Below are 115,343 nucleotides of genomic sequence, written 5' to 3'. Positions count from 1 at the left end.
GCGCCAAGCATCGCTGCCACATCTGGTTCGTCTCCAATCGCCGCATCCACGGCCTCTGGCAGTCGACCATGCCGTCACGCTTCCTCGAGGAGTTGCCGCTCGCCCATGTGGACGTGGCCGAGAACGAGCAGTCCTATGGCGGCTATGGTCGCGGCGGCTACGGCCAGTCGCGCTTCGACAAGGCTGACCCCTTCCAGAACAACTACTCGACGCCCGGCTGGAAGCGCGCCCAGCAGCACCGCTCCGACGCCACCCGCGACAACTGGGGCACCCGCTCCGGCCACGCGGTCGAGCGCATCGGCTACGGCGAAAGCGGCCCGCGCGGCCGCACCATCGATGGCGAACTGGTGGCAAAATCGACGGCGACGGAGCCCTCGCGCTTCGTGGTCGGCGACCGCGTCTTCCACATGAAGTTCGGCAACGGCAACATCGCCGCCATCGAAGGCAACAAGCTCACCATCGACTTCGACCGCGCCGGCCAGAAGCGCGTGCTCGATGGCTTTGTCGAGAAGGCGTGAGGCGAGTCGTTGTTCGGAACGGGGCCCTGAGCGACGATGCGGCCTGCCTGGTTGGAATATGTGGACCCGGCCTACACAGTCGACACATCTGGCACGACCAAGATCGGCAAATCCTGGCCGAAGCTCGTCGCACAGATAATCGCTTTTGGCGCCATGGCGGCGTCTTGCATGTTGCTCACCCGCCATTGGTTCCACGCCGACGAGCGCTTTTCGCTGATGGTCGGTATCGCCTGGAGCGCGTTCTCGGTTTGGTGCACGCTGGCGCTTCTGTGGCAGGCGGTCAGCCTCCATGGCAGTCTCGTCACTCTTTCGCCTGAAGGACTGATCGACCGGCGAATTTCGGATGACAGGATTCCCTGGTCAGCGATCACCTCCATCACGGTCACCAGCGGTCGACGGATCGGGTGGCTGACCCTGTGGTTCACGGCGGATGCCGCAATGGCGCTGCCGCCGAAGATACGAAGGAAGACATCGCGCACAGGCTTGAACTCCACGCCGAGGTCGCTGTCCCTTCATTCAAACACGCTTGCCGTGGGACGTGACCGCCATCAGGACACGCTATCGCGTTATCACCGGCGATACGGCCCGAAGACCTGAGCCGTTCGAACGCCTTGCCACAAATTGAAGACGCCGCCCGGGCCGCTCTCGTGCGCCACGACACGCAGGGCTCCGCGAGCAATCACCGGGACCACGACCCAGGCCGTGAACGGCGTCAAACCACCTTCCGGTACACCAGAAACCCCGACTTCTCCGCCACCTTGTCGTAGAGCGCCATCGCCGTCTCGTTGGTCTCGTGGGTCATCCAGTAGACGCGCGGCGCGCCGACGGCCCGTGCCGCCTCGTAGACGCCCTCGATCAACGCCCGCCCGACACCCTTGCCGCGCGCTTCGGCATTGGTGAAGAGGTCCTGCAGGTAGCAGTTCGGCTGGATCATCGTCGTGCTGCGGTGGAAGAGATAGTGCGTGAGCCCGATTAGCCGCCCCTCATTTTCGGCCACCAGCGCATGCACCGGCTCGTAGGCGTCGAAGAAACGAGACCAGGTCATGGCGGTGATCTGAGGATCGAGCGCGGTTTCGCCGGAGCGGCCGTAGAAGGCGTTGTAGCCGTCCCAGAGCGGCAGCCACTGCTCGTAGTCGGTCCTGGCTATCGGGCGGATCAAAAGGGCGTCGGTCATATCGGTTCCTGCTCGTTCGGGGCGAATGGCGTCTACCCGACAGCATCCGGGATTTGCGCGCAAGGCGCATCTTTGCGACTGACTTTTCCCCCGATAATTGCGAATATTACACCCACCTAAAATGACGGGATGTTCAACGACCGAGGGCGGGCGATGAGATGTCTTGGACAAGCACGACACGCTGGCTGGCGGAACTGGGCCTGACGCAGACGCGAGAGGCCGACCGGCAAGGGATCATGGTGGCAAACCTGGCGGCAGCCGTCATTGCCGTTTCCTCGACCGGCTTTGCCATCCTCTACGCGCTTTACCAGGAGCCGAGCCTCCAGAAGCTGGTGATCTGCAATGTGCTGCTGGCGGCAGCCGCCACCATGACACCGCTCTTGCACCGGTTTGGCAAGATCGCGTCGGCCCTTTGGGAGTTCGCCATCTGCGCCGTGGCGCTCTCGATCATCAGCGCCCATATCGGCGGACGGTCCGGCGTCTTGTTCAATCTGCTCGGCGTCACGCCTGTCGCCTTCGCGATCCTCGGGCTTGAGCATTGGCGGCTGGTCGCCGGCCTGGGCCTTGCCTCCGCCGCCACCATCGTCGTCGGCATTGCCGCCTATCCGGAACCTCAGGCCGGCGTCTACCAGGACGAGAGCTTCCTGCTCCTGATCAACACCTCGACCATGCTCACCGTCACGCTTCTGATGTTCGCCACAATGCACTATGCCCTGTCGCTCGCGCGTGAAGCCCAGATGCGGCTGAGCAATCTCATGCTGTCGATCATGCCGGCGGAAATCGTCGAAAAACTGCACAGCGACGACCATGCCGCGACGGTCAAGAAGTTCGACACGGCAACCGTGCTGCTCATCGATATCGTCCAGTTCGTCAGGCTCTCCAACGAGATCGGCCCGGAACGCACGGTTCAGCTGCTCGATGCCTTCTTCTCGGCGCTTGATGCGGCATCGGCCCGTTTCGGCGTGGAAAAGATCAAGACCATCGGCGATGCCTATCTGGCGGCGGCAGGGGTTCCAAGCGCCCATCCGAACGGGGTCGAAGCCGCCGCAAGCTTTGGCTTCACCGCCTTTGAAATCGCCGGCCATGTCGGCAGGGCGCATGGCGTTGCCCTTGAGCTGCGGATCGGCATGGCGTCGGGGGCGGTGACGGCGGGCGTGCTCGGCCGCACCCGCTATGCCTATGACATCTGGGGCGCGCCCGTGAACCTTGCAGCGCGGCTCGAGGCGATCGGCCAGGCCGGATGCATCATCACGACAGGTCAAATCAAGGCGGTGCTCGAAGAAAAATACAGTTTCGAGGCTGGAGAACGCGCCAACATCAAAGGCTTCGGCGAGACCGAGACCTGGAGAATGACAAGGCGCGTTTAAAGTGTGTCGCGATCTTTCAGATTCGCTCCGTGCGCTTGAAGTTATTGATTTGGCGCATGTCGTTATCGCAAGATCGCTGCACATTCTTGCGCGGCATGCTCTAGAGAGGCAGCGCTCGCTCGGCCCGTCAGCATCGCTGCGCACCGAAGCGCGGGGTGCCCTCAGCCTCTGGCCATCGCCGTGGTGATTGCCTGAACATCGGTCATGATCGCATCACCCATGAAGGCAATGTTTTCCATCGCGCGCTCGCCGGCCTCGTGGTGGCCTGCCCCGCAGGCGTCGCGCACGACGACAGGCACCAGGCCAAGATCGGTCGCATGGCGCACGGTCGGGTCGATGCCGATTTCCGTGGCGATGCCGCAGATGGCAAAGGAGGTAAGCCCGAGATCGCGCAGGATCATGGCAAGCGGGGTGCCCTCGAAAGCGGAAAACGTGATCTTGTCGAGGATCGCCTCGTCGTCGCGGGGCGCAAGTTCCGGCACCAGCTCGAAGCCCGGCGTGCCGCGCAGGAACCAGGGGTGCACAGCCTCCGGATCGTCGGTCCGCTGCCAGGCCATTGCCTGGCGTAGCTGGAAGGCGCCCATCAGCGGCTTCGGCATCGACAGATGCCGCAGAAAGATCACCGGGAACCCGCCGGCCCGCGCGGCTTCCAATACCTTCAGCACCTGCGAAAGGACCTCCGCACCGTTCTTGACCTGGCTGGTGATCCCCACCTGCATGTCATAGACAACAAGCGCCATGCGGTCCGGACGACAGAAATCCTCGAGCGTCCTTCCGATTTCCAGCTTCGTGGCCATAGCCTCTCCTCTGCGGCGCCTCCTCCGGCACCCGCTCCGCCGACGTCTCGCGCCGGAATGTGGCGCGTGATGCCCGCGGTTGCAATATGGCCGGAGCGCTTCACGCAACTATTCGGACAAGTTTCGGCGTTCGGAGCAACCATCGGTCACTCTGCCCTGCAACCGCATCAGGCCCCGTTATCCCGCCGAGCCTTCTCCATCAGCGCCAACACCTCCTCGTCCGCCGTCTGCTCGAAGTTGCGGTAGTACAGTCCGACGGCGCGGAAGGCGAAGGGGGTGGCAAGGCAGATGAGGCGATCGACCTGGCTGCGCAGGTCGGCGAGTTCACTTTTCGGCGCCACCGGGACGGCGAGCACGAGACGGCCCGCCCCCATCCGCTTTAGCGCCTTGATCGCCGCCCGCACGGTGCCGCCGGTGGCGATGCCGTCGTCGACGAGGATCACGTCACGATCCCGCGGCGAGGCCGGCGCGCGGTCGCCAAAATAGAGCGTTCGGCGCCGCAGGATCTCGGCGCGCTGGCGCTCCGTCTCGGCCTCCAGATAGCCTTTCGCCGGGCGGACCAGCCGCATCGCCTGACGGTTGAGCACGAGTTCGGGCTCCTCGCCGTCGACCAGCGCGCCAAGACCGAACTCGGAATGCCCCGGCGCGCCGATCTTGCGCACGATCAGGATTTCGAGCGGCGCCCCGATATGGACGGCGATCTCATAGGCGACCGGCACGCCGCCGCGTGGCAGCGCCATGACGAGCGGATCGTCGAGGCTCTCGCCTTCGACCGCGTGCGCCAGCTGGCGTCCGGCATCTGCCCGGTCCTCGAAGAGCCACGTTGCCGTGAACATGCAGCCTCTCCCGGTTTTGCCCTCCTGCGTGAGCATCGGGCCTAAAAAACGCTCCAAGTGCCGGGCCTGCGGGGCCGGATCGGCGCCGCCCGAAGGGCCTTACCCGAGGCACGTTTCATGCACGCCGCTTCGCCTGCCGGCGCACCATCCAACGGTTGATCCGGCGCCGCTGTGAACAACCGCGCCAATCCCAGCCAATCGCTAAAATTGCAACGGATTTCACCGGGTTTCGTTAAGGCGCTATCGCTACCAATTGGCGTCGTATATCTGGCTGAGACGCAAGCCGCCTTTGTTGATTTTAGCACGACAGGCCGTTTCGAAATGAGCTTTCTCCCTGCCATATCGATCATTGCCCTTCTGGCGATGCTCCCTGTGCTGATTTCCCTGCGGGCCTCGATGGTCGAGGGAGGCACGGATTTTGCCGCGGCCTGCGCGGTGGCGGCCGCGGCGACCTTCCTGCTGATGCTGTCGGAGATCCCGGCGCTCCGGCCGCTGTCGCTGTTCGGCATCGTCGTGCTTGCGGGCGCCTGTCTGTTCGTGCTCTCGGGCTTTCACCGTGCGCTCGGTGTCATCAGGCCGATGTCGACACCGCTGGTCGCCGCCGCCTCGGTTTCCGCCGTGGTGCTGCTGATTGCCGCCTTCGGCCCCCATCGTGCGACATTGCACGCTCTCTCCGCCGTCGGCATCGCTGCCGCCTTCGTACTGATCATCGCCGTCTGTTCGCAGCATCGGCGCGCAGCACCGGGGCCGATCGAGCGCCTCTGCGTCATCGCCTGCGCCGCCATCGGCTGCTCGGCCCTGATCGCGGTCACGGTCTTCTCGCCGATCGCCCACGGTTCGCCCGAGACCTCGCTTGCGGCGGCCAGCTGGGACTTCGCCTGCGTCGTCCTGAGGTACTTCTACCTGCCCGTGCTCTTCCTGGGCGTGATCCTGATGATCCAGAACCGGGTGATCACCGATCTCAAGAGCGCGATTGCCCGCGACGAGCTGACGGGCGCCCTGTCGCGCCGCGCCCTGCTCGACCTCGGGCAGCGCGCTCTGGCGGTGAGCTTCGCGCGCCAGCGACCCGTCACCTTCCTGCTGCTGGACCTCGACTATTTCAAGCAGATCAACGACCGCTATGGCCACGCGGTCGGCGATACCGCGCTCGGCCATTTCGCCGGCACCGTCGCCAGCTGTCTTGGCAGCCGCGGCACGCTTGGCCGCATCGGCGGCGAGGAGTTCGGCATCGTCCTGCCCAATCACTCGGAGGATGCCGCCTTTGCGGTGGCCGAGGAGATCGGCCGCACGGTGCGCGATACGCCGATCGGCCGCTTGGACCGCCCGATCCGGCTGACGGTGAGCATCGGTCTCGCCGAAGCCGAGCCCGGCGATACGATCAGCGATATCATGATCCGCGCGGATATGGCGCTCTACGACGCGAAAGCCGACGGCCGCGACCGCTGCACCATTGCCGGCCGCTTTCAGCCCGAGGCCAGCGCGCGGGCGCTTGCCGCCGCCGCCGCTCAAATGCGGGCAGCCGAAGCCCGCCATCTCGAGCCGCAGCTTCTTCGCGGCACCGGGTGAGCCGGCCGCGCCTTGTAAAGCGATTTCCCCAACCTATGTGAAGCTCGCTGCCCGGCCGCATGTTCTCTGGGGCCGTCCTGGCAAAACATGCGGCAATTCAAGATGCTACGGCGACCTTGCGTGAAACGTCAGGCGCTGCAGGAGGATTTCCATGTCGCGTTCGCTTCGTGCGTTCTTTTTCGCCGGCCTTGCCACGCTCGCCGCTGCCGCCCTGCCCGCCCGCGCCGAAACGGTCGGCGAAGTCGGCGTCGACTGGCTCGGCAACGACATCATGATCGATGCCGTCAGCGACCCGAAGATCAAGGGCGTGACCTGCCATGTCACCTATTTCGACCGCAGCGTCATCGACAGGCTGAAGAACGGCAACTGGTTCGAGGATCCGTCCAACAATTCGATCGCCTGCCGGCAGACCGGCCCGATCGAAATCGGCGATATCGAGCTTTCGAAGGACGGGGAAGAAGTCTTTCGCGCCGGACTGTCGCTGGTCTGGAAAGACCTCCTGGTCACCAGGATCTATGACCGCAAGAACGATACGCTGATCTATCTCGCCCATTCGCGCGAATTGACGGATGGCTCGGCCAAGATGTCGATCACCACCATTCCGCTCTATGGGCAGACCGTCACCTGGCAGAACGGCAAGCCGCAATAATCGATCGCTCGCTTGCGGTCTTCTGGCCGCCGCACGGCTGAAGCGCCCGTCCCCTTTACGGGCGCCTCAAGAAACCGCGTCAGAGCGGTGTGTGTTGGAAGGCTGGGAGGAGCCACTCCGCTCTTGATCGTTCTAATAGGACGTCGGCGGGACGATGCCCTGATAATAGTCGCCGTCACCACCCTGGTATCCACCATAGGGGCTGCGATCGCGGTAGACCGGAGTCGGTGTGGACGTTCTGTTGATGCTGCCCGTCGACATCCTGTCAACGGTTGCGGACGGCCGCGTCATCGGCGTCATCGCCTTGCGCGTGTTCTGCGTTCCCGGTGGATTGTTGACGTCTATGCCCTGGTAGTAGCTGTCGGCCAAGGCCGGCGACGCCATGACCATCGTAACGGAGAGCGCGGCAATGAGTTTCCTGGGAGAGATTGTCATAGGTTCAACTCCTGTTGCTACAGCGCCGCGCGTCTGATCAGACGCGCAAAGGTCGCTGTAGAGCTTTGAACTTCTGCATGTTTTTGTCCTTTGATCGGCTACGATGATAGGAAACATGCAGTAATACCAGGCACCCGGCCTCCGTTCGGGCACCCGGCAACACCGGTAAAGTAGTACAAGTAACCCGCCCAGCCACTTGACGTTTTGTCACAATGGCATCGCCCAAGCGTGAAGTTCATTGCGGAAGTTTAACTTGACCGTATCGTTCCAGTACGTGCGCAGGCGCGCGCTACTGCATGTTTCCTTTAATCGCACCCGATTTAAGGACAAAAACGTGCAGGAATGAAAAGCCTTACAGGCGAAACGGAAGAAAGCCCCGGCGCGGGTGCGCCGGAGCTTTCTCGAGCAAGGAACGAATTTGCGTCAGGCCGCCTGGGCCAGTTCGTCGGCAATGACCGTATCGAGGTTGAGGAAGCAGACCATGGTCTTTTCGAGCGCGACGATGCCGCGGCAGAAGGCGCGCTGCGCTTCCGGAATGATCTCCGGCGCCGGCTGCAGCGCCTCGCTCTTGATCGTCATCATGTCCGAGACCTGCTCGACCAGGAGGCCGACGAGCTTGCCGGCGATGTCGGTGACGATGATCGCCGAACGCTCGGACGGCTCGGTCATCTTCATGCCGAGGCGGGCCGCCATGTCGATGACCGGGATCACCGCGCCGCGCAGGTTGATGAGGCCGAGCACGTAGGGCGGCGTGTGCGGCATCGGCGTCACCGGCGCCCAGCCGCGGATTTCGCGGATCGCCATGATGTCGATGCAGAATTCCTGGTCGCCGAGATGGAACGATACGATTTCGAGATAGGCGCCGGACTGCTTGATTGCGTTGCTCATGGTCAGAATTCTTCCCAGTTTTCACCGGAGGCCGTCGTCGACGGCACCGAGCCCGGTTTGTTGCCGAATGCGCCCGCAAGCTTGCCCATCAGGGCCTTGGCGGGAGATGGAGTTGGAAACGAGGCCATTTTGGCAGCGCCGATCTTGCGCAGCGGCACCGCTTCGCTGGTGCCCTTGGCGACCGGCCGCTGAACGGCTGAAACCGAAGGTTTTTTCGTCTGCACCGGCGCAGCGGTCCTTGCCGCTGGCGTCACAGGGGCCGGCCCCGCCGTCGGCATGGCGCGCTGCATCGTGTGCCCTTCGCGGAACTGGCCGACGAGGTCCGTCAGGCGTTCGGCGTCCTGCGCCAGCGTGTGGCTCGACGCGTTGGTCTGCTCGACCATCGCGGCGTTCTGCTGCGTCATCTGGTCGAGCTGGCCGACGGCAGTGCTGATCTCGCTGAGGCCCGTCGACTGCTCGCGCGCCGCCATCACGATCGATGTCATGAGTTCATTGATCCGAGCGACATCGGTACCGATCCGCCCCAGCGCGTCGCCGGTCGCCCGCACCAGCTTGACGCCGGTGCCGACCTCGTTGCCTGACCGGCTGACGAGCGCCTTGATGTCCTTGGCAGCACCTGCGGCACGCTGCGCCAGTTCGCGCACCTCCTGCGCCACCACCGCAAAGCCCTTGCCCGCCTCGCCCGCCCGCGCGGCCTCGACGCCGGCGTTCAGCGCCAGAAGATTGGTCTGGAAGGCGATTTCGTCGATGACGTTGATGATCTTGCCGATTTCGTTCGAGGCACCCTCGATGCGCGCCATGGCGGCAATCGCCTCGCCGACGATGCGGCCGGACTCCTCGGCATTGTTGCGGGTCTGGTCGACCATCTGGCTTGCCTCTTCGGCGCGCTGGGTCGCGGTGCGGACCGTAACGGTAATCTCGTCCAGCGCCGCCGAGGTCTGCTCCAGCGAAGCCGCCTGCCGCTCGGTGCGGCGGGCCAGATCGTCGGCCGCCGTGCGCATCTGCCGCCCGTTCGATTCAATGGAGAGTGCGTTGTCCTTGACGCTCGAAAGCACCACGCGCAGCCGCTCGACCGTCTGGTTGAAGTTCTGCCGGAGCTGGTCGAGATTGCCGTCGAAGGGCCGATCGATCGCAACGGCAAGGTCACCCTCGGCAAGCTGCGTCAGGGCGCGGCCGAGATTGTCGATCGCCGTCTGGATGCGGCGCACCGCCTCCTCGCGCTCCTGCTGCTGCTGTTCGCGTTCCTTCTCGATCTCGCGGCGGCTGTGGGCAGCACTCTGCTCGAGCGATTGCTTCTCGATCGCCGACAGGCGGAAGAGGTCGACGGAGCGCGCCATGGCGCCGATCTCGTCGCCGCGGTCGAGCGCTTCCAGCTTGGTCGAAAGTTCGCCTTTCTGGATCCGCTGCATGCCGTCGCGCAAGGCGAGAATGCCGCGCCTGAGGGTGCTACCGTGGAACCAGAGCAGATAGAGAAGCGTGGCCATGGCAAGAAGGCCGGAGGCGAGTTGAATCTGGAACGCCTGGTCGGAGACCGCGCGCGCCTCGGCGACGCGCGTCCGGACCAGCGTGGTTGCCGCGTCGGAGAGGCTGGCAAGTGCTGCGGCGACCCGTTCGCCGGCGCCGTCGATCGCATCGTCGATCTTGCCGAAGTCGTCGGCCGAAGCCTTGCCTTCGATCAGCGTCTTCAGGTCGGTGCCGATCGCCTGGCGCAGTTCCGCCACGTCGGCGTCAAAGGTCGAAAGCGCATCGCTGCGACCGATGAGGCCGGCGAGCGCCTTGATATCGGTCGATTTCGTCTCGAGCAATTGCAGGATCTCAGCGATGCTGGCGGCGCGCGCCGGCTGGATCGCCCCCTCCTCGCGGTCGATGATGCTGTCCATCGCATTGAGCACGAGATTGGTGGTCGCGAGCCGGATCTCTTCGACCGTGGTCAGGCCGTTCTGCGCGGTGATCGCCCCCTTGAGGGTGTCGTTCGCGCGTCCGCCCTCGTACCAGCCGACCCCGAGCACGGAGCCAAAACCGACGAAGGCCGCACCGGCAAGGGTTGCCAGCCGCTGGCTTACGGAAAGATTGCGCTTCAATGGGGAAGACGAGGCAGTCATAGACAGTCCATGCTCACGGACCCGGCGCGGGCCGGATCCTCCGTTAGGATCGATGCGGAAAACCGGGCTCGATCAAACCGGATGACCTCATGTCATGTCGGAGCCAAACGCTCCCCCGCGCTGGAAAAACACTGTCAAACAGACCTTAAACATTCGCTAAGGCGCCCCGCCGATCCCCAGGGAAAGCGCCTTATTTTCGAGATCGCGCATATTTATCGCAAGCACCGGTTTTCCCGGCGATCAACGGCACAATCGATCAGGGCGGCAGCCCCTGGTTTTTCACCCTTGTCCGGCGTCGGGCTCACCCGCCATAAGTGCGCGACGCTCGGGCCGGCTTCCCCTTCCCGCGCGAGATGTTATGATTGCGCCCATGAACACGAAGACCCAGCGCTCGATCCGCCTGCCACTCGCCGCCACCCTTGCGGCCGCGATCGCCATCGTCCTCCTGCTCGCCTTCCGCGGCTGGATGGAAAACGGCGCCGAGATGTTCCTCGCCCTCGCCCAGTCCGGCCTTTCCTGGTGCTTTTAGCGCGACCACGCTTCCAAGTTTTGCCCCTCACCCTAACCCTCTCCCCGCTTGCGGGGAGAGGGGACGAGAGCGAGCGAGACGTCACCGTGCGGTTCTCCTGCGGCGGGGTTGGGGCACCGGGGACTCATTGTCGGAGCGGGAGATCGCCACACGGCTCCTTCTCCCCGTCATGACGGGGAGAAGGTCGCGGCAGCGGGATGAGGGGCAGCCTCTGATCTCGGCCCGCCCACAACCTGCGGCAATTGTCCCATTTGCGCGGCCTCGGTGAAGGCGGTATCAAGGGCCGATCAACCGGACACGGCCGTCCTCGGCCCCAACAAATCGGTAGCACGCATGAAAACCATCCGCATCGTCCTCTGGACCGCCGTCGTCGTCATGGCGGGTATCCTGGGCTGGCTGAGCTATGAAATGACGCAGTCGAAAGAGCAGGCCGCCTCCGGCCCCTTCGGCGTTCCCTTCACGCTGGTCGCCCAGGACGGCAAGGAAATCACCGAGAAGGCCTTCACCGGCAAGCCGACCGCGCTCTTCTTCGGCTTCACCCATTGCCCCGAGGTCTGCCCGACGACGCTGTTCGAGCTGAACGGCTGGCTGGAAAAGGTCGACCCCGAAGGCAACAAGCTGCAAGCCTATTTCATCACCGTCGACCCCGAGCGCGACACGCCCGAAATCCTCGGTCAGTACGTCTCCAACGTCTCCAAGCGCATCACCGGCATTTCCGGCCCGGCCGACAAGGTCATGGAGATGGTCAAGGGCTTCCGCGTCTACGCCAAGAAGGTTCCGGTCGACGCCGCCAAGCCGGACGGCGAGTACACCATGGACCACACCGCGTCGGTCTTCCTGCTGGACGCGAATGGCAAGTTCTCCGGCACGATCGCCTATGAGGAGAACCCGGAGACCGCGGTCAAGAAACTGGAAAACCTCACCAAGGGCTGAGCCCTTTAATCGTGACCGCGAAGATGCAAGCGCCGGCCCCGTCCGGCGCTTTGCCTTTGTGGGGCAATCGTGATAGCGCACAGCACACGATTGCCGACGCTTGGCGCACCCTTCCACGGTTTGATGCGGGCGGCGGATTTCCCAGCCGAAGGACGGACCCTTGAGCGAGATCAGACTTTTCGTCACCACCACCGAAAAGCAGGCGGAAGCCGTGCTCGACCGCATGAGCGAGGTCTTCGGCGAAGAGGACTTTGCGATCGGCACAACGGAAGTCGACGAGAAGCGCGACATCTGGGAAGCCTCGATCTACATGATGGCGGTCGACGAGGAGGGTGTGAACGAACGCCTCGCCGAAGCGCTCACGCAAGACTTCGGCCATCTTCCGATCGAGCGCGAAGTGCTGCCCGATATCGACTGGATCGCCAAGTCGCTCGAAGGCCTCGCGCCGGTTCGCGCCGGCCGCTTCGTCGTCCACGGCTCGCATGACCGCGATAAGGTGAAGACCGGCGAGATCGCAATCGAGATCGATGCCGGCCAGGCCTTCGGCACCGGCCACCACGGCACCACTGCCGGCTGTCTCGAAGTGCTCGCCTCGGTCGCGCGCACCCGCACCGTGAAGAACGTGCTCGACCTTGGCACCGGCAGCGGCGTGCTGGCGATCGCCGCCTGGAAGCTGATGCACGTGCCGGTGCTCGCCACCGACATCGACCCGATCGCCACCCGCGTCGCGGAGGAAAACGCCCGGGTGAACGGCGTCGTCACCGGCATGACCTTTGCCACTGCACCCGGCTTCCACTCGACCGCCTTCAGCAGCAACGGGCCGTTCGACCTCATCATCGCCAACATTCTCGCCCGCCCCTTGATGAAGATGGCGCCGCAGCTCGTCGCCAACCTCGCCCCCGGCGGCTCGGTCATTCTCTCGGGCATTCTTGCCGAACAGCGCTGGAAGGTGCTTGCTCACTACAACGGCCAGCACCTGCGCCACGTGCGCACCATCTGGCGCAACGGCTGGGTGACGATTCATCTGGAGAAGTGAGGCGCGACTGGGCGACCGCCACAGACGCGTGCCGCCCGGCCAGATGCATTCTATTCATTGCTGAGGTAAAAGCCCCCTCATCCGGCTGCCGCCACCTTCTCCCCGCAAGCGGGGCGAAGGGACCTGCGGCGCTCTCTTGCCCAATCACAACCGCCGGCTTGTCGCCAGGCTATGCGACCCGCGTCCCTCGGGGGTGTGCCGGGCTTCGGGCACGTCCCCTCGCCCCGCCTGCGGGGAGAGGTTAGGGTGAGGGGCTTGGGTCGACATATAAACGCGCACCAGGCAGCAACGACCATCTGGGAATTGCGAGCATTAAGGGCTGTCACAGGGCAGGATCTTGGGTTTCCATCAGCCAAACAAACCTGACCAGCGCGTCGCGCTCGGCCAAGTCTGCACCTCCAAAGAGGCCGTACTCACCATAAATCGGCTTCCACCCTTCTGCGACGAGTTCCCCATCGATTACGTTTTGATACCATTCCTCAGGCTTGAGAACATACACCCCATCGTCGCGCTGGACGATCCAAACGCGCCTTAGGCTGTCGACGCCTTGAAGGAGTTTGACTGCTTTGTCTTCAGTGGCGGACTCTGAACGCATCTTTTGCCATTCTCCTCAAAAAGCAGCGCGGCATCCATTTAACGATCAGAAGCACGACGAACAATGTAGAACCCGCGGTTCTACCTAGTTGCGGAGGAAAAACGAAAAGGCCGCCTCGTCCATCATGACGGGCGGCCTTTCGAAACTTAGGCGATGCCGGAGGCATCGCCTGCTGGTTGGCTTGTGACCAACCATGCCCGCGAGCCTGAGGAGGAGGAGTGCTCGAGCGGGCGTCTACCGTTCCGAAGCTGACCACCCTTGAGGGAGGAGGAGAACAGAGTGACCAACTATTCTCGGAACCGCAGCTTTTTGAACCACCGGATGTTCGTCCGTGTTCGTTGAGGCGGCTTATAAACTATTATTCCGATAGAGAAAGAGTTTTCTGAGCATGGGTGCCATGCACTGAGCGCATATGTATGGCAAGTGAGCAATTGCCCTCCTCTCGGCTTGCAACCTGAGGCATTGCGAGAACCGTGGGCGGGCCGCCTCTTACAGGATATCGCCTCTTTCCCGCCACGGGCCATTTCCGCTAACATGGCGCCACATCTTTCCCGCGGTCTGCCGCTCAATGTACCGGAATTCCCTCATGTTTCAGTCTTTTGAAGTCACCTCCACGCCGCAGTTCGGCAAGGAGCGCACCGAAGCCCTGCGCGCGTCCTTCGCGGCCCTTGGCATCGACGGCTTTCTCGTGCCGCGCGCCGACGAGTTCCAGGGCGAATACGTGCCCGCCTCGTCCGAGCGCCTGTCGTGGCTGACGGGCTTTACCGGCTCGGCCGGCGTTGCGCTGATCACGCGGCGTGAAGCCGTCGTCTTCGTCGACGGACGTTACGTCACGCAGCTCAAGGAACAGGTGGATGGCAGCGTCTTTACCGGCGGCGACCTCATCGGCGAGCCGCCGCATCTCTGGTTGGAAAACCATGGGCCCAAGGGCTTCAAGCTCGGCATCGATCCCTGGGTTCATACCGGCGCCGAAGTGCGACGGCTGGAAAAGGCGCTCGCCACGCTCGGCGGCGCGCTCGTCTTCCTCGATCACAATCCGCTCGACAGGATTTGGAGCAACCGCCCGGCCGCCCCGCTCGGCAAGGTCACGATCCAGCCGATCGAACATGCGGGCACGCTTGCCAAGGACAAGATCGCGACGATCGCTTCCGGCCTCGACAAGGCGGGCGCTTCGGCCGTCGTGCTGACCGACCCCTCCTCCGTCGCCTGGACCTTCAACATCCGCGGGTCCGACGTACCGCACACACCGCATCCGCTGGCGCGCGCTATCATCCATGCCGACGGCCACACCGAGCTCTTCCTCGACAAGCGCAAGACCGGGATCGAGCAGGAGGCCTACCTCACCCAGATCGCCGACATCGTCTCACCCTCGACCTTCGACGACCGTCTGCGGGCTCTCGGCACCGCCGGCGCCTCCGTCATGATCGATCCCGATCTCGCCTCCTTCGCCATTTCCGAGCTGATCCGCTCCAAGGGCGGCAAGATCGTCGAAGCGGTCGACCCGGCCCGCCTGCCGCGCGCCCAGAAGAACAAGGCCGAGATCGAAGGTTCGACCCGCGCCCATCTGCAAGATGGTGCCGCCATGGTCGAGTTCCTTGCCTGGCTCGACAGCCAGCAGCCGGGCACGGTCACCGAGATCGGCGCCACCAACCAGCTCGAAGCCGCCCGCGCCACCGTCGGCGAGCGCATGCAGAACCCGCTGAAGGACATCTCCTTCGACACGATCTCCGGCGCCGGCGCCCATGCGGCAATCATGCACTACCGCGTCACCACCGCCACCGATCAGGCGATCGAAGCGGGCACGATGTTCCTGATCGATTCCGGCGCGCAGTATATCAACGGCACCACCGACATCACCCGCACGGTCGCCATCGGCGCCGTTCCCGAGGAGCAGAAGCGCTTCTTCACCCTGGTATTGAAAGGCATGATCGCGATCAGCCTGGCGCGTTTTCCCAAGGGCTCGCGCGGCGTCGACCTCGATCCGCTCGCCCGCATTGCGCTTTGGAAGGCGGGCGCCGACTATGCCCACGGCACCGGCCATGGCGTCGGCTCCTATCTCTCGGTGCATGAAGGCCCGCAGCGCATCGCCCGGCTTTCCACCCAGGAGCTTCTGCCCGGCATGATTCTTTCCAACGAGCCCGGCTACTATCGCCCCGGCGCCTTCGGCATCCGCATCGAAAACCTCATCGTGGTGCAGCCGGCGACGACGGTTGACGGCGGCGACCTGCCGATGCTCGGCTTCGACACGATCACCTTCTGCCCGATCGACCGCCGCCTGGTGCTGCCGGCGCTTCTGACCGACGAGGAACTCGGCTGGCTCAACGCCTATCACGCCGAGACGCGCGAAAAGCTGATGCCGCTGCTTGCGAGCGACGAGACCCGCGACTGGCTGAAGGCCGCAACGGAAGCGCTTTCACGCTGAGTCAGGCTCTCTGCTGGGCTCCTGCTGTCGCGGGAGCCCACACAACGAGGCGTCGCGCAGCCGATTGCGTGCTGCGCCCTCTCCGGCCAGACCTTGGTCTCCGGAATCCCGGCCTCTCGTTCAGATGCCCAGAAGCTTCTTCGCTTCGCCAAGCGAGGCCTCCGAACCGGCGTGATCGCCAGCCTGGTGCTGTGCCTCACCCTTGGTGCGCAATTCCTTGACCTTGGCCATGTCGGCATCGGACAGGGAAGCGGTCTGCATGGCCGCATCGATCGCCTTCATCATGGTCGGGCATTGATTGGCAAAGGCCGTTGCCGGCGCGAGCGCCAGCAAAAGGGCAATAGAGATCCTGGTCAACATGGTCGCTCCTCCACCGCCGGGAGGCTTCATGCGGTGACGTCGCACGCCACCTGACGGGGTATGTCCTGCCTCTCCGGCAACGGCAGAGATCATAGTCCAGGATGCGCGCGCCGCCAATCGAAACGGGCGCAACGGATCCGTCCACGGCTTCGCACACCGCCGCGGACGGGCGTCCTACATCGCCAGATGCCGGATCACCATGACCACCACCCAGCCGATGACGAGCATGCGCAGGGTCGAGAGGTTCAGCCCGAGCGCGATGGCAAAGGCGACGAACATGGCGATCGTCACGTCGAGCCCGCCGTAGACGAAGGCCGGGGCCACCAGCGTCGTCAGAACGGCTGCGGGAACGGCGTTGAGCGCCGCCTCAAGCCGCGGCGGGATCTCTTTCATCTGGGTGATCAGGATATAGCCGCCGACGCGCGTCAGGAAGGTCGCGACCGCGGCCGCGATGATCAGGTAGATGAGGTTGAGGTGTTGCGGATCCATGCTCACGCCTCCTTCTCGACGGCGGCGGGTGCGGGCGCCTGATTGCTCGGCGGCAGGCACGCGGCAAGCACGATGCCGGCAAGCGCGCCGATGCTCACATGCCAGGGCGAACCGACGAAGTGCATGCCGGCAACCGAGGCGAGACCCGAGACCGCGACGATCGGCAGGAACCGGTCACGCTTGCGGAAGCCCATGACCAGCCCCATGAAGTAGACGGGTAGCAGCACGTCGAGGCCGATCGCCTTCGGGTCGCCGATCATCTGGCCGAAGATCGCGCCGATGAGCGTGTTGATGATCCAGGGTATGTAGATGATCAACCCGAAGCCGAGATACCAGGAAAAGCTGATCGGCAGGCCGCGCTCGCCGCGCTTCTCGGTCTCGGCATATTGCGGGTCGACCAGAAGGAAGAACGCGAGGAACTTCTGACCGAAGGTGAAGTGCCGGACATATTTGGCGATCGAGGCCGAATAGAGCACGTGGCGGAAGTTGACGGCAAAGACCGAAAGCACCACCAGCCAGGGCTGGACGTTGTTGCCGAAAAGCTCGATGCCGACCATCTGGCTGGCACCGGCATAGACGGTCGCGCTCATGAACACCGCATCGGCAATGGTAAAGCCGTTGTCGACCGCAAGCGCCCCGAACAGCGCGCCGAAGGGCGATGCCGCCAGCATGATGGGAAAGCCGCCACGGACCCCTTCCCAGAAATCGTCTTTTGTCATGGAAACCTCCGCCGGCCGAGACGAACGAGTGCGCCGTGCGGCCGGTGCCGGACTGATAGGCGCTTGCGCCCCCGGCAACAATTCAAATGCGCTGATACATTGATTGAATTTTATGATGCCTTGCCCGAACAAGGCTTGAACAAAATGCGCACCGATCAAGAAACCGGTGCGCAGAATATCAAGATCTTGGATGCCTTGGGCGCAACCGCGTCTTATTTCTTGACCTGGAACGTGTGCTCGATACCCGGGAAGGTCCGCGCCTTCACCTCGGCCGCATAGTCCTCGGCTGCCTTGGAGATTGCCGGGGCAAGCTCGGCGAAGTGCTTGACGAAGCGCGGCTTGAAGTCGTTGAAGAGACCGAGCATGTCGTCAGAGACGAGGATCTGGCCGTCACAGGCGGGCGATGCGCCGATGCCGATGGTCGGCGAGCGCAACTCGGCCGTGATCTCGCGGGCGACCGGCTCGACCGTGCCCTCGATCACGATGCCAAAAGCACCGGCATCGTCGATCGCCTTGGCGTCGCGGCGGATCTTTGCCACTTCCTTGTCGTTGCGGCCGACCGACCGGTAGCCGCCTGTCGTGTTGACGAGCTGCGGCATCAGGCCGACATGGCCGAGCACCGGGATACCGCGGTTGACGAGGAACTCGACCGTCTCGGCCATTTCCGCCCCGCCTTCGAGCTTCACCGCGCTGCAGCCGGTTTCCTTCAGGATACGCGCCGCACTGCGGTACGCCTGCTCCTTCGATTCCTGGTAGGAACCGAAGGGCATGTCGATGACCACGCAGGCCTGCTGCGAGCCGCGCATGACCGCCTGGCCGTGGGCGATCATCATTTCGAGCGTCACCCCGACGGTCGTATCAAGACCGTAGAGCACCATGCCGACGGAATCGCCGACCAGCAGGAAATCCACATGCGGATCGAGCAGCCTTGCGATCGGCGTCGTATAGGCCGTCAGGCTGACGATCGGGCGCTCGCCCTTCAGCGCTTCGATATTGGCGGGGCTGAGCCGGCGCTTCTGGGACTGCACGCTCATGTCAGGCAACCTTTTTGAATGACGCGGATTTCGGGGCGATCACGCGGTTGTCGAGCAGCTTCGTCGTGCCGAAGCGGACGAAGAGAAGCAGCAGCACCGGCCGGTCGCCGATCGTCTCGATCGTCTCCAGCGTCTCCGGATCGCGTACGGCCACGACTTCGGGCCTGGCCAGCGGCTCGCTCGAAAGAAATTCGGTGACGGCCTTTTCAAGCGTCGTCACGTCGCTGACGCCGGAGGCGACAAAACGCGCCGCTTCATCCAGCGCCTTCGGCACGATCGCCGCGGCGCGGCGCTCGTCTGCCGTCAGGTAGACATTGCGCGACGAACAGGCGAGCCCGTCGGCCTCGCGCACCGTCGGTACGCCGATGACAGTGACCGGCTGGGCGAGATCGTCGACCATGCGGCGGATGATCTGTAACTGCTGGAAATCCTTCTCGCCGAAATAGGCGCGGTCCGGCTGGACGATGTTGAAGAGCTTGGTGACGACGGTGGCAACGCCGGCGAAATGACCGGGGCGCACGGAGCCCTCGAGCTCGCTGCCAAGCGTCGGCACGTCGACCACCGTTTCCATCGGTCGCGGATACATGTCGGCAACACCGGGGGCAAAGAGATAGTCGACATTGCCCTCTTCGAGCATCGCCTGGTCGCGGGCGAGATCGCGCGGATATTTGGAAAGATCCTCGTTGGCGCCGAACTGCAGCGGATTGACGAAGATGCTGGCAACGACGATGTCGTTTTCCTCGCGGGCCCGGCGCATCAACTCCATATGGCCGACATGCAGGTAGCCCATGGTCGGCACGAAGCCGACCGTCTTGGCGGCGCGTCTATGCTCGGCAAGCGCTGCACGCAGCTCGGCGATGGTGGTGAACGTCTTCATCTCCGGACCCTCCAATCCGCGCCGGCGCCCTGACCTTTGGGGTGCTGGCGCGCTACCTTCGGAGATGGCCGCGACCTGCTCCGCGAAAAGGCATTTGCATAAAATTCGGCTGCAATCCTCTATCTTGTGCAGCGCAAAAAAACAATCGGATTGATGACAGCTTCGTGACGCTCAGCCGCGCTTGACTTCCACCGGCAGCCTGTCACGGTTGGCCATCGATGCCACCTGCAACCCACGCTGGAGAGCGAGATGAAACCCTGCCTGCGCCTTCTCGGCATTCTTCTTCCGACGCTTGCCTTGGCCGGTGCGGCCGAAGCCAAGATCCCGCTCGTCAACGCCACCTGCCCCGGCAAGATCGATGTTCACGCCGATGAGGGCGGCCCGATCTACATCAACGGCAAGGAAGCCAAGCTGAAGGTGTTCAACGAGAACTATTACGAGGCCAAGGGCGCCGGCGTCACCATCTCTCTCAGCATCAATCCCGATGGAACGTCCAGCGTCTCCTACACCGGCAAGGGCGGGGCCAATGGGGTCTGCACTGTGAAATAGTTGGCTGCACTCGAAGTAACTTCGGAGTTATCCAAAGTCCTCATGGGGCGCGAAAGGCGCCTCACTCTCCCCTCATCCTCGCCCTCGTGGCGGTGATCCAGCGACCCGACGTCCGTCGGGTCAAAGGACGACTAGCCCAAGGACTTGGGCTTCTGGATTCCTGTGACAAGCACAGGAATGAGGGAGGATTTCAAGGCCGAATTCTCTCCGCGACTTACGCCGAGAGCGCGATGCCCCCTTCAGCAAGCGACGCCGATCACTTGCGCGCCTCGCCGCCTACTTCCCGACCCGCTGCTGCAGATGCTGCGGATAGCGGGCACCCCGCACCTCGACGGCGGAGAGCGCCGTCTGGATCTCGCCAAGCTCCGCGGCCGTGAGCGTGACACCGGCCGCCCCCAGATTTTCTTCCAGCCGGTGCCGCTTCGTCGTGCCGGGGATCGGCACGATCCACGGCTTCTGCGCCAGGAGCCACGAAAGCGCGATCTGCGCCTTGGTCACACCCTTGGCCTCGGCAATGGCGCCGAGCAGATCGACCAACGCCTGGTTGGCGCGCCGCGCCTCGGGCGAGAACCGCGGCACGATCATGCGGAAATCGCTTTTGTCGAAGGTCGTGTTCTCGTTGATCGCGCCCGTCAGGAACCCCTTGCCGAGCGGGCTGAAGGGCACGAAGCCGATGCCGAGCTCCTCGAGCAGCGGCAGGATCTCGGTCTCCGGCTCGCGCCACCAGAGCGAATACTCGCTCTGCAGCGCCGTGACCGGCTGCACCGCATGTGCGCGGCGGATCGAGGCGGCGCCCGCCTCCGACATCCCGAAATGGCCGACCTTGCCCGCGGCGATCAGGTCCTTCACCGCGCCGGCGACATCCTCGATCGGCACGTTCGGATCGACGCGGTGCTGGTAGAAGAGATCGATCCGATCCGTCCGCAGCCGCTTCAGCGCCGTTTCGGCCACCTGCCGAATACGCTCCGGCCGGCTGTCCAAACCCTGAGTGACATCGCCGTTGAGGAAGCCGAACTTGGTGGCGATCACCACTTCATCGCGGATCGGCGCCAGCGCCTCGCCGACCAGGTCCTCGTTGCCCGTATAGGCCTCGGCGCTGTCGAAGAAGGTCACGCCGAGCTCATGCGCCGTGCGGATGAGCTTGATCGCGTCCGTGCGCTCCGTTGCCGGGCCATAGCCGTAGCTGAGGCCCATGCAGCCGAAGCCGATAGCCGAGACTTCGAGATTACTCTTTCCAAGTTTGCGTTTCTGCATTGTCATTCTCCTTGATCAGGCCGCGAAGTCGAAGGACTTCGAGCGGCAAGTCTGGCAGGCTACTTCGCCTCCGCGCCGTATTCGGTGTCGGTCACCTTCGCCATCCAGTCGACCGCCTTGCCGTCGAGGGACTCCTGGATGGCGATATGGGTCATGGCGGTCGTCGGCGCGGCCCCGTGCCAGTGTTTTTCGCCCGGCTCGAACCAGATGACGTCGCCCGGCCGGATGATTTCGACCGGCCCACCCGCCCGTTGGACGCGGCCAAGTCCGGAAACGACGATTAGCACCTGTCCGAGCGGATGCGTGTGCCAGGCCGTGCGGGCGCCGGGCTCGAAAGTGACGGTATTGCCGGCAGCGCGCGCCGGTTCGCGCACCGGAAACAGCGGGTCGATGCGAACCGTGCCGCTAAACCAGTCTTCCGGCCCCTTGGCCGAGGGTTGCGAACCGCTTCTCCTGATGTCCATGACGTCTTCTCCTTGGCAGACCCGGGCGATCCGCCGGCTGTCTTGCTGCTCTGCACAATTTAGTCGTGGCTGGCGCCAGCGATTAGATGGTATAAACGGCATGGACCTATGAGAGGTGTTCATGAATGCTGCGCGAAAACATCAACGACCTCATCGCCTTCTCGGCTGTGGCGCGCGAGCGCAGCTTCACGCGAGCCGCGGCTCAACTCGGCGTTTCCCAATCAGCGCTCAGCCACGCGATGCGGGCGCTTGAGGCACGGCTTGGCGTGCGCTTGCTTACCCGCACCACTCGCAGCGTCTCGCCGACGGAAGCCGGCGAACGGCTGCTTGCCACCCTCGTCCCGCATCTGGAGCAACTGGAAACGGAACTGACAGCGCTCAGCGACATCCGGGACAAGCCGGCAGGCACGGTGCGTTTCACCACCGCCGAGCACGCGGCCGAAACCGTGCTCTGGCCGAAGCTCGAAAAGCTCCTTCCCGACTATCCCGAAATCAAGGTCGAGATAACAATCGACTATGGCCTCACTGACATCGTGGCCGAGCGCTATGACGCCGGCGTTCGCCTCGGCGAACAGGTGGCCAAGGACATGATCGCCGTGCGCATCGGTCCGGACATGCGCATGGCCGTGGTCGGCGCGCCCGCATATTTCGAGAAACACCCGAAGCCCGTCGTCCCGCAGGACCTGACCCAGCACCGCTGCATCAACCTGAGGCTACCCACCTATGGCGGCATCTATGCCTGGGAGTTCGAAAAGGACGGCCGCGAGCTGAAGGTCCGGGTCGACGGACAACTGGTCTTCAGCCGGCTCGCCCACCGGCTGACCGCCTGCCTCGCCGGCTTCGGCCTCGCCTTCGCGCCCGAAGAATCGGTGCTTACCCACATCGCCGAGGGTCGGCTGATCCGGGTACTTGAAGACTGGTGCGATCCGTTCCCCGGCTACCATCTCTACTACCCCAGCCGCCGCCAGTCTTCGCCGGCTTTTGCGGTGCTGGTGGAGGCGTTGCGGTATCGGGGGTAATCGCGACAGACCGGCTTCTCGGCGCGACCAGAAATTGCTGTTGAAAACCTTTGCATGCACCCCACATCTCCCAGGCTCAAAAAAAAAATCTTTGAGCCGCTGTCGGGATCGTCGACCGGCATTCGTCCTTAGGGCAACTCCAGGAAAAGTGCGACGCGGTTTTCCGTCGGGAGTTGCGCCAATCAAAGAGTTGGATCGCTCCGCGGTTTCGTCGAAACTACGAAGTGATCAGATCCGTAAAACACAAAATCCATTCCAAGGAGCATTTCATGCGCATGATTTTCGTAAACCTGCCGGTCAAGGATCTCAAGGCGTCGCGCGCGTTCTTCGCCGCCCTCGGCTTCACCTTCAACGAGCAGTTCTCCGATGAGACCGCCGCCTGCACGGTGATCTCGGACAATATTTTCGTCATGCTTCTGACCGAGCCGAAGTTCCGCGACTTCATCACCGGCGAAATCAGCGACGCCAGGAAGGGCACAGAAGTCATCACCGCCCTTTCCGCTTCCAGCCGCGCCGAAGTCGACGACATGCTCGCCAAGGCGCTCGCCGCCGGCGCCAAGCCGTGGAAGCCGGCGCTCGACTACGGATTCATGTACGGCATCTCCTTCCAGGACCTCGACGGTCACGTCTGGGAATTCATGTGGATGGACCAGGAAGCAGCCCAGCAGCAGGGCTGATTTTCCAAGACAACGCCACCAGCCCAGCGCCCGCCGCCGAAAGCGGCGGGCGTTTTTGTGTGATCGAATGATCGCAGTGCCGGCCGAAGCATGCGACTGGCCCCGATTTGAGAAGAAAGCGTCCAGAAAACCCGATAGTGGGGAGCGCAGACGAATGGCGCGCGAGGCACAGCTTCGCTCGCAAGCATGCAGGAATGAGGTATCCCATGTCCACGAAGGTCGAAGCCAAGCACTGGTCCAAGGTCGAGCTCTTGCACGAGACCGTGCGCAACCCGAACATTCACGTGCGTGGCACCAACAGCTACTACAGCAACGCCTGGACCGGTTCCTTCGAGGACAGTGTAGTTCGCTACCTCTATGGCGACGACTACAGCCTCAAGGCCTGGGAGCCGCAATGGCCGATCGACCAGTTGCGGATCGGCGACTATGTCGCGATCGGCGCCGAGGCGGTGATCCTCATGGGCGGCAACCACACCCATCGCACCGATTGGGTGAGCCTCTATCCCTTCGTCGACGTGATCGGCGAAGCCTATGTCGGCAAGGGCGACACCATTATCGGCGACGGCGCCTGGATAGGCATGCGCGCCATGATCATGCCGGGTGTCACTCTTGGTGAAGGCGCCGTCGTCGCGTCGGGCGCCATCGTGACGAAGGACGTTGCACCCTACACCATCGTTGCGGGGAACCCTGCCCGCCCCGTGCGCCAGCGTTTCCCCGCGGCCGACGTCGAGACGCTGCTTGCGCTCGGCATCTACCGTTGGGAACGGGCAAAGTTCGACGAACTGCGCCCCTTCATCTGCGCCGACGATATCGCCGCTCTGAAAGCCGCGTCCGAAGATTACGATAGCCGGCAGGCGTAACCACGCAGGCTGATCACGCCCGATCGGCGGGGATCACCCGCCGATCAGCGCCAGCCACTCGTCCTCGTCCATGGTCTCAACGCCCAGCTCGCGGGCCTTGTCGAGCTTCGATCCGGCGCCGGGACCGGCAACGACGATATCCGTCTTCTTCGACACGGAACCCGCCACCTTTGCCCCGAGGCTTTCAGCCTTGGCCTTGGCTTCGTCACGGGTCATCTTTTCGAGCGAACCGGTGAAGACGACGGTCTTGCCGGCGACCGGGCTGTTGCTCGCAACCGGCGCTTCCGCCGCCTCCGGCGTCACCTCGGACAGCAGCCGGGTGACCACTTCCAGATTGCGCGGCTCCTTGTAGAATTCGACGATGGCGCGGGCGACGACCTCGCCGATGCCGTCGATGCTGTTGAGCTCGTTCCAGGCGTCGCCGGTAAACGTCGAAGCCTCGCTCATCGCCTCGCCGAAATGCGCGTAATTGCCATAGGAGCGCGCCAACAGCTTCGCCGTCGTTTCGCCGACATGGCGGATGCCGAGTGCGTAGATGAAGCGGTGCAGTGCTATCGAGCGGCGCGTGTTGATCGCCTCATAAAGCTTGCGCACGCTGACGCGGCCGAAACCGTCGATGTTTTCGAGCTTGGTAAGCGACGCCTCCTGGCGCTTTTCCAGCGTGAAGATATCGGGCGCCGTGCGGATCGAGAGCGTCGGGTCTTCGCTTTCGAAGAAGAACTCGATCTGCTTCGAGCCGAGTCCCTCGATGTCATAGGCATTGCGCGAGACGAAGTGCTTCAGGTGCTCGACCGCCTGCGCCCGGCAGACGAAGCCGCCGGTGCAGCGGCGCACCGCATCCACCTTGCCGGTCTTCTCGTTGATGTCGCGCACCGCATGGCTGCCGCAGACCGGGCATGTGGTCGGGAAACGATAGGGCTCGGAGCCTTCCTTGCGCTCGTCCATGACAACATCGACGATCTGCGGGATGACGTCGCCGGCGCGCTGCACGATCACCATGTCGCCGAGGCGGATGTCGCGGCCCTCGCGGATCGGCTCGCCCGAATTGCCGAGGCCCTTGATGTAGTCCTCGTTGTGCAGCGTCGCATTGGTGACGACGACGCCGCCGACGGTGATCGGCTCGAGCCTTGCCACCGGCGTCAGCGCGCCGGTGCGGCCCACCTGGATGTCGATCGCCGTCAGCCGGGTGAAGGCCTGCTCGGCCGGGAACTTGTGCGCCGTCGCCCAGCGCGGCGAGCGCGAGCGGAAGCCGAGGCGCGCCTGCAGGTCGAGCCGGTCGACCTTGTAGACGACACCGTCGATATCGTAGTCGAGGTCCGGCCGCTCGCGCTCGATGTGGTGGTAGTGCTCGAGCAGCGCATCGGCCGAGGGGAGCCGTTGCATCAGCGGGTTGACCGGGAAGCCCCAGCTCTTGAACACCTCGACCATGCCCATCTGGGTATCGGCAGGCATCTCCGACATTTCACCCCAGGCATAGGCGAAGAAGCGCAGCTTGCGGCTGGCCGTCACCTTGGCGTCGAGCTGGCGCAGCGACCCGGAAGCGGTGTTGCGCGGGTTGACGTAGAGCGGCTTGCCCTGCGCCGCCATCTCCGCGTTGAGTGCTGCAAAGTCCGACTTCGCCATGTAGATTTCGCCGCGCACCTCGACGATGTCAGGGGCGCCGGAAGGCAGCGTCTGCGGGATCATGCCGATGGTGCGGATATTGGCGGTGACGTTCTCGCCGGTCGTGCCGTCGCCGCGCGTTGCCGCCGTCACCAGCCGGCGGTTTTCGTAGCGCAGCGACATGGAGAGCCCGTCGATCTTAGGCTCGGCGGTAAAGGCGATCGAATTATCAGGCAGCTGCCCGAGGAAACGATAGATCGAAGCGACGAAGTCCCGCGCATCCTCGTCGGAAAACGTGTTGTCCAGCGACAGCATCGGCCGGGCGTGCACGACCGGCTGGAAGGTGACGGACGGTGCTGCCCCGACCTTCTTCGACGGGCTGTCCTCGCGGACGAGTGCCGGAAAGTGCTGCTCGATCGCGTCGTTGCGCCGCTTCAGCGCGTCATAGTCCGCGTCCGAGATCTCCGGCGCGTCCTGGCCATGATAAAGCGCGTCGTGGCGCGCCAGTTCGGCGGCGAGAAAGGCAAGCTCTTCGGCCGCTTCCGTTTCGTTGAGATTCTCGACGGGTTTCAATTCTTGGGACATACGCGACAACTCCGGATTCGGTACCGTTTTGTAGAGCAACCGCTGGGAAAGAAAAGACCGTCCGGCGTCGTCGGCTCACGCGCCCGTGGCATTGGCGATATCAGGCGTGAGGCCGGCAAGCGGCCTGACATCCAGCTCGCACAAGCGTTCGTAGCGCTTCTGGTAGCGGGCGCGGATGGCCTCCAGGTCCCGCCTGTGGACGCCACGCCTGCAGTAGATCCATTTTCCTTCCGCCTGGCCGCGCATCACCCGGCTTACCGGCTGCAGGCCGAACATCTTCAGGATCGCAGCACCGCCCTTGTCCCAGCCGATACTGTAGATGTCGATGCCATCGGGCGGGAACCTGTGGTGTTCGAGGATCGCCGAAACCGTCGCCCAGACGAGAATGCCGTTCTGCCGGCGGCGCTCGGCACGCATGGAATCGAGGAGAAAGCTGAGATTGAGGATGGTCGCGAGATAGACGACCTTCGCCTTTCGCGCCTGCGGATGGGCAAGCAGTCCGCTCGCCAGCAGATTGTCGAAGGCATAATGCCCCTGCAGGAACAGTTTGAAGTGGTTCTTCTCGAAGGCGTAGTAGTCGATGAAGCCGAAGATGTTGCCGTCGGGGTCCTGCAGGCAGATCAGGCTGTAGGGGTCGGAATGGAACGCTCTCATATCCTCTTCGGGATCGATCGCGCCGCTGCGAAACACATCCTGTGCCTTGCGGACGACCTCATAGGCGACCGCCGTCGGCGCCGGGACGCGGACAAGATAGGAACGGTCCCCTTGCGCACAGGGCGCCACAAGCGCCAGCGGCGTGGCTTCGTCCGCGTTCGGCGGCTGAGGAGCGGCCTCCTCCTCCGGCATGAACTGCCAGGCGTGTCGTAGCCTTGCGACAAGAGATGCTGCAATCACGGCGATCGCAACGCACGCGAACACCCCGAAGCCGCCCAGTTCCTGGTTCGCTTCCCTTATCGTCAGGATGAGGCCGGCATAGGCGAGCGCGATGAGCAGGATCAGTTCCGGATGCGCACGCATCTGCGCAAACCGGATCTCCAGTCTATGCTGAAGTTTCTCCCACATGCCCGAAGTGCCCCAACCGCAGAGGAAATAGAACACGGGTGCAGCGGCGCAACAATTCAACCAAAAGGCTTAGGAAGCCGAAGGCCGTGGGGTCGGATGAACACTTGAAGACATCGCATCCTTCAGCCGCCAATGTTGGCGGCAGGACGATCTAGCCGTTGCCGGAGAGCAGGCGAGCGGCAGCCGCCCTCGCCTCTTCGGTGATCGAGGCGCCGGCAAGCATGCGGGCGATTTCCTCGGTGCGCGCCTTGTCGTCCATGCGGGCGACACGGGTGGAAATCATCTCGGCCTTTTCGGCCGAAGGCCCCTTGGAGATCAAGAGATGCGTGGCGGCCCGCGCGGCAACCTGCGGCGCGTGGGTGACGGAGAGCACCTGCACCGTGCCGGAAAGCCGCTTCAGCCGCTGGCCGATGGCATCGGCCACCGCACCGCCGACACCGGTGTCGATTTCGTCGAAGACGAGGGTCGGCGCCGAGCCGCGATCGGCCAGCGCCACCTTCAGCGCCAGGAGAAAGCGCGAGAGTTCGCCGCCCGAAGCCACCTTCATGATCGGCCCTGGCCGCGTGCCGGGGTTGGTCTGGACGTGGAACTCGACAAGGTCGATACCGTCGACCGTCGGCTGGGACGGATCGCTTTGCACCTCGACCATGAAGCGCGCACGCTCGAGCTTTAGCGCCGGCAGTTCGGCCATGACAGCGTCGGAAAGGGCGGTCGCCGTATGGCGACGCTTTTCCGACAACGAGCGTGCCGAAGCGTCGAACGCCACCCGCGCCGCGCCGACCTGCGCATCGAGCTGCTTCAGCTTTTCCTCGCCGGCGTCGAGATCGGCAAGATCGGATATCATGCGAACGGCGAGCGCCGGCAGTTCCGTCACCGGAACCGAATATTTGCGGCTGGCGGCGCGCAGTGCGAACAACCGCTCCTCCACCCGCTCCAGTTCCTTCGGATCGAATTCGGTATTGCGCAGCGCCCGTTCCACCGACATCTGCGCATCCGAAAGCTGGTTGAGCGCACCGTCGAGCAGTTCGACCGTTTCTTCGAGCAGGCCCGGCGCTTCCTGGCTCTTGCGCTCGAGACGGCGCACCAGCGAGGCAATCAGCGGAACCGGCGAGGCGTTGCCGTTCAGGAATTCCGAGGCCTCATTGATGTCGCCGGCGATGCGCTCGGCCTTCATCATCCGCGCCCGGTTCTCGGCAAGCTCGTCCTCTTCACCGTCGCGGGGGCTCAGCTTCTCCAGTTCCTCGACCGAAGAGCGCAGATAGTCCGCCTCGCGCGCAGCCGCCTCGACCCGCTCGCGGTGCTTCTTCAGGCCGCGCTCGGCATCCTTCCAGGCGCGATAGAGTTCGCTCACATGCGCCGCCTCGTCGGCGGTGCCGCCAAAGGCGTCGAGAAGCGTGCGGTGCGCGTCGATATCGACGAGCGCGCGGTCGTCGTGTTGTCCGTGGATTTCGACGAGCGTCTGGCCGAGCTGGCGCATCAGCTGGACGCTGATCGGCTGGTCGTTGACATAGGCCTTGGTGCGGCCGTCGGCCGACTGCACGCGGCGGAAGATCAGGTCGCCGTCGTCGTCGATGCCGTTTTCCCTGAGCATCAGCCGGGCCGAATGACCCATGGGCACGTCGAAGACCGCCGTCACCTGCCCCTTGTCGGAGCCGTGGCGGACGAGCGAACCGTCCCCGCGCCCGCCAAGGGCGAGCGACAGACTGTCGAGAAGGATGGACTTGCCGGCCCCGGTTTCACCGGTCAGCACCGAGAGCCCGGCGTCGAAATTGAGATCAAGCCGTTCAATCAGGACGATATCGCGGATCGAGAGCTGGGCCAGCATCCGGGGTCATATCTTCCTTGAAGGGCGCCGATAAATATCAGGCGCCGACGAGTTTCTTGGCGGCACGCGAGATCCAGGAGTTGCCGCTTTCGCGTGGCTCGAGGCCACTCGACTGCAGCAGCTTGAACGAATCGGCGTACCACTGGCTGTCCGGATAATTGTGGCCGAGAACGGCGGCAGCGGTCTGCGCCTCCTGGGTCACGCCCATCGCGAAATAGGCCTCGGTCAGCCGCGCCAGAGCTTCTTCTACCTGGTTGGTGTTCGGATATTGCTCGATGACGACGCGGAAACGCGACACGGCGGCAAGGTATTCCTTGCGCTCCAGATAGTAGCGGCCGACCTGCATTTCCTTGCCGGCCAGCTGGTCGCGGGCAAAGCGGATCTTCGACTTGGCGTCGTCGACATATTCGGATTCCGGGTAGCGGTCGACGACCGCCTGCATGGCCTCGATCGCCTTGAACGCCGGCTTCTGGTCCTGCGTCACCGCCGGGATCTGCTTGGTATAGGCAAGCCCCTGGATGTACTGCGCGTAGGCCGCGTCTTCCGACTGCGGATAGAGATTGAGGTAGCGGCCGGTGGCGTTGATCGCCTCCTGGTATTGACCGTTGCGGTAGGAAACGAAGGCGTTCATGACCAGCGCCTTGCGGGCATATTCCGAGAACGGATGCTGGCGATCGAGCGCTTCGAACTTGCGCGCCGCTTCCGTCGTCTTGCCGGCATTGAGGTTGGCAAGGCCCTGGTTGTAGAGCACTTCCGGCGGATCGGTCTCGGCCGTCAGCTTGGTGATGTCGATATCGGGATCGTTCTGGCAGGCGGTAATCAGGGCGCTGCCGGCAACGGCCGCGACAATGACGGCGGCGATGCGCGCTGACTTTTTCAAATCCACAGAAACTGCAAGAACCATCGGATATTCCCGTTCCACTCTGCGGGCGACCCCGCCAGACATGCGCTTTTAGAGCAAGTTACCTTGAGACCGCAACGTCATGATCGGTGATTCATGCAAATTTGTGGCAGCTCTATCATGAAAATGCCGGCCTTTCGGCCGGCGACTGGAGGAGATGATGACTTTTCTTGTTATGCGGACCAGGGCGCGAAGCCCGGAGCTGCCACTGCAACCATATCGCGCGCGCGGGTGCGCTGGCGCGGGGTCGCAGTTTCGACGACTTCGTAGGCCGTCGGATCGCTGAGCAGTGCCTTCAGCGCGTTGGCGTTCATCTTGTGGCCACCGCGATAGGAACGGTAGCAGCCGAGGAACGGCGCGCCGGCGAGCGACAGGTCGCCAACCGCATCGAGCGTCTTGTGGCGCACGAATTCGTCGGTGTAGCGCAAACCCTCGACGTTGATCACCGTGTTGTCGTCGGAAATGACGACGGAGTTTTCGAGCGACGAGCCGAGCGCAAAGCCGGCCGCCCAGAGGCGTTCGACGTCGCGCATGAAGCCGAAGGTGCGGGCACGCGACAGTTCGCGCTTGAAGACCGAAGGCGTCATGTCGCCCTTCCAGGCCTGGCGGCCGATCAGCGGGCAATCGAAATCGATCTCGACCTCGAAGCGCATACCGTCATAGGGCGTGAACTCCGACCAGGAGGCGCCCGATTCGATGCGCACCGGCTTGACGATGCGGATATAGCGGCGCTTGACCGCAAGGGCGAGCACGCCAACATGCTCGATCGCGTCGATGAAGGGTTCGGAGCTGCCGTCCATGATCGGCATTTCGGCGCCGTGCACCTCGACCGTGAGGTTGTCGAGGCCGAGCGCGTAGATCGCAGCCATCACATGTTCGATCGTGGCGATCGAGGTGGCCGGCGACATGCCGAGAACGGTGCAGAGATCGGTGTTGCCGACCTGCGAGGAAACCGCCTTGTATTCGCTGATCCGGCCGTTGGAGAGAACGCGCTGGAAAACGATGCCCGCATCGGCTTCGGCCGGATGGAAGGTGATGGACACTTCAGCACCGGAGTGAACACCAATTCCCTTGAGCGTTATCGGGCTTGCAATCGTCGTCTGAAACCCGAGCAATTCGATTCCCATTCTCGTCACTTTCAATACCTGTGGCCGATGGCCAAAACCTGCTGGCGACGCATGCTGGCGACGCAGCGTTATCAAGGGCGCAAGCAAGGCGCCCGAGAGTCTCGACACAAAGGTCGATCCTCTGCGTTTCGAACAGACAGCGCTTGATCGAATCGCATGCGTCCCCAATTCCGAGTCTGAAAATAAGAGTTTGGAGGCACCATTCCAAATCACTGTTCGTTTCGCTTTGTTACGCATTTGCGACGGTCGGCGACATGGAATCAAATAACTGAAATGATGAAGAAAATGCAAAAATGCCCGGGCAGTCGCCCGGGCATTCGGCAAGGTGAAGGAACGGGCCTTCTAATCAGTTCGATTGACGGCGCAGGAACGCCGGGATTTCGAGCTGATCATCTTCTTGCGGGCGCGCTGCCTGCGGCGAAGCGCGACCGTGATCGTCAAGCTGGCCGCGACGCGGCGCATAGAGGCTCGCTTCCGGCGAGAGCGGCCGGCGCTGCTGCGAGGCAGCGGTCGGGGCGGAAGCCGTCATGTCGGCGGCCGCCGGGGTCTGTTCGCGGTCACGCAGGCCAAGCGAGCTGGTGATGCGGTTCAAGAGGCCCATCGGGCCGCGCTCTTCGGCGATCGGCGCTGCCGGCTGTGCGCGGCGGTCCATCTCGGCCTTTACGACAGGCGGAAAGTCTTCGACCTTCGGCATGCGAACCTGTTCCGGCTGCTGGCGCATGACCGGAGCGACGGGCTCCTGGCGCATCACCGGCTGCGGCTGCGGCTGAACCGGCTGCATCTGCGGCTGCGGCTGGCGCATGACCGGAGCGGCCTCTACCGGTGCTGCACCGGCGAAAAGCTTGCTCTGGGGGCGAAAGTTTTCCTCATGCGCCGGCTGAACGTGAGCCGGAGCCTGGGCCTGTACCTGGGCAGCGCGAGTAGCGATGTCGAGCTCACGCTCCATTTCGGCTTCGCGGATGGCAGCCGCGATATGATCGGCAGTTGCCTGCGGCTGCATCGGCTGCTGGACCGGCTGGGCAATCGGCTGCTGCATCACCGGCTGGTGAACCGGGGCCGGCTGGTGCTGGGCAACCGGCTGCGGCTGCTGGGCCGGAATGGCGGCGGACGGACGGACGACCGGCTTTGCTGCTACCGGACGAAAGTCGGCGGAACGGCCCGCCACCTCCGCGGCCGTGCGGTCGATGCCGGTGGCGACGACCGAGACGCGGATGAGGCCTTCGAGATCTTCGTCGAAGGTCGCGCCGAGGATGATGTTGGCATCCGGGTCGACTTCTTCGCGAATACGGGTTGCAGCTTCGTCGAGTTCGAACAGCGTCAGGTCACGGCCGCCTGTGATCGAGATCAGCAGGCCCTGGGCGCCCTTCATCGACGTTTCGTCGAGCAGCGGGTTGGCGATTGCGGCTTCGGCTGCGGCCAGTGCGCGGCCTTCGCCCGAAGCTTCGCCGGTGCCCATCATGGCGCGGCCCATCTCGCGCATCACCGAACGGACGTCGGCGAAGTCGAGGTTGATGAGGCCTTCCTTGACCATGAGGTCGGTGATGCAGGCAACGCCCGAATAGAGAACCTGGTCGGCCATCGCAAACGCGTCCGCAAAGGTCGTGCGGTCGTTGGCAATACGGAAGAGGTTCTGGTTGGGGATGACGATCAGGGTGTCGACCGACTTCTGCAGTTCGGCGATGCCCTGGTCGGCGAGCCGCATGCGGCGCGCGCCTTCGAAATGGAACGGCTTGGTGACGACGCCGACGGTCAGGATGCCCTTGTTGCGGGCGGCCTGCGCGACGATCGGCGCTGCACCGGTGCCGGTGCCGCCGCCCATGCCGGCGGTGACGAAGCACATGTGGGTGCCGTTCAGGTGATCGATGATCTCATCGATGCACTCTTCGGCGGCCGCGCGGCCGACTTCCGGCTGCGAACCGGCGCCGAGACCTTCGGTGACGGCAACACCCATCTGGATGATGCGCTCGGCCTTGGTCATGGTCAGCGCCTGGGCATCCGTGTTGGCGACGACGAAATCGACGCCCTGGAGGCCTGCGGTGATCATGTTGTTGACGGCATTGCCGCCGCCGCCACCCACGCCAAAGACGGTGATGCGGGGCTTCAGCTCCGTGATATCCGGCTTCTGCAAGTTGATAGTCATAGTCCCGTTCCTTCTGTTTTCTGGCCGCCTTGCCGAGCCGGCCAAATCTTTCAAAGTTTGTCTTCACCCGGCCCCGTCCCTGTCGGAGCCGGACACGCTACTCAAAAGCTCTCTTTCAGCCACTGGCCCATGCGGGCGATGCGGCCATTGCCGGCGCCGAGCGCCGAGAACATGCCGCCGTGGGAGGCATGGGTCTCGAGGTCGGCGACCTGCGGATAGATCATCAGGCCGACCGCCGTGGAGAAGGCCGGGCCCTTGGCAGCCGCCGGCAGCCCGGAAACTCCGAGCGGACGGCCGATGCGAACATTGCGGGCGAGGATGCGGCGCGCCGCTTCCGGCAGGCCAGTCAGCTGGCTGGCGCCGCCCGTCAGAACGATGCGCTTGCCGACGATCGGGCTGAAGCCCGAGCGCTGGATGCGATCGCGGATAAGTTCCAGCGTCTCTTCGATGCGGGCGCGCACGATGCGCGACACAAGTGCGCGCGGCACATGCGTCGGCTGATCGCGGTCGTCCTCGCCGATCGGCGGAACCGAAACGATGTCACGCTCGTCGGCGCTGTTGGGCAGAGCCGAGCCGTGCACGACCTTCAGCCGTTCGGCATCCTCGATGCGGGTCGAAAGACCGCGCGCCAGATCCGTCGTCACGTGATGGCCGCCGAGGCTGACAGCGTCTGCGTGAACCAGCTTGCCTTCGGCAAAGACCGAGATCGTCGTCGTGCCGCCACCCATGTCGATCGCCGCACAGCCGAGTTCGACCTCGTCGTCGACGAGCGCAGCAAGACCGCTGGCATAGGGGGTCGCAACCATGCCCTCGACCGAGAGGTGGGCGCGGTTGACGCAGAGTTCGAGGTTCTTGAGCGCTGCCCGTTCGGCCGTCAGCACATGCATGTCGACGCCGAGAACGTCGCCGTACATGGCGAGCGGATCGCGGATGCCGCGTTCGCCGTCGAGCGAGAAGCCCGTCGGCAGCGAGTGCAGGATGGCGCGGTCTGAGCGCAGCGACTGCTGGCCGGCAGCGGCGAGAACCTTGCGCAGATCGTTGGCGTCGACTTCCTGGCCGCCGAGATCGATCGTCGCGGTATAGACGTCGCTCTGCAGCCGGCCGGCCGAAACGTTGACGATCAGGCTGTCGATGGTGAGGCCGGCCATGCGCTCGGCCGCATCGACCGCGAGCCTGACGACGCTTTCGACCGCATCGAGGTCGGCGACGACGCCGTTCTTGACGCCGCGGGACTTCTGGTGGCCGATGCCGATGATTTCGACGCTATGCGTACGGTTGGGCAGGATCTGGCTTTCGGCGCGCGGCGTCAGCCGGCCGATCATGCAGACCACCTTGGTCGAACCGATATCCAGCACCGAGACGACATGAGACCGCTTCGAGGAAAGCGGCTTCAGGCGCGGCAGGCCAAAGCTGGAGGAACCGAACAGACTCATATGCGGCCTTCTTTCTTCTTTTCGGTCTCCTGCGCCTTCAGCATCTTGTCCCTCGCCTTCAAGGCAACTTCGCGCCGGGTCACTGCGTCCGGCGTCAACTGAACTGTGGTTCTGTCTTCGAGCCTCAGATCCACGGCAGCGATATCGCGCTCGAGGAGCTGGTGCTGGCTTTCCATGTCGGAGAGCACCTTCATCGCCCGAGCGACGTCGTGCTCCGGCAGCTTGACGACGATGCCGTTGTCGAGGCGCAGGTCCCAGCGGCGACCGGCCACACGGACGAAGGCCTTTACCCGCGAGCGGATCTCCGGCCAGCGGGAGAACTCGTCGTAGAAATCGGCAGCAGCCGTTTCGGCATCACGGCCGACGAAGAGCGGCAGCGCGGCGAACTTGTTGTCGCGCAAGGGCGCGATCACGCTGCCGCTGCGCTCGATCAGAGAAAGGTCCGAGCCGTGCTGCCAGATCCCGAAGGCCTTGCGTTCGGTTAGGCTGACTTCGATCGTACCGGGATAGACCTTGCGGACGGTCACGCCCTGAACCCAGGGCATTTCCGCAATCAGCTTGCGCGCCTCGGCGATATCGAGCGCCACCAGCGACGTCGTGCCGTCGAGGCCGAGCTGCTGGAGGATATCGATCTCCGAAGTCTGGTCGTTGCCCGAGACCTTGACGTCCTCGATCGCAAAGCCAGCGGCCGTGGTCGAGGCTTGCGCGAAGTTCTGCGTATGGCCGCCGAGCGACATGCCGTAGAAACCGGTCGCCGCGAAGAAGGCGAGCGCCGAGATCGCGCCCGTATAGGCTGGAAAGCGAACGCGGCCGGCGCCGAGGCTGACGAAGAAGCGTACGACGCGACGAAGCGGACGCGGCAACACGCGCGCACCGTCCACATCGACGGCAGCGGCGCCATCGAGGTGACGAACCCTCTTGCCCCTTTTGCCCCTCAACGCAAACACGACGCGTCCTCCACCATCCAACTCAAAAACTCACCGAAGCTGTAGCCGGCATGCGCGGCCATCTCGGGCACCAGGGAGGTCGGAGTCATGCCGGGCTGGGTATTGATCTCCAGCCAGATCAGCTCGCCCCCTGCGGAGGAACTGTCATCGAAACGAAAGTCGGATCGGCTGACGCCCCGGCAACCGATTGCCTGATGCGCCTTCAGAGCGAGTGTTTGTATTTTTTGGTAAATATTTGGTGAAATCTGTGCCGGAATGACGTGGCGCGAACCACCTTTTACGTATTTGGAATCATAATCGTAGAAGGCGTGGCCCTGCGGGATGATTTCCGTGACGCCAAGCGCCGTGTCGCCCATGACACCACAGGTCAGTTCGCGGCCAGCGACATAGCGCTCCACCATGATTCGGTCGCCGTAACGCCATTCGCTCGAGGTCACCACCTGCGGCGGATGCGACTGATCTTCCTTGACGATGACGACACCGAAGCTGGAGCCTTCGGAAACTGGCTTGACGACGTAGGGCGGCTTCATCGGATGCTTCGGACCGAAGGCATGGCGATCCATGACCTGGGCATCCGCGACCGGAATACCCGAGGCGGCAGCAACATGCTTGGCCTGCGCCTTGTCCATGGCGAGCGCCGAAGCAAGCACGCCGGAATGGGTGTAGGGGATCTCAAGATATTCGAGGATGCCCTGGATCGTGCCGTCCTCGCCGAACGGCCCGTGAAGGGCATTGAAGGCGACGTCGGGACGCAGCGCGGCCAGCGTCTCGGCAACGTTGCGATCGACGTCGATCCGGGTGACGCGATAGCCGGCAGCTTCAAGGGCATCCGCACAGGCAGCCCCGGACGACAGGCTAACCGGTCGCTCCGAAGAAAATCCGCCCATCAGGACAGCCACATGCTTGCCGTTCATTCAAACCCCCAGACAATACGCCACTATCGCAAGGTTTCCTTGCGTCTGGCTGGCTCCCGCCCTCGCGAGTCACCTGTGCCATTGGGTCACTAGAACGTCATTAAGGTTAACGAACCGTTTACTTTCGTTAACCCCGGTCAGGAAATGAAACGCCGCTTGCGGGCACAAGCGCATGTGGAACAAGGCATTTTAGCGAGAGATCAAAGGGTTGCGCAGCAGTCTTGAATCTAATGCATAAACAGAAGAAAAAATGAAAAAACCCGCCGCATCCAGGGCGGCGGGTCCATGCGGGACGGCATCCGAACCTGGATCAGTCGTCGTCGCCGACGATCTTCCAGACGATTCCGGCAATCGCCGCGCCGACGATCGGCGCCACCCAGAACAGCCACAATTGCGAAAGCGCCCAGTCGCCGACGAAGAGCGCCTGCCCCGTCGAACGGGCTGGATTGACCGACGTGTTCGTCACCGGGATCGAGACCAGATGGATCAGGGTCAGCGCTAGGCCGATGGCGATCGGCGCGAAGCCGGCGGGCACGCGACCATGGGTGGAGCCGAGAATGATGAACAGGAAGAAGGCGGTCAGCACCACCTCGGCAACCAGTGCCGCGGTCAGCGAGTAGCCGCCCGGCGAATGCTCGCCGTAACCGTTGGCGGCAAAACCACCGAGCTGGAAATCGGCCTTCCCGCTGGCAATCAGATAGAGTACCGCCGCCGCGGCGATGGCACCCAGCACCTGGGCGATGACATAGCCGACCAGTTTGTGCGCCGGGAACTTGCCGGCAACCAGCAGCCCCACCGAGACCGCCGGATTGAAATGCCCACCAGAAATGCCGCCGACGGCATAGGCCATGGTGAGCACGGTCAGACCGAAAGCAAAGGAGACGCCGAGATAGCCAATACCGACCTCAGGCAGGCCAGCCGCCAGCACGGCGCTGCCGCAACCACCGAAAACGAGCCAGAATGTACCGAGAAATTCCGCTGAAAGCCTTTTGAACATGCATTCGCTCCTGAAAAACGAAGCCGATCGCTTCGGTTGCAGAGAGTTCGCCACAATTTGATTCCCGTCAATCCAGGTTGTCCAGACACGCGCCGCTCCCGCAAAACGTGAAAATCTGCCTACGGCAAAGCAGTTGAGGCGCAAGCGAAAAGGCCGTCCCGCGCCGCTGCCCCAGGGTGGAGCGCCGACAGAATAATGCTGCGCATGACGCCGATATCGTTCGCACTTCTTACGATATCAGGGTTTCGTCATGCCGAAACTTGCGTTAAGACGCCCGCACCCGCCTCCCAAGACGGTCTTACAATCCATAGGAACAATGATAATGACAGACGCGACAACCTCCCTGTCGCCGAAGGACAATGCGTCAAAGCACGCGGCAGTGAACTCCCCTGCCCGGGTCCTGTTCGCAAGCCTCGTCGGCACGACCATCGAATTCTTCGACTTCTACGTTTACGCCACCGCCGCGGTGCTGGTGTTCCCGCACCTGTTCTTCCCGGGCTCGGACCCGACCTCGGCAATGCTGCAATCCTTCGCGACCTTCTCGATCGCTTTTTTCGCCCGCCCCTTCGGCGCCGTGATCTTCGGCCATTTCGGCGACAAGGTCGGCCGCAAGGCGACGCTGGTCGCAGCGCTGATGACCATGGGCATCTCCACCGTCGTCATCGGTCTTCTGCCGACCTATGCGACCATCGGCGTCGCCGCCCCGCTGCTGCTCGCGCTTTGCCGTTTCGGCCAGGGCCTTGGCCTCGGCGGCGAATGGGGCGGCGCAGTGCTGCTCGCCACCGAAAACGCGCCTGAGGGCAAGCGCAGCTGGTACGCCATGTTCCCGCAGCTCGGCGCGCCGATCGGCTTCATTTTGTCGGCCGGCACCTTCCTCATCCTCGGCGAAGTCATGAGCAACGAAGCGTTCCTCGCCTGGGGCTGGCGCGTGCCGTTCATCGCCAGCATCCTGCTCGTCGCCGTCGGGCTTTATGTCCGCCTGAAGATCACCGAGACGCCGGAGTTCCAGAAGGCGGTCGACAAACACGAGCGCGTGCAGGTGCCGATTGCCGAGATCTTCCGCTTCCACAAGCGCAGCCTGGTGCTCGGCACCTTCGTGGCCCTCGCCACTTTCGTGCTGTTCTACCTGATGACGGTGTTCTCGCTCTCCTGGGGCACGGCCAAGCTCGGCTACTCGCGTGAGCAGTTCCTCGTCGTGCAGATGACCGGCGTCGTCTTCTTCGGCCTGATGATCCCGGTTGCCGGCATCCTCTCGGACCGCTATGGCCGCCGGCTGATCCTGATCGTCACCACCATCGGCATCGGCGTCTTTGGCCTGTTCATGGCGCCGCTTCTTGCCGGCGGCATCGGTGGCGCCTTCCTGTTCTCGATCATCGGCCTCGGCCTCATGGGCCTCACCTACGGCCCGATCGGTGCAGCGCTCGCGGCACCCTTTCCGACCTCGGTGCGCTACACCGGCGCCTCGATGACCTTCAACCTCGCCGGCATCTTCGGCGCGTCGCTGGCGCCCTACATCGCCACCTGGCTCGCCACCAACTACAGCCTGGATTACGTCGGCTACTACCTGCTCGCCGCCGCCGCCATCACGCTCATCTGCCTGGTGCTGTCGACGGAAGACGAGGTCTCGGCCTGATCAGACGACGGGCCGCGCCTGGTGCGGCCGATCACAACGAAGAAGGGCCGCAGCGGCAGCGCTGCGGCCCTTTTTGTTTGGCAAGGTGAAGGACGTTTTCTTTGATCGCCCCGCCCCTTCCACCGTCATCCTCGGGCTCGACCCGAGGGTCCATTCCCAAGGCAAACCCATGTGGAGCATGGTTGCTCGGGTCAAGCCCGAGCATGACGGAGGATGAGGGACGCAATCGCCCCAAAGCAAAAGGCCACGGCGCTTCCGCCGCGGCCTTTCTGATCACGTCTCGCAACTCAGCCTTACGCGATGCCGCGGCCGAGGAATTCCTTGATCTCGTAGCCCGGCATGAAGGTGCCGATGCGCTTGATCTCCCATTCGAGCCGGACGCCGGAGTGTTCAAGCACGCGCTGGCGCACGGTTTCGCCGAGATATTCCAGCTCGTAGCCGGTTGCCTGGCCGGTGTTGATCATGAAATTGCAGTGCAGCGGCGACATCTGGGCGCTGCCGATCATCATGCCGCGGCAGCCGGCCTCGTCGATCAGCTTCCAGGCCGAATGGCCCTCCGGGTTCTTGAAGGTCGAGCCGCCGGTCTTCTCGCGGATCGGCTGCACGGTTTCGCGATGCTGGCGAACCGCGTCCATGTCGGTGCGGATCTTGTTCTTGTCCTCGGCGTAGCCTTCAAACACCGCATGGGTGAAGATCAGGTCCTTCGCCGCCGCCGAATGACGATAGGCATAGCCCATGTCGGCATTCGACAGAACGTGCTGGTTGCCCTGGCGGTCGACCGCATGGACCTCGACGACCCGCTCGCGGGTCTCGGCACCATTGGCGCCGGCGTTCATGCGCAGCGCGCCGCCGAGCGAACCCGGAATGCCGTAGTAGAAGTAGAAGCCGCCGATGCCGTGATCGAGCGCCATGGCCGCGATGTTCTTGTCCGGGCAGATGGCGCCGGCCTTGATGCGGTTTTCGCCGACCAGCTCCAGATCGCCAAAACCCTTGGCCGACAGCCGGATGACGACGCCGGGAATGCCGCCGTCGCGCACGAGCAGGTTCGAGCCGACGCCGACAACCATGAGCGGCACTTCAGCCGGCACCAGCTTCAGGAAGGTGATGAGATCATCCGTGTCGTGCGGCTGGAACATCAGCTCGGCAAGACCGCCGGCGCGGAACCAGGTGACGCGATCCATCGGTGCATCCGGCGTGATGCGGCCGCGCACAGCGCTGACACCACTTCCGAGTGATTCCAGTAGTTTCTGACCGTTGACCTGTTTCATGCTCAATTTCCTGAAATATCCGCGAGTTCCTTAGGCAGGGCTGCCGCCCAGTAGGTGATGCTGCCAGCCCCCAAGAGAACCACAAAATCGCCGGGCTGTGCAATCTTGCTGACGACCGGCGCGATTGCCTCCGGACCGGAGACATAGCGCGCGTCACGGTGGCCGCCAGCCTTGATGCGATCCACCAGTTCCTCGGCCGTTGCGCCCGGAATGAGGTCTTCGCCGGCTGCGTAGACGGGCGCGATCAGGATCGTGTCGGCGTCGTTGAAGCACGCGGAGAAATCTTCGAACAGGCTCGAAAGGCGCGAGTAGCGGTGCGGCTGGTGCACGGCGATGATTCGGCCCTGGCAAGCCTCGCGCGCAGCACGCAGCACCGCTTTGATCTCGACCGGATGGTGGCCGTAGTCGTCATAGACGCGCACGCCGTTCCACTCCCCGGTAAGGGTGAAGCGACGCTTGACGCCACCGAAGGAGGCAAGCCCCTTGGCGATCGCCTCCGGGCTGACGCCCAGGCGCTGGGCAACCGCGATGGCCGCAGTCGCATTCGAGACGTTGTGGCGGCCGGGCATCGGCAGGCGCAGATCCTTCATAGGGATCACCTGGCCGGTGCGGCGACGACGGATCTCGATGTCGAAGACGGAGGTGGCGCCGTCCATGCGGATGTTATGGAAGCGTACGTCGGCCTGCGGGTTCTCGCCATAGGTCACGACCTTGCGGTCCTCGATCTTGCCGACCATGGCCTGCACTTCCGGATGGTCTAGGCAGAGCACGCCGAAGCCATAGAAGGGCACGTTCTCGACGAACTGGCGGAAGGCGGCGCGCACCGCATCGAAATTGCCGTAGTGGTCGAGATGTTCGGGGTCGATATTGGTGACGACGGCGACGTCGGCCGGCAGCTTCAGGAAGGTACCGTCGGACTCGTCGGCCTCCACCACCATCCACTCGCCCTCGCCCATGCGGGCGTTGGTGCCGTAGGCATTGATGATGCCGCCATTGATGACGGTCGGATCGAGGTTGCCGGCTTCCAGCAGCGCCGCCACCATCGAAGTGGTCGTCGTCTTGCCGTGCGTGCCGCCGATGGCAATCGCGTTGCGGAAGCGCATGAGTTCGGCGAGCATCTCGGCGCGGCGCACCACCGGCAGGAACTTTTCACGCGCGGCGATCAGTTCCGGATTGTCCTTCTTGATCGCGGTCGAAACGACGATCACCTCGGCCTCGCCGAGATTTTCCGCCTTGTGGCCGACGAAGACCTCGATGCCCTTGGCGCGCAGACGCTGCACATTGGCGCTGTCCGACTGATCGGAGCCCTGCACCTTGTGGCCGAGATTATGCAGCACCTCGGCAATGCCGCTCATGCCGATGCCGCCGATACCGATAAAATGGACCAGCCCGATGGTTTTCGGCATTTTCATGAGCGTGTTTCCCTGAATTTCTCGACTGTCAAACCGCTGGCAATAGCCTCTACGAGGGATGCAAGCAAGCTTGCTGCGTCAGGCTTGCCGGTTTCCCGGGCATTTGCCGCCATCTCGGCGAGCGATTGCGGCTTGCCGATCGCATCATTGAGGATGCCGGCCAGACGGTCAGCCGTCAGCTCCGATTGCGCGATCACCCGCGCACCGCCCTTGGCGGCGAGCGCTGCGGCATTGGCCGCCTGGTCGTGGTCGAGCGCATAGGGATAGGGAACGAGGATCGCCGGTCGGCCGATGACCGCGAGCTCCGATACGGTCGAAGCGCCGGAGCGGCAGATGACGAGTTGGGCGCCGGCGATGCGCTCGGCCATGTCGGTGAAGAAGGGCGAGACCTCGGCCGGAACGCCGAGCTTGTCATAGGTGGCGATCACGCCGTCCTTGTCTTCCGGCCGCGCCTGCTGCGTCACCTTGAAGCGCTGGCGAACCTCGTCGTCGAGGCGGCAGATCGCCTGGGGGACCGCCTTGGAGAAATACTGCGCGCCCTGGCTGCCCCCGAAGACGACGAGATGGAACGGCGCGTCGCCGACAGCCGAAGCATAGGGCACGTTGGCGGCGGCAAGCACCGCCGGGCGAACCGGATTGCCCGTCGTCACGGTCTTGGCGGCAAAGGCACCGGTGCCTTCCGGCAGGAAGCCGCCGGCAATCGCCTTGACGCGCGAGGCGAGCGCCTTGTTGGCGCGGCCCATGACCGCATTCTGCTCGTGGATGATCGAGGGCACGCCCATGCCGGTAGCCGCCAAGAGCGGCGGCACGGTCGGGTAGCCGCCGAAGCCGACGACGGCCTTGGGCTTCAGCCGCGCGATCAGCTTGCGCGCCGCGCGCATGCCGATCCACAGCGTCCAGAGCGATTTGACGACGCTCACCGGGTTCTTCGAACCGATCGTCGCCGAGGGCACGACGTGCACTTCGTCGGCCGGGAACTTGCCGGCATAGCGCTCGGCGCGGCTGTCGGTGACGAGATGCACCGAATAGCCCATGGCCTTCAGTTCGTGCGCCAGCGCTTCTGCCGGAAAGAGATGGCCGCCGGTACCGCCGGCGGCAAGCAGGATGATGCCTTTGGTCATATTTTACTCCGCCGGCACGCCAATGCCGGACCGAAACAGGCTGCGCTCCACGGCGCGCTTCTCCGGGCGGTGACGGGTCAAGGCCAGGATGAAGCCGGCAGTGACGCAGATCGCCACCATGGACGAGCCACCATAGGAGATCAGCGGCAGGGTCATGCCCTTGGCCGGAAGCAGTTCGAGGTTCACGCCGATGTTGATCATCGACTGGATACCGATCTGGAGCACCAGGCCGGCAACGGCGAACCGGTTGAAGTCGTTGCGTTCGCGAAAGGCATGATTGAGGCCGCGCATCACCAGGAAGGCGAAGATCATGACGATGACCATGCAGAAGACGATGCCGAATTCCTCGGCCGCAACGGAAAACACGAAGTCGGTATGGCTGTCCGGGATGATGCGCTTGACGATGCCTTCGCCAGGCCCCCGGCCGAACCAGTCACCGCGGATGATCGCCTCGCGGGCGGTATCCATCTGGAAGGTGTCGCCTTCGCCGGTCAGGAACTTGTCGATACGGGCGGCCACGTGCGGCAGCATCGTATAGGCGACGAAGAAACCGCCGAGTGCCGCACCGCCGAGCAGGATGATCCAGAGCCAGGGCATGCCGGCCATGAAGAACATGCCGCCCCACACGGCGGTCGTCAGAATCGTCTGGCCAAGGTCGGGCTGGGCGACGAGAAGCGCCCCGACGATGCCGAAAAGCAGGATGGCAAAGAGATTGCCGGGGATTTCCGGCTGCCGGGCATGTTCGGAAAACAGCCAGGCGCAAACGACGACGAAGGCCGGCTTCATGAATTCCGACGGCTGGATCGAAATGCCTGCGATGGAAAGCCAGCGCATCGAACCCTTCACCTCTTCACCGACGAAGAGCACCAGCACCATCATCCCGAGCGAACCGGCGAGAAGCAGGATCGCGGCGCGCCTCACCTGTCGCGGCGAGAGGAAGGAAATGCCGACCATCACCACCAGCGACGGCAGGAGAAAGAGGGCGTGGCGCCTGACGAAGTGAAAACTGTCGAGGCCGATGCGCTCGGCGACGGCGGGGCTTGCGGCAAAGGACAGCATGAAGCCGACGCCCATCAACAGGATGAAGGTCGCCAGAAAGAACCTGTCGATCGTCCAGAACCAGTCGGCCACGGGGCCACGTTCGGCTCGGCTTACCATCTTGTCAGTCCCCTTCTCCGGCGCCCATCGCGCCCACGTCCGAAATCCCGCACCAGCTTCCGCGTCGACCGGCGCGCATTGGCGCCGGTCGAGGGATCAAATCAGCATCGTCACGCCTTCGATCGCGCGCACATGACCGACGAAGGCATCACCGCGTACCTCGAAGTTCTTATACTGGTCGAAGCTTGCGCAAGCCGGTGAGAGCATCACCGCCGAACCGCCTGTCTCGTCCCCGCCGGCATCCGCCGCCGCATGCGCCACCGCCTGCTCCAGCGTGCCCGAAATCTCGAAGGGCACGGCATCACCGAGCGTCGCCGCAAAGGCAGGCGCCGCCTCACCGATGAGGTAGGCCTTGGCGATCTTCGGGAAGAAAGGTGCAAGCGTGGTGATGCCCCCTTCCTTCGGCAGGCCGCCGGCGATCCAGTAGATGCGGTCATAGCTCGAAAGCGCGGGTGCCGCCGCATCCGCATTGGTCGCCTTGCTGTCGTTGACGAAGACCACCGAACCCTTGCGGCCGACCGGCTGCATGCGATGCTTGAGACCGGGGAAGCTCTTCAGGCCCGCGTGGATCTCCGCCGCGCTGACGCCAACCGCAAGGCAGGCAGCAATCGCAGCCGCCGCGTTCTGGGCATTGTGACCGCCGCGCAGCGTCTGGATGCCGTCGAGATCGACGAACAGGCTGGAGGAACCGCCTTCGGCCCGAAGGATACGCGAACCTTCGGCATAGAGGCCGCTTGCCAGCACATGGCGGCGCGAAATCCGCACGGTCTTGGTGCCGGCGCGCTCGACACGGTCGGCGATCAGCGCCGAGAAACTGTCATCGACACCGACGATCGCCGTGTCGCTACCGGCGACCAGCCGCTCCTTGATGTCGGCGTAATGCTGCATGGTGCCGTGGCGATCGAGATGATCGGGCGTGAGATTGAGCAGGATACCGGCGGTCGGGTTCAGCGTCGGCGCCAGATCGATCTGGTACGACGAGCACTCGACCACGTAGAAGCGCCCGGCCTTCGGAGGATCAAGCGTCAGCACCGCCGTGCCGATATTGCCGCCGAGCTGGGTGTCGCGGCCGCTTTCTCTGAGGATATGCGCGATCAGCGCCGTCGTCGTCGATTTGCCGTTGGTGCCGGTGATCGCAATGAACGGGCAATCGGGCGCATGCGCCCGGCGCTCGCGCACGAAGAGCTCGACGTCGCCGATGATCTCGACACCGGCCGCGTGGGCCAGATCGACAGTCCAGTGCGGCTTCGGATGGGTGAGCGGCACGCCCGGCGAAAGCACGAAGGCGGCAAAGCCGGACCACTCGACCGTGCGCAGGTCCGCCGTCGGCACGCCCGCGGCCGCAGCCTTGGCGACGCTGTCTGGATTGTCGTCCCAGGCGGTGACTTCGGCGCCGCCGGCGACGAGCGCCTCAGCGGTCGCAAGCCCCGAGCCGCCGAGACCGAAGAGAGCGACTTTCCTGCCCTTGAAGGAGGTGACCGGGATCATCGTCCGCTCACCGCAGCTTGAGGGTGGAGAGGCCGACCATCGCCAGGATGACGGCGATGATCCAGAAGCGGATCACGACCTGGCTTTCGGTCCAGCCCTTCTTTTCGAAATGGTGGTGGATCGGCGCCATCAGGAAGACGCGGCGTCCGGTGCGCTTGAACCAGAAGACCTGGATGATCACCGACAGCGTTTCCATGACGAAGAGGCCGCCGATGATGATCATGACGATCTCGTGCTTGACGGCGACGGCAACGGTGCCGATCAGGCCGCCGAGCGCCAGCGAACCGGTGTCGCCCATGAAGATGGCGGCCGGCGGCGCGTTGAACCAGAGGAAGCCGAGGCCGGCGCCGATGACGGCGCCGAGGATGACCGCAAGCTCGCCCGTGCCGGGCACGAAATGGATCTGCAGGTAGTTGGCGAAGACAGCGTTACCGGCGAGATAGGCAATCAGGCCGAAGGCTGCTGCCGCAATCATCACCGGCACGATCGCGAGACCATCGAGACCGTCCGTCAGGTTCACGGCATTGCCGGCGCCGACGATGACGAAGCCGCCGAACAGCACGAAGAAGTAGCCAAGGTTGAGAACGAGATCCTTGAAGAAGGGGAAAGTGACCGAGGAGCCGAAGGTGGAGCCGGCCGCACCGCCCGAAAGCGAGGCCTGCATCATGAAGAACACGGCAATCGCCGCGATCACGAATTCGATGCCGAGGCGCGCCTTGCCGGAAAAGCCCTTGTCCGACTGCTTCGTAACCTTGAGGTAATCATCGTAGAAGCCAATGGCGCCGAAGCCGAGGGTGACGAGCAGCGTCGAGACCACGTAGACGCTCGACAGATCGGCCCAGAGCAGCGACGAAACGACGATGCCGGCGAGAATCATCAGGCCGCCCATGGTCGGCGTGCCGGCCTTCTTGAAATGCGTCTGCGGCCCGTCGGCGCGGATCGGCTGCCCCTTGCCCTGACGGATGCGCAACGAGGCGATCATCGCCGGCCCGAACAGGAAGACGATCATGGCCGAGGTGAAGAGCGCCGCACCGGTGCGGAACGTGATGTAGCGAAAAAGATTGAAAAACTGAAAGTGGTCCGCCAGTTCCACGAGCCAAATGAGCATAAGGGACCTTTCCCCAAAGGTTTAATATTCGAACGCCGTTGAACAGAATCATCTGAAAAACGATACGCGCTAACATGTGAAAGCGTTAGGGCGCGCCCACCTAACTCCAGACTGTATCCACCGCAGCCGTCATGGGCGGTGATGCCGGCCTAGTCCGTCGCCGGCAATCCCCCGGCCGCTTCGGCATCGGCTGCCGGATAAGTCTCGATCAGCGCCTGCACGATCTTGGCGCAGCCGGTCCCCTTGGACGACTTGATCATGACGACATCGCCCGGCGCGACCGCGGCCAGCGCGTAAGACTTCAGGTCCTCGACGCTCTCGCGATAGATCACCGAGACCTCGGGCGGAAGCGCGTCGCGCAGGTGCGCCATCAGCGGCCCGGCGAGCCAGACATCGGCGATACCGGCTTCGACGAGCGGACGGGCCAATCCCGCATGCACCTCGGCGGCGTGTTCGCCCATCTCCAGCATGTCGCCGAGCACGGCGACGCGGCGGCCGCCGACCGGCGGCTCGCTGTCGCGCAGCAGCGCGATCGCCGCCCGCATCGAGCTCGGATTGGCGTTGTAGCTCTCGTCGATCAGCTTCAGCGTGCCGCCACCGATTGAAAGCGTGTGGCGCCGACCCCGGCCGGTTTCGGCCTGCATGGTCGCGAGCGCCGCGGCCGCATAGTCGAGGTCGCCACCGGCAAGTTTGACGGCAGCCAGAACCGCAACGGCGTTTTCGGCGATGTGACGGCCAGGCGCGCCGATCGCGACTTCCAGCGTGCGGCCGCCGATGCCGGCCCAGAGGATCGAACCTTCCGCACCGGCACTGAACTCGACCAGACGGAATTCCGCTTTCGGATTGGCGCCGAAGGAATGGATATGGCTGACGCCGGCCGCGGCTGCCGCATCTTCGAGCAGCTTATATTGCGGGCTGTCGTGAATGATCAGCGCGTGACCGCCATTGACGACGCCTTCGAAGATCTCGGCCTTCGCCTCGGCGATCTGGTCGAGGCTCTCGAAATTGCCGAGATGGGCGGCGGCGATGCTGGTGACGATGGCCACATGCGGCCGCACCATGGCGGTCAGCGGCCGGATCTCGCCCGGATGGTTCATGCCGATCTCGAAGATGCCGAAGTCGGTGGCCTCGGGCATGCGCGCCAGCGTCAGCGGCACGCCCCAGTGATTGTTGAAGGAGGCGACCGACGCGTGCACGCGACCTTGCGGCTTGAGCACATGGCGCAGCATCTCCTTGGTGGTCGTCTTGCCGACCGAACCGGTGACGGCGATAATCTTGGCGGCACTGCGGTCGCGCGCCGCGCAGCCCAGCCGGATCATCGCTTCGAGCACGTCGTCAACGACGATCATCGGCGCATTCAGCCGCCCGAGCGCCGGCAGCTTGCCTTCGCTGACGACGAGCACCGCCGCACCGTTGGCGAGCGCGATACCGGCATAGTCGTGGCCGTCGACGCGATCACCCTTGATCGCGAAGAAGGCTTCGCCCTTGCCGATCGAGCGGCTGTCGATGGAGATCCCCGAGATGCCTTCAGGCAGATTGCCGACCGGCCGGCCATTCATGGCGGCCAGGAGATCGCTGCTTGTCCAGAGCCAGTTCAAATCACAAGCCTCCCAATGCCTTGCGGACCTCCGCATGATCCGAGAAGGGCAGCGTCACGGAGCCGATGGTCTGCCCCTCCTCGTGCCCCTTGCCGGCGACGATCAGCGTATCGCCGGTCTTCAGCATGCCGACGGCCGTGCGGATCGCCTGGGCGCGGTCGCCGATCTCGATCGCGCCCTTGGCAGCGGTCATGATCTCGGCGCGGATCACCTCGGGCACTTCCGAGCGCGGATTGTCGTCGGTCACGATCGTCACGTCGGCGAGCCGGGTGGCGATCTCGCCCATGATCGGGCGCTTGCCCTTGTCGCGGTCGCCGCCGCAGCCGAAGACCACGACGACCCGGCCGGTCGTAAACGGGCGCACCGAGGCGAGCACGTTTTCGAGCGCATCCGGCTTGTGGGCGTAATCGACATAGGCGAGCGCGCCGTCCCTGGTCTGGCCGACCAGTTCGAGGCGACCGGAGGCGCCCTGCAGCTTTTCAAGCGCCGAGAAGGCAGCCTTGGCGCTGATGCCGGTCGACATCGCAAGCCCCGCCGCGACCAGCGCATTCGCCACCTGGAAATCGCCGGCGAGCGGAATGTGGATTTCGAAGATGTCGTCGCCGACATGCACTTCGGCCGACTGCTTGTGGCGGAAGTGCTCGACCCGCTTCAGCGAGATGTAGTCGCCCTTGCGGCCGACGGTGCGCACGTCGAGTTTCGCCTTGCGGGCAGCGGCGATCGCCTGCTCCGACCACTGGTCGTCGGCAAAGATCACCGCCGGCGCGCCCTTCGGCAGGAGCGCATCGAACAGCCGCATCTTGGAGGCCATGTAGTGCTCGACCGTCGGGTGGTAGTCCATGTGGTCCCGGCCGAGATTGGTGAAGGCGGCAGCCGACAGGCGCACGCCGTCAAGCCGGCTCTGGTCGAGGCCGTGGCTGGAGGCCTCCATCGCCGCATGGGTCACGCCGGCGTCAGTGAGTTCAGCGAGCAACTTGTGCAACGACACCGGATCGGGCGTCGTCAGCGAGCCATAATCGTTGCGCCCGGGGGCAACGACGCCGGTCGTGCCGATCATCGCGGCAGCGAAACCGGAATGCGCCCAGATCTGGCGGGTGAACGAGGCGACCGAGGTCTTGCCGGCGGTGCCCGTGACGGCAACCATGGTTTCGGGCTGGTGGCCATAGAAGGCCGCGGCAGCGCGTGCGAGAAAGGCGCGGGGTTCGGAAAGCTTCAGGACCGGCGCGGCCGAGGCGTCCACATCTGATCCCGTTTCGGTGACGACGGCGACCGCGCCGCGCTTCAGCGCGTCGGCGACATAGGCGTTGCCATTGGCCTTGCTGCCGGAAACGGCGACGAAGAGATCCCCTGGCTGAACCTGCCGGCTATCGGCTGTCAGTCCGGCAACGTCGATTTCGGCGGCAGCGCCGCTCAGTTGCGCCGAAAGTTCCGGGAAGTTCGATCCCGCCAGGTCTTTGATCTTCATGAACGCACGTCTCGCATCGATTTCGATCCGCAAGAATCGCGAATCGTCCGCTTTCTCATTTCATGTCTAATAAGACACAAGCAAGGCAGAACCGTCTTCTCCAAACTTTGGTTCGACACCGAGCAGCGGCGCGGAGCGGCTGATGATGTCGCGAACCATGGGAGCGGCGTTCGAGCCTGCGGTGCGCCCGCCACCCTCGCCCGTCTTCGGCGCGTCGATGAAGGTCAGCACGATGTATTTCGGGTTGTCGATCGGGAAGGCCGCGAGGAAGGCGTTGAAGTTCTGGTCGCTGGCATAGCGGCCGTTGACCACCTTGTCGGCCGTGCCGGTCTTGCCGCCGACGTTGAAGCCCGGAACCAGCGCGCGTTTGCCGGAGCCGGCAATGCCGTTCCAGCGAAGCAGGAAGCGCATGTCGTCGCTGGTGCTCTTCTTGACCACCGGCGTGGCGACTGCGTTGGCCTGCTCCTCGGTGCGCGGCAGGAAGGTCGGCTCGATCAGCTTGCCGCCGTTGACGAGTGCAGCACCCGCAACCGCCGTCTGCAGCGGCGTCGTCGAGACGCCGTGGCCGAAGGAGATGGTGACCGAGTTGATCTTCTTCCATTCGCGCGGCTGCGTCGGGGATTTCACTTCCGGCAGTTCCGTCGGCAGCTTCGAAAGCAGGCCGAGGCGCGTCAGGAACTCCTTGTGGCCGGGAATGCCGACGAGGTCGGCGATCTTGGCGGTGCCGATGTTCGACGAATACTGGAAGATTTCCGGTACGGTCAGCACGCGGCGCTTGCCGTGGAAGTCCTTGATGGTGAAGCCGCCGATGCGGATCGGCGCTGAAGCGTCGAAACTGTCGTTGAGCGTCACCTTGCCGGAATCGAGCCCCATGGCGATGGTGAAGGTCTTGAAGGTGGAGCCCATTTCGAACGTGCCGTTCGACATGCGGTTCATCCAGCCCTCTTCCGCGCCCTCGGCCGGCTTGTTCGGGTCGTAGTCGGGCACCGACGCCATCGCCAGCACTTCGCCGGTGTTGACGTCGAGCACGACGGCGCCGGCGGCGAGCGCCTGGTAGTTCTTCATGCCGGAGTCGATAACGTCGCGCACGATGTTCTGCACGCGCACGTCGATCGAAAGCTTGACCGGCTCGAGCTTGGCGTCGCTGGTCATGCCGATCGCGGCAAGGTCGGCGAGCCCCTGGCTGTCGATATAGCGCTCCATGCCGGCAACGCCGCGGTTGTCGATATTGACGTGGCCGACGATGTGCGCGGCGGTGTGGCCGCCCGGATAGAAGCGGCGCTTTTCCGGGCGGAAGCCGACGCCGGGAATGCCGAGCGCCAGAATCTCCGACTGTTGCTTCGGCGTCAGCTGACGGCGCAGCCACTGGAAGCGCGATTTCGACTTCAGCTTGTTGTAGATTTCGCGGGCGTTGATGTCGGGCAGCACCGTCGACAGCCGCTCGACAGCCTCGTCGGCATCGACGATCTTGTGCGGTTCGGCATAGAGCGAGACCGTGCGGATGTCGGTCGCAAGAATCTCGCCGTTGCGGTCGAGAATGTCGGGGCGCGACGCCATCAGGTTGTCGGCGCGACCGATGCTGGAAACCGTTTCGGGTGCCGCCATGCCATATTGCACCAGGCGACCGCCGATGATGGCATAGACGATGCCGAAGCTGGCAATCACGATGGCGACGCGATTTTTCGCCTGGTTCGTGGTCTTCTTCCGCGTCCCCTGGAAGGTGACCTTGACGCCGCTTTCGGCCGGCCGGTTGTTGCCGCCCGCCGAGAAATGCGCCTTGCTTTTCAACACCATGATGCGGGAGAGAAACGACATCAGCGCGCCACCGAGCCAGTTGCGATGTTATCGGTCTTTTCGATGATGGCGGCAACGCCGTCCTTTGCCGACTTGTCCTCCGCCACAGGCAGGTCCGCCTTCAGCATCGGCAGTTCCTGCGGCTGGGCGATCTGCGTCGAAGGGGTCGGCACGAGCTGCAGATCGACTCCGAAGGCGCCGACGAGGCGCTCCAGCCGGTTTGGCTGGGTCAGAAGTGCCCAGTCGGCCCGAAGCAAGTCGATCGTGTCCTCTTCGAGCTTGATCGCGACATCGAGCTTGCGGACTTCCTCAAGCTTGTTTTCGGCGCGGTGCTTGATCGTGTAGGTGACGGTCGCGGCGGCCGTCATGACGACGATCAGAACGATATCGAACGTTCGAAGCATGTCTTGTCAGCCCCCCAGCCGTGCAAGGCTTGCCAGTTCCGGCAGATTGAAAATGGACAGATCGTTTCCCGGCGACGCGGCTTGCGTGCGGATGCCGGCGCGCAGCTTGGCGGAGCGGGCGCGCGGATTGAGGGACGCTTCTTCCTCGCTGGCCGCCACCATAGGCTTGCCAACTGGCGTGAAGGTTGCCGCGCGCGCAGAGACCATCGGCAGATGGCGCGAGCCGGCGGCCTTGCCGGAGCGGTCCTGGAAGAAGGCTTTGACGATGCGGTCTTCGAGCGAATGGAAGGAGACGACGACGAGACGGCCGCCGGGCTTCAGCGCCTGCTCGGCGGCAAACAGCGCCTGGGCGAGTTCGCCGAGTTCGTCGTTGACGAAGACGCGCAGCGCCTGGAAGACGCGGGTGGCGGGATGGATCTTGTCCTTCGCCTTGCGCGGCGTCACCACTTCGATCAGGCCGGCGAGATCGCGGGTCGTTTCAAAGGGCTGCTCGGCCCGGCGCTTCTCGATCGCACGGGCGATGCGGCCCGCCTGCTTTTCTTCGCCGAGAAAGCCGAAGATGCGGATGAGATCGGAGACCTTGGCGCGATTGACGACATCGGCGGCCGAAACACCCGACGCCGACATGCGCATGTCGAGCGGCCCCTTCTTCTGGAAAGAGAAGCCCCGCTCGGCCTCGTCGATCTGCATGGAGGAAACGCCGATGTCGAGCACGACACCGTCGAGACCGCCTTCGGGCGCATGGGCAGCAAGATCGGAAAACTGCGAATGAATGAGCTTCAGCCGGCCGCCCCACTCGGCGACCTGCGCCTGCCCGGCGGCAATTGCCGTCGGATCACGATCGAGCGCGATCACATCGGCACCGGCTTTCAGGATTGCGGAACTGTAGCCACCGGCACCGAACGTGCCGTCGAGGATGACCTTGCCGCGCGCGGGCTCGAGCGCCGCCAGAACTTCCGGCAAGAGAACGGGAATGTGACGAACCGGTCCGCCTTCGGCTTCAGGAATACCTCCGCCTTGATCCGTCACCATTCCCTCTCTCCATTCTAGTCTGGACGCAACCCCCGTGACTTGCGCCCTTCCCGGGCCACCGCCTGCGCCTTTTGAAAGGCCTGCGGCTCCCAGAGCTGAAAATAATCGCCCCGCCCGACGAACATCACGTCGGTCGAGATCCCGGTGAAGTCGCGGATAAAATCCGTCATCATCAACCGGCCTTCCGGATCGAGCTTCACGAAGACCCCACCGCCGTGAACCAGCAGCGACATCTCGTTGGCCTCCGGGGAAAAAGGATCCTCGGCCGCCATCTGCCTCTCGAACCGATCCAGGAGCTCCGGCCCGCCGACGCTGATCGCCGGAAAGACGAAATCCTGAAAACAGTATAGCTCCCGAACGCCCCCATCCGACAGCACGGAGCGAAACGCCGAGGGAACAGAGACCCGCCCCTTCGCATCGATCCGATTGGTGGCATGTGACAAGAAGCGGTTCATAACGCGAAACGGCCGCCCAAGACTGACGGGCCACGATCATCGACCCGCGAGAACACGTCACCCCGCACACAAGACACGCCCGCCGGACAGTGGAATGCCCGACCGCCCTCCGAAGCCGGAAGGCACTGGAATCTTGCGATGTCGGGCCGCGAAGCAGCCCCTGCGCAGTGCCATTATGGGATATCATGGGACCATATGGGCGTCAATGGGATTGGATCGTAAACAGCCGTCGGGCTGATCAAATATTGATAGGTTGTTAAGTTTAACGAAGGGTTACGAAGAGACCCCCACTGTCCGCGAATGCGACGGCGGAACAGCTTCAAATCGTTGAAAAATCAGAATGTGAGAAAAAGCGCGGAAATAAGGAACCTGCGCACCGCCCAGGGGGCGGAACAAACCGTCCGACGAAGAAAACGGCCGCGTCTGCAGCTGGCGCCGCAGCGGCGCACGGGGCCAAAATCAGGACGAAGCAAACAGACAATTACAGGGATCCGGGCGCAGTTCCGGCCGCGAGCAGACGACGGCATTCCCCTGGGCAATCCACCCACTGCCGCATTGGATCGGACCCGCAGCTCATGTCTGCACCGTCGGAGAAGGAGGAAAAATCGCCAGTTGGCCTGTAAGCCGGGTTCTGTATGGCCCCGTCACCCGAGGGCAACGGAACGTGGCAGCCATTCATCTGGGACTGCGCTTGCACGCAGCCTCTTGCAACCCACCCGGATGACTGGCCCGGAAACAGGCTGGGCGCTTGCGCGCCCGCGTCATCCCTATTCGGTCTTGCTCCCGGTGGGGTTTGCCGTGCCGTCCATGTCGCCATGTCCGCGGTGGGCTCTTACCCCACCCTTTCACCCTTACTCCGCAAGCGGAGCGGTTTGCTTTCTGTGGCACTTTCCCTGAGGTCACCCTCGCCGGACGTTATCCGGCACCGTACTTCCGTGGAGCCCGGACTTTCCTCCCCCCGCGGCCTTTCGGCACTTGCGGAGCGCGGCTGCCCGGCCAACTGGCAGGCGCTCCTTAACCCAAGCCCCCGCCGCGCGCCAGAAAAAACCGCAGCGCGTTTTCGGCCGCCAACAGAGCAGATCGACCGAAGTGGAATGGATGGCGCTCTCGCCTAGCGAAAGGCGACGGAGAAATCCGCGTCGTATTCAGGTTCGTCGATCCGGCCATTGAGCACCAGCACGGCACCGAGCCGGCCGATCTCGTCGGAGCTCTTGGCCGCCTGGCCGTTGCCGCCGGTGACAATGGCGATGCGGTCGCCCTCGGCAAAGCCGATATAGGGCAGCCCGTGCCGGGTAAACGCGGTGACGCAGGGTGAATAGTGGGTGGAGACGGGCTGGAAGTCGGGCATCACTTCGGCAAGCAGCCCGCGCAGATGCTCGGCTGCGGCGGCGCCGCCCGGCCCACGGAACCAGTGCCGTATCGCCGGTTCGTCGTCGAGGACCCTGTCCGTCGGATCGCCGCCGATCTTGATGTAGGTCTTGCCGTCCGCATAGGCGACGGGCGGCAGGAGGTAATAGCTCTTCTCCTGCTCCGGCGCCGCCCCGATCAGCGAGGGCATGCCCTCGAAACCGCGCAGATCGCCTTCCGCGACTTCGGCGAAAAACACCGTACGCGCCTTCACGGTCAAATCGATCGGCCGCGGCAGCAGCGTATCGGACAGCGAAAAACCACCGGCGGCGACGACAACCCGCGGCGCTGCCAGTCGATCGCCGTTGAGCGTGGTGACGACCACGCCGCCTGCAACCTTCGAGATGGAGCGGACCTCCTCGCGCACGATCCTGGCGCCTGCCCTTTCGGCGCAAATCACCTGCGCCGCAACGAGCGCGCGCGGATTGACGTAGCCGGCCCCGAAACGCTCATGCACGCCTGCAGTTCCCTCGGGAAAGCGGAACCAGGGAAAACGCCGCGACAGCGCCTCGCCGTCGAAGAGCGGCGCCTCGACGCCGAGCGCATCGCACGCTTTTTCCACCCGCTCGATATAGTCGTAGCTCGAGCCCGGCGCCGGTCCCGCCATCAGGCAACCGACCTCGTGATAGAACGGGATGCCGCTTTCGCGCTCGATCTCGCCGTAGCGTTCTATCGAGCGCCGGGCGAGCCGCGCCCAGACGGGATCGCCGTCGATTGTGCGGGTGATGCGGGCATTGTCGTAGTGGCTGGAAAAGACGCCGGAATGGCTGGCCCGGTCGGTCGGCTCATCCGGACCGACAAGCGCGACGCTCGCGCCTGACAAGGCCAGGTGGCGGGCGGCGGCAGCCCCCATCATGCCCTTGCCGACGACAATGAAATCGAAGCTTTCCGACATGCCCCTCTCCCGTCCGAATTGCTCAGCGGAGATAGCACGCCGAAGCCGACATGACACCGTGACGGCAGAAGAAATCAACCGCGGCGCGCCGGATGCGCCGTTTTCCTGCAAGTGCCGGAACGCGAGACCTGTCCGACTCGAGCACCCGCCCCGGCCACAAGGGCCGCAGGCGGACGAAGCTTTTGCGGCGCGGGCGAAGCCTCGCCTGCGCCAGACATCAGACCGCTCAGTCGATGATGTCCTGGACCTTGCCGCAGTAGCGCTTGGAAACCGGGTTCATGCGCTTGGCGCCATGGCCGGCATTGTATTTGAGGATGGTGCCGCAGGTGGTACCGCCGGACAGATCGTGCGCCTTGGCGAGATACATCATGCCGAACTTGATGTTGGTTTCCGGATCGTAGAGACCCTTGGAGGAACCGGAATAACCCATCATGCGCGCCGTTGCGGGCTTGATCTGCATCAGGCCGATTTCGCCGGCGCTGCCGCGTGCCTTGGCATTGAAGTTGCTCTCGACCTTGACGACCGCGTGCGCCAGATCGACCGGAACGCCGTACTGCTTGGCGTAGCTCTTGATGAGCGCTGTGTACTTGACGTTCTGCGGGAGTTCCGGTTTCGGAAAGCCTGTGGTCCGGGTGACGGTCGGGATGGATGAGGTCTTGATGGTCTTGTCGACGTTCCCCGCATACGACGTACCCATCCCGGCGAAGAACATGCCAAGGCATGCCGCCGCCGCAGCAACAGACGAAATTCTCATGTAGTTTGAATTCTCCGGTCTGGGGAATGGAGCGAAGCGCACCCCGCTTCGAGCATCACTTCCCGATCGTTTCATTCACAGGAAGTGAGCCTTGCGCCCCGATGCTCCTGCAGTTCCAATGATCGGGAAATGAACGGCGCATCATGGTAAACATGTGGCAAAGCTAAAAAAATGCGCAAAGAACGTCCCGGGAACCCGGATAGAGGCGAAATAATCTTCCGCCTCAGGCGATGAACTGCGGCAGTCCGGAAAGCAGGCGGTGCAGCGTATCGAGGGTTGAGATGTCGGCGATGCCGTCCACCCTCTGTTGCCGGAAATGCCTTTGGAACGCGGCGACCGCGCCCTCGGTTTTTTCGCAGAAATCACCAGTCACATCAAGGCCGTAACCATAGAGCGACAACATCGACTGGATGGCCTCGACCGGCTGGCCGCGGTCGCCGCGCTGAAAGAAGCGCCCGCCGCCGATCGAAGCCGGCTCCACCCAGTGTCCGACCCCTTCGCGGTGAAGCACGTGCCAGGGAAATTTTTCTCCCGGGTCGACCTTGCGAATGGGAGCGATATCGCTGTGCGCAAGCACCCGTTCAGGGGCGATCGACCAGCGCTGGCCACAGTCCCGACACAATTCGACGACCGCTTCGATCTGCTTTGCCGGAAAATCCGGTAGTCCGCCGGGGTGGCCCGGATTGGCAATCTCGATGCCGATCGAGCAGGAATTGATGTCGGTTTCGCCCTTCCAGAAGCTCTTGCCCGCATGCCAGGCGCGGCGCGCCTCCGGCACCAGCTGGTCGACGCGTCCGTCCTCGTGCACGAAATAATGGCTGGAAACCTGGCTCTCTTCCCGGCACAGCCATTCGAGCGCCGAAGCGCCCGTCGGCATGCCGGTATAGTGCAGCACGATCATATCCGGGGCGCGCTCACCGACGCGGTCGCCGAAATTGGGCGACGGCATGAAGCGGGCCCCCGGATAGTCGCAGTACTTCGAAGTCATGCAGCTCGGCGTTCTTTCTCGATCGCCTCATAGGCGGCGTTCAGTGCCGCCATGCGATCATTGGCGATCGCGTGGAATTCTTGCGGTACGCCGCGCGCGACCAGCATGTCGGGATGGTTTTCGGAAACCAGCACACGGTAGCGCCTGCGGATGTCGGAGAAATCATCCTTACGCGAAACGCCGAGCACCTGATAGGGGTCGCGACCGTCGCCATGCACATGACGGGCCATGATCCGTTCGAAATGCGCCTCGTCCATGCCGAAGATGTCGGCGACCCGCATCAGGAAGGCGAGTTCCCGCTCATGCACGGCCCCGTCGGACTTGGCGATGTGGAACAGGCCGTCGACGATATCCTCGAGGATCGGGCAGTTGTGCTCGCAGGATGAACACAGCGACGCCATCTTCTCGGCATAGGCCTCGTAGCCGGCGACGTCCTGGCGCGCGAGGTTATAGAGACGTGCGACATTCGGCGCCTGGTCGGGCGGAAACTGGAAGATATCGCGAAAGGCGGCGACCTCGGCCTCGCTGACGATGCCGTCTGCCTTGGCCATCTTGGCCGAAAGTGCGATCATCGCCACGGAGAAGGCAACCTTGCGCCGTGTCTCCGGGTCGCCCTCAAACAGAGTGCGCACAGCCTCGACCACGCCGGCCAGTGCATTGCCGGTGGCGGTAACGATTCTGAGGAGGCTGTCCCAAAACGACATGCGAGAATCCCTGTCTCTCCAGCTTATAGCATGGACTAATGTGGTGGCAAATTGCAAGCGGTGGCACGGCTCAAACCACGAGGATGCCGAATTTGTGATGGCACCTCACTATTGTCAATCCATCGATTTGAAACTTGCGACAGCCAACGGGCGGAATGCTGTTCCCTTGGGAACAGCACCTCACCCGAAAGGGCGATGCTCCCGGCCCGGAGGGCGGGCCGGCGCCCGGTCGCATCCGGTGGCGGCGACTGAAACTGACGCGTTGAAGCGCCGATCCCGGCCTTTCGCGGGTGGCTTGCGGTCGTCCTGACGGAAATTTTGCCGCTTTGTTCCGCTTCACATCAAAATGCAGCGAAGCGATTCATGAAAGGCGCGACGAGCGCCTTGGAGGAAGAAATGCTGACACGCAGCTGGCGGCGAACGCCGGTGGCGGGGCGGGCACTGGCACAGGAGGCCACGGGCCAGTGGCATCCAATACGACGCAACAGCGGGCGGCGAACGCCGGTGGCGGTTCGACAGCCGGGCGCAATCTCAAAGGCGTTTGCCGCTGCCCCGAGGTTCCTTCACCGATCCGGCGGCGGCATTTTTACACCGTCGTCAAACAGACCCGTCATTTAATTTCCATCTGATTTGGGTTATGGAGGCCCACCCATCGCATGCCAAAGTCCCGAGGAGGAAACATGGCCAAGAAAAAAGTCGCAATGCTGACGGCCGGCGGGCTCGCACCCTGTCTGTCATCGGCTGTTGGAGGACTGATCGAGCGCTACACGGACATAGCACCCGAATATGAGCTGGTTGCCTATCGCTCGGGCTACCAGGGCGTGCTCCTCGGAGACCGCATCGAAATCACCCGCGACATGCGCGAAAAGGCCCATATCCTGCACCGCCATGGCGGCTCGCCGATCGGCAACAGCCGCGTCAAGCTCACCAACGCCGCCGACTGCGTCAAGCGCGGCCTCGTCAAGGAAGGCGAGAACCCGCTTCGCGTGGCGGCCGAGCGCCTTGCCAAGGACGGCATCTCGATCCTCCACACCATCGGCGGCGACGACACCAACACGACGGCGGCCGACCTTGCCGCCTATCTCGGCGCCAATGGCTACGACCTGACCGTGGTCGGCCTGCCGAAGACTGTCGACAATGACGTGGTGCCGATCCGCCAGACGCTCGGCGCCTGGACGGCCGCCGAATACGGCGCCCGCTTCTTCGACAATGTCAGCAACGAACAGAGTGCGGCACCCCGCACGCTCGTCGTGCATGAAGTCATGGGCCGCCACTGCGGCTGGCTGACTGCGGCCACCGCCCGCTCCTATATCCAGATGACCGACGACAAGGAATTCGTCGACGGCTTCATGATGAACCGGCAGATGAAGAACATCGACGGCCTTTACCTGCCGGAGATGAAGTTCGACCTGCAGGGCGAAGCCGATCGCCTGCGCCAGGTCATGGACCGCACCGGCTTCGTCACGCTGTTCGTCAGTGAAGGTGCCTGCCTCGACGCGATCGTCGCCGAACGGGAAGCCGCCGGCGAGACCGTCAAGCGCGATGCCTTCGGCCACGTGAAGATCGACACCATCAATGTCGGCAACTGGTTCTCCAAGCAGTTCGCAGCCCTTCTCGGCGCCGAGCGCTCGATGGTGCAGAAGTCCGGCTACTACGCCCGCTCGGCCCCGGCCAATGGCGACGACCTGCGCCTCATTCAGAGCATGGTCGACCTCGCCGTCGAAAGCGCGCTCAACAAGGTCTCGGGCGTGACGGGCCACGACGAGGACCAGGCCGGCAAGCTGCGCACGATCGAGTTCCCGCGCATCAAGGGCGGCAAGCAGTTCGACACCTCGACCAAGTGGTTCGGCGAAGTCATGGACGTCATCGGCCAGAAGTGGAAGGCTCAGAAGCACTGAAGTCCGCGCTGACCACAGCAGGTTTCAGCGGGCCGTCAGCGCTGCCCGCAAAAAGTGCATGATCGACGATTGACGGCTCCGCGTTTCGGTGGCTCCCTCGGCAAATTGATTGCCGATAGTCACCTTAGCGCGGAGCCTTTTCGTGTCCTTTGAACATTGGTTTGCCTTTGCCGCAGCCTCGGCCGTGCTGCTCGCCATCCCCGGCCCCACCATTCTCCTCGTCATTTCCTATGCGCTCGGCCATGGCCGCAAGACCGCGGGCGCGACGGTTGCCGGCGTGGCGCTCGGCGATTTCACCGCCATGACCGCGTCCATGCTCGGCCTCGGCGCGCTGCTTGCGACCTCCGCCGCGATCTTCACGGTTCTCAAATGGGTGGGCGCTGCCTATCTCGTCTGGCTCGGCATCAAGCTCTGGCGCGCGCCGGTGGCAGCGGGCGGCGATGCGGTGGAGGCGGCCTCCGGCGAGCGTCCGCTGCGCATCTTCTTCCATACCTATGCGGTCACGGCCTTGAACCCGAAGAGCATCGTCTTCTTCGTCGCCTTCCTGCCGCAATTTCTCGATCTCAGGCAGCCGCTCTTTGCCCAGATGGCGATTTTCGAGCTCACCTTCCTGACGCTCGCAATCCTCAATGCCAGCCTCTATGCAGCACTTGCGACCGCCGCCCGCAGCACGATTTCCAAGCCGAATGTGCGGCGGATCGTCAACCGCGCCGGCGGCTCCATGCTGGTTGGCGCAGGGCTTCTGACGGCGACGATGAAGCGTGCCTCGGCCTGAAATTCGCCCCCGTGCTTGCCGCCGCCAGTCGCATAGGTTAATGGAGATTCACGCTTGGCGGCTGGCAACCGCTGATTTGTAGGGGCTACGGGGCCCGGAAGCACGAAAGTGACAGAATGGCGAATTACCGTATTTCCCTTTCCAAACAGACGTTTGGCATGGCAGCTATACTGTCGGCGACCATCGTCTCGGGATGCTCAACGGTAGAGCACACGTCGCTCGCAGACCTTACGGCCGTGCAGACGGTCACGCCCCTCGCAAAGCCCGGCACCGAGATGACAGCCTACGCGCTGCCGACACCGGATGGTGTGGCCACCGCGACGAGTGCCGCACTTTCGGCACAGACGGCCGCAACGACGGCCGGCATGGCTACAACCTATCCGGTCGCGACCGATCTGGCACAGGGCGCCGCAGCCGCCCCCGCACTGGTCGCGGTTCCCGCGGCCAAGCCCGGCGACACCATGGCCCTTGCCATGGTTGCCCCGACGACGCAGACCGGCGCCAGCGCTGCGATTGCCGCAGCTGAAGCCCCCTCGCCCGCTGACACAACTCAGGTGGCATCCGCTGCCAACTCGCCGGCGGCGACCAAAACGGCCCGCGTCCAGGACCTGCCGGTCTCGACCCTCGCTGTCGCAGCCGCGATGGAATCGGACTTCGACACCGGCGAGCCCGTCGGCCTCGAAACGCTGGTCGCCAATCGCATGATCGTGCCGACCGAGCGCCCGAAGACCGGCGTCATCGGCTCGACGGTCGCGGCCGTCGCCAACGTCATTCCGGATTCGATGAAGTTCACCAAGACGCCGACGAGCTCGCGTCCCGACCTCGACAAGATGATCAAGTATTATGCCGATCTCAACGGCATTCCGGTGGAACTGGTGCACCGCGTCGTCAAGCGCGAGAGCAACTACAACCCGCGCGCCTACAGCAAGGGCAATTACGGCCTGATGCAGATCCGCTACAACACCGCCAAGGGTCTCGGCTATGACGGTCCGGCGGAGGGCCTGTTCGACGCCGAAACCAACCTCAAATATGCGACGAAGTACCTGCACGGCGCGTGGATGGTGGCCGACAACCAGCACGACGGCGCGGTCAAGCTCTATGCGAGCGGCTATTACTATCACGCCAAGCGCAAGGGCCTGCTCGAAGAGCTCGGCATGAAATAAGCCGGCCACCCGGCTTGCCCGAAGCGAAACCGCTTCTCACCGGCTCTGGAATTTCCTCACGGGGCGCTCAATCGAGCGCCTCTATTATTTTGGCGTTGAGCTTCTGCACGTCATAGCCGAGCCGCGAAGGCGTCAGCCCCAGCCGCACGACCGCAAGCTTCAGCGAAGGCACGAGCATGATCGCCTGGCCGTCATGGCCGAGCATCCAGAAGGCATCCGCCGGGAAACTGCCCGTTCCTGCCCGCATGCCGTTTTCCTCGAGCCACACCTGGCCCTGGCCGTATCTTCCGCCCGATGCCTTGGTCGGCGTGCGCATGAAGGCGACGTAGTCCTTCGGCAGCATCGCCCTTCCCTTCCAGACACCGTCCTGCAGCAGGAACTGGGCGAAACGCGCCCAGTCCTGCGTCGTCGCATACATATAGGACGAGCCGACGAAGGTACCGCTCTCGTCCGTCTCCAGAACGGCGCTCGTCATGCCAAGCGGCGCAAACAGCGCGTCATAGGGAAAGGCAAGCGCTGCCGCTGGATCGTCGAACGTGCGCATCCAGATCCGCGACAGGAGCGTGCTGGTGCCGCTCGAATAGCTGAAGTTCTTGCCGGGACTTGCACCAAGCGTCCGGGTGGCTGCAAAACCCGCCATGTCCTTTTCCAGATAGAGCATGCGCGTCACGTCGGTGACGTCGCCATAATTCTCGTTAAATGCGAGCCCGCTCTGCATCCCCATCAGGTCGGCAAGCGTGATCGCCGCCCGCTCGTCCCCGGCCCATTCCGGCAAGAGGTCGGCGCGCGAAACCTCCATCCGCCCTTCGGCGATCCGAAGGCCGATCAGCGCCGCCGTTACCGACTTCGTCATCGACCAGCCGAGCAGCGGCGTCGAACGATCGAAACCCTGGCCGTAGGTTTCCGCCACCAGCCGGCCGTCGCGGATCACGGCGATCGCCCGCATGCCGGGCCCGGCGAGGTCCGCATCCTCGACAAGCTTCTGCAGGGCCGGATCGATCGCAGCCCCCTCGCCTTCGGGCCAGGCCGCATCCGGCAAGGGCGCGGCCGCGGCGGTTTTTGTCTCGATCGGTAAAAGGCCGGCGGCATCGCCGTCCGGCAGGCTGGCGCAGCCGGCGCCCGGACGATAGGCCGCATAACCGGGCGCGGCAAATCCGAGGATGCGCGCCGTCACCGTCTGCTTCTCGCTGTCGACGCCGACGCGCACGAGCTTGAGCAAGGGATGCCCCGGCGCCTGCACGTCGTCCGCGAGCACCGCCTCGGCGTCGCGGCCGGCGATGAACACGTTGGAGCAGACGATTTTCGCCGCATAGCCGTCGCCGACCTTCAGCAGTTCCGGCGGCGCCAGCGCAAGCCAGCCGAACAGGGCAGCAACGACCAGCGCCAGCACGGCACCCGATATCTTCAAAAAGCGTCCCATGCGGTCCTCCGGCCTCAGGCGCAAAGAGAACCAGCATTTTGCCGGAAGGGAAAGCCCCGGCCAGCTCAACTTTTCATTTTAGAAGGGCGCGCGTAGGGGCGAAAAAGTGCAATGCTTCCGCGGCAGTGACGCAAGGCTCCCTCAGGCCCGGGCGGAGCGGTAAGTCTCTCCCGTTTCGCCATCGCCGACGAGCACCGACACGTCAGCCATAACAGGCGAAACCCAGGGGCCCCGGATCTCGACAGCACCGCAGGCCCGGGCGCAATCCGCCTCGCTTTCCTTTTCGACGCCGCTGACGGCGATCGAAAGCCGCAGCACCTGTCCGGTCTTGATCAGGCAGGCAAGCAGCGCCACGCTGCGCTCGCTTCCGTGCGCAGCCCGCACGGCGGCGAGATCGACGGTCACCTGGTCGGGCCGTACGTCGGAGATCTGGCTCAAGGGCAGCGACGAGGCAGAACCGCCGCCAAGGGCGACGCGAACGCCAAGTGCGCGCAGCCCGCGCAGGTTTTCCGTGACAAGGGCAAGATCGTCGGTCGAGACGCCCTCGGCGACCTCGATCGTCAGGCGTTCTGGCGAAAGACCGGCGTCAGATAGGCACCGCTCCACCTGCGCGACGAAGTCGCGGTCGCGCAGTTGCGAGACGAAGGGAGCGACCGTCAGCCCCTTCGACGCGGACCAGCCCGCCGCCTGCCGGCAGGCCGTCTGAAGCGCCCAGGCGCCAAGCGACAGCGTGATCGCGCTCTGCTCCGGCGGCTCGAACATTTCCGCGCCGATGACGCCGAGCTGCGGGTGCCGCCAGCGCAGCAGCGCCTGGAATCCGCTGATGGAACCGCTTTCGATGCCGAGGATCGGCAGGAACACGAGAAAGAACTCTTCCTCCGCGAAACCGCGCGTAAGATCGCGCTCGGCTTCCGCCCGCTGCCGCACGGCATGGCTCAGGGTTTCCGAATGGAAGGCATGGCTGTTGCCGCTGACCGCCTTGGCCTCGTAGAGCGCGAGATCCGCCCGCTTCAAGACGTCGGATGTCGACTTGTCCGACCGCTCGATGAAGGCGATGCCGATGCTGCAGCCGGAAGCGATGCGCGTTTCGCCAAGATCGAACGGCGCTTCGAAGAGCTTCTCCACCCGCGTTGCGAGCATTTCGGCATCGGCCTGAGACGGCGCACGCGCCGCCGCAACCACGAACTCGTCGCCGCCCAGCCGGTAGACGGTCGCCTCGCCGGCAAAGGCACGCCTGAGACGGGCGCCGAACAGAGCCAGCAACCGGTCGCCGGCGTCGTGCCCCAGCGTATCGTTGATCACCTTGAAACGGTCGAGGTCGAGAAGAAGCAATGCATTGCGGGCAAATGCGGCACCTTCCGCGCAAAGCGCCTGGCTGATATCGGCCTCGAGCGCTGCGCGGTTTGCGAGCCCCGTCAGCTTGTCGCGGTGGACCTCGTTGCGCAGGCGGCGCTCGGCGCGCCGCGCTGCGCGCAACTCCAGCTCGAGCCGGCGCGAGTAGCGCCAGCGATAGAAGGAGCCGCCGAGGACAAAGGGCATGGCGCCGGCCGCCAGCACCGCGGGAACGTCCCAATGCGGCGCCATCTGGCCGGGAAGAGCGGTTCCACCGGCAAGCCACGCCGCCGAAACCAGAGCCCCCAATGCCGCGCCGGCAGCCGCAAATCGCTGCTCGGGCTTCGGCAGAAACGTACTTAACATCATGTCGACGCCCCCCGTATGTAAGGCGGTGCTAGCACGTCAGGGTTTAATGAATTCTTATGGGTGAAAAATTGTAGTTTTGCGATCCGGAGGCCGTCCCGGCCCTGTGGGAAAGCCCGTCATCAAAGTGTAGCCGAGTCAATTTAGAAGCGGCTAAGTTTCAACTGGATGACCGTCTGAGATGAATGAAATCGCTTCCGACGTTGGCTTTGGCAGAAAAAACCCGAAGCTGAAAAACGCCCTGCTCCAGCATAAGACCCTCTCCCTCGCAGGCTTCTCGGAACGTCTGTTCGGCCTGCTCTTTTCGGGCCTCGTCTATCCGCAGATCTGGGAAGATCCGATCGTCGACATGGAGGCGATGCAACTGACCCCGGAAAGCCGGATCGTCACCATCGGCTCCGGCGGCTGCAACATGCTGACCTATCTGTCGGCCGGCCCGCAGAAAATTGATGTCGTCGACCTCAACCCGCATCACATTGCGCTCAACCGCCTGAAGCTCGCCGCTTTCCGCCATCTGCCGAGCCACAAGGACGTCGCCCGCTTCCTGGCGACGCAAGGGACGGCCACCAACGTCCAGGCCTTCGATCTCTTCCTCGCGCCGAAGCTTGATACGGCCACGCGCAGCTACTGGAACGGCCGCGACATGACCGGCCGCCGGCGCATCGGCGTCTTTAACCGCAACATCTACCGCACCGGTCTGCTCGGCCGCTTCATCGCTGCAAGCCACCTGCTTGCCCGCCTGCACGGTGTCAACCCGGAAGACTTCGTTCAGGCGCGCTCCATGCGCGAGCAGCGGCAGTTCTTCGACGAGCGCCTGGCGCCTCTCTTCGATCGTCCCGTGATCCGCTGGATCACCGGACGCAAGAGCTCGCTCTTCGGTCTCGGCATCCCGCCGCAGCAGTTCGACGAGCTTGCAAGCCTGAGCGCAGAAAAATCGCTCGCCGCCGTGCTGCGCCATCGCCTCGAAAAGCTCACCTGTCATTTCCCGCTGCGCGAAAACTACTTCGCCTGGCAGGCCTTCGGCCGGCGTTACCCGCTGCCGCATGAAGGCGACCTGCCGCCCTATCTCGATGCCCGGGCCTATGAGGCGATCCGCAACAATGCCGAGCGCGTCGAGGTGCACCACGCAAGCTTCACCGAGCTTCTGGCCGGCAAGTCCGCGGGCTCCGTCGATCGCTACATCCTGCTCGACGCGCAGGACTGGATGACCGACCAGCAGCTGAACGACCTCTGGACGGAAATCACCCGCACGGCAGATGAAGGCGCAGTCGTGATCTTCCGGACCGCCGCCGAAGACAGCATCCTGCCGGGCCGTGTCTCCCCGGCGCTGCTCGATCAGTGGCATTACGATGCCGAGACCTCGTTGAAGCTCGGCGCCGACGATCGCTCCGCCATCTATGGCGGCTTCCACATCTACCGCAAGAAGGGCTGAGACGTGCAACAGGCCGGGATCTCCCACGCGCGGCGCATGGACCATATGTACCGCTATCAGCGGCACTTCTACGATCTGACGCGGAAGTACTATCTGTTCGGCCGCGACACGCTGATCCGCGACATGAACCCGGCCTCTGGCGCCTCGGTGCTCGAGGTCGGTTGCGGCACCGGTCGCAATCTGGCGCTGATCGGGCGCTGCTTTCCGTCGGCGCGCCTGTTCGGGCTCGACATATCCCAGGAAATGCTGACGTCGGCCGATGCGAAGCTCAACCGCGGCGGCAAGAAGCGCGCCACGCTTCACGTCGCCGATGCTACCGATTTCGACCCGGCGACCTTCGGCGAGCAGGGCTTCGACCACATCGTCATCTCCTACTCGCTGTCGATGATCCCCGATTGGCAGAAGGCGATCGATGCGGCGATTGCGGCACTCAATCCGGGCGGCTCGCTGCACATTGCCGACTTCGGTCAGCAGGAGCGCCTGCCGACGAGCTTCCGCCGGGCGCTGCACGGGTGGCTCAACCGCTTCCACGTGACGCCGCGTGAGCGCCTGTTCGATGTGCTGCGCGAAAAGGCCAGGGAAAACGGCGCCGATCTCGAGCGGCGCGCCATCGGCCGCGGCTATGCCTGGCTCGCCGTCTATCACCGCCCGGCCGTGGCGATCGCCGCTTAAGACGGCAAGCCATTCGCGCAAGTTTTGCATCCCACATGGGATCAGCCAGTCCAGCGAGCGCCGAAAGCGCCTGGTTTCGGCGCTTTCGCACTGGGGCGTGGCCCGCAATTCCCGCTTGAGCTAACCCAATTTTTACGATGATATGGTGAAAATGGGGTTCACGCCTCACTGGGGAAATCACCGACAGGAAGCCATCGTGTGAGGCAGGATCATCGATCGTCTCTAGACAGGAAAATCATGCGCCGGCTTCTCCTGGCTCTCTTGCCGCTTGCCACCCTTCTTTCCGGCTGCTCGTCGACCGACTATGACCTGATGCAGACGGCATCGATCCCGCCGCGCTTCCACGATACGGACCCGCAGAACTTCGGCGACCGGACCCCGCAGCACCACAACATCCACGGCATCGACGTTTCGAAATGGAATGGCGATATCGACTGGATGAAGGTGAAGAAGTCGGGCGTCTCCTTCGCCTTCATCAAGGCGACGGAAGGCAAGGATCGGGTCGATACCCGCTTTCCCGAATACTGGCAGAAGGCACGGGCCGCCGGCATCCCTTATGCGCCCTATCACTTCTATTACTTCTGCTCGACCGCCGACGCCCAGGCCGACTGGTTCATCGCCAACGTGCCGAAGAGCGCCGTCTACCTGCCGCCGGTTCTCGACGTCGAATGGAACGGCGAATCGAAGACCTGCCGCCATCGCCCGACGCCCGACGAAGTGCGCGTCGAGATGAAGCGCTTCATGGACCGGCTCGAAGCCCATTACGGCAAGCGGCCGATCATCTACACCTCGGTCGACTTCCACCGCGACAATCTCGTCGACCAGTTCAAGGAACATCACTTCTGGGTGCGCTCGGTCGCCAAGCATCCGGGTGAGATCTATGTCGAGCGCCGCTGGGCGTTCTGGCAATATACCAGCACCGGGGTCATTCCCGGCATCGACGGCGCCACCGACATCAATGTCTTCGCCGGCTCGGCGAAAAACTGGAAGAACTGGGTCGCGGCGGTCTCGCAGCCGAAGCACAACTGACATTGCTGCCGATAGACACGGCAGAAAAAACCATTTTCTTCTTTCGGTCATAATGCTCTGAAAGAGCAACGGCAGATTTCGCATCCAGCAATTGGCTGCCCGTGGTGGTGCGTCGCGCCCCACGGCAAAGAAAGGAATTTATGATGAACAGCACCACCAGGCGCGCCCTCACCTCCGTCGCATTTCTGGGGCTGATCGCCTCCGCCGCGTCCGCCCAGGCCGCAGCACCGACCAGCACCAAGGCAGAAGCCCCGGCTGTCGCCTGCGGCGGCGACCTCGGCGCCTTCCTGCAGGGCGTGAAAGCAGAGGCGGTCGCCAAGGGCGTTCCGGCCGACGTTGCCGACCGCGCACTTGCGGGTGCTGCCATCAACGAGAAGGTGCTCAGCCGCGACCGTACCCAGGGCGTCTTCAAGCAGACCTTCACCGAGTTCTCCAAGCGCACTGTCAGCAAATCGCGCCTCGATATCGGCCAGCAGAAGATGAAGGAATATGCCGACGTCTTTGCCCGCGCCGAGAAGGAATTCGGCGTTCCGGCGCCCGTCATCACCGCCTTCTGGGCGATGGAGACCGACTTCGGCGCCGTGCAGGGCGACTTCAACACGCGCGATGCGCTGGTGACCCTGTCGCATGACTGCCGTCGTCCGGAGATGTTCCGCCCGCAGCTGATCGCAGCGATCGAGATGGTTCAGCATGGCGACCTCGACCCGGCAACGACGACCGGCGCCTGGGCCGGCGAGATCGGCCAGGTGCAGATGCTGCCGGAAGACATCATCGCCTACGGCGTCGATGGCGACGGCGACGGCCACGTCAATCTGAAGAAGAGCTCGCCCGACGCGATCCTGACGGCCGGCAAGTTCATCCAGAGCCTCGGCTTCAAGGCCGGCCAGCCCTGGATCCAGGAAGTCAGCGTTCCCGCCGAACTGCCCTGGGAAAAGACCGGCCTGCAGCCGGGCATGAAGGCGGCCGACTGGTTTGCGCTCGGCGTCAAGCCGCGCGACGGCAACACTGCCAATAGCAATCTCGAAGCCTCGCTGGTGCTGCCGCAGGGCCGCAAGGGCGTCGCCTTCCTCACCTATCCGAACTTCAACGTCTATCTCGAGTGGAACCAGTCGTTCATCTACACGACCTCGGCCGCCTATTTCGCGACCCGTCTCGGTGGCGCGCCCACCTATGAGGGCGGCAATCCGGAACCGGGCCTCGACGATACCGGCATGAAGGCGCTGCAGACGAAGCTGCAGACGCTCGGCCACGATGTCGGCAAGATCGACGGCATTCTCGGCTCCGGCACCCGCGCTGCACTGCAGAAGGAACAGCTTCGCCTTGGCCGCCCGGCCGACGGCTGGGCGACGCTGGACCTCCTGAACGCGCTCTGAGTGGGAGCGGCCGTTTCAAGATGACGACCCCGGAGATCGGATCGATCTCCGGGGTTTTTTCATGCCGCATCGGCCGATCGGATCATCGCTACCGACGGCGAGCCGGTTCGCCCCCTGTCATGCGTCCCACCGCCAGCACGATCGCCGCAAGAACCGGGTGGCCCCAGTGCGCATGCCGGGTTATGACTCTGCTGTCAGAGCACAACCGATCCGGGAGCGGCAGACGCGGCCCTTGCGCCATGCCGTCCGCGCGCCGCCGGGAAGAAACTGACCGCAAGCATCCAATCAGCACGGACAGGCATCCCCATGAATGCGCGAACCACCGTCGATGGCCACCAGATGAACGTCAGCACCTGGGCGCTTCTGGCCCTGCTCGGTCTGATCTGGGGCGGGTCGTTCTTCTTCGCCCGCGTCGCCGTCGCGCATGTGCCGCCGTTCACGCTGGTATTCCTGCGCTTGGGGCTAGCGGCGCTGGCGCTGCACATCTATATCCGCGGCCGCTTCGGCATGTATGAGGTTCTTGCCCGTCGCTGGCGTGAATTCGCGCTGATGGGGCTGATCAACAACGTCATCCCGCATGCCTTCATCTTTCTCGGCCAGACCGAGGTCGGCGCCGGGCTGGCCGCGATCCTCAACGCCACGACACCTGTGTGGACGGTGATCATCGCCAATATGGCGACCGAGGACGAGAAGCTGAGTTCCGCCAAGATCGCCGGCTGCCTGCTCGGGCTTGCCGGCACCGTCGTCCTGATCGGGCCAAGCGCGGTCGCAGGCCTCTTCGGCACGTCAAGTACCATACCGCTCTGGGCGCTCGTCCTGCCGGTGCTTGCCGCCATCAGCTATGGCTTTGCCGCCACCTACGGCAAGCGCTTCCGCGATCTGGCGCCAGCGGTGACGGCCGCTGGGCAACTGACGGCTTCGACGCTGATTGCGCTGCCCGGGGCTGCCTTGATCGACACGCCCTGGCTCCTGCCGATGCCGCCGATGGAGGTGATCCTGTCGATCCTCGGCCTGGCACTCGTCTCCACCGCCTACGCCTACATTCTCTATTTCCGCATCATGCGCGAGGCCGGCGCCACCAACGCCTCGCTGGTCACCCTGCTGGTGCCGCCAAGCGCGATCCTGCTCGGCTACCTCTTTCTCGGCGAGACGCTGCAGGCGGCCGATTTCGCCGGCATGGTGCTGATCGCCCTTGGCCTGGCGGTGCTCGACGGACGGATCCTGCGGCGCAAGCGGCCCGCCTGACAACGGCAGGTCCCCTTCGATTCCGGCCGATCAAGGAACGAGAACATGCCGCGATCCGGGTCCGGCAGGGCGCTTTGCACGCGTGGAAAAGACACGGTTTTGCAAGGAATCGATGACCGATTTGCGTCCCTTTCCGGGCCACTCACGCACGGTTACAGACGTTTATATTAACCTTCCCGAAGCGATTGTGAAAAAAATGTGGCGGCCTGGAAACTTAAATAAAATCAGAACTATAGACCTGTGAATAAGGCAGCGCGAACTCACGCATTTCGCACTGCAGCACAAGTTTCCCTTTAACGTGTCGTGATTTCGCCCTATGTTTTAACGCGTCAACGCAGGGAGGGTCATCCATGGGCCTTACACATTCGCTGAATGTCCTCATGATCAGTGCAGCGTTCGTATTCGTGGCCACGATGCTCTTCATTTGAAGTGCGGCCGCTGAGAGTCCAAACCGAATAGGGACTTAAATTTCCGGGAAACCATTTTGCAGCACCAAGCCAGTTAGACCGCCAAGAGAGCACAGGGTCTAGACGCTGCGACAAACGAGAAAGCGCCTGAAGATTGATCTTCGGGCGCTTTCCTTTTTGGCGAATGCTGCGGCGGTCGGCATGTCTGCTGCGACCGCAGCCGATCTACCCCGACAGGCACGTAGCTAAAAAACGCCACTGCGACCTCTAAGGCCCGACAGAACGCGCAGCGCTATCGCCGCCATCCGCAGTTCGCTTTGGCAGAGCGAGCCCGCGCGTTGCAGAGGTGCGAGCGAAGGTCAGGCGGCGGCGCCCGCCGCCACCATCCGCGGCGCCGGAGCGATCGCGCCCGCCGCCTCCGCCTCGACCCGCTCGAAACCGACGAGATCCAGAACGGCGGTCACCAGCGGCGAACGGTTCATCGTATAGATATGGAAATCGCGCACTCCGCGCCGGGCGAGATCGACGATCTGCTCGGCAGCGATGTGGGTCGCCTCCTTGAAGCGCTCCTCCGGTCGATCTTCGAGATGCGCCAGCCGGGTGACGATCGCCTCCGGTACGCTGGCGCCGCAAAGGCCGGCGAACTTCTGCACCTGCGCCAGATTGTTGATCGGCAGGATGCCCGGCACGATCGGGATATTGACGCCGGCGCGGCGCACCCGTTCGAGGTAACGCTCGAAATCGTTGTTGTCGAAGAAGAACTGGGTCAGCGCGCGGGTTGCGCCGGCGTCGACCTTGCGCTTCAGCATGTCGATATCGGCCGCAACGTCGGGGCTCTCCGGGTGCATTTCCGGGTAGGACGAAACCGAGATCTCGATATCGTCGCCGCGCGCGCGGATCGCCTGCACGAGGTCGGTGCTGCTCGCATAGCCCTCGGGATGCGGCTGATAGGTGCTGCCGATGCCGCCCTGCGGGTCGCCGCGCAGCGCCACGAAGTGGCGGACGCCGAAGCTGAGATATTCGTCGATGACCGCATCGACCTCCGCCTTCGGCGCGCCGACGCAGGTCAGGTGCGCGGCGGTGTCTGCAAAGCCGCTTTCCGCGATCAACCGCCTGACCGTCGTCAACGATCGCGCCTTGGTCGAGCCACCGGCGCCATAGGTGACGGTGATGAAGGCCGGGCCGAAAACCGAGAGGTCTTCCGCCGTCTGGAAGAGCTGTGCTTCCATCTCGTCGGTCTTGGGCGGGAAATATTCGAAGGAGAGCCGGAGATTGCCGCGTTCGGCCGGGTAAAGCGTCTGTGCCGTCATAATCAAACTCCCCCCGCCTGGACACGCGGCCGCGGCGTTTCATTCTCGTTCACGGCCCGCCGATCACGCGCGAGCCAGATCGTTACCGTCAGTTTTCCATCGTCCGCCCCCTCAGGCGAAAGATCCGTGGTCTTTTCGAGCACGAGGCCTGCCTTCGCCAGCCAGTCGGCCATCGCCTGATGCGAGAAGCCGAGGCGGGCATGGGCGTGTTCGTCACGCAGATGCTCAAGCCCGTGCGGTGCGAAGTCGATGATGACCAGCCGCCCGCCCGGCATCAGCATGCGCGCGGCCTCCGCGATCGCCGCTTCCGGCTCGTCGAGGAAATGCAGCACCTGATGGATGGTGACGAGGTCGAAGGCCTGGCCGTCAAGCGGCAGGTTGAAGATGTCGCCATGGCGGATCGAGGCCTTGGTGATGCCGGCGCGATCGAGGTTGGAGCGCGCGACCGCGAGCATGTCGCGGCTGGCGTCGACGCCGATGCCGCGGCGATAAAGCCCTTCGAAGAGCTGCAGGATGCGACCCGTGCCGGTGCCGAGATCGAGCAGGCTTTCGACCGGCTCGTCGCCGACCATCTCGCGCAGCTTCGCCTCGACGTCGCGTTCGCTGACATGCAGTCGGCGAAGCTCGTCCCAGCCGGCCGCATTGCGGCTGAAATAGGCCTGGGCCTTCTCCGACCGCGCCTTCTTCAAGGTAGTGAGCCTTGCTGCGTCGCGCGCAAGCACCGCATCGTCGGCAGACGCTGACGCCAGCATCGCGCGCACGAGTCCGACCCGGGCACCGTCCTGCCTGAGGCGGAAATAGGCCCAGGCGCCTTCCTGGTAGCGGTCGATCAGCTCGACCTCCGCCAGCAGCTTCAGGTGCCTGGAAATGCGTGGCTGCGATTGGCCGAGAATTTCGGTAAGATCGGTGACGGTGAGATCGCCGGCGGCGAGAAGGGCGACGAGACGCATGCGGGTCGGCTCACCCGCCGCCTTCAGCACGTCCACCAGCGCATCCAGTCCCAGTTCTCCGAGAGCAGCCATTGCGATCCCCATCAACACATAAAGATATGTTTATGTGATTTGCGGTGGTGACGCAAGCGGATTTGCGCGGAGAGGCCAAACAATGACGCTGGCGGAACAGATGCTTGTGCACTGGCGCCATGGACCGCCACCGATACCTCCGGCAGCGCATCGGGAGGCCGCTGCGGCCTTTCAATCGGCCCCACGTCGCCGCCCCGTTGGCGTCCACGCAACTGCGCGGAAGCGGATACACCCGCGAAGGGACGCCCTCTTCATCGACATCCCTTCTTCCATTGTCGTCCCGCCCGGATACGCCTCGTCCCGTGCGGCTTCCCTGTCGCAGCAGAGGCCGACGGACCACCAGCGCCCCGTTCTCGTCGCCGAGCGAACGAACGGTGGCGTCAGACCGGTTTGCCGCGACGACCTCTGGAGCGTGCTTCAAGCTCGGCGGGCGCACCGTGTCCGGCGGCAAACAGCGCCTGCCGCGCAAGCGGAGGCAAAGGCTCGCACCCCCTTGCGGACCGGACGGCTCATGAAAAACGGGCGAAGCCTGCGCTTCGCCCGTTTCGTGGATACCTGCACCGCCGCTGCTTCCACAGGCGTCGGCAAGCCAAAGGCGCCGCGACAACAGCGGCACCGGCTCAAGGTTAGCGCGTCAGGCGCTTGTAGGTGACGCGCTTCGGGTTGACCGAGTCCGGGCCGAGGCGGCGGATCTTGTCCTTCTCGTAGTCCTCGAAGTTCCCTTCGAACCATTCGACCTGGCTGTCACCTTCAAAAGCCAGGATATGCGTTGCCAGGCGGTCGAGGAACATGCGGTCGTGGCTGATGATGACGGCGCAGCCTGCGAAGTTTTCGAGCGCCACTTCCAGCGCCCCCAGCGTCTCGGTGTCGAGGTCGTTGGTCGGTTCGTCGAGAAGCAGAACGTTGCCGCCGGCCTTCAGCATCTTGGCAAGGTGAACGCGGTTGCGCTGACCACCCGAGAGGTTGCCGACCTTCTGCTGCTGGTCGCCGCCCTTGAAGTTGAAGGTCGAGCAATAGGCGCGCGAGTTCATCTCGTGCTTGCCGAGCTTGATGACTTCGGCGCCGCCGGAGATTTCTTCCCAGACGGTCTTGTTGCCGTCGAGCGCGTCGCGGCTCTGGTCGACATAGCCGAGATGCACGGTGTCGCCGATGCGGATCGAACCGCCGTCGGGCTGTTCCTGGCCGGTGATCATGCGGAAGAGCGTCGTCTTACCGGCGCCGTTCGGGCCGATGATACCGACGATGCCGCCCGGCGGCAGCTTCAGCGACAGACCGTCGATCAAGAGGCGATCGCCGTAACCCTTGGTGACGCCTTCCATCTCGATGACCACCTGGCCGAGACGTTCGCCGACCGGGATGATGATCTGTGCGTCGCCCGGACGCTGGTTTTCCGCCGCGTTGACGAGCTCGTCATAGGAGCGGATACGGGCCTTGGACTTCGCCTGGCGGGCCTTGGGGCTCGATGCGATCCATTCCTGTTCGCGGGCAATCGCCTTCTGGCGGGACGCCTCTTCGCGACCTTCCTGCTGCATGCGCTTGGCCTTGGCGACAAGGTAGGCCGAGTAGTTGCCCTCGTAGGGGATGCTGCGGCCGCGGTCGAGCTCGAGGATCCAGCCGGTGACGTTGTCGAGGAAGTAGCGGTCGTGGGTGATCATCAGCACGGCGCCCGGATATTCGCGCAGGTGCTTTTCGAGCCAGGCGATCGTCTCGGCGTCGAGGTGGTTGGTCGGTTCGTCGAGCAGCAGCAGGTCCGGCTGCGAGAGCAGCAGCTTGCAGAGCGCGACACGGCGCTTTTCACCGCCCGACAGATTGGTCACTTCCGCGTCGCCCGGCGGGCAGCGCAGCGCTTCCATGGCCATTTCCACCTGGCTTTCGAGATCCCAGAGGTTCTGGCTGTCGATGATGTCCTGGAGCTTGGCGCCCTCTTCCGCCGTCTCGTCGGAGTAGTTCATCATCAGTTCGTTGTAGCGGTCGACGATCGCCTTCTTCTTGGCGACGCCTTCCATGGCGTTTTCGAGCACCGTCTTGGTCGGATCGAGCTGCGGCTCCTGCGGCAGGTAGCCGACGGTCGCACCTTCTGCCACCCAGGCCTCGCCGGTGAATTCCTTGTCGAGGCCCGCCATGATGCGCAGAACCGTCGACTTACCGGCGCCGTTCGGGCCGAGGATGCCGATCTTGGCGTCCGGGTAGAACGACAGATGAACGTTCTCGAGAACCTTCTTCGCGCCGTAGGACTTATTAAGTCCGGCCATATGATAGATGAACTGACGTGCCATGAGGGAATGCTCCGCAGGGATAAGGAAATTTGCCCGCTATGTAGGCGAATTATAGGAAGGGGGCAATGATCAAAGGCATCCGCCCCCGCCCTATCCCAAAACGACCATCCCCATCGGCACGCCCGGCACGCTCTCCCGGGAGGCACCGCAATCCAGCGCGGAGAAGCCCGCGCTGTGATACCTCCTGAGATGGCCGACCGGGCGAAACGCCCTACCCGCGACCGGCGGTATCGGCGATCCCCTTGGCGCACTTGAACTCCGTCGTCCCTGCGGCCTGGATCAGCGGCCCGAGGCTCGATGCCTTCATGACGTCGCCAGTGAGCCCGATCGTCAGCCCGGTGATGATGCTGCGGCCTTGGACGGTCTGGCAGCGCATGCGCACCCGGTCGCCGGCTCCAGCGCCAAAACTCTGGTCGAAGGCCTGCTTGATCGCCGCCTCGTCGAGTTCCGCGCCGACACGCTGGCGGAAAAGTGCTCCGACCGCCGAGCGGTTGAGCTCTTCGAGCATGCGCAGCTGCACCGAGAAATAGTCGTCCACCGAACCGTTCTGGCAGGTGCCGCTCCTCAGCCACTGGTGCCGGTCGAGGCCGGATTGTACGCCGGGCATGGCGATGAGCAACCGCGCCGCCGTGTCGTCGGCCATGGCAAGCTTCGGCAGCTCCAGCCAGTTGCCCTTGCGATCCGTCGCACGCACCTCGGCCGCGACCCCGCAATAACTCTTGCGCAGCGGCCACAGGCCATGCAGCGAGAGGTTGGTGGCGTCGAAGCGCTCCGCCGTCTGGCTTTCGCATTCCTTGCGCTGAGGCCGTGTCTCGCAGAAGCCGGGCTGCCAGCTGACCGCCAGCACATGCTCCGTGCGGCTCGCAGCGCTTGCAGGCGCAGCCCCCTCGGACGCGTCTTCACCGGCAGCAAAGGCGCCGGGCGCAAGCAACAGCGCCAGCGCTGCCAGGACGCCCGCCACAGAACCTGATATCGCTTTACAGAAACTGATCATGATATCCTCCCACGAAAACAAAACGGGAACAAATATCGCCCATAACGGGAAAATTGCAACTCTTAATTAAGACGAGCGCACATTCGCTTGTGACCTCATGCGCAACGAGCAACAAGCGGCGATTGCCTTTGCCTTGCAAATCGATTTGATATCGAGTGGTCTGTCGTTGTTGCCGGGGGAAAACGTGTTCGGGCAGGTGAAGACGCATCAGAGCCCGACCGGTGCCAGCTTGAGCTGGCGCCATTTCCCGGCGACCGCCGATGTCCGCGGCATTCTTCTCGTCAGCCATGGCCTTGCCGAGCATTCCGGCCGATACGCCCGCTTTGCCGAGACGATGGCCGCGCACGGCTTCCACGTCTATGCCCACGACCATCGCGGCCATGGCGCAACGCGCGCGTCCGACGCGCCGCTCGGCATGTTCTCGAACCGAGACGGCCTCGACAAGGTCTTTGCCGATATTCGCGCCGTGCGCGAGATCGCGACCACCAGCAATCCGGGGCTTCCGGTCATCCTTTTCGGCCATTCCATGGGCGGGCTGATCGCGCTCAACGCTGCCGAGGCCGATCCCGGTCTTTATGATGCGCTCGCGGTCTGGAACTCCAATTTCCGTCCCGGTCTAGCCGGCCGCGGCGGGCAACTGATCCTGAAGATCGAAAAGGCGCTCAAGGGCTCGGATGTGCCAAGCCCGCTATTGACCAAGCTCACTTTCGGCATGTGGGGCGGCGCAATCAAGGACCGCAAGACCGATCTCGACTGGCTGTCGCGCGACGATACGGAGGTCGCAAAATACGCGGCCGACCCGCTCTGCGGCTTCGACGCCACCGTCTCGCTCTGGCTCGATCTCTTCCGCCTGTCCTTTACCGGCGCCCGGCCCGACCGGCTGGCGCGGTTGCGGAAAGACCTGCCCATCCATCTCGTCGGCGGCAGCGCAGACCCTTCGACCGAGATGGGCAATGCCATCCGCTGGCTCGGCACGAAGATGAAGGCAGCCGGCCTGAGCGACGTCACCGTCACCGTCTATGACGGCATGCGCCACGAGACGCTGAACGAACTCGGCCGGGAACAGGCAACGGCAGATTTCGCCGCCTGGTGCGTGGCGGCCGTCGCAGGGCGGCGCTGACCGGAAATATCATGGCCGACATCTCCCTTCAAAAGATCGCCACGGACCATAACCGCATCTCCTTCGGGCTGACGCTGATGGTGATCTCGGTGCTCCTGTCGCCGCTGATCGACATCTTCGCCAAGCTCGCGATCGCGACCGTCCCGTCTGCCGAAATCACCGCCGTGCGCTTCCTGCTGCAGGTCGTTTTCATCCTGCCGATCGTGCTCTTCCGCGGCAGCCTGTTCGATCTCACCTGGAAGAAGACCGGGCTGCACGCGCTGCGCGGCGGGCTCCTGGTCGTAACGATGCTTTCCTTCATCACCACGCTGAAGGTGATGGAGGTTGCCGATGCGATCGCGATCTTCTTCGTCGAGCCGATCATCCTGACGATCCTCGGCAGCATCTTTTTGAAGGAGACGATCGGCTGGCGGCGCTACACCGCCTGCGGCGTCGGCTTCTTCGGCGCGCTGCTCGTGATCCAGCCAAGCATGCAGGAGGTCGGCTGGATTGCGCTTCTGCCCGTCGTCGCCGCCTTCGGCCTTGCCGTTTTCCTGCTCGTCACCCGCATGGTGGCGCAGAACGAAGATCCCTGGTCGATGCAGTTTCATGCCGGCATCTGGGGCGGACTCTTCTGCCTCGTGCTGCTCTATTTCGGCGAAGGTACCGGTTCCGGCATCTTCGATCCGGTCTGGCCGCAGGGCTATACCTGGTACTACCTGCTCGGCGTCGGCGTCACCGCCACCATATCCGGCGTGCTCGGCGTCTATGCCTATCGCGCCGCCCCGGCCTCGGTGCTGGCGCCGCTGCAATATCTCGAAATCGTCTCGGCGACGATCTTCGGCTGGCTCGTTTTCGGCGACCTGCCGGACGCACTCAAATGGCTCGGCATCGCCATCATCATCGGCTCCGGCCTCTACATCATCTGGCGCGAGCGCCGCGTTCACAAGGACACCAGCGTCGCTCCGGTGTCGCCAGCCATCTGATGACAAAAGCCATCTGATAACAAAAGAAAGACCATTGGGAGGAGATACTATGAAAACTGGAGGTCAGCTCATCGTCGACGCGCTCGTCGCCAACGGGGTGAAGCGCATCGCCTGCGTGCCGGGAGAAAGCTACCTGGCCGTGCTCGACGCGCTCTACGACACCGACATCGACGTACTCGTCTGCCGCCAGGAAGGCGGTGCGGCGATGATGGCCGACGCCTGGGGGCGCCTCACCGGCGAGCCCGGCATCTGCATGGTGACCCGCGGTCCGGGTGCCACCAACGCTTCGGCCGGTCTCCATGTCGCAAGGCAGGATTCGATCCCGATGATCCTCTTCATCGGCCAGGTGCAGAGCGATGCACGCGAGCGCGAAGCCTTCCAGGAGATCGAATACCGCCGCGCCTTCACCGAAGTCGCCAAGTGGGTGGGCGAGATCGACGATCCCGCCCGCATCCCGGAATTCGTCACCCGCGCCTTTGCCGTCGCCACCTCCGGGCGGCCCGGCCCGGTGGTGCTCACCCTGCCCGAGGACATGCTGACCCGCAGCGCCGAGGCGCCCGCGGCAAAACCCTACCAGCCGGTCGAAGGCCATCCGGGCCCGGCGCAGATCAAGCGGCTCGAAGAGATGCTGAGCAACGCCAAGCGCCCGATCGCCGTCCTCGGCGGCACTCGCTGGACAGCGGAAAGCGTTGCTGAATTCCAGCGCTTCGCCGAACGCTGGAAGCTGCCGGTCGGCTGCTCCTTCCGTCGCCAGATGCTGTTTGATCACCTGCACCCGATGTACGCCGGCGATGTCGGCATCGGCATCAACCCCGCTCTGGCAAAAGAGATCAAGGAGGCGGATCTCGTCCTGCTTCTCGGCGGCCGTTTCTCCGAAATGCCGTCGTCCGGCTACACGCTGATGGACAGCCCCTACCCGCGCCAGACACTGGTACATGTGCACCCTGATAGTTCCGAGCTTGGCCGCGTCTACCGGCCGGAACTGGCGATCGCGGCCAGCCCGAGCGACTTCGTCGCCGCCCTCGAAGGCCTTGCGCCTTCGGGCGAGCCGGCCTGGTCTGCGCGCACGGAGACCATGCACGCCGCCTATCTCAAATGGTCGACCCCGCCCGAAACCGGCCCGGGTGCCGTGCAGATGGGCCCGATCATGAACTGGATCGAAGCGAGCGTGCCGGAGGATACGATCTTCACCAACGGTGCCGGCAACTACGCCACCTGGGTGCATCGCTTCCACCGCTTCCGCCGCTTTGCCACGCAAGCTGCCCCGGCTTCAGGCTCCATGGGCTACGGCCTGCCGGCAGCCGTTGCCGCCAAGCAGCTACATCCGGATCGCGAGGTCATCTGCTTTGCCGGTGACGGCTGTTTCCTGATGCACGGTCAGGAATTCGCCACCGCCGCGCGCTACCGCCTGCCGATCATTACCGTCGTCGTCAACAACGGCATCTACGGCACGATCCGCATGCACCAGGAGCGTGATTATCCCGGCCGCGTCAGCGCCACCGACCTCACCAATCCGGACTTCGCAGCCCTTGCCCGCGCCTATGGCGGCCACGGCGAGACGGTCGAGAAGACGGAGGAGTTCGCCGATGCCTTCCTCAGGGCGCGCGCCAGCGGCAAGCCGGCGATCATCGAGATCAAGCTCGACCCGGAGGCGATCACGCCGACGCGCACGCTAAGCGAGATCAGGGCCGGCTAATCGCCTCCAGTGTGACAGCGATTGCGACCGCCGTGGAAAACAGCGGTCGCCCCAGACGGAAAGCCGTTTCGCAATTTTCCTCGAATTGCTCTAGCACGCCCTGTAGACGTATCCCGATGTGCCTGCTGGAACGACATCCCTGTCGCGATAGATGACCGAAATCCTCGTGCCCTGCGCCTGGCATGCAGTGTTGAAATAACTCACCGGATCGACCGCATTGCCGATGGGGTCCCTATCGTTGTCACCGTACTCGATCTCATAGACCTGGTTGCCATAGGCCTTGGAATAGACCTGGCATTCGGACCACACCTGGCATTCCTCGGCGATCGCAAAATCGAATCCGATTTGCGCAGCGCCGATCTCTGCCAATTCGGCGGCATTCTTCTGGCCGATGGCGAGATCGGCTTTGTGCGCCCGTTGAACAAGCAGCTCAGCGAACGCAAGGTTTGCGGCCGGAGTGAGCACGCCCTTCGACCGCACCCAGGAGTCGAGATTGTCAGGCTCTATCGCCTTGAACCCGTCCGAAGCGCATTTGTCGATCCACGGCCCAACGACATCCATGAGAGCCGCACGCTTCGCGGTCGTGGATATGTCCAGGATGTGTTCGTCCGGCCAATTCGGGTCGACCACATACTTTCCATCCTTCTTGACCAGGAGATCGGGATGGTTCTTGCGCCACCACACGGCATCGCCAGGTTGGGTCTGGAAGGCATTTACATAGCAGATGTTGTATTTGCCCGCCGCGGGCTCTTCCAAACGGTCGCGAACGACGATAGCCACATCGGCCGCCGGTGTGTAGGCGCCGCCAAGTTGATAGTCGAGCCGCCCGTTCGCCGGCGGCTTGCTGAACGCTCGGGCCGGCGCGTTGTGACCGATGGCGACGCTCACGATCGGTGCCACGAGCAACAATGCTCCAAGGCGAGCAAAATCCCTGTACCGCAGAGCTTGCATCAGCCTTCCAGCCACTCGGTCGAAAACGCGCCGGCCTCATGCAGGTCGATCGTCTCCAGCCGGCCGGGTCCGAGATTCTCGAACTTGTGCGGCACATTGGCCGGCGCCACGACGATCTGGCCGGCCTCGGCATCGATGGTGCGATCGCCGACGGTGAAGCGGGCGCGGCCGACGCGCACGATGAAGGTTTCGGGATAGGGATGGCGGTGCAGTTTCGGCCCGTAGCCGATCTCGTCGGTGGAAACGAAGATCACCGAGAGGCCTGCGCCAAAGGCGCCGCCTTCGAATTCACCCTTCCACGCGTCGGGCTCATCCGCCCATTGCTCGCGCGAAATGAGATGCGCTTCGGTCATGCCGGTCCTCCACGGTCAGATGGAACGATACGGCCGAGCGCGAGGGCTTGGATTCGCTTTAGGGCTCAGCCGCGGATATGCTGGGTCTGCTGGTAGACGGCGGTCGAGCGGGCGCCGGAGCGGCAGTAGCCGAGCATCGGCCGCTGGAACTCGTCGAGCGCGTCGACCATGCTGGTCACTGCGTCTGCCGTCACGCCCATCGGGCCGACGGGGATGTGCTTGGTTTCGATGCCGAGTTCTTCGGCGCGCGCGGCAATCGAATCAAAGGTCGGCTGGTCCGGCGCCTCGAAATCCGGGCGGTGGCAGACGATGGACTTGAAGCCGAGTGCCTTGATCTGGTCGAGATCCTCGACCGTGATCTGGCCGGTGACCGAATATTCGTCGTTGATCTGGCGGATGTCCATGGTCGTCTTCCTTGAGGCAAATTTCTCGGCCTCTGATGTAGGCGCAGCCTCATCTCCCGTCAATTCAAAAGCCGCATCGTCAAGGTGCAGGATCAGACGACCGAGAAGGCGATGGCATAACTCTGCGCCTCACCCGGTGAAAGCGGCACAAGCTCTCCCGCCGCCGCCAGCTCCGGTCGCTTGGCAATGCGGTGCGAGACCGGCTCGATGCTGATCACGTCGGCCTCGCCGCGCTGGCAGCGCCACATCTGCAGGAAGGGCAGCGTATCGGCTCGGAACCGCACCTTCAGACTTCGTCCGCCGAGACCGGCAAGGTCCGCAAGCGTGACCTCCGACCAGCCGTCGGCACCAATGGCCGCCGGCAGGCAGAAATGCGCGCTCTCGCCCTCGCCGAAGCGCCAGGCGCTCACCCCACCCGCAAGCGACGCGCTGACGATGCGGGTGCCGGGCCCGAGCAACCGACCGCCGACATTGAGGTGATACATCATCATGGGCGGAAAGGCGGATGTCCCTGAATTGACGACGCGGTCCTCGAGCACCACTTCGCGTCGCGCGGCATCGATCCGCCAGCGCCGCTCGACCCGCGCCTGCCCGCCCCCCGCAAGCGCAACCTCGATCGTCGCCGTGCACTCGACCCCGTCGCCTGCCATCTCCGTGTGGCTGACGGCGGTCCCGGCAAGCGACCCATGCAGCGGATAGCGCGCGCCGTCCGCCCCGCCCTCGATCGGTTCCGGATGACGAATATGCTCGGGGCCACAGGTGAAGAGAAAACCGGCGAGCGCCCGGTCGATCCTGGGATCGCCATCCGACGGAATTGCAGCACCCGGCGACAGGTCGATCGCGTCGACGACGAAGGCGGCGATATCGAGCGCCGAGAGCCGGTCGAACAGCACATGATTCTCTCGGGCGTCCTGAGGTTCTTCGAGCGTTTTCAGCATGTCTTCTTCCTCAAATCGGCCGCAGAATCACTGCAATCACAAAGACATGATAACTGAGGAGAGACGCAATTCAGCGGTTGAAGCCCGGGAATGCACCGCCTAGATAGAATTTAACTGCTTGTTCATGATGAATTCATTTTTTTCACATTAACGTCGAATTCGAAATGTACCGCGCCACATTCACTACAATGAAAACAGGTTCTCTCGTGACGTCAGCGACCCGCACAGGCCTCTCGCTCCTCGCCGCAGCCGGCTTTCTTGCCGTGGATTTGACGGCTGCCTTCGCACAGGACTATCGCGGCTACAATCGCTATGGCGACGATGTCATGCTGGTCACGCCCGATGGCGAAATCCTGGACTATGTGCCCCGCTCCGACGAAGTGCAGACCATGCGCGACAGCCGCGGCCGCACGCTTCTGATCGACAGCTGGGGCAATGTGGTCGCAACCGTGGTGCCCAACAATCGCGGCCATCAACGCGACTACGGTGGCAACCGTCAGGCCGACTATGGCGGCTACCGCCGCCAGGGCGATGTCGACATCTATTCGAACCGGCGCTCCCGCGACACAGAGCGCGGCTATGGCTATTCCGAGCCCGGCGACGTCACCGGCTCCATTCCCGACTACCGCGACGTCGTTCCGCCGTCGGCCGACGGCAACGAACTGCCGAACAGCCTGCCGGGCCTGATCGACGGCACACAAGAAGCCTCCATCGATCCGAACGACGGCAACCCGATGCGCCAGTCGATGCCGCCGGCGATCTCGGTCAAGTCGAAGTCGCGCGCCGAAATCACAGCGCTGCAGGTCTTCCTCGACCGCGAGGGCTTCTCGCCCGGCGTCATCGACGGCAAGATGGGCTCGAACGTCACCAAGGCGATCGAAGCCTGGCAGCAGGCGACCGGCGAAACGCTCGACCCCAACAACACCGAGGACATTCTCGAGCGGTTGCGCATGAGCGGTGGCATGCCGATCACCAGCTACACGATCACGGCTGCCGACGCCGCCGGCCCCTATGTCGCCTCGATCCCCGAGGATTATGCGCACAAGGCGATGCTGCCGCACATGTCCTTCACCTCGACGACGGAAATGCTCGGCGAGAAGTTCCACATGGACGAAGCGTATCTCCGCGAGCTGAACCCGGGTGTCGACTTCACCATCCCTGGCACGATCATCAAGGTCATCAACCCCGGCGCCAACAAGACCGGCAAGGTCGCCCGCATCCTCGCCGACAAGGCGCGCAAGCAGGTGCTTGCCTATGACGACGCCGGCAAGCTGATTGCCGCCTATCCGGCAACGATCGGCTCGTCCGACACGCCGTCTCCGTCAGGCACCGTCAACGTCGAGCGCATCGCGCTCAATCCGGGCTACACCTACAACCCGAAGATCAACTTCAAGCAGGGCAACAACGACAAGATCCTGACGCTGCAGCCCGGCCCGAACGGTCCTGTCGGCACCGTCTGGATCGCGCTTTCGAAGCCCACCTACGGCATCCACGGCACGCCCGAACCGTCGAAGATCGGCAAGACCCAGAGCCATGGCTGCGTGCGCCTGACCAACTGGGACGCGACCGAGCTCGCCAAGATGGTGAGCACCGGCGTCACGGTCGAGTTCGTCGACTAATCGGGCCCGCCTCGCCTGTTAACCGAAACGTTGTTTTTTTGGCATTTTTTGCGCGATTTCCCCCAATTGGGTGAGTGACTTCGCGCCTGCAGCATAGATGATGGGGGTGCCTGATCGACCATCCACGACGGGCACCCGATGTTAAATGTCTTTGCGCCGGCGCCCGTCGTTCGGCAAAACCTTTTCAGACCTATCCATTTGCAAAGACCGCAGCTGCCGACGACCCAGCTGCGGTTCTTTTTTCGTGCGCCCGCGCCGCTCCTTTCCATGCCCGCCTTCCATCATGACTTCATGAAACATTGTCATGAGAATTTTCCGGACAATCGGCTATCACCGGATATCTTGGCGACAATGGCCGGCACGCGGCCGCACTTGAAGGATGGCCTGAATGGCGACGGAGCGCACCCTGCCCAACCTCTGGCATGCGACGGCACCGGCCGCCCCTGAGACCCGGCCGCTTGCCCGCGACCTGACGACCGATGTCGCGATCATCGGCGGCGGCTTCACCGGTCTCTCGGCAGCGCTTCACCTCGCCGAAAAGGGTGTGAAGGCAACGGTCATCGAGGCCAGGATGATCGGCTTTGGCGGCTCCGGCCGCAATGTCGGCCTCGTCAACGCCGGCATGTGGGTGAAGCCCGACGACCTGATCTCGACGCTCGGCCCCGATGCCGGAAACCGGCTGCTGACCGAACTCGGCGATGGCCCGTCGATGGTCTATGCGCTGGTCGCAAAACACGGGATGCCTTGTGAGGCGGTGCGCAACGGCACGCTGCACATGGCCGTCGGCAGCGAAGGCGTTACCGAAATCAGGGACCGCGAAGCGCAGTGGCAAAAGCGCGGCGCCCCGGTCGAGGCACTCTCGGCCGAGCGGGCACACGCACTGACCGGCGCCGAAGGATTTTCGGGCGCCCTGCTCGATCGCCGCGCCGGCACCATCCAGCCGCTCGCCTATGCCCGCGGGCTTGCCCGCGCTGCCCTTGACGCCGGTGCGGAGATCTATACCGACACGCCGCTGACAGGCGCCGAACGCCAGGGCGACAGCTGGGTGCTGAAGGCGGGCAATGGCGTGGTGCGCGCAAGACATGTGATCCTTGCCACCAATGCCTATGGCGGCCTCTTTGCCGAGAGCCCCTGGCAGGCGCATACGCAGGAACTGACGATCCTGCCCTACTTCCAGTTCGCCACCAATCCGCTGCCGGACGCCGTTGCCGCCCGCATCCTGCCGGAGCGCCAGGGCACCTGGGACACCGGCCTCGTCATGACGTCCTTCCGCATGGATCAGCAGAACCGGCTGATCTTCGGCTCGATCGGAAGGCTCGACGCGTTGGCCGAAGGCACGCACCGCGCCTTTGCTGCCCGCTCGCTGCGCAAGCTATTCCCCTTCCTCAGTGATTTCCGCTTCGAATACTGGTGGGACGGCCGCATCGGCATGACCACCAACAACCTGCCGGCCATGCACACGCTCGCCCCCAACGTCGTCTCCGTCAGCGGCTACAACGGCCGCGGCATCGCACCGGGCACCGTCTTCGGCCGCGCACTTGCCAACCACGTCACCGGCGAAACCTCGGCGATCCCGCTTGCCGAGACCCCCGTAACGCCGGACACCTGGCGCAATGTGAAGTCGGCCTTCTACCACGCAGGCGCCCAGGCCAAGCACTTCATCGACCGGCGGTTTTGAGCGCGCCGAGCTGCACCGCTCACATCGAACCGATTCAGTGCGTCACCATCCGTTTCATGTGGCAAGAACACGCCGCGACTCTTTTAGACCAGTCGGTGATGCTTCATAACAAGGGGCGGATGAAGGCGCAGGCCGAGCGGTCCGAAGGCACGAGAAGAATTTCTGAGATTGAGGCGGTACGTGGGGGCATTGTCGGGGGTCGAAAGGATGGGCACCGTGATCATCGCGAGCGCGAGCGCCATTGGTTCCAACATTCTGACTGTCATATTGAGCTTCTTAGGGCTTGCTGCTTGGAGCGACTCCGCATTTCGCGGCTGTCCAGAGGCAGTGAAATGCCGTGACGCGGAAGACGTCATTTGGGCGGTGGCCGGCGCAGCACCCGCGAGCCTAGTGGTCGCCATTTTGAGCAGTTGGCTGGTCTTTCGAACAATCCGCCGAAGATCTCGACAGTAAATGTCCGCACTCAGCGCAGGAAGCCTCGCACCGTCATCTCTGACCCGAGGCGTCATCTCTAAAACTACAGTGCGATCTCGCGCCGCTGCGCGGTAATCCGAGCCCGCACTCACCTGCACCTGTCCCGATGTGCGGAAGGCCCTAAAGCCGCAAGGCGATGCGCTCTTCCTTGCCGGCCAGCGCCTGGCTGGCGGCATTGGCCTGTTCGACCATCGCGGCGTTCTGTTGGTGATCTGGCCATCTGGGTGATCGCGGTGTCGACCTCCTGAGGACATCGACACCGGGGACCTGCGCCACCTGATGTGGGACATCGCGTTCCCAGACAACTGGTACGACCAGCACCAGGAAAAGGCCGTCACGAAGCGCAGAAGGCCGACAGTCGCAGTAGCGCAGCCAGCCCTCTTCTGCCGGCCATGGCGACCGTTGAAGGTCCGCGCACGGTCGTGACGTCGATGTCGAAGCCCAAAAACCGCTTGTGATTTAAGATCAGTCGACTTAGCCTGAACCGCTTGCACCTCGCAAGCCCCCCCGTGCGAACGGGCCATTCGAGACAAGGAACTGGCCATGGCTAAGCTCGTGTTCGGAATGAACCAGTCGCTGGACGGCTACGTCGATCACATGGAGTTTGCGCCAAGCCCCACGCTCTTCCGCCACTTCATCAAGGAGGCCGAACAGCAGGCGGGCAGCCTGTACGGTCGCCGTATTTACGAGATCATGCGCTACTGGGACGACGAGCATTCGGAATGGGATGCGGACAGACGCGCCTTCGCGACGGCGTGGCGGAAGCAGCCGAAATGGGTCGTTTCGCGCTCCTTGACATCCGTCGGACCCAATGCGCGGCTCGTCGATCGTGATCTCGGCGACGCAGTGCGCAAGCTGAAGGCCGAGCACGACGGCGAGATCGAAGTGGCTGGCCCCGTTCTGGCACACAGCCTCACCGAACTCGGCTTGATCGACGAGTACCGGATCTACCTGCACCCGGTCGTGCTGGGTCGCGGCAACCCCTACTTCGCCGGCCCCCGACCACCGCTGCGCCTGATCGCACATGATCGGATCGGCGAGGACGTGGTGCGGCTTGTCTACGTTCCTGCTTAACTTGCTCGTCTGCCAGCCCGAGTAAGCAGAAACGCCCCGGATCATCCCTGACCAGAGGCGTCGTCTCGATCAGAAGGCGCGTTCACGCCGCAGCGCGAACCCGTCCGCTCAGTTGCAATCTTGCCTTTCAAGCCAGATGTGCGCTCCGCGAAACGACTTCGGCGAGTTGGCACTCCCTTTGCCCTCACGCGGAGCGTCTCCAGCGGTATGACCAACCGTCGACCCTCTCGCCGGTCGCCTTCAGCAACAAGGCGCCAGGCAGAAACTGGCCACGCACAAGGCCAATCTTTTCGAGAACGCGGCAGCTGGCCTCATGTGCTGCCACGCATACGGTATGAACCTCGGATAGGCGTGACTGCTGTTTGACCCAGTGCATGACCGCCAGACCAGCTTCCGTCGCCAGCCCCTGTCCCCAATAGGCCGGACCGATGCCATAATGAATTTCCGCGCCGTCCCCATCCAGAAACATCAGGAAGAGGCCTATCGGCCGCTGGTCGCTGCGGTCGATGATGCTCCAGATAAATCGGTCGCCATCCGTCCAGTTGTTTTCTCCCCACACATGGATGACCGCCTCGGTGCTGGTTTGTGTGGGATGGGCGCCACGCGGCAAAAATCGTGCTGCCACGCTGTTGCCTGTGTATTCCGCAAACACGGACGCTGCGTGTTCAGAGCGGGCAGCACGCAGGAGAAGGCGGCTTGTCGTCAGTTCAACGGGTGGCGTGTTTGGCACTTTAGGTGTCCGGGCGAAGCAGAACGCGCGGACATCTTAAGTCTATCCGGGCAAGGAGCAAAAGCCATCATCGATCGGCTCCCCGCAGGAAGTCCCTCGCCTCGAGGTGAACGCGGCCAGCAAACTAAAAGCGCCCCGGATCATCGCTGACCCGAGGCGTCATCTCTCGAACAGAAGGCGCGATTACGCCGCCGCGCGATAACCAGATCCGATGCTCACCTGCACCTGCCCCGACGTCCGGAAGGCGCGCAGACGCGTGGCGATGTGTTCGGCCTCTCCGGTCAGCGCCTGGCTTGCGGCATTGGCCTGTTCGACCATCGCGGCGTTCTGCTGGGTGATCTGGTCCATCTGGGTGATGGCGGTGTTGACCTCCTGCAGGCCGGTTGCCTGTTCAGCGGTGCTGGCGCGGATGGCGCCGAACACGGAGCTGACCTCGACGACCTGCGCCACGATCTGCTGCAGCGACTGCGCCACCTGGTTGACCGAGTTGACACCGTCGTCAACCTGGCCGCGCGACTTGGCGATCAGGCCCTGGATGTCCTTGGCCGCTTCGGCGCAGCGCTGCGCCAGCGCCCGGACCTCGGAGGCGACGACCGCAAAGCCCCTGCCCGCCTCGCCGGCGCGCGCCGCCTCGATGCCGGCGTTGAGCGCCAGAAGGTTGGTCTGGAAGGCGATCTCGTCGATGACGTCGACGATGCGGGCGATGCTCGCAGACGAGGTCTGGATCTCCTGCATCACCTCGATTGCGTGGCTGACGATTTCGCCGCTCTGTTCGGCATTGGCGCGGGCGGCAATCACCGTCGAATTCGCCTGGTTGGCGCCTTCGGCCGTCTGCTTGACGGTGCGCGTCACCTGCTCGACGGCGGCCGCCGTTTCTTCGAGGTTCGCCGCCTGCCGTTCCGTGCGCCGGGCCAGATCATCGGCCGCAGCAGCGATCTCCTTGGCGCTCGTGTGGATCTGGCTGGCGCCCGCCTCGATGCCGCCGATCGCGCGCGAAAGCTCGCCGATCGCATGATTGAAGTTCTCGCCAAGCTCCTGATAGGCGGCGGGCAGATCCGCGCCGATGCGCGCCGTCAGGTCGCCGTCGGCGATCTTCTTCAGCGCCGCCCCAAAGGTCTTGCTGATCAGCGCGCGTTCGGCGGCCAGCACTTCCTCCTGCACGGCGCGCTGCTTGGTCACGTCGGAGGCGTCCATGTAGACGGAGATCGACAGGTCCATGTCGAGGAAGACGCCCTTGATCAGGCTCGACAGCATCGCCGCCATGTCCTCGGCCGAGGTACCCCTGCGCGAGAACAGGCCGGCCTTCGGCCAGTGCGCCTGGACGATCTCGGTAATCAGATGCTCGGCGATCAGCGCATAGCCGCCGATATACCACCGCGGCTCCAGACCGATGCGCGCATGCACCAGGCCGATGGTGCGCACCTTGGCGCTGTAGTCCTCGTTGAAATTGGCGTCGACGATGTTGGCCCAGTGGCCAACCTGCGCGCCCTTGGCGCGGTCGATATGAGCGTCGGAGGAGAAGAAGCGCTTGGTCTCGGGCGTCGTCTTGACCTTGACATAGAACTTGTCGAGCGCGGGTTTAAGTTCCTTTTCCAGGATCGGCTTCAGCGCCTTGAGGCTGGTTCTGGCGGCGTCATCGAGGGCCATGAAATTCAGACGACCGGCAACGTCTTGCGTACCGGCAGCGGCGTGTTCCGTTTTCATGCGCGAACTTCCCTGCATGCTCATTTCTGGATCATGGAGACAGGATCGAAGGCACTGAAGCGTCTGAGATCATCGCCGCAATCATGGCGGCCGGTTACCCCCAATGCGTCGACCGCAGGGGCAAGCTGTATCCAAGGCCACAGATAGAAGCGCAGGGTAAAGGAAGCCTTACGCGCGACAGCTATTTCGCGAGGCCTGAGATACAACTCAACCGGAACTGACGAACATCAATTCCGGTTGATACGCAATAAACGGTTGGGGTTGAGGGATCAGGCGGCGTTGCGCGAGGCCCAGGACGGCATGCGCGCAGCCCAGGAGCGGCGCGTCTTGACCGGCATCAGCGCCAGCACTTCGTTGGCGAGGGCGTTTGCGTTCTCGCGCGCCTTGTCGAGGTTGCTGACGCGGTTCGGATCCATCGTCTGCAGCGTGCCGCCAAGATCGAAGATCTCGCGATAGGCCGCACGCTCGACGATCGGCGTGTCGAGCACCGAGACGCCACGCTCGGCGAGCATCGCCTTGATCGTCTGCAGCGCGCGCGTGGTGACGAGCGAATTGACGCGGGTGAGCACGACCGAATGGTTGATGCGGTGGCCCGAACGATCCTGGATATGCCGGATCAGTTCAAGAATCTGCGCGGCACCCTTCGCATCCATGGCACAGCCCTGGACCGGGATAAGCACGTGGTCGGAGATGGCAAGCGCAAGTGCTACGATCTGGTCCTTGGCACCCGCGAGATCGATGACGATGTAATCCGCCTCGTCCTTCGCCTCGCGGATATGACATTCGAGCGAGCCGGGCGTGATGTGCGAAATGACGGTGAGATTGGCGATGTGGCCGGACGCTTCGGCCCAGCTGGTGATCCAGCGCTGCGGATCGGCATCGAGGACGACCACCCGGTGCCCCTGCCTCGCCAGCTCCGTCGACAGGATCAGCGCCGCGGTCGTCTTGCCCGCGCCACCCTTTGCATTGGCGAAAGTGATGACCGCCATGATATTCCCCATTCTCTGCATGTTCGGCGCGAACCGGACGGCCGCAGCCGGTGGTTCGCTTCTTAACGAAACCTTACAGAAGATGGTTAACGAAATGGTAACGCGGGCACGTCAATCCTGACAGTCGAACCCTGCAGCATCGCCGGGAGCCGCATCACGGCGGCGCCAGAAGACCCGATAGAGCAACGATTTCAGGCGCGCACGACAGCCGGGTCCGCTGTCCGCCGCGTGCGGTAGCACATGGACGAAAACGGCCCGTGTCGCGCCGCCTCGCCCGGCGGATTGAGCAATCGAAGCACATCGTCTGCCAATGCGCGGGCATTGGCCTGCGCCCTCGCCAGGTTGCTGACACGCGCAGCATCGAGCGAATAAAGCGTGTCGCCCTGTTCGAATAGTTCACGAAACGCGGTGCGCTCCACGAGCGGGGTCTCGACGAGCCGGATCCGGCTCTCTGCGAGCGACAGCTTGACGCTGCGCATGGCGCGCGTCGTTACGATCGGGTTGACGCGGGTCAGCAGCACCGCGTGATTGATGTCGGCGCGCGCATTGTTCTCGATATGGCGGATCAGGTCCAGAACCTGGATGGCGCCACGCGCATCCATGGCGCAGCCCTGCACCGGGATCAGCGTCAGGTCGGAAAGACCGATCGCCAGCGCCACGAGCACATCGGCAGCCCCGGACAGGTCGATGACCACATGCTCGACCTGGCCGCGCAGCCTTCTCAGATGATCACTCAGCGTGGTGGTCGTTATGCCCGAGAACACGAAAAGATTGCCGTCATGGCGGCCGTGGCGAAACCAGTCGGTCATGCAGGCGAGAGGATCGCAATCAAGCACCGCAACGCGGTCACCGCGCCGTGCGAATTCGCAGGCAAGCAGCAAGGCTGCCGTTGTCTTGCCGGCTCCCCCCTTCGCATTCGCGAGGGAAACAATCGCCATCGGTCGACCCTAACTCAACGCGGGCCCGGCTTTTCGCGGGGCCGATACATACGCACACTCTAATGCAAGCGTTCCAGACCGCGGTAAACAAAGCGTAAAGAAAACGCTCCGCGAGCCCGAAACGTGACAGTTAGACGACAATTAGGTGACAGATCGCCTGCAATGGCAAGTCGTAATTTCGGATTACCTAAACCAAGGGCCGACGCCTTCACCCAGATGGCAAAGGCGTCGGAAATCGCTCAGATGCACTCGCGGAAGAGCTTCCTGGCCGCGTCGAGCGTCAGCTCGACCGGGTTGCCGCCGGCGGTCGGGTCGACGATCGCCATTTCCGACATTTCATCGATCCGGTCCGTGCCAACGCCGAGCGCCGACAGCTTGTCCGGCACGCCCAGTTCCTCGCGCAGCTTCAGCACGTAGTCGTAGAAGCCGTCGAAGCCGCCTGGTATGCCGAGATAGGCGGCCGCGCGCACGATCTTCTCCTCGATCGCCGGGCGGTTGAAGCGCAGCACCGGCGGCATCACCACGGCATTGGTCATGCCGTGGTGGGTGTTGTAGATCGCTCCAACAGGATGCGACAGCGAGTGGATTGCGCCAAGGCCCTTCTGGAAGGCGACGGCGCCCATGGCGGCAGCACTCATCATGTTGGCCCGGGCCTCGATATCGGTGCCGTCCTTGTAGGCGCGCGGCAGGTATTCCTTCACCAGACGCATGCCTTCGAGCGCGATACCGGCAGACATCGGGTGGTAGAAGGGCGAGGAATAGGCTTCCAGGCAATGCGCAAAGGCGTCCATGCCGGTGCCTGCGGTGATTACCTTCGGCATGCCGACCGTCAGTTCCGGGTCGCAGATCGTGACTGCCGGCAGGAACTTCGGGTGGAAGATCACCTTCTTCACGTGGCTGGCCGAATTGGTGATGACGCTGGCGCGGCCGACTTCCGAGCCGGTGCCGGCAGTCGTTGGCACGGCGACGATCGGGGCAATGCCCTCGACGCTCGCGCGGGTCCACCAGTCGCCGATGTCCTCGAAGTCCCAGACAGGCCGCGTCTGCCCGGCCATGAAGGCCACGCACTTGCCGAGGTCGAGGCCAGAGCCGCCGCCGAAGGCGACGACGCCGTCATGGCCTCCATCCTTGAACGCCTTCACGCCGGCGGCGAGATTGATGTCGTTCGGGTTCGGATCGACGTCGGCAAAGATCGCGCGGCCGAGGCCGGCGACCTCGAGGATATCGAGCGCATTTTGCGTAATCGCCATCGGCGCGAGGCCCCGATCGGTAATCAGCAGCGGCTTCTTCATGCCGACCGCCTTGCAATGGTCGGCAAGCTCCTTGATCCGGCCGGCACCGAACTTGATGGACGTCGGATAGCTCCAGTTGGCGGTGATGGTCATGCGGTGACTTTCTTCAGATGGTAGGATTTCGGACGGGTAAGGTTCTGGAAGCCGATGACCGAGAGCGAGCCGCCACGGCCGGTTTCCTTGACGCCGGTCCAGCAAAGCGCCGGATCGAGATAGTCGGCGCGGTTCATGAACACGGTGCCTGTCTCGATGTCGGCGCCGATGCGCGCGGCGCGTTCGGCATCCTTGGTCCACAGCGACGCTGTCAGGCCATACTGGCTGTCGTTCATCAGCTCGATCGCCTGGCTGTCGCTCTTCACCTTCATGATGCCGACGGCAGGACCAAAGGTTTCTTCCCGCATGAAGGCCATGGAGTGGTCGACATTGGTAAGGATCTGCGGCGCGAGATAGGCGCCGCTGTCGTCGGCAGGGAACAGCTTCGGATCGACCAGCGCCTTGGCGCCCTTGGAAACGGCATCGGCGATCTGCTCGCGCACGGTCGCGGCAAAGCGCTTGTTGGCCATCGGGCCGAGCGTCGTTTCCGGATCGAGCGGGTTGCCGAGCTTGTAGTTGGAGACCCAGGCGACCGATTTTTCGACGAAGGCGTCATAGAGCTTTTCATGCACGTAGATGCGCTCGATGCCGCAGCAGCACTGACCGGAATTGTAGGTGGCGCCATCCATCAGCGTATCGACGGCTGCATCGAGGTCCGCGTCTTCCATGACGTAGCCCGGATCCTTGCCGCCGAGTTCGAGGCCAAGCCCGGTGAAGGTGCCGGCGGCAGCCCGCTCGATGGAGCGCCCGCCTTCGACCGAACCGGTGAAGTTGACGAAGTCGAAGCTCTTGGCCGCAATCAGCGCGGCCGTCGTTTCGTGGTCGAGGAAGATGTTCTGGAAGACGTCGGCGGGAACGCCGGCCTCGACGAAGGCGCGCACCATGCGCTCGCCGACGAGGATCGTCTGGCTCGCATGCTTGATGATCACCGTGTTGCCGGCCATCAGCGCCGGTGCGACCGTGTTGATCGCGGTCATATAGGGATAGTTCCACGGCGCCACGACGAAGACGACGCCATGCGGCTCGCGCGCGATGCGGCGTTCGAAGCGGTCGCTTTCCTCGATCACCAGCGGTTTCAGCGCATCGGCAGCGATCGTCGCGACATAGTTCGAGCGCTCGTTGAAGCCCTTGAACTCGCCGCCGTAGCGCACCGGCCGGCCCATCTGCCAGGCAAGCTCCGGCACCACTTCGTCGACCATCTCGTTGAGACGGGCGACACCGGCCAGAACCAGATTGACGCGCTCGTCGAGCGGACGACGCGCCCAGGCCTTCTGTGCCTGGCGGGCGCGGGAAACCACCTGCTTTGCCATGTCCAGCGGCATCGCCGGGCGTTCTGCATAGACCTCGCCGTTCACGGGCGAAATGCACTTGATCATGCTCATGATCGTCTTCCTGCTTTCATTGCGAATGATGCGATGGCCGCTCCGGTCAGGAACGGCCACCTTTGTGAGTGAATATGTGCCGGTCAGGCCCGTTCGAAGCCGCGCGCGACCTCCCAGTCGGTGACGCGGCGGTCGTATTCTTCCTGCTCCCAGCGCCCGGCCCGTGCATAGTGCTCGATGACCTCGTCGCCAAACGCTTCGCGCAGCATCTTCGATTCGCTGAGCGCCGCCGTGGCATCGCGCAGCGTGCGCGGGATCTCGCGCACATCCTTGCCGCCATAGGCGTCGCCGACAAAAGGCGCTTCCAGCTCCATCTTGTTCTCGATACCGGAAATGCCGGCGGCGATCAAAGCGGCGAAAGCGAGATAGGGATTGAGATCGGAGCCGCCGACGCGGCACTCGATGCGGATCGCCTTGGTGTCTTCGCCACAAAGACGATAGCCGGCGGTTCGGTTGTCCTTGCTCCAGACAGCCTTGGTCGGTGCGAAGGTTCCGGCCATGAAACGCTTGTAGGAGTTGATGTAGGGCGCCAGGAAATAGGTGATCTCGCTCGCGTGGTTGAGCAGCCCGGCCACATAGTGGCGCATCATCTCGGACATGCCGTATTTGCCGCTCTCGTCGTAGAACTTCGACGACTTGCCGTCGGCGCTCCAGAGCGACTGGTGGATATGGGACGACGAACCGGCGGCCGCATAGTTCCACTTGGCGAGGAAGGTGATGGCCTTGCCGCGCGACCAGGCGATTTCCTTGCAGCCGTTCTTGATGATCGCATGCCGGTCGGCCATCGTCAGCGCGTCAGCATAACGCACGTTGATCTCTTCCTGGCCGGCCGACGCCTCGCCCTTCGAATTCTCGACCGGAATGTCGGCGCCCTGCAGGCCGTTGCGGATCGCCCGCATCACATCCTCTTCCTTGGTGGTCTGGAAGATGTGGTAGTCCTCGTTGTAGCCGCTGACGAGTTGCAGGTCGCGATAGCCGGACTGGCGGGCATCGTCATAGGACTGGTCGAACAGGAAGAATTCGAGCTCGCTCGCCATGTAGGCCTTCAGGCCCATCTTCTCGAGCCGCGCCACCTGCTTCTTCAGGATCGCGCGCGGCGAATGCGGCACTTCTTCATGGGTGTGGTGGTCGAGCATGTCGCAGAGCACGAGTGCGGTGCCTTCCAGCCAGGGAATGCGACGAAGCGTCGAAAGGTCGGGCTTCATCGTATAGTCGCCGTAGCCCTTCTCCCAGCTCGTCGCCTTGTAGCCGGGCACGGTCTCCATCTCCATGTCGGTCGCAAGCAGGTAATTGCAGCTATGCGTTTCCTTCCAGGCACCATCGACGAAGAACTGCGCATGGAAGCGCTTGCCCATCAGCCGGCCCTGCATGTCCACCTGGCAGGCGAGAACCGTGTCGATGCGACCGGCGGCGACGTCTTCCTTCAACTCATCAAACGTATAGCTCATCAACATCCATCCCATGTTTGGTCACGCGGCCGTTCCCTTGGGTCACGATTTTTCTGGGCCGCGTGAACGTGATCCGTTCAGGTAACCGGTAAAGCTCCGGCAAAAGAAAAGGCGGAAGTCGCGGTCGCGCTCCCGCCTTTTTGTCGTTGATCAGATCTGGCCGACGGCCTTTTCTGCAGCGGCGATTTCTGCCTGGCGGCGTGCCACTTCGTCACCGATCGGCGGGCCGCGGAAGCGGCGGCTCTCGAAGCCGAACCAGACAGCGCCGGTCAGCACCAGGAAGCCCACGGTGATGTAGAGCGCCCAGTCGTTCGGCGGCTGCACGCCGAGGATGAAGATCAGCACCATGGCGACGATCGAGAGCACGGCGAAGAGCTTGAACATGCTCTCGCCGAGGTTCCACGGACCCATCTTGTCCCACTTCGAGGTTCCCCAGGCGAAGAGGCCGAGCGTGATCGGGATCGCGAAGGAGAAGAACAGGAAGATGACGGTGCACGACACGACGATGGTGTAGACCGGCGTCTCGCCGATCGAAACCAGCGACGAGCCCCAGACGAACAGCACCGAGAGGATCGAGCCCACCCAGATCGCGGCAACCGGCGTGCGGTAGGTCGGGCTGACCTTGGCGAGCGCCTTGGAGGCCGGCAGGCCGCCGTCACGCGAAAACGCGAAGATCATGCGCGACACCGAGGTCACCGTCGCCAGGCCGCACAGCCACTGGCTGACGAGGATAGCGAGATAGAGAATGTCCTTGATGATGGGGTGCACCTGCGCATCCATCGACCAGAAGAACACGTTCCAGCCCTGCTTGGCGGCTTCGTCCATGTTCGGGATCATCAGCACGAACGAGCACAGCATGATGTAGCCGAAGAGAGCCGACCAGAGCACCGACGAAACCATGCCGCGCGGCACGGAATGGGCGGCTTTCACCGTTTCTTCCGAGGTATGCGCCGAGGCGTCGTAGCCGGTGATGGTGTAGATCGGCAGGAGCAGGCCGAGCAGGAAGACCCAGGTGCCCGAGGTCTGCGGCCACACATTGCCGCCGGCTTCACCGGAATAGTTGGAGAAGGTGAAGAGCCGCGCAAAGTCGTAGCTGTCGGCTGCGACCAGGCAGACGAGTGCGAGCAGGATCGACGTCGCGAAGATCAGGTAACCGGAAAAGTCCGTGAGCCTGGCGGTCAGCCCGATGCCCATATGGTTCACGAGCGCCTGGCCGCCGGTGATGATCGCGAGGAAGATGATCCGCGTCAGCGTCGTATCCGCAAGGCCGAAATACGGCGTGCCGAACGAGCCCATGAAGAAGTAGTAGGTGCCGACGTTGATCGCGCCGAGAACGGTGACGAGACCGAGCAGGTTGAACCAGGCTGTCAGCCAGCCGGTGAAGCGGTTGCCGAGGATCGAACCCCAGTGATAGAGGCCACCCGCCGTCGGATAGGCCGAGCTGATCTGTGCCATGGCGACGGCGAAAACCAGGGAGATGAAGCAGCCAAGCGGCCAACCGATGCCGATCGCGGCGCCCCCTGCGCCGGCAGTGGCCTGGGCGAGCGAGTTGATGCCGCCCGAAAGAATGCAGATGATCGAGAACGACACCGCGAAGTTCGAGAACTGGCTCATGCGCCGCTCGAGCTCCTGGGCATAGCCCATCGAGTGCAGGACGCTCATGTCCTGCTTTTTGTCTGAATCACTGTAGTCCGACATTTTTCTTCCCCTGATTTCTTCAGACCACACCGCCCCATTGCGGCAGGGTCCCATCAACCACCTGCCCCGGCTGGCCGGAACAGGACCGCGGCAACGCCGCTCCCCAGGGTCTTTTATTGTGCTGAAACAGCCGCAGCGCCTTTGCGCAGCAGCCCTTCCAGGTAATCGGCCATGACCCTTTGGCCGATGTCATTGCGAATGAGATCGTTGCGGATCTCGATCATCACATTCGGCAGTCCGTTGTGGACGCCATATTCGATCAGGCTATGAGTAACGCCGTCGGCCGGCCCATAGGGCTCGTTGCGACGGATATCGTAGGCAACCTGTCCCTTGGTGGCGGTCGCGAGCATATGGTCGGCAAGCCGGCTGTCCGCATCGTGCAGCACGCCGACTTCGACGGCGCGCGGCTTGCCGAAATAGACGGGCGTGAAACTGTGCATCGTCACCAGAACCGGCGGGCGGCCTGCGGCCTTGCGCTCGGAAACGAAGCGGGCGACCGCATCATGGAACGGCCGGTAGATCTCGTCGACCCGCGCCTGGCGCTCGTCGGACGACATCGTCCGGTTTCCCGGGATCTCATAGACCTCGCTGACGGCGGGCATTGCCGCATCCGCTTCCGGCGGACGGTTGCAGTCGTAGGCAAGGCGGGAGAAGCGCTGGTAGATCAGTGTGCCATCGAGCTTGGCGGCAAGGAGCCTGGCAACGGCAAGCGCGCCCGGATCCCAGGCGATATGGCTCTCAAGCGCCTGTTCGGTAAGGCCGAGCGTACCCAGTCGTTCCGGTACCCGGCGTGAGGCATGCTCGCAGACGAGCACGATATCGCCCTTCCCTACGGCGTTCTCGATCGCAACGGGATCGCCATCTGCTTCGGTCAAAAGTCGCGTCAACACCGGCATCCCCTCTTGCCCCGTTAGACGTTCGTTAATGAAAAGAATTCTTCAGAGAATGATGAGTGTCAATCAAAATCTGAAACGATCTCTTCAAAATTGCGATTGACTCCAATTGTGACAGCGATGTTTAATCTGTCACAAACCGGCTCTAGATCGGTTCAGGGGAGACAATTTGAGCAGCAAGGCGACATCCACCACGGTGTCGGACGTGATCACTGCCCACTTCACCGCGCTGACCCGCGCAGAGAAGCAACTGGCGGAGACACTTCTCGACAATTATCCCGTTTCGGGACTCGGCTCGATCACCACGGTCGCCGAGAACGCCGGCGTTTCGACCCCGACCGTCGCCCGCATGGTGCAGAAACTCGGTTTCCGCGGTTTCCCGGATTTCCAGGCGCGCCTGCACCAAGAGCTGGAAGCGACGATCTCCAACCCGATCACCAAGCACGACCGCTGGGCCGCCAACGCGCCGGGCACCCATACGCTCAACCGTTTTGCCGATGCGATCACCAGCAACCTGCGCGAGACGCTGACCCAGATCGAGCCGCAGGACTTCGACGAGGCGGCCGCCCTCATCGCCGACCGCAAGCGCAGCGTCTATCTGCTTGGCGGCCGCATTACCCGCTCGCTCGCCGACTATCTCTTCACCCACCTCCAGGTCATTCGGCCAGGCGTTACCGAAATCGCCACCAATGCCAGCGCGTGGCCGCACTACGTGCTCGACATGCGCCAGGGCGACGTGCTGATTCTCTTCGACATTCGCCGCTACGAGCAGGAGATGGTGACGCTTGCCAAATCCGCCCGCGAGCGCGGCGTCGAGATCGTGCTGTTTACCGACCGCTGGACCTCGCCGGTCGCCAAGTCCGCCTCACGCGTGTTCCGTTCGCAGATCGAGGTGCCGTCGGCCTGGGACAGTTCGGTGGTGATCCTGTTCCTGGTCGAGGCGCTGATCGAGGCTGTGCAGAGTTCGAACTGGGACGAAACCCGGGATCGGATGAAGACGCTCGAAGGCCTTTTCGATTCCACTCGCATCTTTCGCAAACCGGTCTAGGAGAATTCGCCGACACGTTCACAGGATTTCATGCAGTTGTGCGACAGTGGCCCGCCGAACCCAAAAAAGAAATGTTCTTACAACGACATAAGCGGCGCGAACGGATAAACCCCTGTCACATTACTTTCATCGCATCTCTTTAACAGCTTCGCCGAAATCGACTGAAACCCCACGAATTTGACTAAACCCATAAGGAGAACTCCAGTGATTTCAAAAACCCAACGCCTGCTTTCGCTCTCCACCGCCATTTTCCTGGCAACGACGGCAATCGCCGCTGCCGAACCGAGCGCCGAACTCATCGAAGCCGCGAAGAAGGAAGGCATGCTGACGACCGTCGCCCTGCCCCATGACTGGTGCGGCTATGGCGACGTCATCGCCGCCTTCAAGGCCAAGTATCCGGAAATCCAGGTCAACGAACTGAACCCGGATGCCGGCTCGGCCGACGAAGTCGAAGCCGTCAAGGCGAACAAGGACAACAAGGGCCCGCAGGCTCCTGACGTCGTCGACGTCGGCCTCTCCTTCGGCCCGTCCATGAAGGCCGAAGGCCTGCTACAGCCCTACAAGGTTTCGACCTGGGACGAGATCCCGGACAACCTGAAGGACCCGGAAGGCTTCTGGTACGGCGACTATTACGGCGTGATGTCGTTCCTGGTGAACAAGGACCTCGTCCAGAACGCGCCGAAGAGCTGGGAGGACCTCCTGAAGCCGGAATATGCCGGACAGGTCGCCCTTGCCGGTGACCCGCGCGCCTCGAACCAGGCGATCCTCGGCGTTCTCGCCGCTGGCCTCGCCAAGGGTGCAAAGGCCGGCAAGGAAGCCGGTGAAGCGGGCCTCGGCTACTTCGCGGAGCTCAACAAGGCCGGCAACTTCGTTCCGGTTATCGGCAAGTCCGGCACGCTCGCGCAGGGCTCGACCCCGATCGTCGTTGCCTGGGACTACAACGCCCTCGGCTGGGCAAAGACGCTCAACGGCAACCCGCCGACCGAAGTCGTCGTTCCGGCAGGCGAAGTTCTCGCCGGCGTCTACGTTCAGGGCATCTCGGCCTATGCGCCGCACCCGAACGCTGCCAAGCTGTGGATGGAGCACCTCTATTCGGATGAAGGTCAGCTCGGCTGGCTCAAGGGCTTCTGCCACCCGGTACGCTTCAACGCCATGGTCAAGGCCGGCAAGGTTCCGCAGGACCTGATCGACGCCCTGCCGCCGGCAGCCGCCTACGAAAAGGCCTACTTCCCGACGAACGAAGAAGTCGAAGCCAACAAGGCTGCCGTCACCGGCGGCTGGGACTCCGTCGTCGGCGCGAACGTCCAGTAAGCCTTTCCACAGTCCTGTCGCCCCGACCGGTTTTCCGGTCGGGGCGCATAGGTTATTCGTAAGAAATTCAAGTCTTTGGAGCGAGATCTGGGAGCCATGCGCTGCTTCCTCTTCGTCCCGCTTCTGCTTGCAACAATCGATAACGCCCGCGTCGACAACGCGGCTTCAGGGGCGCGAACGGAATGTCATCTGCTAAACCCGACGCCAGCCCTCCGGCGCGTCGCCTACCGCTTCACTGGCTGGGCATTCTTCCCTTCGCCGCCTTCGTGACGCTGTTCCTGCTTCTGCCGACGATGAAGATCGTGGTCGGCGCATTTCAGACGCCGGATGGCAGCTTCACGCTCGAAAACATCCGCGGCCTGTTCACGCCGTCGATCCTTGCGGCCTACTGGATCTCGATCAAGATCAGCATCGCCTCGGCCCTTCTCGGCTGCCTGATCGGCTTTGCCATGGCGTCCGCCATCGTCTTCGGCGGCCTGCCGAAAGGGATCCGCGGCCCGCTCCTGACTTTCTCCGGCGTCGCCTCCAACTTTGCCGGCGTGCCGCTTGCCTTCGCCTTCCTGGCAACGCTCGGCCCGGTGGGCATCGTCACCGTCTTCCTGCGCTCGAATTTCGGCTTTGATCTGAGGATGCTCGGCTTCAACCTGCTCTCCTTCTGGGGGCTGACGATCACCTATCTGTTCTTCCAGATCCCGCTGATGATCCTGATCATCACGCCGGCGCTCGACGGTCTGAAGCGCGAATGGCGCGAGGCAGCCGAAATCCTCGGCGCCACCGGCCTGCAATACTGGCGCATGGTCGCCTTCCCGATCCTGCTTCCGTCGCTGCTCGGCACGCTGGCGCTGCTTTTCGCCAATGCCTTCGGCGCCGTTGCGACGGCGATCGCGCTCACCGGCTCGTCGCTGTCGATCGTGCCGATCCTGCTCTTTGCCCAGATCCGCGGCGACGTGCTCGGCAATCCGCACCTCGGTTACGCGCTCGCCTTCGGCATGATCGTCGTCACCGGCATCGCCAACGCGATCTACATCTGGCTGCGCAGCCGCAGCGAAAGGTGGCTGAAATGAAGAAGATCTGGGCCTGGGGAGCCCTCGTTTTCGGCCTCCTCTATTTCACCCTGCCGCTCATCGGCATGACCAACTTCTCGCTCAAGATGCGCCGCGGCGAATATTCCTTCGACGCCTACCAGAAGGTCTTCGCCGATCCGCGCTTCCAGGAGACCTTCACCTATTCGGTGATGCAGGCACTGTTCACCATTCTCTTCGGCGTGCTGCTCGTCGTACCGACAGCCTATTGGGTCCGGCTCAAGCTGCCGCGGCTGCGCCCCGTGATCGAGTTCATCACGCTCTTGCCGCTGGTCATCCCGGCGATCGTCATCGTCTTCGGCTATATCCGGCTCTACAACACCTCGAGCTGGCTGCCGCTGACGGGCTCGCTGACCGGCACCAACATCCTCCTGATGTTCGGCTATGCGACGCTCGCGCTTCCCTACATGTACCGCGCCGTCGATACCGGGCTTCGCACCATCGACGTCGCCACGCTGACCGAAGCCGCCCAGAGCCTCGGCGCCGGCTGGGCGACGATCCTTGCCAAGATCATCCTGCCGAACGTGCTGGTCGCGGTGCTCTCGGGCGCCTTCCTGACCTTTGCCATCGTCATCGGCGAGTTCACCATGGCGGCCCTGCTCAACCGCCCGGCCTTCGGCCCGTACATGCAGCTCTTGGGCGCCAACCGCGCCTATGAGCCGGCAGCACTCGCCGTCATCGCATTCGGCATCACCTGGGGCTGCCTCGGCCTCATCCAGCTCGTCTCGCGCTTCCAGAAAAGCGCGCCTCCTAAGGCCTGAGGACCGCACCCATGAGTTTCCTGTCACTCACCAGCATCAAGAAGTCCTTCGGCCCGGTTCACGTCGTGCACGATTTCAACATGGACATCGAAAAGGGCGAGTTCGTCTCGTTCCTCGGGCCATCGGGCTGCGGCAAGACCACGGTCCTGCGCATGATCGCCGGCTTCGAAAGCCCTACCAGCGGCAAGATCGTCATCAACGGCCGCGACCAGAATTCGCTCAAGCCCAACCAGCGCAACATCGGCATGGTGTTCCAGGCCTATGCGCTGTTTCCCAACATGAACGTGCATGACAACGTCGCCTTCGGCCTCAAGGTCGCGGGCACAGACAAGTCGGAGACCGACGCGAGGGTGAAGCAGATGCTCGGGCTGATCAAGCTTGAGCACCTGGCGGACCGCTTCCCCTACCAGCTCTCCGGCGGCCAGCAGCAGCGCGTTGCGCTTGCCCGCGCCATTGCGGTCAAGCCGCAGGTGCTGCTGCTCGACGAGCCGCTTTCGGCGCTCGACGCGAAGATCCGCGTGTCGCTGCGCGAGGAAATCCGGCAGATCCAGCAGCAGCTCGGCATCACCACGGTCTTCGTTACCCACGACCAGGAAGAGGCGCTGTCGATCTCCGACCGCATCGTCGTCATGAACGCCGGCCGCGCCGACCAGATCGGCACCCCCTTCGAGATCTACAATACGCCGTCGACGCGCTTCGTCGCGTCCTTCGTCGGCACGCTCAGCATCATCGAGGGCAAGGTCGCGGATCCGGCAGCAGGTGCTGTCACGATCGGCAACCAGCAGATCGCATTGAAGGATCCGATTGCCGGCATGAAGGGCGGCGACAGCATTTCGCTGGCGCTGCGCCCGGAGGCAGGCTCGATTGCCGAGGGCGCCAAGGGCGATACGGCGCTGGCCGGCGAAGTCGTCTCGACGAGCTTCCTCGGCTCGGTCATCCGCACCCGCCTTCGCGTCGGCGGCGACGTCATCTCCTTCGACATGTTCAACAATCCGGGCGTGGCCCCGCCGGTCTCCGGCGACAATGTCACGCTGCGCTTTGCCGCCAAGGACCTCTTGGTCATCCGCGAGTAAGCGGATTGGAAGCCATCGGAACGATTTCTTCCGATGGCTCCAAACACTGGAAAAATCTGTCGTGATTTCCGGCATTTTCGTCGCACCGTGCGTTTGACCGCGCGCGGTCGCGCTATATAGTCGCGTTGTTCTCAGGGCGGGGTGTAATTCCCCACCGGCGGTAGCGGCCGAAAGGCCGAAGCCCGCGAGCGCCTCAGGGTTTCACCCTTGGGGGTCAGCAGATCCGGTCAGATTCCGGAGCCGACGGTCACAGTCCGGATGGAAGAGAGCAAGCAGGAACGTGGGTCCCCGCGACGGGACCTCGCGCGCATGCATGTTCGCCCGACGGGATCATTGGAAAACGCCAAACCCTGAAAGGCTTGAGACCATGACCCTTCTTTCCCACCCAACCGCCAAGATCGCGATCGTCCGTGCCCGCTGGCATGCCGATATCGTCGACCGCTGCGTCGATGCTTTCGTCGCACAGTGGACGAAGCTCGGCGGTTCGGCCGCCGACGTCGAGATCTTCGACGTGCCGGGCGCGCTCGAAATCCCGCTGCATGCGCAGACGCTGGTAAAGACCGGCCGTTATGCCGCGATCCTCGGCACCGCCTTCGTCGTCGACGGCGGCATCTACCGCCACGACTTCGTCGCCGGCACCGTGCTCGACGCCATGATGCGCGTGCAGCTCGACACCAATGTACCGGTGCTTTCGGCGGTGCTGACGCCGCACAATTTCCAGGAAAGCGAACCGCTGATCGCCTTCTTCCGCGATCACTTCGTCGCGAAGGGCACGGAAGCGGCCAACGCCTGCGCCCAGATCCTCGACGCCCGCGCCAAGCTGGCGCTCGTCAACGCCTGATCCCCGGGCGGCCCGCCCAATGTCTCTTCGTCGCGGCTACCCCTCATCCGCCCGGTGAGGGCTTGCCCCTCATCCGGCTGCCGCCACCTTCTCCCCGCGCGCGGGGAGAAGGACGCAAGCCGCACCCTTGCCGCCCAATTGCCCTTGGTTTTCGAACCTACGCGACCAGAGCCATCGAGGCAGGCGGTAGACCTCGTCCCCTCTCCCCGCTTGCGGGGAGAGGGCTAGGGTGAGGGGCTGCCACACCCGCCACCGTTTCCTGAATCAACCTGTGAACGGCCTGAATCGGCTCGCCAACTTGGGCGCACAAGCCGCTGTTTCGACTCGCAAAATCAATGCACTCCTTCACCCTTGTGCAGGCTGCGCTCCAGCGCCGCCACGCGGTGCCGGTGTCCCGCCACCTCGTAGCCGACGATGACGACGACGGGCGCCAGCGTCAGGATGATCAGGCACTTGGCCATGCCGAGCCCGGCGATCGCCGCAGCGACGGAAGCGGCCAAAACCAGCACAGCGGCAGCAAGCAACCAGAGATGCAGGCGGTCCACCTGCTGCATGAGATAGGCATACATCGCGTAGAGCAGCCCGATGTAGAACCCCACGGGAACCGCGACCGTCAGCACGGTTGCGACCGAGCCGATATGCGCCTTGTGCTCGATGTAATAGGCTGCCACATGCAGCCCGGCCCCGGTGGCGACGATCGAGGCGAAGATCGGCATGTGGCCATAGCCCCAGACGAAGGACCGCTTTTCACGGTGCCGGTGCAGGATCTCGGCGCTCGGCAGCAGGAAGTAGATCCACCACATGCCGAAGGTGAGCCCGGTGCCCGCCAGGCAGACGAGCGCGACATCGAGGTTCCAGCCCTGCCCTTCGACCACGGCGGAGATCGAGGCGACCGTGCCGACCACCCCTTCCCCGAGCGCGATGATGGCGAGCAGCCCGTAGCGCTCGGCGATGTGATGGGCATGCCAGGGCGTTCCGCCATAGCGCATCTCGGCGACATAGGGGCCGAGCATCTCGATCGCCGTCAGCCCCACGACCATGACGAAGGTCACCAGCAGCGAGAAATCGAAGAAGATCAGTACGACCCAGCCGAGCTGGGCGACGCTGATTGCCTTCACATAGGCCATGGAGGCATCCCGTCGTGCCGGGTCCTGCCGGCTGGCACGCAGCCATTGGAAGAGCATCGCCACCCGCATGACGACGTAGCCGAGCACCATGATGCCATTGTCGAGACGTTCGCCCTTGTCGATCGACTCGAACATCGGCGGCAGGCCGATCGCAAGGATCAGCACGCCGACCATCTGCACCATGGTGACGATGCGGAAAATCCAGTCGTCCGTGTCGTAGGCGGAGGCGAACCAGCTGAAATTGATCCAGGCCCAGCAGATCGAGAAAGTCGCAAGCGCAAAGCCGAACAGGCCGGAAAAGGTGTGCCCCTCCGCCAGGAAATGGGCAAGCTGCGAAGCGGCCAGGCTGAAGGCGATGACGAAGGTCAGGTCGAACAAGAGTTCGAGCGTCGTCGCCGTCCTGTGATGTTCATGCGTGTCGCGGCCGCTCATGCGCGCCACATGATGGTGCGCGCTTCGATGCGGCTCGGTCGAGGTCATTTCGCTCATGCGGCGACGTCCTTCATTTGACGATCCGCAAGAATATTCAAATATTTGCAGAAGCCTCGTCAAGGCGAAGGGGAAGCCCGGACACGAAAACGCCCGGCATCGCTGCCGGGCGTGTCGTCACGATGCCTGAGGGAGGATCAACGGCATCGCGAGATTGGGTCGGGCCTTGACGTCGGGAACAGATGCGGGCGGAAAACCGCCCACACTTTTCCTCATCAGGCTCTGGCGGCATCCAGGCGATTGATCGCCTCGACATTGCCGGCCGAAGAGCCGTTCGGGTCGAACTCGGATGCGAGCCAGGTGTCGACGATCGACTTCGCCAGTTCAGGGCCGATGACACGGGCGCCCATGGTGATGATCTGGGCGTTGTTCGACTTCGCCGCACGCTCGGCCGAATAGGTGTCGTGCGTCAGCGCCGCGCGAATGCCCGGCACCTTGTTGGCAGAGATGCACACACCGATGCCGGTGCCGCAGAACAGGATGCCGCGGTCGTGCTTGCCCTCGACGACCTGCTGCGCCAGGTTCTGCGCGAGGTCCGCATAGAAGCCGGACTGGCTGAGGTCCACGACCTCCACGTCGCTCCGGCCGCCGAGATGGGCCGCGATGACATCCAGCAGGGGCTTGCCGGCGCTGTCCGCCCCGATTGCAATCTTCATGATTGTTCCTTTCCGTTCTTATGAACTGCGGCGCGCGGAGGCTCAGATCGCCCTTGCGACACGCTGCAGAATGTCGAGATAACCAGTGACGTCCCAGGCGGAGCGGCCGATGAAGAGGCCGTCGATATGCGCCTCAGTAATCAGTTCTTCGCAATTGCCGGGATTGACGCTGCCGCCGTAGAGCACCGGCACGCGCCGGCCGAGCGCGGCTTCGGCAACCTCGGCGATGCGCTTGTGGCGCTCATCGGCATAATCAGCCGTCGCCGGAATGCCGTTGACGCCGATCGCCCAGACCGGCTCGTAGGCAAGCAGGATCGTCGCCGCCTTCGCCTCGCCTTCGAGAAGCTTAAGCGCGCCCTCGACCTGGCGCTTCAGCACCTCGTCCGCCTCGCCCGCCTCGCGCTCGGAAAGCGTCTCGCCGATGCAGATCAGCGGCACCAGGCCATGGCGCACGGCAGCTGCCGTCTTCAGGCCGACGGTGCGATCCGTCTCGCCGAAATGTTCGCGCCGCTCGCTGTGGCCGAGCTCGACCACGTCGAGATTGCAATCCCTAAGCATCAGTGGCGACACCTCGCCGGTCCAGGCGCCGGCATCGTCCCAATGCATGTTCTGGGCGCCGACCTTGACGCTCGTCGCAGCAAGCCGCGCCTTGACCTCTCGCACCGCGGTGAACGGCGGAATGACGAAGCGCTGGATGCGCTCGTCGCGCGTCGCGTCGGCGGCCGCAAGACCATCGGCAAAGACCATCGCCTCGGCGAGCGTCTTGTTCATCTTCCAGCTGGTGCCGACCCAAAGGCCTGACTTTTTCATGCTTTCTCCTTGGAATTGTCGACCCTGACCAGCCGGATGCCCGCCTCTTCGAGCGGCGCTGCATGTTCCGCAGCCACTTCGGCGCCGGTCAGCACCGCGTCGAAGGCATCGAGCCCGGTCAGGAAATGGAGCGCCGAGCGCCCGAATTTGTCGTGATCCACCAAGAGGTACTTGCGCTTGGCCGCCTTCACCATCAGGCGCTTGGCCTGCACCACCTCCTGGTCCTGGTGGAAAGCGGTGGTGCCCTCGATCGCCGAACTCGAGAGAAAGGCGATGTCGACGCGCAGCGACCGCAGCGCCTCGTCGGTGACGATGCCGAAGAAGCCGTTGAACTTCTTGCTGTATTGCCCGCCGAGCGCGATGACGTTGATGCCGGCAGCACCCGAAAGGCTGGTAATCACGCCGAGATTGTTGGTGATGACCGTCAGCGGACGAATGTCGCGGATGCAGTCGGCGATCGCGCCGGTCGTCGAACTGTCGTCGATGAGGATGCTCTGTCCTGGCTCGATCAGCGAGGCGGCATGTTCGGCGATCCGCCGCTTTTCGGAGATCGCGATCTTCTCGCGATAGCGAAAGTCGCTTTCGAATTGCGGGCTGGACTGGATCGAGGCGCCGCCATGCACCTTGCGCAGCAGACCCGCCTGTTCGAGATCGTCGAGATCGCGATGCACCGTCATCTTGCTGACGCCGAAGCGCAGCGACAGGTCTTCGACGGACGCCGTTCCGGCCTCCATCAGCACATCCATGATCGCCTGTCGCCTGTCTTCCGGCTTCATCGTCTCGGCCCCGATTTCACGCAGCCTCGGCCGCGCTCACCGTGAGAAGATAACACTTATTTGTGATATTTCAATTTATCCTACGTGATTTTGTTATCTTTCAGTGTGATTTTTTTGTGCGATTGAAGCCCGTATCGATATGCGGCTCCCAGAATTCGACCGACTCCCGGATCATCTCGACGACGTTGTGGTCCGTCGGCTCGCGTTCGCGGAAGGAAAGCTCCAGGCAGATCTCGTTGTCGGTTCCACCGCCGGCCTTGACCGCGCCGATCAGCTTCTCCGGCGTGATGCGGCCATCGCGGTTGTAGGCGGCGGTGAACGGCCAATGACCGCCCTTGTTCATCGAGGATTGCTTGATGTGGATGATCGGCGAGCGCTCAGGGAACGCCGCCGCCCAGGCATAGGGGTCGATGTCGTCCGGGTTGTCGGAGGTGACGTCGCCATGGTCGATGTCGACCATCATTTTCATTGGGATCGGCAAATGTGCTTCGGCGAGCCGCCGGTCGAGCGCCCGGCATTCCTCGATCGTGTGGCCGAACTCACGGCCGACCGACATCGGCTCCCAGAAGACATAGGAGAGCCCGGCCGCCTTGCCGTGCTCGGCCACTTCGCGCCAGCAGTCGATGGCGATCCGCATCATCTCCTCGCGCCGCACCGGGTCGTCATAGTCCCTGAGCGTGAAGATCGCGAACTGCGTGCCCATGCCCGAGGCGCCAAGCTCGGCGGAGATATCGGCGAAGGTCTTGAACCAGTCGACATAGTAGCGCCTGACATCCGGGTCTGGATGGCCGAAATGGTTGAGCCGACCATAGGGGCCGGTCATGCCCGAGGTGATCTTCACGCCGGTACGGTCGAGCGCCCGACGAAACTGCCTGACGGTCTTGGCGATCGTTGCCGCCGGCCAGCCGGGATTGACGAACTCGTGGGTTAGCTGGACGTAGCCGATGCGGATCTTCTCGGCGATCGTGTCGATCAGGTCGTCAGGCTCGGCGAAGCGGTTGACCAGCGGATTGGTGTTGAGCGACAGCGTGAAGGCCACGACCTTACTCCCGGCTACCAGAGAAATTTCGGAAGGATGAAATCGGGGTTGGCGCCGTGTTCGGCAAAGAGCTTGCGGCGCTCCGCGTCCGAGGCGCGCTCCAGTATCCCGGTCGTCACCAGCACGGAATGAAGCCCGGCGCTTGCTGCACCGGCGATATCGTGCTCGATGCTGTCGCCGATCGCGCACACCCGTGCCGGATCGGGATGCCCGAGGAATTCGAGGGCCGCAGCATAGATGTCGGAAAAAGGTTTGCCGATCCACCGGACGGTGCCGCCCAGTTCCTCGTAAAGTTCGGCGATGCGGCCGGCACCGAACGCGGTCCCCGTCTTCGTCAGCATCACCTTGTCCGGATTGGTGCAGAGGCAGGGAACGCCGCGCGCGGCCGCCGGCGCCAGCAACGCTTCGTAGTGGGAGAGCGGATGAACGTCACCCTCGCTCGCGGCCAGCAGCACGAAGTCGGCATCCACCCCGCTCTCCGTGCGTTCGAGATCGAGCCCCGTCAGCGGCGAGAGGTCACCGTCGCGGCTGATGAACAGGCACTTGCGCCGCTTGCCGGCAGCAGCCTCGCCTTCGCACTTGAGGATCTGCCAGGCGACTTCGCCCGAGGTCAAAAACCAGTCCCAGCTTCCAGCGACGAATCCGAGATCGACGAGGCGACGGTCGTTTTCCGCCGAGCGCTTTCCGGAATTGGAGAGAATGATGACGCGCTTTCCCGCATCCTTCAGCCGCATGAGCGTTTCGGCCGCCCCCGGATAGGGACCGCAGCCATCGCGCAGCACGCCGAACTGATCGATCAGGAAGGCGTCGTAGCGATCGGCAATCTCGCCAAGTCCCTCGATCGCACTCGTTTGAGCAAATGTCACAGCACACCAGCCTTTCTGGCACCAGCCAGCGCCAGCCGTGCCGTGCCGGCCGCCGCCTCCTCGGACAGAACGGGCAGAAACGGCACGCCGAGCTTGCGCGCCCGGATAGCGCTCCAGGCCGCGTTCTTGGCACCGCCGCCGACACTGCGAAGCGATCGGAGCCCCGGCCCGCCAAGCGACGTCAGCCGCTGATAGGCGAGGCTCTCGACGCCGGCGATGCCCTCGAAGATTGCCTTGAGGAAGGTCGCGTCATCGACCGGCCGCGGGGTCATGCGCGGCGGGAAATCCGGATCGGCGATGGGAAAACGCTCACCGGGTTTCACCAGCGGATAATAATCGAGCCCGGTGTCGACGGCCGGATCGATCTCGGACGAAAGGGTCGCGATCCGCTCCGGCGAGAAATGTTCCGCCAGCACCACCCCGCCCGTATTGGAGGCACCGCCCGCCAGCCACATCTCGCCGATCCGGTGACTATAGAGCCCATATTCCGGCGCAAACAGCGGGCGGTCGGAGAGCATCTTCACCGTCAGCGTCGTGCCGAGCGCGCTGACGCCGTCGCCCGGCTGGTCGGCGCCGGTGGCAAGAAACGATGCGCATCCGTCCGTGGTGCCGGCAACGACCACCACTTCGCCTGAAAGACCGAAAGCTTCGGCGGCCAAGGGGCTGATCGTCGCCACCGGCGCGCCGGCCGGCAGCGCATCGGGCAAGAGGTCGACGCGGGCACCGGTGCTCTCGATCCAATCGGGCCAGCGGCGCTCCACCGGGTCGTAGCCGGTTTTCAGCGCGTTGTTTTCGTCGGAGACGTCGTAAAGCCCGGTGAAATGCCCGGCCAGCCAGTCGGCCTGATGGATCACTCGGAACAAGCCCGGCAGCGACTGGAAGGCAAGAAGTTTGGCAAGGCCGGACGTGGCGCCATGGGCAGCACTCTCCCGCGGCGCATGGGCTGCGATCGCATCGAGAAGAGCGCGGTCGCCAACCGGATCGTTGTACATCATCGGCACCGCCAGCGGCGCGCCACTCTCATCGACCGGCAGCATCGTGCCCGACGTGCCGTCGATCGCAAGCGCTGCGACCTTCTGCCGGTCGGCGCGGCCGAGCGTTTCCTCGAGGGCCGCCTGCACAGCCTTCCACCAGCCGACGGGATCGCGATGGTCATCGGAAAAGGCCGAAAGCTTCGCCGCACCGGATGCGACGACGCTGCCATCGGAAGCCATGGCGACCGCCCGAGCGCCCGAGGTGCCGATGTCGATGCCGACAACGAGTTTGTCTGACCGGCTGCTCATTGGAGCACCTGCCCTGCCCGGTTGAGTTGCTGGCGATACTTTTCCGCATCCCAGCCGAGAAGCTCGGCGTTTTCGGCGTCCGTCAGGTAGCGCAGCCGCGCATCCGTCGGGATGCGGGCCATCACGTCGGCAAGGCACCGGGCCATGGCGAAGGCGCCGGCGGAAATCTCCTTCTGCACCAGCACGCCCTTGCCAGGAAAGAGTATGAGCGGCGGCAGGCTGTCGCCGGTCGCACGCCGCTTCGTCTCGATCGAAAGCGCGGTCTCGCCGGGCGCGGCGACCACAACGCCCTTGCCGAGGAAGATGACATGATCGGGATAGAGACTGCCACCGGGGGCAAGGCGGCAGCTGTCGAGATCGGCCGCAACCGCATGCAGGCCGGCATCCTCCGGCAGCCGGTAATCGCTGTCGACGGCAAGCCGAGAGAGCGCCGCCACATCGGCCGGCGGCGCCTGCCGCCGCGCGACGGTCAGGCGGCGGGTGATGTCCGTCAGCAGGATCGCCGCATCGACGACGTTTTCGGCAGCGACGACCAGGCCGTGATTGCCGAGCACCAGAACCGACGTGTTGTCCTGCACCCGCTCGGCAATCGCCTTGGCAAGCGGCAAGCCCGGCCGGGCATAGGGCACGAAGACATGGGGGTAGCCGGCAAGCCGCTCGGCAGCGATCGCCGCACCATTGGTCTGCACCGCCGTCGCGATCGTCTCGACGCAGTGCACATGCACCACCACCTTCTGCGGCATCAGCGCATGCACCGTCGTTTCGATCGAGGGGCGCAGGCCCGAGGGATTGCGCTCGGCAATGACGAAATCCTGGGTTTTTTCGGTCGCAGGGTCGTTCGCTTCCAGCGCCTCAAGCAAGGGCTCGAGCGCCACCGGCACCATGACATCGCGCTGGCGGGCATGCGCCAGCCACAGGCCCGAGGCCTTGATCCAGAGCGTGCCGCCCTCCTTGATCGAGGTATTGCCGCCCGCACCTTGCACCAGCAGCGGATCCGCCCCGACGCGGGCCGAGAGATCGAGAAGCGCTTCGAATTCCAGACTTCGCATCCGCTCTCCTTCAGGCCGCTTGCTGCTGGCGTTCCAGCCAATGGGTGAAAGCCTGCCGTTCGGCCGGCGTCATGTGCAGGCCATGCTTGGTGCGACGGTCGAGAATGTCGTCCGCCGTCAGCGCCCATTCGTTTTCGATGAGGAAGCGCGCCTCGCGCTCGTGCAAATGCGGGCCGAAGGCCGGACCGAGATCGTCGAGCGATGTGGCGCCGGCAAGCAGCCCATGCGTGCGCGTGCCGTAGAGCCGCGCATAATGCTTGGCGAGATCCGAGGGCAACCAGCGATAACGCGCCTTGAGCTCACCCAGGAACAGATCGAAATCGGCCTCAGCCATGTCGCCGCCGGGCAGGTGCGCCCTCGCCGTCCAGGCCGGCCCCATCTTGGGGAAGAACGGCTTCAACCGCTCCAGCGCATGTTCCGAGAGCTTGCGGAAGGTGGTGATCTTGCCGCCGAAGACCGAAAGCAAAGGCGGCTGCCCATCGGCCGCGTCGACCTCGAAGATATAGTCACGGGTGACGGCCGAAGGATTTTCGGCATTGTCGTCATAGAGCGGGCGCACGCCGGAGAAGCTGTAGACGATATCGTCAGAAGTGAGCTGCTGCTTGAAGTAGCGGTTCACCGACTTCAAGAGATAGGCGATCTCGTTGCCGTCGGCGGCCACGTCCTCCGGCCGCCCCTCATAGGGAATATCCGTCGTGCCAATCAGCGCCAGGTCGTTCTGGTAGGGGTTGATGAAGATCACCCGCTTGTCCGGGTTCTGCACCAGATAGGCCTGCCGCCCCTCCCAGAATTTCGGCACGACGATGTGGCTGCCCTTGACGAGGCGCACGCTGCGGGTGGAGTTCAAGCCCCCGATCCGGCCGATGACGTCGTTGACCCAGGGACCGGCGGTGTTGACGACGCACCGCGCCCTTGCCTCGGTCTTCACGCCGCTGCGCGTGTCGGTCATCTCGATATGCCAGAGCCCATCGCGCCGGCGGATCGCGCTGCAGGCGGTTCGCGTCAGCACCCGGGCGCCACGGGCGCGGGCGTCGAGCGCGTTCAGAACGACAAGACGCGCGTCGTCCACCCAACAGTCGGAATATTCGAAGGCCTTGCGATACTCGCGCTTGATCGGCGCACCCTCGGGTGCTGTCGCAAGATCGAGGCTGCGGGTGCCCGGCAAACGCTTGCGCCCGCCGAGATGGTCGTAGAGGAAGAGGCCGAGACGCACGAGCCAGGCCGGCCGGTCCTGAGGGTTGTGCGGCAGCACGAAGCGCATCGGCCAGATGATGTGCGGCGCGGAGGAAAGCAGAACTTCGCGTTCGATCAGCGCCTCGCGCACCAGCCGGAACTCGTAGTATTCGAGATAGCGCAGGCCGCCATGCACCAGCTTGCCGGAGCGCGAGCTCGTCCCTTGCGCCAGATCGTCCTTCTCGCACAGGAGGACCGAGAGCCCGCGCCCTGCGGCGTCGCGCGCAATGCCCGCGCCGTTGACGCCGCCGCCGACGACGAACAGATCGTATATTCCGGTATCGGAAACCAACGTCGTCACTCCTGTCGTCAGCACGGATTGACCGGCGGCAGACCGGCGATGTAGCGACGCACTTCCTCGGCCGCCATTTCGGCAGCGA

Annotated in this window: 103 protein-coding genes, 1 other RNA gene and 1 riboswitch (2 of these 105 running past the window's edge); of the genes, 34 read left to right on the top strand and 70 right to left on the bottom strand. The window is 63.7% G+C overall.

Annotated elements, in window-relative coordinates; translation table 11 throughout:
* On the top strand, window positions 1-518 hold the 3' end of the coding sequence (locus XB14_RS04760) for an ATP-dependent helicase (RefSeq protein WP_143348339.1). The gene continues 1,948 nt to the left of window position 1, outside the view; only the last 518 of its 2,466 coding nucleotides appear in the window; its start codon lies off the left edge, out of view; the stop codon is at window positions 516-518.
* A gap of 36 nt (window positions 519-554) precedes the next feature.
* On the top strand, window positions 555-1,115 hold the full coding sequence (locus XB14_RS04755; RefSeq protein WP_077960525.1) for a hypothetical protein: 561 nt from the start codon (window positions 555-557) through the stop codon (window positions 1,113-1,115).
* Window positions 1,116-1,230: 115 nt separating this feature from the next.
* On the opposite strand, the gene XB14_RS04750 is transcribed toward XB14_RS04755, so the two are convergent.
* A complete protein-coding gene (locus tag XB14_RS04750) occupies window positions 1,231-1,692 on the bottom strand; it encodes a GNAT family N-acetyltransferase (protein WP_077960524.1) in 462 nt (153 codons plus the stop codon).
* Between the two features lie 158 nt (window positions 1,693-1,850).
* Here XB14_RS04750 and XB14_RS04745 point away from each other — a divergent pair, with 158 nt between their 5' ends.
* A complete protein-coding gene (locus XB14_RS04745) occupies window positions 1,851-3,059 on the top strand; it encodes an adenylate/guanylate cyclase domain-containing protein (protein ID WP_077960523.1) in 1,209 nt (402 codons plus the stop codon).
* Window positions 3,060-3,220: 161 nt separating this feature from the next.
* Here the strand turns inward: XB14_RS04745 and XB14_RS04740 are convergent, their stop codons facing one another.
* Complete coding sequence (locus XB14_RS04740; protein WP_077960522.1) at window positions 3,221-3,856, bottom strand: cysteine hydrolase family protein; 636 nt, start codon at window positions 3,854-3,856, stop codon at window positions 3,221-3,223.
* 167 nt (window positions 3,857-4,023) lie between these two features.
* Complete coding sequence (locus tag XB14_RS04735; RefSeq protein WP_077960521.1) at window positions 4,024-4,692, bottom strand: phosphoribosyltransferase; 669 nt, start codon at window positions 4,690-4,692, stop codon at window positions 4,024-4,026.
* Window positions 4,693-5,013: 321 nt separating this feature from the next.
* Between XB14_RS04735 and XB14_RS04730 the strand changes: the two genes are divergently transcribed.
* Entirely contained in the window at window positions 5,014-6,258 is a 1,245-nt protein-coding gene (locus XB14_RS04730) for a sensor domain-containing diguanylate cyclase (protein ID WP_077960520.1), read from the top strand.
* A gap of 151 nt (window positions 6,259-6,409) precedes the next feature.
* Entirely contained in the window at window positions 6,410-6,907 is a 498-nt protein-coding gene (locus XB14_RS04725; protein ID WP_077960519.1) for a CreA family protein, read from the top strand.
* Between the two features lie 132 nt (window positions 6,908-7,039).
* On the opposite strand, the gene XB14_RS04720 is transcribed toward XB14_RS04725, so the two are convergent.
* The 3 genes from XB14_RS04720 to XB14_RS04710 form a co-directional block, all read right to left on the bottom strand.
* A complete protein-coding gene (locus tag XB14_RS04720; protein WP_077960518.1) occupies window positions 7,040-7,342 on the bottom strand; it encodes a hypothetical protein in 303 nt (100 codons plus the stop codon).
* A 423-nt stretch (window positions 7,343-7,765) separates the two neighbouring features.
* Window positions 7,766-8,230: a chemotaxis protein CheW gene (locus XB14_RS04715; RefSeq protein ID WP_034792537.1), complete on the bottom strand. Its 465-nt coding sequence runs from the start codon at window positions 8,228-8,230 to the stop codon at window positions 7,766-7,768.
* A gap of 2 nt (window positions 8,231-8,232) precedes the next feature.
* Window positions 8,233-10,332, bottom strand: a complete 2,100-nt coding sequence (locus XB14_RS04710) for a methyl-accepting chemotaxis protein (RefSeq protein ID WP_077960517.1) — start codon at window positions 10,330-10,332, stop codon at window positions 8,233-8,235.
* Between the two features lie 370 nt (window positions 10,333-10,702).
* On the opposite strand from XB14_RS04710, the gene XB14_RS33070 reads away from it, so the two are divergent.
* The 3 genes from XB14_RS33070 to XB14_RS04700 all read left to right on the top strand — a co-directional run bounded on the left by XB14_RS33070 (window position 10,703) and on the right by XB14_RS04700 (window position 12,830).
* Window positions 10,703-10,861 carry a hypothetical protein gene (locus XB14_RS33070; RefSeq protein WP_179119527.1) on the top strand — a complete coding sequence of 53 codons (159 nt, stop codon included), beginning with the start codon at window positions 10,703-10,705 and terminating at the stop codon, window positions 10,859-10,861.
* Window positions 10,862-11,194: 333 nt separating this feature from the next.
* On the top strand, window positions 11,195-11,794 hold the full coding sequence (locus XB14_RS04705; RefSeq protein WP_077960516.1) for an SCO family protein: 600 nt from the start codon (window positions 11,195-11,197) through the stop codon (window positions 11,792-11,794).
* 160 nt (window positions 11,795-11,954) lie between these two features.
* Complete coding sequence (locus tag XB14_RS04700; protein ID WP_077960515.1) at window positions 11,955-12,830, top strand: 50S ribosomal protein L11 methyltransferase; 876 nt, start codon at window positions 11,955-11,957, stop codon at window positions 12,828-12,830.
* A 322-nt stretch (window positions 12,831-13,152) separates the two neighbouring features.
* Here XB14_RS04700 and XB14_RS04695 read toward each other — a convergent pair whose 3' ends face one another.
* Window positions 13,153-13,425 (bottom strand): hypothetical protein, encoded by a 273-nt coding sequence (locus XB14_RS04695; RefSeq protein WP_077960514.1) that lies wholly within the window; start codon window positions 13,423-13,425, stop codon window positions 13,153-13,155.
* A gap of 586 nt (window positions 13,426-14,011) precedes the next feature.
* On the opposite strand from XB14_RS04695, the gene XB14_RS04690 reads away from it, so the two are divergent.
* A complete protein-coding gene (locus tag XB14_RS04690) occupies window positions 14,012-15,847 on the top strand; it encodes an aminopeptidase P family protein (protein WP_077960513.1) in 1,836 nt (611 codons plus the stop codon).
* Window positions 15,848-15,967: 120 nt separating this feature from the next.
* Here XB14_RS04690 and XB14_RS04685 read toward each other — a convergent pair whose 3' ends face one another.
* From XB14_RS04685 to panC, 5 genes are all read right to left on the bottom strand, one after another.
* On the bottom strand, window positions 15,968-16,207 hold the full coding sequence (locus XB14_RS04685) for a hypothetical protein (protein ID WP_077960512.1): 240 nt from the start codon (window positions 16,205-16,207) through the stop codon (window positions 15,968-15,970).
* A 174-nt stretch (window positions 16,208-16,381) separates the two neighbouring features.
* Window positions 16,382-16,696 carry an AzlD family protein gene (locus XB14_RS04680; RefSeq protein WP_077960511.1) on the bottom strand — a complete coding sequence of 105 codons (315 nt, stop codon included), beginning with the start codon at window positions 16,694-16,696 and terminating at the stop codon, window positions 16,382-16,384.
* Between the two features lie 2 nt (window positions 16,697-16,698).
* On the bottom strand, window positions 16,699-17,415 hold the full coding sequence (locus XB14_RS04675; RefSeq protein WP_077960510.1) for an AzlC family ABC transporter permease: 717 nt from the start codon (window positions 17,413-17,415) through the stop codon (window positions 16,699-16,701).
* Between the two features lie 212 nt (window positions 17,416-17,627).
* Window positions 17,628-18,449 carry a 3-methyl-2-oxobutanoate hydroxymethyltransferase gene (panB, locus tag XB14_RS04670; RefSeq protein WP_077960509.1) on the bottom strand — a complete coding sequence of 274 codons (822 nt, stop codon included), beginning with the start codon at window positions 18,447-18,449 and terminating at the stop codon, window positions 17,628-17,630.
* 1 nt (window position 18,450) lies between these two features.
* Window positions 18,451-19,326, bottom strand: a complete 876-nt coding sequence (gene panC, locus XB14_RS04665; protein ID WP_077960508.1) for a pantoate--beta-alanine ligase — start codon at window positions 19,324-19,326, stop codon at window positions 18,451-18,453.
* A gap of 249 nt (window positions 19,327-19,575) precedes the next feature.
* Here panC and XB14_RS04660 point away from each other — a divergent pair, with 249 nt between their 5' ends.
* Window positions 19,576-19,875: a hypothetical protein gene (locus XB14_RS04660; protein ID WP_077960507.1), complete on the top strand. Its 300-nt coding sequence runs from the start codon at window positions 19,576-19,578 to the stop codon at window positions 19,873-19,875.
* A gap of 276 nt (window positions 19,876-20,151) precedes the next feature.
* On the opposite strand, the gene XB14_RS04655 is transcribed toward XB14_RS04660, so the two are convergent.
* Together XB14_RS04655 and XB14_RS04650 are read right to left on the bottom strand one after the other, a co-directional pair.
* The gene (locus XB14_RS04655; protein ID WP_077960506.1) at window positions 20,152-21,129 is read right to left on the bottom strand and encodes an aldo/keto reductase; all 978 of its coding nucleotides are present in this window, start codon (window positions 21,127-21,129) and stop codon (window positions 20,152-20,154) included.
* Window positions 21,130-21,188: 59 nt separating this feature from the next.
* A complete protein-coding gene (locus XB14_RS04650; protein ID WP_077960505.1) occupies window positions 21,189-21,593 on the bottom strand; it encodes a cupin domain-containing protein in 405 nt (134 codons plus the stop codon).
* Window positions 21,594-21,718: 125 nt separating this feature from the next.
* Here XB14_RS04650 and XB14_RS04645 point away from each other — a divergent pair, with 125 nt between their 5' ends.
* From XB14_RS04645 to XB14_RS04635, 3 genes are all read left to right on the top strand, one after another.
* Window positions 21,719-22,612: a LysR family transcriptional regulator gene (locus XB14_RS04645; protein ID WP_077960504.1), complete on the top strand. Its 894-nt coding sequence runs from the start codon at window positions 21,719-21,721 to the stop codon at window positions 22,610-22,612.
* 269 nt (window positions 22,613-22,881) lie between these two features.
* Window positions 22,882-23,289, top strand: coding sequence for a VOC family protein (locus XB14_RS04640; protein ID WP_077960503.1), 408 nt, complete (start codon window positions 22,882-22,884; stop codon window positions 23,287-23,289).
* 206 nt (window positions 23,290-23,495) lie between these two features.
* The gene (locus tag XB14_RS04635; RefSeq protein WP_077960502.1) at window positions 23,496-24,149 is read left to right on the top strand and encodes a CatB-related O-acetyltransferase; all 654 of its coding nucleotides are present in this window, start codon (window positions 23,496-23,498) and stop codon (window positions 24,147-24,149) included.
* Between the two features lie 33 nt (window positions 24,150-24,182).
* Here XB14_RS04635 and ligA read toward each other — a convergent pair whose 3' ends face one another.
* From ligA to aqpZ, 10 genes are all read right to left on the bottom strand, one after another.
* Window positions 24,183-26,336: an NAD-dependent DNA ligase LigA gene (gene ligA, locus XB14_RS04630; RefSeq protein ID WP_077960501.1), complete on the bottom strand. Its 2,154-nt coding sequence runs from the start codon at window positions 26,334-26,336 to the stop codon at window positions 24,183-24,185.
* A 75-nt stretch (window positions 26,337-26,411) separates the two neighbouring features.
* Window positions 26,412-27,398, bottom strand: coding sequence for a hypothetical protein (locus XB14_RS04625; RefSeq protein WP_143348227.1), 987 nt, complete (start codon window positions 27,396-27,398; stop codon window positions 26,412-26,414).
* A 151-nt stretch (window positions 27,399-27,549) separates the two neighbouring features.
* Window positions 27,550-29,223 (bottom strand): DNA repair protein RecN, encoded by a 1,674-nt coding sequence (gene recN / locus XB14_RS04620; protein ID WP_077960499.1) that lies wholly within the window; start codon window positions 29,221-29,223, stop codon window positions 27,550-27,552.
* Window positions 29,224-29,260: 37 nt separating this feature from the next.
* A complete protein-coding gene (locus XB14_RS04615; protein WP_077960498.1) occupies window positions 29,261-30,127 on the bottom strand; it encodes an outer membrane protein assembly factor BamD in 867 nt (288 codons plus the stop codon).
* A 170-nt stretch (window positions 30,128-30,297) separates the two neighbouring features.
* A complete protein-coding gene (gene lpxC, locus XB14_RS04610; protein WP_077960497.1) occupies window positions 30,298-31,251 on the bottom strand; it encodes a UDP-3-O-acyl-N-acetylglucosamine deacetylase in 954 nt (317 codons plus the stop codon).
* Between the two features lie 346 nt (window positions 31,252-31,597).
* Complete coding sequence (gene ftsZ, locus XB14_RS04605; RefSeq protein ID WP_077960496.1) at window positions 31,598-33,391, bottom strand: cell division protein FtsZ; 1,794 nt, start codon at window positions 33,389-33,391, stop codon at window positions 31,598-31,600.
* 101 nt (window positions 33,392-33,492) lie between these two features.
* Window positions 33,493-34,824 carry a cell division protein FtsA gene (gene ftsA / locus XB14_RS04600; protein ID WP_077960495.1) on the bottom strand — a complete coding sequence of 444 codons (1,332 nt, stop codon included), beginning with the start codon at window positions 34,822-34,824 and terminating at the stop codon, window positions 33,493-33,495.
* The gene (gene ftsQ, locus XB14_RS04595; RefSeq protein WP_077960494.1) at window positions 34,821-35,771 is read right to left on the bottom strand and encodes a cell division protein FtsQ; all 951 of its coding nucleotides are present in this window, start codon (window positions 35,769-35,771) and stop codon (window positions 34,821-34,823) included. The genes ftsA and ftsQ overlap by 4 nt, the downstream gene beginning before the upstream one ends.
* Entirely contained in the window at window positions 35,759-36,685 is a 927-nt protein-coding gene (locus XB14_RS04590) for a D-alanine--D-alanine ligase (protein WP_077960493.1), read from the bottom strand. The genes ftsQ and XB14_RS04590 overlap by 13 nt, the downstream gene beginning before the upstream one ends.
* Window positions 36,686-36,995: 310 nt before the next feature.
* Window positions 36,996-37,682, bottom strand: coding sequence for an aquaporin Z (aqpZ, locus tag XB14_RS04585; RefSeq protein ID WP_077960492.1), 687 nt, complete (start codon window positions 37,680-37,682; stop codon window positions 36,996-36,998).
* Between the two features lie 322 nt (window positions 37,683-38,004).
* Between aqpZ and XB14_RS04580 the strand changes: the two genes are divergently transcribed.
* Window positions 38,005-39,315: an MFS transporter gene (locus XB14_RS04580; protein ID WP_077960491.1), complete on the top strand. Its 1,311-nt coding sequence runs from the start codon at window positions 38,005-38,007 to the stop codon at window positions 39,313-39,315.
* Window positions 39,316-39,608: 293 nt separating this feature from the next.
* On the opposite strand, the gene murB is transcribed toward XB14_RS04580, so the two are convergent.
* The 17 genes from murB to XB14_RS04495 form a co-directional block, all read right to left on the bottom strand.
* The gene (murB, locus tag XB14_RS04575; protein ID WP_077960490.1) at window positions 39,609-40,583 is read right to left on the bottom strand and encodes a UDP-N-acetylmuramate dehydrogenase; all 975 of its coding nucleotides are present in this window, start codon (window positions 40,581-40,583) and stop codon (window positions 39,609-39,611) included.
* A 2-nt stretch (window positions 40,584-40,585) separates the two neighbouring features.
* Window positions 40,586-41,995, bottom strand: a complete 1,410-nt coding sequence (gene murC, locus XB14_RS04570; RefSeq protein WP_077960489.1) for a UDP-N-acetylmuramate--L-alanine ligase — start codon at window positions 41,993-41,995, stop codon at window positions 40,586-40,588.
* Entirely contained in the window at window positions 41,992-43,116 is a 1,125-nt protein-coding gene (gene murG / locus XB14_RS04565; RefSeq protein WP_077960488.1) for an undecaprenyldiphospho-muramoylpentapeptide beta-N-acetylglucosaminyltransferase, read from the bottom strand. The genes murC and murG overlap by 4 nt, the downstream gene beginning before the upstream one ends.
* A gap of 3 nt (window positions 43,117-43,119) precedes the next feature.
* Window positions 43,120-44,274 (bottom strand): putative lipid II flippase FtsW, encoded by a 1,155-nt coding sequence (gene ftsW, locus XB14_RS04560; RefSeq protein ID WP_077960487.1) that lies wholly within the window; start codon window positions 44,272-44,274, stop codon window positions 43,120-43,122.
* Window positions 44,275-44,370: 96 nt separating this feature from the next.
* Window positions 44,371-45,762, bottom strand: coding sequence for a UDP-N-acetylmuramoyl-L-alanine--D-glutamate ligase (gene murD, locus XB14_RS04555; RefSeq protein ID WP_077960486.1), 1,392 nt, complete (start codon window positions 45,760-45,762; stop codon window positions 44,371-44,373).
* A gap of 7 nt (window positions 45,763-45,769) precedes the next feature.
* Window positions 45,770-46,870, bottom strand: coding sequence for a phospho-N-acetylmuramoyl-pentapeptide-transferase (gene mraY / locus XB14_RS04550; RefSeq protein WP_077960485.1), 1,101 nt, complete (start codon window positions 46,868-46,870; stop codon window positions 45,770-45,772).
* Window positions 46,871-47,019: 149 nt separating this feature from the next.
* The gene (locus tag XB14_RS04545) at window positions 47,020-48,468 is read right to left on the bottom strand and encodes a UDP-N-acetylmuramoylalanyl-D-glutamyl-2,6-diaminopimelate--D-alanyl-D-alanine ligase (RefSeq protein ID WP_077960484.1); all 1,449 of its coding nucleotides are present in this window, start codon (window positions 48,466-48,468) and stop codon (window positions 47,020-47,022) included.
* Between the two features lies 1 nt (window position 48,469).
* The gene (locus XB14_RS04540) at window positions 48,470-49,933 is read right to left on the bottom strand and encodes a UDP-N-acetylmuramoyl-L-alanyl-D-glutamate--2,6-diaminopimelate ligase (RefSeq protein ID WP_077961876.1); all 1,464 of its coding nucleotides are present in this window, start codon (window positions 49,931-49,933) and stop codon (window positions 48,470-48,472) included.
* Between the two features lie 66 nt (window positions 49,934-49,999).
* Window positions 50,000-51,748, bottom strand: coding sequence for a peptidoglycan D,D-transpeptidase FtsI family protein (locus XB14_RS04535; protein ID WP_077960483.1), 1,749 nt, complete (start codon window positions 51,746-51,748; stop codon window positions 50,000-50,002).
* The gene (gene ftsL, locus XB14_RS04530) at window positions 51,748-52,131 is read right to left on the bottom strand and encodes a cell division protein FtsL (RefSeq protein WP_077960482.1); all 384 of its coding nucleotides are present in this window, start codon (window positions 52,129-52,131) and stop codon (window positions 51,748-51,750) included. Before ftsL ends, XB14_RS04535 begins: the two co-directional genes overlap by 1 nt.
* 6 nt (window positions 52,132-52,137) lie before the next feature.
* On the bottom strand, window positions 52,138-53,163 hold the full coding sequence (gene rsmH / locus XB14_RS04525; protein WP_077960481.1) for a 16S rRNA (cytosine(1402)-N(4))-methyltransferase RsmH: 1,026 nt from the start codon (window positions 53,161-53,163) through the stop codon (window positions 52,138-52,140).
* A gap of 14 nt (window positions 53,164-53,177) precedes the next feature.
* Entirely contained in the window at window positions 53,178-53,618 is a 441-nt protein-coding gene (gene mraZ / locus XB14_RS04520; protein ID WP_077960480.1) for a division/cell wall cluster transcriptional repressor MraZ, read from the bottom strand.
* Between the two features lie 604 nt (window positions 53,619-54,222).
* Window positions 54,223-54,622, bottom strand: an RNA gene (gene rnpB, locus XB14_RS04515) — RNase P RNA component class A.
* A gap of 107 nt (window positions 54,623-54,729) precedes the next feature.
* Window positions 54,730-55,920: an NAD(P)/FAD-dependent oxidoreductase gene (locus tag XB14_RS04510; protein ID WP_077960479.1), complete on the bottom strand. Its 1,191-nt coding sequence runs from the start codon at window positions 55,918-55,920 to the stop codon at window positions 54,730-54,732.
* Between the two features lie 226 nt (window positions 55,921-56,146).
* Entirely contained in the window at window positions 56,147-56,674 is a 528-nt protein-coding gene (locus XB14_RS04505) for a lytic transglycosylase domain-containing protein (protein ID WP_077960478.1), read from the bottom strand.
* A gap of 223 nt (window positions 56,675-56,897) precedes the next feature.
* The gene (locus tag XB14_RS04500) at window positions 56,898-57,662 is read right to left on the bottom strand and encodes an N-acetylmuramoyl-L-alanine amidase (RefSeq protein WP_077960477.1); all 765 of its coding nucleotides are present in this window, start codon (window positions 57,660-57,662) and stop codon (window positions 56,898-56,900) included.
* On the bottom strand, window positions 57,659-58,366 hold the full coding sequence (locus tag XB14_RS04495; RefSeq protein ID WP_077960476.1) for a J domain-containing protein: 708 nt from the start codon (window positions 58,364-58,366) through the stop codon (window positions 57,659-57,661). The genes XB14_RS04500 and XB14_RS04495 overlap by 4 nt, the downstream gene beginning before the upstream one ends.
* Window positions 58,367-59,046: 680 nt before the next feature.
* Here XB14_RS04495 and XB14_RS04490 point away from each other — a divergent pair.
* The 3 genes from XB14_RS04490 (at window position 59,047) to XB14_RS04480 (ending at window position 62,202) form a co-directional block, all read left to right on the top strand.
* The gene (locus XB14_RS04490) at window positions 59,047-60,264 is read left to right on the top strand and encodes a pyrophosphate--fructose-6-phosphate 1-phosphotransferase (RefSeq protein WP_077960475.1); all 1,218 of its coding nucleotides are present in this window, start codon (window positions 59,047-59,049) and stop codon (window positions 60,262-60,264) included.
* Window positions 60,265-60,406: 142 nt separating this feature from the next.
* Window positions 60,407-61,039 (top strand): LysE family translocator, encoded by a 633-nt coding sequence (locus XB14_RS04485; protein WP_077960474.1) that lies wholly within the window; start codon window positions 60,407-60,409, stop codon window positions 61,037-61,039.
* 116 nt (window positions 61,040-61,155) lie between these two features.
* The gene (locus tag XB14_RS04480; RefSeq protein WP_077960473.1) at window positions 61,156-62,202 is read left to right on the top strand and encodes a lytic transglycosylase domain-containing protein; all 1,047 of its coding nucleotides are present in this window, start codon (window positions 61,156-61,158) and stop codon (window positions 62,200-62,202) included.
* Between the two features lie 67 nt (window positions 62,203-62,269).
* Here XB14_RS04480 and XB14_RS04475 read toward each other — a convergent pair whose 3' ends face one another.
* Window positions 62,270-63,622, bottom strand: a complete 1,353-nt coding sequence (locus tag XB14_RS04475; protein WP_077960472.1) for a serine hydrolase domain-containing protein — start codon at window positions 63,620-63,622, stop codon at window positions 62,270-62,272.
* A gap of 141 nt (window positions 63,623-63,763) precedes the next feature.
* Window positions 63,764-65,323 (bottom strand): putative bifunctional diguanylate cyclase/phosphodiesterase, encoded by a 1,560-nt coding sequence (locus tag XB14_RS04470; RefSeq protein ID WP_077960471.1) that lies wholly within the window; start codon window positions 65,321-65,323, stop codon window positions 63,764-63,766.
* A 178-nt stretch (window positions 65,324-65,501) separates the two neighbouring features.
* Between XB14_RS04470 and XB14_RS04465 the strand changes: the two genes are divergently transcribed.
* The 5 genes from XB14_RS04465 to XB14_RS04445 all read left to right on the top strand — a co-directional run bounded on the left by XB14_RS04465 (window position 65,502) and on the right by XB14_RS04445 (window position 71,071).
* Window positions 65,502-66,752 (top strand): DUF3419 family protein, encoded by a 1,251-nt coding sequence (locus tag XB14_RS04465; RefSeq protein ID WP_077960470.1) that lies wholly within the window; start codon window positions 65,502-65,504, stop codon window positions 66,750-66,752.
* A gap of 36 nt (window positions 66,753-66,788) precedes the next feature.
* Window positions 66,789-67,424, top strand: coding sequence for a class I SAM-dependent methyltransferase (locus tag XB14_RS04460; protein WP_077960469.1), 636 nt, complete (start codon window positions 66,789-66,791; stop codon window positions 67,422-67,424).
* 237 nt (window positions 67,425-67,661) lie between these two features.
* The gene (locus XB14_RS04455; protein WP_077960468.1) at window positions 67,662-68,453 is read left to right on the top strand and encodes a GH25 family lysozyme; all 792 of its coding nucleotides are present in this window, start codon (window positions 67,662-67,664) and stop codon (window positions 68,451-68,453) included.
* Between the two features lie 143 nt (window positions 68,454-68,596).
* Complete coding sequence (locus tag XB14_RS04450; protein ID WP_077961875.1) at window positions 68,597-69,826, top strand: lytic murein transglycosylase; 1,230 nt, start codon at window positions 68,597-68,599, stop codon at window positions 69,824-69,826.
* Window positions 69,827-70,132: 306 nt separating this feature from the next.
* Window positions 70,133-71,071, top strand: coding sequence for a DMT family transporter (locus XB14_RS04445; RefSeq protein ID WP_077960467.1), 939 nt, complete (start codon window positions 70,133-70,135; stop codon window positions 71,069-71,071).
* 766 nt (window positions 71,072-71,837) lie between these two features.
* Here the strand turns inward: XB14_RS04445 and metF are convergent.
* From metF to XB14_RS04425, 4 genes are all read right to left on the bottom strand, one after another.
* Complete coding sequence (gene metF / locus XB14_RS04440; protein ID WP_077960466.1) at window positions 71,838-72,788, bottom strand: methylenetetrahydrofolate reductase [NAD(P)H]; 951 nt, start codon at window positions 72,786-72,788, stop codon at window positions 71,838-71,840.
* A gap of 2 nt (window positions 72,789-72,790) precedes the next feature.
* The gene (locus tag XB14_RS04435; protein ID WP_077960465.1) at window positions 72,791-73,810 is read right to left on the bottom strand and encodes an ArsR/SmtB family transcription factor; all 1,020 of its coding nucleotides are present in this window, start codon (window positions 73,808-73,810) and stop codon (window positions 72,791-72,793) included.
* 626 nt (window positions 73,811-74,436) lie between these two features.
* Window positions 74,437-76,086 (bottom strand): energy-dependent translational throttle protein EttA, encoded by a 1,650-nt coding sequence (gene ettA, locus XB14_RS04430; protein WP_077960464.1) that lies wholly within the window; start codon window positions 76,084-76,086, stop codon window positions 74,437-74,439.
* 211 nt (window positions 76,087-76,297) lie between these two features.
* Entirely contained in the window at window positions 76,298-77,080 is a 783-nt protein-coding gene (locus XB14_RS04425; protein ID WP_077960463.1) for a ribonuclease T2, read from the bottom strand.
* Between the two features lie 184 nt (window positions 77,081-77,264).
* On the opposite strand from XB14_RS04425, the gene XB14_RS04420 reads away from it, so the two are divergent.
* The 3 genes from XB14_RS04420 to XB14_RS04410 are packed head-to-tail and all read left to right on the top strand — an operon-like array spanning window position 77,265 to window position 80,861.
* Entirely contained in the window at window positions 77,265-78,200 is a 936-nt protein-coding gene (locus XB14_RS04420; RefSeq protein ID WP_077961874.1) for an alpha/beta fold hydrolase, read from the top strand.
* Between the two features lie 11 nt (window positions 78,201-78,211).
* Complete coding sequence (locus XB14_RS04415; RefSeq protein WP_077961873.1) at window positions 78,212-79,165, top strand: DMT family transporter; 954 nt, start codon at window positions 78,212-78,214, stop codon at window positions 79,163-79,165.
* Window positions 79,166-79,214: 49 nt separating this feature from the next.
* On the top strand, window positions 79,215-80,861 hold the full coding sequence (locus XB14_RS04410; protein WP_077960462.1) for a thiamine pyrophosphate-binding protein: 1,647 nt from the start codon (window positions 79,215-79,217) through the stop codon (window positions 80,859-80,861).
* A 90-nt stretch (window positions 80,862-80,951) separates the two neighbouring features.
* Here XB14_RS04410 and XB14_RS04405 read toward each other — a convergent pair whose 3' ends face one another.
* The 4 genes from XB14_RS04405 to XB14_RS04390 all read right to left on the bottom strand — a co-directional run bounded on the left by XB14_RS04405 (window position 80,952) and on the right by XB14_RS04390 (window position 83,504).
* Window positions 80,952-81,761 (bottom strand): endo alpha-1,4 polygalactosaminidase, encoded by an 810-nt coding sequence (locus XB14_RS04405; protein ID WP_179119526.1) that lies wholly within the window; start codon window positions 81,759-81,761, stop codon window positions 80,952-80,954.
* A 50-nt stretch (window positions 81,762-81,811) separates the two neighbouring features.
* A complete protein-coding gene (locus XB14_RS04400) occupies window positions 81,812-82,165 on the bottom strand; it encodes a cupin domain-containing protein (protein WP_077960460.1) in 354 nt (117 codons plus the stop codon).
* 65 nt (window positions 82,166-82,230) lie between these two features.
* Window positions 82,231-82,569, bottom strand: coding sequence for a TIGR01244 family sulfur transferase (locus XB14_RS04395; protein ID WP_077960459.1), 339 nt, complete (start codon window positions 82,567-82,569; stop codon window positions 82,231-82,233).
* A 92-nt stretch (window positions 82,570-82,661) separates the two neighbouring features.
* Window positions 82,662-83,504, bottom strand: coding sequence for a DUF4432 family protein (locus XB14_RS04390; protein ID WP_419178575.1), 843 nt, complete (start codon window positions 83,502-83,504; stop codon window positions 82,662-82,664).
* A gap of 167 nt (window positions 83,505-83,671) precedes the next feature.
* Between XB14_RS04390 and XB14_RS04385 the strand changes: the two genes are divergently transcribed.
* The 3 genes from XB14_RS04385 (at window position 83,672) to XB14_RS04375 (ending at window position 88,352) form a co-directional block, all read left to right on the top strand.
* A complete protein-coding gene (locus XB14_RS04385; RefSeq protein ID WP_077960457.1) occupies window positions 83,672-85,126 on the top strand; it encodes a L,D-transpeptidase family protein in 1,455 nt (484 codons plus the stop codon).
* Between the two features lie 388 nt (window positions 85,127-85,514).
* Window positions 85,515-86,804: an NAD(P)/FAD-dependent oxidoreductase gene (locus XB14_RS04380; protein ID WP_077960456.1), complete on the top strand. Its 1,290-nt coding sequence runs from the start codon at window positions 85,515-85,517 to the stop codon at window positions 86,802-86,804.
* A 1,017-nt stretch (window positions 86,805-87,821) separates the two neighbouring features.
* Window positions 87,822-88,352, top strand: a complete 531-nt coding sequence (locus XB14_RS04375; protein WP_077960455.1) for a dihydrofolate reductase family protein — start codon at window positions 87,822-87,824, stop codon at window positions 88,350-88,352.
* 184 nt (window positions 88,353-88,536) lie between these two features.
* On the opposite strand, the gene XB14_RS04370 is transcribed toward XB14_RS04375, so the two are convergent.
* The 9 genes from XB14_RS04370 to XB14_RS04330 form a co-directional block, all read right to left on the bottom strand.
* Entirely contained in the window at window positions 88,537-89,004 is a 468-nt protein-coding gene (locus tag XB14_RS04370; protein ID WP_234803955.1) for a GNAT family N-acetyltransferase, read from the bottom strand.
* Between the two features lie 261 nt (window positions 89,005-89,265).
* The gene (locus tag XB14_RS04365; RefSeq protein WP_179119525.1) at window positions 89,266-90,786 is read right to left on the bottom strand and encodes a globin-coupled sensor protein; all 1,521 of its coding nucleotides are present in this window, start codon (window positions 90,784-90,786) and stop codon (window positions 89,266-89,268) included.
* 269 nt (window positions 90,787-91,055) lie between these two features.
* Window positions 91,056-91,775, bottom strand: coding sequence for a ParA family protein (locus tag XB14_RS04360; protein WP_077960453.1), 720 nt, complete (start codon window positions 91,773-91,775; stop codon window positions 91,056-91,058).
* Window positions 91,776-91,966: 191 nt separating this feature from the next.
* The gene (locus XB14_RS04355) at window positions 91,967-92,713 is read right to left on the bottom strand and encodes a ParA family protein (protein ID WP_077960452.1); all 747 of its coding nucleotides are present in this window, start codon (window positions 92,711-92,713) and stop codon (window positions 91,967-91,969) included.
* Between the two features lie 239 nt (window positions 92,714-92,952).
* Entirely contained in the window at window positions 92,953-94,098 is a 1,146-nt protein-coding gene (locus tag XB14_RS04350; RefSeq protein WP_077960451.1) for an iron-containing alcohol dehydrogenase, read from the bottom strand.
* Window positions 94,095-95,480: an aldehyde dehydrogenase family protein gene (locus tag XB14_RS04345; protein WP_077960450.1), complete on the bottom strand. Its 1,386-nt coding sequence runs from the start codon at window positions 95,478-95,480 to the stop codon at window positions 94,095-94,097. Before XB14_RS04345 ends, XB14_RS04350 begins: the two co-directional genes overlap by 4 nt.
* Before the next feature lie 83 nt (window positions 95,481-95,563).
* Entirely contained in the window at window positions 95,564-96,928 is a 1,365-nt protein-coding gene (locus tag XB14_RS04340) for a glutamine synthetase family protein (protein WP_143348225.1), read from the bottom strand.
* A 150-nt stretch (window positions 96,929-97,078) separates the two neighbouring features.
* Window positions 97,079-98,626, bottom strand: a complete 1,548-nt coding sequence (locus XB14_RS04335) for an amino acid permease (RefSeq protein WP_077960448.1) — start codon at window positions 98,624-98,626, stop codon at window positions 97,079-97,081.
* Between the two features lie 113 nt (window positions 98,627-98,739).
* Window positions 98,740-99,513: an N-formylglutamate amidohydrolase gene (locus XB14_RS04330; protein ID WP_077961872.1), complete on the bottom strand. Its 774-nt coding sequence runs from the start codon at window positions 99,511-99,513 to the stop codon at window positions 98,740-98,742.
* 175 nt (window positions 99,514-99,688) lie between these two features.
* Here XB14_RS04330 and XB14_RS04325 point away from each other — a divergent pair, with 175 nt between their 5' ends.
* The 6 genes from XB14_RS04325 (at window position 99,689) to XB14_RS04300 (ending at window position 105,635) form a co-directional block, all read left to right on the top strand.
* A complete protein-coding gene (locus XB14_RS04325) occupies window positions 99,689-100,567 on the top strand; it encodes a MurR/RpiR family transcriptional regulator (RefSeq protein ID WP_077960447.1) in 879 nt (292 codons plus the stop codon).
* A gap of 204 nt (window positions 100,568-100,771) precedes the next feature.
* On the top strand, window positions 100,772-101,878 hold the full coding sequence (locus XB14_RS04320) for an ABC transporter substrate-binding protein (protein ID WP_077960446.1): 1,107 nt from the start codon (window positions 100,772-100,774) through the stop codon (window positions 101,876-101,878).
* Between the two features lie 182 nt (window positions 101,879-102,060).
* Window positions 102,061-102,942 (top strand): ABC transporter permease, encoded by an 882-nt coding sequence (locus XB14_RS04315; RefSeq protein WP_077960445.1) that lies wholly within the window; start codon window positions 102,061-102,063, stop codon window positions 102,940-102,942.
* Window positions 102,939-103,721, top strand: coding sequence for an ABC transporter permease (locus XB14_RS04310; RefSeq protein ID WP_077960444.1), 783 nt, complete (start codon window positions 102,939-102,941; stop codon window positions 103,719-103,721). Before XB14_RS04315 ends, XB14_RS04310 begins: the two co-directional genes overlap by 4 nt.
* A gap of 11 nt (window positions 103,722-103,732) precedes the next feature.
* Complete coding sequence (locus XB14_RS04305; RefSeq protein ID WP_077960443.1) at window positions 103,733-104,794, top strand: ABC transporter ATP-binding protein; 1,062 nt, start codon at window positions 103,733-103,735, stop codon at window positions 104,792-104,794.
* A 123-nt stretch (window positions 104,795-104,917) separates the two neighbouring features.
* A riboswitch (FMN riboswitch) is annotated at window positions 104,918-105,068 on the top strand.
* Between the two features lie 93 nt (window positions 105,069-105,161).
* Window positions 105,162-105,635, top strand: coding sequence for a 6,7-dimethyl-8-ribityllumazine synthase (locus XB14_RS04300; protein ID WP_077960442.1), 474 nt, complete (start codon window positions 105,162-105,164; stop codon window positions 105,633-105,635).
* A gap of 332 nt (window positions 105,636-105,967) precedes the next feature.
* On the opposite strand, the gene XB14_RS04295 is transcribed toward XB14_RS04300, so the two are convergent.
* The 10 genes from XB14_RS04295 to XB14_RS04250 form a co-directional block, all read right to left on the bottom strand.
* The gene (locus XB14_RS04295) at window positions 105,968-107,251 is read right to left on the bottom strand and encodes a low temperature requirement protein A (protein ID WP_077960441.1); all 1,284 of its coding nucleotides are present in this window, start codon (window positions 107,249-107,251) and stop codon (window positions 105,968-105,970) included.
* Window positions 107,252-107,466: 215 nt separating this feature from the next.
* Entirely contained in the window at window positions 107,467-107,907 is a 441-nt protein-coding gene (locus XB14_RS04290; RefSeq protein WP_077960440.1) for an RpiB/LacA/LacB family sugar-phosphate isomerase, read from the bottom strand.
* A gap of 42 nt (window positions 107,908-107,949) precedes the next feature.
* Complete coding sequence (locus tag XB14_RS04285; protein ID WP_077960439.1) at window positions 107,950-108,717, bottom strand: triose-phosphate isomerase; 768 nt, start codon at window positions 108,715-108,717, stop codon at window positions 107,950-107,952.
* Window positions 108,714-109,493, bottom strand: coding sequence for a DeoR/GlpR family DNA-binding transcription regulator (locus tag XB14_RS04280; protein WP_077960438.1), 780 nt, complete (start codon window positions 109,491-109,493; stop codon window positions 108,714-108,716). Before XB14_RS04280 ends, XB14_RS04285 begins: the two co-directional genes overlap by 4 nt.
* Before the next feature lie 100 nt (window positions 109,494-109,593).
* Window positions 109,594-110,532, bottom strand: coding sequence for a sugar phosphate isomerase/epimerase family protein (locus XB14_RS04275; RefSeq protein WP_077960436.1), 939 nt, complete (start codon window positions 110,530-110,532; stop codon window positions 109,594-109,596).
* 14 nt (window positions 110,533-110,546) lie between these two features.
* Window positions 110,547-111,398: a TIGR01459 family HAD-type hydrolase gene (locus XB14_RS04270; RefSeq protein ID WP_234803953.1), complete on the bottom strand. Its 852-nt coding sequence runs from the start codon at window positions 111,396-111,398 to the stop codon at window positions 110,547-110,549.
* Window positions 111,395-112,681, bottom strand: a complete 1,287-nt coding sequence (locus XB14_RS04265) for an FGGY-family carbohydrate kinase (RefSeq protein WP_077960435.1) — start codon at window positions 112,679-112,681, stop codon at window positions 111,395-111,397. Before XB14_RS04265 ends, XB14_RS04270 begins: the two co-directional genes overlap by 4 nt.
* Complete coding sequence (locus XB14_RS04260; protein ID WP_077960433.1) at window positions 112,678-113,730, bottom strand: class II aldolase/adducin family protein; 1,053 nt, start codon at window positions 113,728-113,730, stop codon at window positions 112,678-112,680. The genes XB14_RS04265 and XB14_RS04260 overlap by 4 nt, the downstream gene beginning before the upstream one ends.
* 10 nt (window positions 113,731-113,740) lie before the next feature.
* A complete protein-coding gene (locus XB14_RS04255) occupies window positions 113,741-115,255 on the bottom strand; it encodes a glycerol-3-phosphate dehydrogenase (protein ID WP_143348223.1) in 1,515 nt (504 codons plus the stop codon).
* Between the two features lie 17 nt (window positions 115,256-115,272).
* On the bottom strand, window positions 115,273-115,343 hold the end of the coding sequence (locus XB14_RS04250; protein WP_077960429.1) for a 2-hydroxyacid dehydrogenase. Its footprint extends 967 nt past the window's final position; the window shows 71 of its 1,038 coding nt (coding positions 968-1,038); the start codon falls outside the window, past its right edge; the stop codon is at window positions 115,273-115,275.

Origin of the sequence: Ensifer adhaerens (assembly GCF_002007205.1) — a bacterium.
GTDB classification, from domain to species: domain Bacteria; phylum Pseudomonadota; class Alphaproteobacteria; order Rhizobiales; family Rhizobiaceae; genus Ensifer; species Ensifer adhaerens_D.
This window is presented reverse-complemented; position numbering and strand designations above follow the sequence as displayed.

Bases quoted from the DNA above. Each gene is read 5' to 3' on its own strand.
- XB14_RS04755 (WP_077960525.1), top strand. From the start codon at position 555: ATGCGGCCTGCCTGGTTGGAATATGTGGACCCGGCCTACACAGTCGAC.
- XB14_RS04750 (WP_077960524.1), bottom strand. From the start codon at position 1,692: ATGACCGACGCCCTTTTGATCCGCCCGATAGCCAGGACCGACTACGAG.
- XB14_RS04745 (WP_077960523.1), top strand. From the start codon at position 1,851: ATGTCTTGGACAAGCACGACACGCTGGCTGGCGGAACTGGGCCTGACG.
- XB14_RS04740 (WP_077960522.1), bottom strand. From the start codon at position 3,856: ATGGCCACGAAGCTGGAAATCGGAAGGACGCTCGAGGATTTCTGTCGT.
- XB14_RS04735 (WP_077960521.1), bottom strand. From the start codon at position 4,692: ATGTTCACGGCAACGTGGCTCTTCGAGGACCGGGCAGATGCCGGACGC.
- XB14_RS04730 (WP_077960520.1), top strand. From the start codon at position 5,014: ATGAGCTTTCTCCCTGCCATATCGATCATTGCCCTTCTGGCGATGCTC.
- XB14_RS04725 (WP_077960519.1), top strand. From the start codon at position 6,410: ATGTCGCGTTCGCTTCGTGCGTTCTTTTTCGCCGGCCTTGCCACGCTC.
- XB14_RS04720 (WP_077960518.1), bottom strand. From the start codon at position 7,342: ATGACAATCTCTCCCAGGAAACTCATTGCCGCGCTCTCCGTTACGATG.
- XB14_RS04715 (WP_034792537.1), bottom strand. From the start codon at position 8,230: ATGAGCAACGCAATCAAGCAGTCCGGCGCCTATCTCGAAATCGTATCG.
- XB14_RS04710 (WP_077960517.1), bottom strand. From the start codon at position 10,332: ATGACTGCCTCGTCTTCCCCATTGAAGCGCAATCTTTCCGTAAGCCAG.
- XB14_RS33070 (WP_179119527.1), top strand. From the start codon at position 10,703: ATGAACACGAAGACCCAGCGCTCGATCCGCCTGCCACTCGCCGCCACC.
- XB14_RS04705 (WP_077960516.1), top strand. From the start codon at position 11,195: ATGAAAACCATCCGCATCGTCCTCTGGACCGCCGTCGTCGTCATGGCG.
- XB14_RS04695 (WP_077960514.1), bottom strand. From the start codon at position 13,425: ATGCGTTCAGAGTCCGCCACTGAAGACAAAGCAGTCAAACTCCTTCAA.
- XB14_RS04690 (WP_077960513.1), top strand. From the start codon at position 14,012: ATGTTTCAGTCTTTTGAAGTCACCTCCACGCCGCAGTTCGGCAAGGAG.
- XB14_RS04685 (WP_077960512.1), bottom strand. From the start codon at position 16,207: ATGTTGACCAGGATCTCTATTGCCCTTTTGCTGGCGCTCGCGCCGGCA.
- XB14_RS04680 (WP_077960511.1), bottom strand. From the start codon at position 16,696: ATGGATCCGCAACACCTCAACCTCATCTACCTGATCATCGCGGCCGCG.
- XB14_RS04675 (WP_077960510.1), bottom strand. From the start codon at position 17,415: ATGACAAAAGACGATTTCTGGGAAGGGGTCCGTGGCGGCTTTCCCATC.
- panB (WP_077960509.1), bottom strand. From the start codon at position 18,449: ATGAGCGTGCAGTCCCAGAAGCGCCGGCTCAGCCCCGCCAATATCGAA.
- panC (WP_077960508.1), bottom strand. From the start codon at position 19,326: ATGAAGACGTTCACCACCATCGCCGAGCTGCGTGCAGCGCTTGCCGAG.
- XB14_RS04660 (WP_077960507.1), top strand. From the start codon at position 19,576: ATGAAACCCTGCCTGCGCCTTCTCGGCATTCTTCTTCCGACGCTTGCC.
- XB14_RS04655 (WP_077960506.1), bottom strand. From the start codon at position 21,129: ATGCAGAAACGCAAACTTGGAAAGAGTAATCTCGAAGTCTCGGCTATC.
- XB14_RS04650 (WP_077960505.1), bottom strand. From the start codon at position 21,593: ATGGACATCAGGAGAAGCGGTTCGCAACCCTCGGCCAAGGGGCCGGAA.
- XB14_RS04645 (WP_077960504.1), top strand. From the start codon at position 21,719: ATGCTGCGCGAAAACATCAACGACCTCATCGCCTTCTCGGCTGTGGCG.
- XB14_RS04640 (WP_077960503.1), top strand. From the start codon at position 22,882: ATGCGCATGATTTTCGTAAACCTGCCGGTCAAGGATCTCAAGGCGTCG.
- XB14_RS04635 (WP_077960502.1), top strand. From the start codon at position 23,496: ATGTCCACGAAGGTCGAAGCCAAGCACTGGTCCAAGGTCGAGCTCTTG.
- ligA (WP_077960501.1), bottom strand. From the start codon at position 26,336: ATGTCCCAAGAATTGAAACCCGTCGAGAATCTCAACGAAACGGAAGCG.
- XB14_RS04625 (WP_143348227.1), bottom strand. From the start codon at position 27,398: ATGTGGGAGAAACTTCAGCATAGACTGGAGATCCGGTTTGCGCAGATG.
- recN (WP_077960499.1), bottom strand. From the start codon at position 29,223: ATGCTGGCCCAGCTCTCGATCCGCGATATCGTCCTGATTGAACGGCTT.
- XB14_RS04615 (WP_077960498.1), bottom strand. From the start codon at position 30,127: ATGGTTCTTGCAGTTTCTGTGGATTTGAAAAAGTCAGCGCGCATCGCC.
- lpxC (WP_077960497.1), bottom strand. From the start codon at position 31,251: ATGGGAATCGAATTGCTCGGGTTTCAGACGACGATTGCAAGCCCGATA.
- ftsZ (WP_077960496.1), bottom strand. From the start codon at position 33,391: ATGACTATCAACTTGCAGAAGCCGGATATCACGGAGCTGAAGCCCCGC.
- ftsA (WP_077960495.1), bottom strand. From the start codon at position 34,824: ATGAGTCTGTTCGGTTCCTCCAGCTTTGGCCTGCCGCGCCTGAAGCCG.
- XB14_RS04590 (WP_077960493.1), bottom strand. From the start codon at position 36,685: ATGAACGGCAAGCATGTGGCTGTCCTGATGGGCGGATTTTCTTCGGAG.
- aqpZ (WP_077960492.1), bottom strand. From the start codon at position 37,682: ATGTTCAAAAGGCTTTCAGCGGAATTTCTCGGTACATTCTGGCTCGTT.
- XB14_RS04580 (WP_077960491.1), top strand. From the start codon at position 38,005: ATGACAGACGCGACAACCTCCCTGTCGCCGAAGGACAATGCGTCAAAG.
- murB (WP_077960490.1), bottom strand. From the start codon at position 40,583: ATGAAACAGGTCAACGGTCAGAAACTACTGGAATCACTCGGAAGTGGT.
- murC (WP_077960489.1), bottom strand. From the start codon at position 41,995: ATGAAAATGCCGAAAACCATCGGGCTGGTCCATTTTATCGGTATCGGC.
- murG (WP_077960488.1), bottom strand. From the start codon at position 43,116: ATGACCAAAGGCATCATCCTGCTTGCCGCCGGCGGTACCGGCGGCCAT.
- ftsW (WP_077960487.1), bottom strand. From the start codon at position 44,274: ATGGTAAGCCGAGCCGAACGTGGCCCCGTGGCCGACTGGTTCTGGACG.
- murD (WP_077960486.1), bottom strand. From the start codon at position 45,762: ATGATCCCGGTCACCTCCTTCAAGGGCAGGAAAGTCGCTCTCTTCGGT.
- mraY (WP_077960485.1), bottom strand. From the start codon at position 46,870: ATGCTCATTTGGCTCGTGGAACTGGCGGACCACTTTCAGTTTTTCAAT.
- XB14_RS04540 (WP_077961876.1), bottom strand. From the start codon at position 49,933: ATGAAGATCAAAGACCTGGCGGGATCGAACTTCCCGGAACTTTCGGCG.
- XB14_RS04535 (WP_077960483.1), bottom strand. From the start codon at position 51,748: ATGTCGTTTCTCTCCCGCATCATGGTGTTGAAAAGCAAGGCGCATTTC.
- ftsL (WP_077960482.1), bottom strand. From the start codon at position 52,131: ATGCTTCGAACGTTCGATATCGTTCTGATCGTCGTCATGACGGCCGCC.
- rsmH (WP_077960481.1), bottom strand. From the start codon at position 53,163: ATGGTGACGGATCAAGGCGGAGGTATTCCTGAAGCCGAAGGCGGACCG.
- mraZ (WP_077960480.1), bottom strand. From the start codon at position 53,618: ATGAACCGCTTCTTGTCACATGCCACCAATCGGATCGATGCGAAGGGG.
- XB14_RS04510 (WP_077960479.1), bottom strand. From the start codon at position 55,920: ATGTCGGAAAGCTTCGATTTCATTGTCGTCGGCAAGGGCATGATGGGG.
- XB14_RS04505 (WP_077960478.1), bottom strand. From the start codon at position 56,674: ATGAGAATTTCGTCTGTTGCTGCGGCGGCGGCATGCCTTGGCATGTTC.
- XB14_RS04500 (WP_077960477.1), bottom strand. From the start codon at position 57,662: ATGACTTCGAAGTACTGCGACTATCCGGGGGCCCGCTTCATGCCGTCG.
- XB14_RS04495 (WP_077960476.1), bottom strand. From the start codon at position 58,366: ATGTCGTTTTGGGACAGCCTCCTCAGAATCGTTACCGCCACCGGCAAT.
- XB14_RS04490 (WP_077960475.1), top strand. From the start codon at position 59,047: ATGGCCAAGAAAAAAGTCGCAATGCTGACGGCCGGCGGGCTCGCACCC.
- XB14_RS04480 (WP_077960473.1), top strand. From the start codon at position 61,156: ATGGCGAATTACCGTATTTCCCTTTCCAAACAGACGTTTGGCATGGCA.
- XB14_RS04475 (WP_077960472.1), bottom strand. From the start codon at position 63,622: ATGGGACGCTTTTTGAAGATATCGGGTGCCGTGCTGGCGCTGGTCGTT.
- XB14_RS04470 (WP_077960471.1), bottom strand. From the start codon at position 65,323: ATGATGTTAAGTACGTTTCTGCCGAAGCCCGAGCAGCGATTTGCGGCT.
- XB14_RS04465 (WP_077960470.1), top strand. From the start codon at position 65,502: ATGAATGAAATCGCTTCCGACGTTGGCTTTGGCAGAAAAAACCCGAAG.
- XB14_RS04460 (WP_077960469.1), top strand. From the start codon at position 66,789: ATGGACCATATGTACCGCTATCAGCGGCACTTCTACGATCTGACGCGG.
- XB14_RS04455 (WP_077960468.1), top strand. From the start codon at position 67,662: ATGCGCCGGCTTCTCCTGGCTCTCTTGCCGCTTGCCACCCTTCTTTCC.
- XB14_RS04450 (WP_077961875.1), top strand. From the start codon at position 68,597: ATGAACAGCACCACCAGGCGCGCCCTCACCTCCGTCGCATTTCTGGGG.
- XB14_RS04445 (WP_077960467.1), top strand. From the start codon at position 70,133: ATGAATGCGCGAACCACCGTCGATGGCCACCAGATGAACGTCAGCACC.
- metF (WP_077960466.1), bottom strand. From the start codon at position 72,788: ATGACGGCACAGACGCTTTACCCGGCCGAACGCGGCAATCTCCGGCTC.
- XB14_RS04435 (WP_077960465.1), bottom strand. From the start codon at position 73,810: ATGGCTGCTCTCGGAGAACTGGGACTGGATGCGCTGGTGGACGTGCTG.
- ettA (WP_077960464.1), bottom strand. From the start codon at position 76,086: ATGGCACGTCAGTTCATCTATCATATGGCCGGACTTAATAAGTCCTAC.
- XB14_RS04425 (WP_077960463.1), bottom strand. From the start codon at position 77,080: ATGATCAGTTTCTGTAAAGCGATATCAGGTTCTGTGGCGGGCGTCCTG.
- XB14_RS04415 (WP_077961873.1), top strand. From the start codon at position 78,212: ATGGCCGACATCTCCCTTCAAAAGATCGCCACGGACCATAACCGCATC.
- XB14_RS04410 (WP_077960462.1), top strand. From the start codon at position 79,215: ATGAAAACTGGAGGTCAGCTCATCGTCGACGCGCTCGTCGCCAACGGG.
- XB14_RS04400 (WP_077960460.1), bottom strand. From the start codon at position 82,165: ATGACCGAAGCGCATCTCATTTCGCGCGAGCAATGGGCGGATGAGCCC.
- XB14_RS04395 (WP_077960459.1), bottom strand. From the start codon at position 82,569: ATGGACATCCGCCAGATCAACGACGAATATTCGGTCACCGGCCAGATC.
- XB14_RS04385 (WP_077960457.1), top strand. From the start codon at position 83,672: ATGTACCGCGCCACATTCACTACAATGAAAACAGGTTCTCTCGTGACG.
- XB14_RS04380 (WP_077960456.1), top strand. From the start codon at position 85,515: ATGGCGACGGAGCGCACCCTGCCCAACCTCTGGCATGCGACGGCACCG.
- XB14_RS04375 (WP_077960455.1), top strand. From the start codon at position 87,822: ATGGCTAAGCTCGTGTTCGGAATGAACCAGTCGCTGGACGGCTACGTC.
- XB14_RS04365 (WP_179119525.1), bottom strand. From the start codon at position 90,786: ATGAAAACGGAACACGCCGCTGCCGGTACGCAAGACGTTGCCGGTCGT.
- XB14_RS04360 (WP_077960453.1), bottom strand. From the start codon at position 91,775: ATGGCGGTCATCACTTTCGCCAATGCAAAGGGTGGCGCGGGCAAGACG.
- XB14_RS04355 (WP_077960452.1), bottom strand. From the start codon at position 92,713: ATGGCGATTGTTTCCCTCGCGAATGCGAAGGGGGGAGCCGGCAAGACA.
- XB14_RS04350 (WP_077960451.1), bottom strand. From the start codon at position 94,098: ATGACCATCACCGCCAACTGGAGCTATCCGACGTCCATCAAGTTCGGT.
- XB14_RS04345 (WP_077960450.1), bottom strand. From the start codon at position 95,480: ATGAGCATGATCAAGTGCATTTCGCCCGTGAACGGCGAGGTCTATGCA.
- XB14_RS04340 (WP_143348225.1), bottom strand. From the start codon at position 96,928: ATGAGCTATACGTTTGATGAGTTGAAGGAAGACGTCGCCGCCGGTCGC.
- XB14_RS04335 (WP_077960448.1), bottom strand. From the start codon at position 98,626: ATGTCGGACTACAGTGATTCAGACAAAAAGCAGGACATGAGCGTCCTG.
- XB14_RS04315 (WP_077960445.1), top strand. From the start codon at position 102,061: ATGTCATCTGCTAAACCCGACGCCAGCCCTCCGGCGCGTCGCCTACCG.
- XB14_RS04310 (WP_077960444.1), top strand. From the start codon at position 102,939: ATGAAGAAGATCTGGGCCTGGGGAGCCCTCGTTTTCGGCCTCCTCTAT.
- XB14_RS04305 (WP_077960443.1), top strand. From the start codon at position 103,733: ATGAGTTTCCTGTCACTCACCAGCATCAAGAAGTCCTTCGGCCCGGTT.
- XB14_RS04300 (WP_077960442.1), top strand. From the start codon at position 105,162: ATGACCCTTCTTTCCCACCCAACCGCCAAGATCGCGATCGTCCGTGCC.
- XB14_RS04295 (WP_077960441.1), bottom strand. From the start codon at position 107,251: ATGAGCGAAATGACCTCGACCGAGCCGCATCGAAGCGCGCACCATCAT.
- XB14_RS04290 (WP_077960440.1), bottom strand. From the start codon at position 107,907: ATGAAGATTGCAATCGGGGCGGACAGCGCCGGCAAGCCCCTGCTGGAT.
- XB14_RS04285 (WP_077960439.1), bottom strand. From the start codon at position 108,717: ATGAAAAAGTCAGGCCTTTGGGTCGGCACCAGCTGGAAGATGAACAAG.
- XB14_RS04280 (WP_077960438.1), bottom strand. From the start codon at position 109,493: ATGAAGCCGGAAGACAGGCGACAGGCGATCATGGATGTGCTGATGGAG.
- XB14_RS04265 (WP_077960435.1), bottom strand. From the start codon at position 112,681: ATGAGCAGCCGGTCAGACAAACTCGTTGTCGGCATCGACATCGGCACC.
- XB14_RS04260 (WP_077960433.1), bottom strand. From the start codon at position 113,730: ATGCGAAGTCTGGAATTCGAAGCGCTTCTCGATCTCTCGGCCCGCGTC.